Origin of the sequence: Alicycliphilus denitrificans (assembly GCF_044792555.1) — a bacterium.
GTDB lineage: Bacteria > Pseudomonadota > Gammaproteobacteria > Burkholderiales > Burkholderiaceae_C > Alicycliphilus > Alicycliphilus denitrificans_A.
On the sequence record NZ_CP126238.1, the window covers coordinates 57672 to 170181 of the forward strand.

Annotated in this window: 97 protein-coding genes and 2 pseudogenes (2 of these 99 only partly in view); 48 read left to right on the plus strand and 51 right to left on the minus strand. The window is 68.5% G+C overall.

Going from position 1 to position 112510, the window contains the following annotated elements:
* The 3 genes from queA to P7644_RS00285 all read left to right on the plus strand — a co-directional run.
* A protein-coding gene (gene queA, locus P7644_RS00275) for a tRNA preQ1(34) S-adenosylmethionine ribosyltransferase-isomerase QueA (RefSeq protein WP_404301010.1) crosses the window boundary here: on the plus strand, positions 1-517 show its 3' portion. It extends 584 nt beyond the left edge of the window; the window shows 517 of its 1101 coding nt (coding positions 585-1101); its start codon lies off the left edge, out of view; it ends in the stop codon at positions 515-517.
* On the plus strand, positions 514-1401 hold the full coding sequence (locus tag P7644_RS00280) for a DMT family transporter (protein WP_404301011.1): 888 nt from the start codon (positions 514-516) through the stop codon (positions 1399-1401). The genes queA and P7644_RS00280 overlap by 4 nt, the downstream gene beginning before the upstream one ends.
* A 110-nt stretch (positions 1402-1511) precedes the next feature.
* Positions 1512-5102: a hypothetical protein gene (locus tag P7644_RS00285; protein ID WP_404301012.1), complete on the plus strand. Its 3591-nt coding sequence runs from the start codon at positions 1512-1514 to the stop codon at positions 5100-5102.
* Positions 5103-5171: 69 nt separating this feature from the next.
* Here P7644_RS00285 and P7644_RS00290 read toward each other — a convergent pair whose 3' ends face one another.
* The 8 genes from P7644_RS00290 to trpE all read right to left on the minus strand — a co-directional run bounded on the left by P7644_RS00290 (position 5172) and on the right by trpE (position 14618).
* Positions 5172-6776, minus strand: coding sequence for a gamma-glutamyltransferase family protein (locus P7644_RS00290; protein ID WP_404301013.1), 1605 nt, complete (start codon positions 6774-6776; stop codon positions 5172-5174).
* Between the two features lie 5 nt (positions 6777-6781).
* Positions 6782-7507 (minus strand): uracil-DNA glycosylase, encoded by a 726-nt coding sequence (locus P7644_RS00295; RefSeq protein WP_404301014.1) that lies wholly within the window; start codon positions 7505-7507, stop codon positions 6782-6784.
* 45 nt (positions 7508-7552) lie between these two features.
* A complete protein-coding gene (locus P7644_RS00300) occupies positions 7553-10222 on the minus strand; it encodes a diguanylate cyclase domain-containing protein (RefSeq protein ID WP_404301015.1) in 2670 nt (889 codons plus the stop codon).
* A gap of 22 nt (positions 10223-10244) precedes the next feature.
* Positions 10245-11045: an indole-3-glycerol phosphate synthase TrpC gene (trpC, locus tag P7644_RS00305; protein WP_404301016.1), complete on the minus strand. Its 801-nt coding sequence runs from the start codon at positions 11043-11045 to the stop codon at positions 10245-10247.
* 41 nt (positions 11046-11086) lie between these two features.
* The gene (gene trpD / locus P7644_RS00310; protein ID WP_404301017.1) at positions 11087-12121 is read right to left on the minus strand and encodes an anthranilate phosphoribosyltransferase; all 1035 of its coding nucleotides are present in this window, start codon (positions 12119-12121) and stop codon (positions 11087-11089) included.
* A 96-nt stretch (positions 12122-12217) separates the two neighbouring features.
* The gene (locus P7644_RS00315; RefSeq protein WP_404301018.1) at positions 12218-12787 is read right to left on the minus strand and encodes an aminodeoxychorismate/anthranilate synthase component II; all 570 of its coding nucleotides are present in this window, start codon (positions 12785-12787) and stop codon (positions 12218-12220) included.
* Entirely contained in the window at positions 12784-13122 is a 339-nt protein-coding gene (locus P7644_RS00320; RefSeq protein WP_404301019.1) for a chorismate mutase, read from the minus strand. The genes P7644_RS00315 and P7644_RS00320 overlap by 4 nt, the downstream gene beginning before the upstream one ends.
* A complete protein-coding gene (gene trpE, locus P7644_RS00325; RefSeq protein ID WP_404301020.1) occupies positions 13119-14618 on the minus strand; it encodes an anthranilate synthase component I in 1500 nt (499 codons plus the stop codon). Before trpE ends, P7644_RS00320 begins: the two co-directional genes overlap by 4 nt.
* A gap of 342 nt (positions 14619-14960) precedes the next feature.
* Here trpE and P7644_RS00330 point away from each other — a divergent pair, with 342 nt between their 5' ends.
* From P7644_RS00330 to P7644_RS00340, 3 genes are all read left to right on the plus strand, one after another.
* On the plus strand, positions 14961-16742 hold the full coding sequence (locus P7644_RS00330) for a methyl-accepting chemotaxis protein (protein WP_404301021.1): 1782 nt from the start codon (positions 14961-14963) through the stop codon (positions 16740-16742).
* A 78-nt stretch (positions 16743-16820) separates the two neighbouring features.
* Positions 16821-19694, plus strand: coding sequence for an EAL domain-containing protein (locus tag P7644_RS00335; RefSeq protein WP_404301022.1), 2874 nt, complete (start codon positions 16821-16823; stop codon positions 19692-19694).
* Between the two features lie 230 nt (positions 19695-19924).
* Positions 19925-20254 (plus strand): hypothetical protein, encoded by a 330-nt coding sequence (locus P7644_RS00340; RefSeq protein WP_404301023.1) that lies wholly within the window; start codon positions 19925-19927, stop codon positions 20252-20254.
* A 96-nt stretch (positions 20255-20350) separates the two neighbouring features.
* Here the strand turns inward: P7644_RS00340 and P7644_RS00345 are convergent, their stop codons facing one another.
* Positions 20351-21232 (minus strand): DMT family transporter, encoded by an 882-nt coding sequence (locus tag P7644_RS00345; RefSeq protein ID WP_404301024.1) that lies wholly within the window; start codon positions 21230-21232, stop codon positions 20351-20353.
* Positions 21233-21276: 44 nt separating this feature from the next.
* Between P7644_RS00345 and pyrF the strand changes: the two genes are divergently transcribed.
* The 6 genes from pyrF to P7644_RS00375 all read left to right on the plus strand — a co-directional run bounded on the left by pyrF (position 21277) and on the right by P7644_RS00375 (position 28488).
* Positions 21277-22101: an orotidine-5'-phosphate decarboxylase gene (pyrF, locus tag P7644_RS00350; RefSeq protein ID WP_404301025.1), complete on the plus strand. Its 825-nt coding sequence runs from the start codon at positions 21277-21279 to the stop codon at positions 22099-22101.
* Between the two features lie 30 nt (positions 22102-22131).
* Entirely contained in the window at positions 22132-23028 is an 897-nt protein-coding gene (locus tag P7644_RS00355) for a LysR family transcriptional regulator (RefSeq protein WP_404301026.1), read from the plus strand.
* 97 nt (positions 23029-23125) lie between these two features.
* Positions 23126-24121 (plus strand): Bug family tripartite tricarboxylate transporter substrate binding protein, encoded by a 996-nt coding sequence (locus P7644_RS00360; RefSeq protein WP_404301027.1) that lies wholly within the window; start codon positions 23126-23128, stop codon positions 24119-24121.
* Positions 24118-25089 (plus strand): succinylglutamate desuccinylase/aspartoacylase family protein, encoded by a 972-nt coding sequence (locus tag P7644_RS00365; RefSeq protein ID WP_404301028.1) that lies wholly within the window; start codon positions 24118-24120, stop codon positions 25087-25089. Before P7644_RS00360 ends, P7644_RS00365 begins: the two co-directional genes overlap by 4 nt.
* Before the next feature lie 277 nt (positions 25090-25366).
* On the plus strand, positions 25367-27334 hold the full coding sequence (locus P7644_RS00370) for a methyl-accepting chemotaxis protein (protein WP_404301029.1): 1968 nt from the start codon (positions 25367-25369) through the stop codon (positions 27332-27334).
* Between the two features lie 260 nt (positions 27335-27594).
* Positions 27595-28488, plus strand: coding sequence for a LysR family transcriptional regulator (locus tag P7644_RS00375; RefSeq protein WP_404301030.1), 894 nt, complete (start codon positions 27595-27597; stop codon positions 28486-28488).
* A gap of 29 nt (positions 28489-28517) precedes the next feature.
* Here P7644_RS00375 and P7644_RS00380 read toward each other — a convergent pair whose 3' ends face one another.
* The 4 genes from P7644_RS00380 to uvrA form a co-directional block, all read right to left on the minus strand.
* Entirely contained in the window at positions 28518-29486 is a 969-nt protein-coding gene (locus P7644_RS00380; protein WP_404301032.1) for a Bug family tripartite tricarboxylate transporter substrate binding protein, read from the minus strand.
* Positions 29487-29521: 35 nt separating this feature from the next.
* Positions 29522-31033: an AMP-binding protein gene (locus P7644_RS00385; protein ID WP_404301033.1), complete on the minus strand. Its 1512-nt coding sequence runs from the start codon at positions 31031-31033 to the stop codon at positions 29522-29524.
* Entirely contained in the window at positions 31030-31911 is an 882-nt protein-coding gene (locus tag P7644_RS00390) for an SDR family oxidoreductase (RefSeq protein WP_404301034.1), read from the minus strand. The genes P7644_RS00385 and P7644_RS00390 overlap by 4 nt, the downstream gene beginning before the upstream one ends.
* Positions 31912-32050: 139 nt before the next feature.
* A complete protein-coding gene (gene uvrA, locus P7644_RS00395; RefSeq protein WP_404301035.1) occupies positions 32051-35116 on the minus strand; it encodes an excinuclease ABC subunit UvrA in 3066 nt (1021 codons plus the stop codon).
* Between the two features lie 123 nt (positions 35117-35239).
* Here uvrA and P7644_RS00400 point away from each other — a divergent pair, with 123 nt between their 5' ends.
* A complete protein-coding gene (locus P7644_RS00400) occupies positions 35240-35362 on the plus strand; it encodes a hypothetical protein (RefSeq protein ID WP_404301036.1) in 123 nt (40 codons plus the stop codon).
* 4 nt (positions 35363-35366) lie between these two features.
* Entirely contained in the window at positions 35367-35780 is a 414-nt protein-coding gene (locus tag P7644_RS00405) for a YkgJ family cysteine cluster protein (RefSeq protein ID WP_404301037.1), read from the plus strand.
* A 134-nt stretch (positions 35781-35914) separates the two neighbouring features.
* Here P7644_RS00405 and nhaR read toward each other — a convergent pair whose 3' ends face one another.
* Positions 35915-36835, minus strand: coding sequence for a transcriptional activator NhaR (gene nhaR / locus P7644_RS00410; RefSeq protein WP_404301038.1), 921 nt, complete (start codon positions 36833-36835; stop codon positions 35915-35917).
* Positions 36836-36942: 107 nt separating this feature from the next.
* On the opposite strand from nhaR, the gene P7644_RS00415 reads away from it, so the two are divergent.
* From P7644_RS00415 to P7644_RS00435, 5 genes are all read left to right on the plus strand, one after another.
* Positions 36943-37173, plus strand: a complete 231-nt coding sequence (locus tag P7644_RS00415) for a zf-TFIIB domain-containing protein (RefSeq protein ID WP_404301039.1) — start codon at positions 36943-36945, stop codon at positions 37171-37173.
* A 36-nt stretch (positions 37174-37209) separates the two neighbouring features.
* The gene (locus P7644_RS00420) at positions 37210-38238 is read left to right on the plus strand and encodes a TerC family protein (protein WP_404301040.1); all 1029 of its coding nucleotides are present in this window, start codon (positions 37210-37212) and stop codon (positions 38236-38238) included.
* 197 nt (positions 38239-38435) lie between these two features.
* Positions 38436-40616: an ATP-dependent DNA helicase DinG gene (gene dinG / locus P7644_RS00425; RefSeq protein WP_404301041.1), complete on the plus strand. Its 2181-nt coding sequence runs from the start codon at positions 38436-38438 to the stop codon at positions 40614-40616.
* A complete protein-coding gene (locus P7644_RS00430; protein ID WP_404301042.1) occupies positions 40613-40972 on the plus strand; it encodes a zinc ribbon domain-containing protein YjdM in 360 nt (119 codons plus the stop codon). Before dinG ends, P7644_RS00430 begins: the two co-directional genes overlap by 4 nt.
* A gap of 5 nt (positions 40973-40977) precedes the next feature.
* Positions 40978-41607: a PolC-type DNA polymerase III gene (locus P7644_RS00435; protein WP_404301043.1), complete on the plus strand. Its 630-nt coding sequence runs from the start codon at positions 40978-40980 to the stop codon at positions 41605-41607.
* A gap of 233 nt (positions 41608-41840) precedes the next feature.
* Here P7644_RS00435 and P7644_RS00440 read toward each other — a convergent pair whose 3' ends face one another.
* On the minus strand, positions 41841-43163 hold the full coding sequence (locus tag P7644_RS00440) for an aminotransferase class I/II-fold pyridoxal phosphate-dependent enzyme (protein ID WP_404301044.1): 1323 nt from the start codon (positions 43161-43163) through the stop codon (positions 41841-41843).
* Positions 43164-43383: 220 nt separating this feature from the next.
* Here P7644_RS00440 and P7644_RS00445 point away from each other — a divergent pair, with 220 nt between their 5' ends.
* The 3 genes and pseudogenes from P7644_RS00445 to P7644_RS00455 all read left to right on the plus strand — a co-directional run.
* Positions 43384-43863 carry a C40 family peptidase gene (locus P7644_RS00445; RefSeq protein ID WP_404301045.1) on the plus strand — a complete coding sequence of 160 codons (480 nt, stop codon included), beginning with the start codon at positions 43384-43386 and terminating at the stop codon, positions 43861-43863.
* A 38-nt stretch (positions 43864-43901) separates the two neighbouring features.
* Entirely contained in the window at positions 43902-45005 is a 1104-nt protein-coding gene (locus tag P7644_RS00450) for a 3-deoxy-7-phosphoheptulonate synthase (protein WP_404301046.1), read from the plus strand.
* Positions 45006-45278: 273 nt separating this feature from the next.
* A pseudogene (locus P7644_RS00455) lies at positions 45279-48044 on the plus strand (EAL domain-containing protein); the annotation flags it as partial.
* An 85-nt stretch (positions 48045-48129) separates the two neighbouring features.
* Here P7644_RS00455 and P7644_RS00460 read toward each other — a convergent pair.
* Positions 48130-48810: an IclR family transcriptional regulator gene (locus P7644_RS00460; RefSeq protein ID WP_404301047.1), complete on the minus strand. Its 681-nt coding sequence runs from the start codon at positions 48808-48810 to the stop codon at positions 48130-48132.
* Between P7644_RS00460 and P7644_RS00465 the strand changes: the two are divergent.
* Positions 48806-49255: pseudogene (locus P7644_RS00465) on the plus strand (tripartite tricarboxylate transporter substrate-binding protein); the annotation flags it as partial. The gene P7644_RS00460 and the pseudogene P7644_RS00465 sit on opposite strands and share 5 nt — an antisense overlap.
* A 368-nt stretch (positions 49256-49623) precedes the next feature.
* Here P7644_RS00465 and P7644_RS00470 read toward each other — a convergent pair.
* Together P7644_RS00470 and P7644_RS00475 are read right to left on the minus strand one after the other, a co-directional pair.
* The gene (locus P7644_RS00470) at positions 49624-50217 is read right to left on the minus strand and encodes an acyloxyacyl hydrolase (protein ID WP_404301048.1); all 594 of its coding nucleotides are present in this window, start codon (positions 50215-50217) and stop codon (positions 49624-49626) included.
* Between the two features lie 104 nt (positions 50218-50321).
* Positions 50322-50897 (minus strand): Spy/CpxP family protein refolding chaperone, encoded by a 576-nt coding sequence (locus P7644_RS00475; protein ID WP_404301050.1) that lies wholly within the window; start codon positions 50895-50897, stop codon positions 50322-50324.
* A gap of 209 nt (positions 50898-51106) precedes the next feature.
* Between P7644_RS00475 and P7644_RS00480 the strand changes: the two genes are divergently transcribed.
* The 3 genes from P7644_RS00480 to P7644_RS00490 all read left to right on the plus strand — a co-directional run bounded on the left by P7644_RS00480 (position 51107) and on the right by P7644_RS00490 (position 54152).
* On the plus strand, positions 51107-52072 hold the full coding sequence (locus tag P7644_RS00480; RefSeq protein WP_404301051.1) for a recombination-associated protein RdgC: 966 nt from the start codon (positions 51107-51109) through the stop codon (positions 52070-52072).
* Between the two features lie 36 nt (positions 52073-52108).
* Positions 52109-53362: a nucleoside recognition domain-containing protein gene (locus P7644_RS00485; protein ID WP_404301052.1), complete on the plus strand. Its 1254-nt coding sequence runs from the start codon at positions 52109-52111 to the stop codon at positions 53360-53362.
* A gap of 523 nt (positions 53363-53885) precedes the next feature.
* Positions 53886-54152, plus strand: coding sequence for a DUF3297 family protein (locus P7644_RS00490; protein ID WP_404301053.1), 267 nt, complete (start codon positions 53886-53888; stop codon positions 54150-54152).
* 48 nt (positions 54153-54200) lie between these two features.
* Here P7644_RS00490 and P7644_RS00495 read toward each other — a convergent pair whose 3' ends face one another.
* From P7644_RS00495 to P7644_RS00535, 9 genes are all read right to left on the minus strand, one after another.
* Positions 54201-55367 carry an acyl-CoA dehydrogenase family protein gene (locus P7644_RS00495; protein WP_404301054.1) on the minus strand — a complete coding sequence of 389 codons (1167 nt, stop codon included), beginning with the start codon at positions 55365-55367 and terminating at the stop codon, positions 54201-54203.
* A gap of 61 nt (positions 55368-55428) precedes the next feature.
* Positions 55429-56616, minus strand: coding sequence for an acetyl-CoA C-acyltransferase family protein (locus P7644_RS00500; RefSeq protein ID WP_404301055.1), 1188 nt, complete (start codon positions 56614-56616; stop codon positions 55429-55431).
* A 31-nt stretch (positions 56617-56647) separates the two neighbouring features.
* Positions 56648-57430 carry an enoyl-CoA hydratase/isomerase family protein gene (locus tag P7644_RS00505; protein ID WP_404301056.1) on the minus strand — a complete coding sequence of 261 codons (783 nt, stop codon included), beginning with the start codon at positions 57428-57430 and terminating at the stop codon, positions 56648-56650.
* Positions 57431-57491: 61 nt separating this feature from the next.
* The gene (locus P7644_RS00510) at positions 57492-59309 is read right to left on the minus strand and encodes an AMP-dependent synthetase/ligase (protein ID WP_404301057.1); all 1818 of its coding nucleotides are present in this window, start codon (positions 59307-59309) and stop codon (positions 57492-57494) included.
* Positions 59310-59475: 166 nt separating this feature from the next.
* Entirely contained in the window at positions 59476-60297 is an 822-nt protein-coding gene (locus P7644_RS00515; RefSeq protein ID WP_404301058.1) for an ABC transporter ATP-binding protein, read from the minus strand.
* A 167-nt stretch (positions 60298-60464) separates the two neighbouring features.
* Positions 60465-61652 carry an ABC transporter substrate-binding protein gene (locus tag P7644_RS00520; RefSeq protein ID WP_404301059.1) on the minus strand — a complete coding sequence of 396 codons (1188 nt, stop codon included), beginning with the start codon at positions 61650-61652 and terminating at the stop codon, positions 60465-60467.
* An 18-nt stretch (positions 61653-61670) separates the two neighbouring features.
* Positions 61671-62708, minus strand: coding sequence for a branched-chain amino acid ABC transporter permease (locus P7644_RS00525; protein ID WP_404301060.1), 1038 nt, complete (start codon positions 62706-62708; stop codon positions 61671-61673).
* Between the two features lie 12 nt (positions 62709-62720).
* On the minus strand, positions 62721-63602 hold the full coding sequence (locus tag P7644_RS00530; RefSeq protein WP_404301061.1) for a branched-chain amino acid ABC transporter permease: 882 nt from the start codon (positions 63600-63602) through the stop codon (positions 62721-62723).
* Positions 63599-64471 carry an ABC transporter ATP-binding protein gene (locus P7644_RS00535; protein ID WP_404301062.1) on the minus strand — a complete coding sequence of 291 codons (873 nt, stop codon included), beginning with the start codon at positions 64469-64471 and terminating at the stop codon, positions 63599-63601. Before P7644_RS00535 ends, P7644_RS00530 begins: the two co-directional genes overlap by 4 nt.
* Positions 64472-64603: 132 nt before the next feature.
* Between P7644_RS00535 and P7644_RS00540 the strand changes: the two genes are divergently transcribed.
* Positions 64604-65305: a TetR/AcrR family transcriptional regulator gene (locus P7644_RS00540; RefSeq protein ID WP_404301063.1), complete on the plus strand. Its 702-nt coding sequence runs from the start codon at positions 64604-64606 to the stop codon at positions 65303-65305.
* 315 nt (positions 65306-65620) lie between these two features.
* Here P7644_RS00540 and cueR read toward each other — a convergent pair whose 3' ends face one another.
* Entirely contained in the window at positions 65621-66064 is a 444-nt protein-coding gene (cueR, locus tag P7644_RS00545; RefSeq protein WP_404301064.1) for a Cu(I)-responsive transcriptional regulator, read from the minus strand.
* Positions 66061-66258, minus strand: a complete 198-nt coding sequence (locus P7644_RS00550) for a heavy-metal-associated domain-containing protein (RefSeq protein ID WP_404301065.1) — start codon at positions 66256-66258, stop codon at positions 66061-66063. The genes cueR and P7644_RS00550 overlap by 4 nt, the downstream gene beginning before the upstream one ends.
* 144 nt (positions 66259-66402) lie before the next feature.
* On the opposite strand from P7644_RS00550, the gene P7644_RS00555 reads away from it, so the two are divergent.
* Together P7644_RS00555 and P7644_RS00560 are read left to right on the plus strand one after the other, a co-directional pair.
* Positions 66403-68634 (plus strand): heavy metal translocating P-type ATPase, encoded by a 2232-nt coding sequence (locus P7644_RS00555; RefSeq protein ID WP_404301066.1) that lies wholly within the window; start codon positions 66403-66405, stop codon positions 68632-68634.
* Between the two features lie 128 nt (positions 68635-68762).
* Positions 68763-70415, plus strand: coding sequence for a methyl-accepting chemotaxis protein (locus tag P7644_RS00560; RefSeq protein WP_404301067.1), 1653 nt, complete (start codon positions 68763-68765; stop codon positions 70413-70415).
* Positions 70416-70563: 148 nt separating this feature from the next.
* Here the strand turns inward: P7644_RS00560 and P7644_RS00565 are convergent, their stop codons facing one another.
* Genes P7644_RS00565 through P7644_RS00575 form a run of 3 tightly spaced genes read right to left on the minus strand, consistent with a single transcriptional unit; the run spans position 70564 to position 76177 of the window.
* Positions 70564-73659: an efflux RND transporter permease subunit gene (locus P7644_RS00565; protein WP_404301068.1), complete on the minus strand. Its 3096-nt coding sequence runs from the start codon at positions 73657-73659 to the stop codon at positions 70564-70566.
* Entirely contained in the window at positions 73656-74870 is a 1215-nt protein-coding gene (locus P7644_RS00570) for an efflux RND transporter periplasmic adaptor subunit (protein ID WP_404301069.1), read from the minus strand. The genes P7644_RS00565 and P7644_RS00570 overlap by 4 nt, the downstream gene beginning before the upstream one ends.
* A 29-nt stretch (positions 74871-74899) precedes the next feature.
* Positions 74900-76177 (minus strand): TolC family protein, encoded by a 1278-nt coding sequence (locus P7644_RS00575; protein WP_404301070.1) that lies wholly within the window; start codon positions 76175-76177, stop codon positions 74900-74902.
* Positions 76178-76269: 92 nt separating this feature from the next.
* Between P7644_RS00575 and P7644_RS00580 the strand changes: the two genes are divergently transcribed.
* Positions 76270-76995 (plus strand): response regulator transcription factor, encoded by a 726-nt coding sequence (locus P7644_RS00580; protein WP_404301071.1) that lies wholly within the window; start codon positions 76270-76272, stop codon positions 76993-76995.
* Positions 76992-78455 carry a sensor histidine kinase gene (locus P7644_RS00585; protein WP_404301072.1) on the plus strand — a complete coding sequence of 488 codons (1464 nt, stop codon included), beginning with the start codon at positions 76992-76994 and terminating at the stop codon, positions 78453-78455. The genes P7644_RS00580 and P7644_RS00585 overlap by 4 nt, the downstream gene beginning before the upstream one ends.
* On the opposite strand, the gene P7644_RS00590 is transcribed toward P7644_RS00585, so the two are convergent.
* The 4 genes from P7644_RS00590 to P7644_RS00605 form a co-directional block, all read right to left on the minus strand.
* A complete protein-coding gene (locus tag P7644_RS00590) occupies positions 78452-79564 on the minus strand; it encodes an alkene reductase (RefSeq protein WP_404301073.1) in 1113 nt (370 codons plus the stop codon). The genes P7644_RS00585 and P7644_RS00590 overlap by 4 nt on opposite strands.
* A gap of 56 nt (positions 79565-79620) precedes the next feature.
* The gene (gstA, locus tag P7644_RS00595; protein WP_404301074.1) at positions 79621-80229 is read right to left on the minus strand and encodes a glutathione transferase GstA; all 609 of its coding nucleotides are present in this window, start codon (positions 80227-80229) and stop codon (positions 79621-79623) included.
* A gap of 71 nt (positions 80230-80300) precedes the next feature.
* Positions 80301-80561, minus strand: coding sequence for a YkgJ family cysteine cluster protein (locus P7644_RS00600; protein ID WP_404301075.1), 261 nt, complete (start codon positions 80559-80561; stop codon positions 80301-80303).
* A gap of 6 nt (positions 80562-80567) precedes the next feature.
* Complete coding sequence (locus P7644_RS00605) at positions 80568-81146, minus strand: NADPH-dependent FMN reductase (protein ID WP_404301076.1); 579 nt, start codon at positions 81144-81146, stop codon at positions 80568-80570.
* A 129-nt stretch (positions 81147-81275) separates the two neighbouring features.
* Between P7644_RS00605 and mnmG the strand changes: the two genes are divergently transcribed.
* From mnmG to P7644_RS00645, 8 genes are all read left to right on the plus strand, one after another.
* Positions 81276-83231: a tRNA uridine-5-carboxymethylaminomethyl(34) synthesis enzyme MnmG gene (mnmG, locus tag P7644_RS00610; RefSeq protein WP_404301077.1), complete on the plus strand. Its 1956-nt coding sequence runs from the start codon at positions 81276-81278 to the stop codon at positions 83229-83231.
* Positions 83228-83881 (plus strand): 16S rRNA (guanine(527)-N(7))-methyltransferase RsmG, encoded by a 654-nt coding sequence (rsmG, locus tag P7644_RS00615; RefSeq protein ID WP_404301078.1) that lies wholly within the window; start codon positions 83228-83230, stop codon positions 83879-83881. Before mnmG ends, rsmG begins: the two co-directional genes overlap by 4 nt.
* A 35-nt stretch (positions 83882-83916) precedes the next feature.
* Positions 83917-84531 carry a LysE family translocator gene (locus P7644_RS00620; RefSeq protein ID WP_404301079.1) on the plus strand — a complete coding sequence of 205 codons (615 nt, stop codon included), beginning with the start codon at positions 83917-83919 and terminating at the stop codon, positions 84529-84531.
* Positions 84532-84534: 3 nt separating this feature from the next.
* A complete protein-coding gene (locus tag P7644_RS00625) occupies positions 84535-85305 on the plus strand; it encodes a ParA family protein (protein ID WP_404301080.1) in 771 nt (256 codons plus the stop codon).
* An 85-nt stretch (positions 85306-85390) separates the two neighbouring features.
* Positions 85391-85933 (plus strand): RBBP9/YdeN family alpha/beta hydrolase, encoded by a 543-nt coding sequence (locus P7644_RS00630; protein WP_404301081.1) that lies wholly within the window; start codon positions 85391-85393, stop codon positions 85931-85933.
* 244 nt (positions 85934-86177) lie between these two features.
* Positions 86178-87161: a ParB/RepB/Spo0J family partition protein gene (locus P7644_RS00635; RefSeq protein ID WP_404301082.1), complete on the plus strand. Its 984-nt coding sequence runs from the start codon at positions 86178-86180 to the stop codon at positions 87159-87161.
* 15 nt (positions 87162-87176) lie between these two features.
* Positions 87177-87926, plus strand: a complete 750-nt coding sequence (locus P7644_RS00640) for a class I SAM-dependent methyltransferase (protein ID WP_404301083.1) — start codon at positions 87177-87179, stop codon at positions 87924-87926.
* Positions 87927-88065: 139 nt separating this feature from the next.
* The gene (locus tag P7644_RS00645) at positions 88066-89106 is read left to right on the plus strand and encodes a peptidoglycan-binding protein (protein WP_404301084.1); all 1041 of its coding nucleotides are present in this window, start codon (positions 88066-88068) and stop codon (positions 89104-89106) included.
* Positions 89107-89127: 21 nt separating this feature from the next.
* Here P7644_RS00645 and P7644_RS00650 read toward each other — a convergent pair whose 3' ends face one another.
* The 5 genes from P7644_RS00650 to P7644_RS00670 all read right to left on the minus strand — a co-directional run bounded on the left by P7644_RS00650 (position 89128) and on the right by P7644_RS00670 (position 93013).
* Entirely contained in the window at positions 89128-89454 is a 327-nt protein-coding gene (locus tag P7644_RS00650) for a c-type cytochrome (protein ID WP_404301085.1), read from the minus strand.
* A 94-nt stretch (positions 89455-89548) separates the two neighbouring features.
* Positions 89549-90763 carry a sulfite oxidase gene (locus tag P7644_RS00655; RefSeq protein ID WP_404301086.1) on the minus strand — a complete coding sequence of 405 codons (1215 nt, stop codon included), beginning with the start codon at positions 90761-90763 and terminating at the stop codon, positions 89549-89551.
* Between the two features lie 64 nt (positions 90764-90827).
* Positions 90828-91412 (minus strand): hypothetical protein, encoded by a 585-nt coding sequence (locus P7644_RS00660; RefSeq protein WP_404301087.1) that lies wholly within the window; start codon positions 91410-91412, stop codon positions 90828-90830.
* A complete protein-coding gene (locus tag P7644_RS00665) occupies positions 91409-91933 on the minus strand; it encodes an RNA polymerase sigma factor (protein ID WP_404301088.1) in 525 nt (174 codons plus the stop codon). The genes P7644_RS00660 and P7644_RS00665 overlap by 4 nt, the downstream gene beginning before the upstream one ends.
* Positions 91934-92110: 177 nt before the next feature.
* Positions 92111-93013, minus strand: a complete 903-nt coding sequence (locus P7644_RS00670) for an AraC family transcriptional regulator (RefSeq protein ID WP_404301090.1) — start codon at positions 93011-93013, stop codon at positions 92111-92113.
* 65 nt (positions 93014-93078) lie between these two features.
* Here P7644_RS00670 and P7644_RS00675 point away from each other — a divergent pair, with 65 nt between their 5' ends.
* Positions 93079-94332, plus strand: coding sequence for an MFS transporter (locus tag P7644_RS00675; protein ID WP_404301091.1), 1254 nt, complete (start codon positions 93079-93081; stop codon positions 94330-94332).
* Between the two features lie 24 nt (positions 94333-94356).
* Here the strand turns inward: P7644_RS00675 and P7644_RS00680 are convergent, their stop codons facing one another.
* Both P7644_RS00680 and P7644_RS00685 read right to left on the minus strand, forming a co-directional pair.
* Entirely contained in the window at positions 94357-94701 is a 345-nt protein-coding gene (locus P7644_RS00680) for a cupin domain-containing protein (protein ID WP_404301092.1), read from the minus strand.
* Between the two features lie 217 nt (positions 94702-94918).
* Positions 94919-96331 (minus strand): FAD-binding oxidoreductase, encoded by a 1413-nt coding sequence (locus P7644_RS00685; RefSeq protein WP_404301093.1) that lies wholly within the window; start codon positions 96329-96331, stop codon positions 94919-94921.
* Between the two features lie 119 nt (positions 96332-96450).
* On the opposite strand from P7644_RS00685, the gene P7644_RS00690 reads away from it, so the two are divergent.
* On the plus strand, positions 96451-97026 hold the full coding sequence (locus tag P7644_RS00690; RefSeq protein ID WP_404301094.1) for a cob(I)yrinic acid a,c-diamide adenosyltransferase: 576 nt from the start codon (positions 96451-96453) through the stop codon (positions 97024-97026).
* Between the two features lie 178 nt (positions 97027-97204).
* Here the strand turns inward: P7644_RS00690 and P7644_RS00695 are convergent, their stop codons facing one another.
* A complete protein-coding gene (locus P7644_RS00695; RefSeq protein WP_404301095.1) occupies positions 97205-97627 on the minus strand; it encodes a hotdog fold thioesterase in 423 nt (140 codons plus the stop codon).
* Between the two features lie 79 nt (positions 97628-97706).
* A complete protein-coding gene (locus P7644_RS00700) occupies positions 97707-99173 on the minus strand; it encodes an acetyl-CoA hydrolase/transferase family protein (RefSeq protein WP_404303262.1) in 1467 nt (488 codons plus the stop codon).
* A gap of 220 nt (positions 99174-99393) precedes the next feature.
* Between P7644_RS00700 and P7644_RS00705 the strand changes: the two genes are divergently transcribed.
* Entirely contained in the window at positions 99394-100128 is a 735-nt protein-coding gene (locus tag P7644_RS00705; RefSeq protein WP_404301096.1) for a zf-TFIIB domain-containing protein, read from the plus strand.
* Between the two features lie 17 nt (positions 100129-100145).
* Here the strand turns inward: P7644_RS00705 and P7644_RS00710 are convergent, their stop codons facing one another.
* The 4 genes from P7644_RS00710 to P7644_RS00725 all read right to left on the minus strand — a co-directional run bounded on the left by P7644_RS00710 (position 100146) and on the right by P7644_RS00725 (position 104936).
* Entirely contained in the window at positions 100146-101432 is a 1287-nt protein-coding gene (locus P7644_RS00710; protein ID WP_404301097.1) for a solute carrier family 23 protein, read from the minus strand.
* A gap of 122 nt (positions 101433-101554) precedes the next feature.
* Positions 101555-102595: a sensor domain-containing diguanylate cyclase gene (locus P7644_RS00715; protein ID WP_404301098.1), complete on the minus strand. Its 1041-nt coding sequence runs from the start codon at positions 102593-102595 to the stop codon at positions 101555-101557.
* A gap of 7 nt (positions 102596-102602) precedes the next feature.
* Positions 102603-103901 (minus strand): 5-demethoxyubiquinol-8 5-hydroxylase UbiM, encoded by a 1299-nt coding sequence (gene ubiM, locus P7644_RS00720; protein ID WP_404301099.1) that lies wholly within the window; start codon positions 103899-103901, stop codon positions 102603-102605.
* Positions 103902-104015: 114 nt separating this feature from the next.
* Positions 104016-104936, minus strand: coding sequence for a LysR family transcriptional regulator (locus P7644_RS00725; protein WP_404301100.1), 921 nt, complete (start codon positions 104934-104936; stop codon positions 104016-104018).
* Positions 104937-105047: 111 nt separating this feature from the next.
* Here P7644_RS00725 and P7644_RS00730 point away from each other — a divergent pair, with 111 nt between their 5' ends.
* The 4 genes from P7644_RS00730 (at position 105048) to P7644_RS00745 (ending at position 109282) form a co-directional block, all read left to right on the plus strand.
* Complete coding sequence (locus P7644_RS00730) at positions 105048-106034, plus strand: Bug family tripartite tricarboxylate transporter substrate binding protein (RefSeq protein WP_404301101.1); 987 nt, start codon at positions 105048-105050, stop codon at positions 106032-106034.
* A 149-nt stretch (positions 106035-106183) separates the two neighbouring features.
* Entirely contained in the window at positions 106184-107341 is a 1158-nt protein-coding gene (locus tag P7644_RS00735) for an acyl-CoA dehydrogenase family protein (RefSeq protein ID WP_404301102.1), read from the plus strand.
* 16 nt (positions 107342-107357) lie between these two features.
* A complete protein-coding gene (locus tag P7644_RS00740) occupies positions 107358-108389 on the plus strand; it encodes an acyl-CoA dehydrogenase family protein (protein ID WP_404301103.1) in 1032 nt (343 codons plus the stop codon).
* A gap of 104 nt (positions 108390-108493) precedes the next feature.
* Positions 108494-109282 carry a crotonase/enoyl-CoA hydratase family protein gene (locus tag P7644_RS00745; protein ID WP_404301104.1) on the plus strand — a complete coding sequence of 263 codons (789 nt, stop codon included), beginning with the start codon at positions 108494-108496 and terminating at the stop codon, positions 109280-109282.
* Positions 109283-109426: 144 nt separating this feature from the next.
* Here the strand turns inward: P7644_RS00745 and P7644_RS00750 are convergent, their stop codons facing one another.
* A complete protein-coding gene (locus tag P7644_RS00750) occupies positions 109427-110794 on the minus strand; it encodes a heavy metal sensor histidine kinase (RefSeq protein ID WP_404301105.1) in 1368 nt (455 codons plus the stop codon).
* The gene (locus P7644_RS00755; RefSeq protein WP_404301106.1) at positions 110791-111462 is read right to left on the minus strand and encodes a heavy metal response regulator transcription factor; all 672 of its coding nucleotides are present in this window, start codon (positions 111460-111462) and stop codon (positions 110791-110793) included. The genes P7644_RS00750 and P7644_RS00755 overlap by 4 nt, the downstream gene beginning before the upstream one ends.
* A 148-nt stretch (positions 111463-111610) precedes the next feature.
* Here P7644_RS00755 and P7644_RS00760 point away from each other — a divergent pair, with 148 nt between their 5' ends.
* Both P7644_RS00760 and uraH read left to right on the plus strand, forming a co-directional pair.
* The gene (locus P7644_RS00760) at positions 111611-112138 is read left to right on the plus strand and encodes a heme-binding protein (RefSeq protein WP_404301107.1); all 528 of its coding nucleotides are present in this window, start codon (positions 111611-111613) and stop codon (positions 112136-112138) included.
* A 51-nt stretch (positions 112139-112189) separates the two neighbouring features.
* A protein-coding gene (gene uraH, locus P7644_RS00765) for a hydroxyisourate hydrolase (RefSeq protein WP_404301108.1) crosses the window boundary here: on the plus strand, positions 112190-112510 show its 5' portion. Its footprint extends 90 nt past the window's final position; only the first 321 of its 411 coding nucleotides appear in the window; its start codon is at positions 112190-112192; the stop codon falls past the right edge of the window.

Here is a 112510-nt window from a genome sequence, read left to right on the forward strand (position 1 = left end):
CGCGCCCGGCGCCGTGGCCGCACCCACGGCGGCGCTGCATTTCGACGAAACCGTGCTGGCCCAGCTGGCCGAGCGCGGCGTGGAGCGCGCCAGCGTCACGCTGCATGTGGGCGCCGGCACCTTCCAGCCCGTGAAGAGCGAGAACCTGGCCGAGCACCAGATGCACAGCGAGTGGTACGAGATACCCCTGGCCACGCTGGCCGCCCTGGAGCGCTGCCGCCAGCGCGGCGCTCGCGTGGTGGCCGTGGGCACGACCACGGTGCGCACGCTCGAATCCTGGGCCCAGAGCGGCCAGACCTCGGGCGACACGCGCATCTTCATCACGCCGGGCTTTGCCTTCCAGGTGGTGGACCTGCTGCTCACCAACTTCCACCTGCCCAAGAGCACGCTGATGATGCTGGTCAGCGCCTTCGCCGGCTACGAGCACATCATGCAGCTGTACCGCCACGCCGTGGACCAGCGCTACCGCTTCTTCAGCTACGGCGACGCCATGCTGCTGGAGCGCCGCCGGCCATGAGCGCCGCGCCGGCCGGCCAGCACCAACGCTCGGCCCTGGCCGGCATCGCGCTCACGGTGGGTGCCTGCGCCTGCTTTGCGTTGCTGGACACCGCCACCAAGCTGGTGAGCGCCAGCACGCCGCTGCTGCTGGCGCTATGGCTGCGCTACCTGCTGCAGTCGCTGTTCACCTGCGCCTATGTCCTGCCGCGCACGGGCTGGCGCTGGCCGCGTACCGCCCACCCGCGCTTTCAGATGCTGCGCGCGCTGCTGTTTTCCGCCACCAGCCTGTTCGGCATCTTCAGCATCCACTTCATGCCACTGGCCGAGTTCACCGCCGTCGTGGCCGCCACGCCGCTGTGCGTGACGCTGGTGGCGGCGCTGTGGCTGCACCAGCCGGTGAGCGCGCTGCGCTGGCTGCTGGTGGCCACGGGGCTGGCCAGCGTGCTGCTCATCCTGCGCCCGGACGGCCATGCCTTCACCTGGGCCCTGGCGCTGCCGCTGTGCATGCTGGCCACCAGCACCGGCTACCAGGTGCTGAGCAGCCGCATGGCCGGCCAGGAAGACCCCGCCACCACTCAGTTCTACACCAGCTGGATTGCCGCGGCGCTGATGACGCTGGCCGCGCCCTTCGTGTGGGCCGCGATCACCGACCCCTGGGTGTGGCTGGGCCTGGTCGCCATGGGCCTATCGGGCGCGCTGGGGCACCTGCTGCTGCTGCGGGCCTATGCGCGTACCACGCCGGCCACCATCGCGCCCTTTCTCTACAGCCAGATCGCATTCGCCATGCTGGCCGGCTGGGCGGTGTACGGCCATATGCCCGACCACTGGTCGCTGCTGGGCATCTGCCTGATCGCGGCCAGCGGCGCGGCGAGCACCTGGCTGACCGTGCGCGAGACGCGTTGATGCTCCTTAAAGCGTAGCTGGTTACGCTTTACACAAAAGGGATACAGAGCCATTTCACCTCAAACGCCCGGCAGTTGACGGCGCCCAGGCGCGCGCCTATCGTGCAAGCCATGGCCGCCCCCTCGTCCCCCCGCTCGGCGCCGCAGCAGTTGCGGCGTGATGAACGCGCGGCGATCCTGCGCCGCCGGCGCCGGGCCGGCTTTGACAATGCGCGCGCGCGCCAGCTGCCCACCGTGGGGCTGGCGCTGTCGGGCGGCGGCGTGCGCAGCGCCACCTTCGGCCTGGGCCTGCTGCGCGGCCTGGCGGCGCAGGGGCTGCTGGCGCGCGTGGACTATCTCTCCAGCATCTCCGGCGGCGGCTATGTAGGCGCCATGCTGGGGCGGCTGGTGAGCGCACTCGGGCTCAAGGCGGCGCAACAGATGCTGGCCGCCGGCGGCTCGCCGGTGCTGGACTGGCTGCGCAGCAACGGCCGCTACCTGACGCCGGCGGGCTCGCGCGATGTCGGCATCCTCATCGTCAGCTACCTGCGCGCCTTCCTGGCGGTGCACATCGAGGCCTTCTTCGCCCTGGTGCTGGTGGCGCTGCTGCTGACCCTGCCGCACCTGCTGCAGCACAGCCTGGGCTTGATCGATGCCGCAGCCTGGCAGGACTGGCCCTCCTCCTGGTTCGCGCTCGCCCTGCTGTGGGCCGCGGCCCTGCTGCCCAGCCTGCTGGTGGGCTATTGGGCGGCGCCGGAAACATGCAGCCCCGAGCTGGGCACGCGCCGCCTCTACCCGGCCGACAGCTTTCTGCTAGCGGGCTTGATCGCCCTGGCGCTGCTGCTCAGCATGTTTCCCGGCAAGCCGCCGCTGCTGCAGGCCTGGCGCCAGGCCGCGCCGGTCATGCCGCTGCTGGCGCTGGCGCTGTGGTCGGCCGCCCTCGGCCATGCCAGCGCCATGGCGCACCTGGCGCTGGCCCGGGAGCCGCGCCCGCTGGCCGTGGCGCGGCTGCGCAACCGGCTCACCTACGGGCTGCGCGCTGCGCTGCTGGGCTGGCTGCTGCTGGCCTGCGCCGGCGCGCTGGACTGGGCCAGCTGGCAGCTGCTGCTGATGCTCTCCAGCACCCAGCCGCCGCAATGGGTCTGGGGCGGCCTGGGCCTGGGCGGGGCGCTGCTGCTGGCGCTGCGCGCCCTGGCGCCGGTGCTGCAGCAGCTGGCCATCCAGGCCCAGGCGCGGCGCACCCTGGCGCTGGGCCCGCAGCTGCTGAACATCGCCGGCCACCTGGGCGCCGTGCTGCTGCTGATGGCCTGGCTGCTGGCCGTGCAGTGGTGGGTGTTCGCCCAGGATCCGCTGCCGGCGGTGCGCGACTGGCCGGCCTGGCTGCGCTGGGCCATGCTGGCCCTGCTGGCGCTGGCCTGGTGGCTGGCCACGGCGCGGCTGCCGCAGGCGGCAAATGCATCGTCGCTGTCGGGCTTCTACCAGGCGCGGCTGGTGCGCGCCTGGCTGGCGGTGGGCAACCGCCGCCGCGGCCTGTGCGCCCCCTTCACCCCGGCCGACCAGCGCCTGCGCAGCGTGACCGAGGTGGCCGAGGGCGACGACATCGCTCTCACCGCGCACCGCCCGGAGGACCAGGGCGGCCCCCTGCACCTGATAGGCGCCTGCCTGAACCAGACGCACAACGACGCCTCGGGCCTGTTCAACGCCGACCGCAAGGGGCTGCTGGCCATCGCCTCGGCGCGTGCGCTGGAGGTGGGCCCGCACGAAGTGGTGCGCTGGGAGGACAACGGCGCACCCGGCTGCTCTGCCCGCACGGCCGGCACGCTGGGGCGCTGGGTGGCGGTATCGGGCGCCGCCGCCGCGCCCGGCGCGGGGGCCTATACCTCGCGCGGCTGGGCGCTGGTGATGTTCCTGCTCGGCATACGCCTGGGCCACTGGATCGCCTCGCCCCTGCCGCAGGCGCTGCCGCGCCTCAAGGACTGGCTGTGGCAGCGCGCGCCCAAGCCGCTGATGCTGTGGAGCGAGGCCCGCGCCATGTTCTTCGGCCAGGCGCGGCCCTGGTGGTACCTGTCGGACGGCGGCCATTTCGACAACACCGGCGTGTACGCGCTGATCAAGCGCGAGTGCGACTTCATCATCCTCTCGGACGCCAGCGCCGACCCCGGCTACCGCTTTGCCGACATCGAGAACCTGGTGCGCAAGGCGCGCATCGACCTGGACGCGGAGATCGAGTTCTATACGCGCCAGGAGGCCGCGCGCCTCTTGAGCCTGTCCGGCGACGGCCTGACCGTGCTCTCGCCCGACGAGCTGGCCGACAACAGCACGCGCCGCGGCGTGCTGCTGGCGCGCATACGCTACCGCCGCAGCGACCCGGCGCATGGCGAGCGCGAGGCCACGCTGCTGGTGGTCAAGCCGAATCTGCATGTGGGCCTGGATATGGATCTGCTGGCCTATGCCCAGCGCCACCCGCGCTTTCCGCACGAGTCCACGGGCGACCAGTTTTTTGACGAGGCCCAGTGGGAAAGCTACCAGCGCCTGGGCGAGGACACCGGCCAGGCGCTCTACGACCGCTGGCTCGCCCAACTGCCGGGCTGGGACCGGGTGCAGCTGCACAGGCTGGCGCTAACCCCGCGCCTGCACCAGCCGCCCGAGGTCCATCCGCCACAGCCGGCGGACGCGCAGGCCGGCGTGCCGCGCTGGCGGCGCGGCGCGGGCGCGGCGGCCATAGGCACCTCGGTGGGCCTGGGCGTGACGGGCACGCTGCTGCTGTCGCTATGGCAGGTGCAGGAGCAGCTCAACCGCGCGGCCGACAGCCAGCAGGCCGAGATCAGGCAGCTGCTGGGCGACTCGTCCAAGGAGTTGCTGGCGGCGGCCGGCTGCACACGCGTGGGCGCGCAGACGCTGGGGCATGTGGAGCAACTGCGGGCGCTCGACAGCAGCGGGCGCTTGAGCGCCGCCGAGCAGATCACCGTCACCCGGCTGCTGGAGCGCCTGAAGACCCAGTGCGAAGCCGGCCCCCCGCCGGCGCACGACTGCGGCGCGACCGAGCGCGAACACCAGAAGGATCTGTGCGACGTGGCGCAGAAGCAGCGCAGCGACAGCAACGCCTTGAGCTACTGGCACCCGCCCCAGCAGCAGCCCGATGCGGCCGCGCTCCTGGCGCCGCTGTGGGCGCAGCTGCACGGGCATCTGTCACCGCTGTGGGCGTTGCTGGCCGGCCAGGCGCGCATCGCCAGCGTGGCGACGCCGGCGCAAGGCGAGATCGTCGCGGCGGCCCCGCCTGCCGCCAGCACCATGCTGGACTGGAGCGCCGCGATCAGCACCGCCCAGGCGGCGCAGCTCAAGGCCAGCTGCCCAGCGGGCACGCGGCTCTACACGCAGATCTACGACGAGGCCATGCGCACGCGCGCCGAGCAGCTGCGCCAGCAGCTGCAGGATGCCGGGGACGGCCAGCTGCGCATCGCCCCGATCGAGAACGTGACACGCAGCGCGGCCCTGCGCCAGCAGCGCCCGCCCGTGCCCTGGCAGCAGCCGACCCTCATCGTCCACGACCCCCAGGTGGTCGACTGCGCACAATGGCTGGCGCGGGCGCTGCAACAGCGCTGGGCCGCACCGGGCGAAAGCAAGGTATTGGTCAGCGCCCTGCCCACCAACCTCAAGGGCCAGCCGAAAACCATGGAGCTGTGGCTGCCGGCACCGGCGACCGGGCAGATGGAAAAGCGCTGAAGCTGCGGCACCAGTCCTGAAAAGATAGCTGCCAACGATTTACTGGCAAGCGCTACAGGCCGATTTTTCCTAAAACGCCACCGCGCAGCCATCCTTGCGCGGATCGGATCCGGCGATGTAGACATCCCCCTGGCGCAGCACCAGCTGCGCGCCGCCGAAGGCGAACACGCCGTCGCCCGCCTCCACCGTGACCTCGTGGCCGCGCGCGCGCAATTGCTGCACCACGCCCGCATCGAAATGCGGCTCCACGGCCACGCCGCGCCCGCCGGTCACGCGCCAGCGCGGCGCATCGGCCGCGGCCTGGGGGTTCTGGCCATAGCGCAGCACGCGCAGCGCCATCTGCAGGTGGCCCTGGCTCTGCATCGGCCCGCCCATGACGCCAAAGGCCATTTGCGGCCTGCCGTCGGCATGCATGGCAAAGGCCGGAATGATGGTGTGCGACGGGCGCTTGCCCGGACCCACCTGGTTGGCATGGCCCGCAATCAGGTGGAAGCCGTGGCCCCGGTTCTGCAGGCTGATGCCCGTGCCCGGCACCACCACGCCCGAGCCGAAGCCCATGTAGTTGGACTGGATGAACGAAACCATCATGCCGCAGGCATCGGCCGCCGCCAGGTACACCGTGCCGCCGGGGCGCGGCGCGCCATAGCTGGGCGCAGCCGCGCGTGCGGGATCGATCAGGGCGGCGCGGCGCTTGAGGTAATCGGGGCGCAGCAGGTCGGCGGGCGCGACCTGCATGCAGTCGATGTCGGCGTTGTACTGCTGCAGGTCGGCCAGGGCCAGCTTCATGGCCTCGATGCTGGCATGCACGGTTTGCACATCATCCACGCCATGCGCGCCGACACCATGGGCGTCCAGCATGCCCAGCGCCATCAGCGCCGCGATGCCCTGGCCGTTGGGCGGGATCTCGTGGACCACCGAATCGCCGAAACGCTGGCTCACCGTGCCGACCCAGTCGGCCCGGTGCGCGGCCAGGTCGTCCACGGTCATCGCGCCGCCATGGGCCTGGGCGTGCGCGGCCATCTGCTCGGCCAGTTCGCCGCGGTAGAAGGCCTCGCCCTCGCTGGCGGCGATCAGCTCCAGCGTGCGCGCCTGCGCCTCGCTGCGAAAGAGCTCGCCCGCGCGCGGCGGCCGGCCCGCGGGCAGGAAGCACTCGGCAAAGCCAGGCTGGTCGCCCAGCTTGGCGGCGCCCAGCTGCCACAGCCGCGCAATCGTGGGCGACACGGGAAAGCCCTGGCGCGCGTAATCGATGGCGGGCTGGGCCAGGCGCGCGAACGGCAGTTTTCCGAAGCGCCTGGACAGCGCCACCCAGGCCGACACGGCGCCCGGCACGGTGACGGCGTTCCAGCCCTTCTCGGGAATGCCGCCGAGCCGGGCGAAATACTCGGGCGTCCACGCCGCGGGCGCGCGCCCCGAGGCGTTCAGGCCGTGCAGCCCCTGGCCATCCCAGACGATGGCGAAGCCGTCGCTGCCGATGCCGCAGCCCGAGGGCTCGACCACGGTCAGCGCCATGGCGGTGGCGATGGCCGCGTCCACCGCATTGCCGCCGGCCAGCAGCATGCGCAATCCCGCCTGCGCCGCCAACGGCTGCGAGGCGGCGACGATGTTGCGCCCCAGCACCGCGCTGCGCCGCGAGGCATAGGGCAGTGACCAATCAAGGGCTGGCGCGTTGGACATGATGTTCACTCCGGGGTGCTCTGCCGCTGGCGAAACGCGCGCGCCTGGCCGAAATGGCCATTGCCGATGAAGGGCCGGGGCGGGCGCAGCGCCGACAGCGGCGAGGGGTGGTTGGAGGTGAGCACCAGGTGCCCGCGGTCCTGCGGTATCAGCGCACGCTTGGACTGGGCGTGGCTGCCCCAGAGCATGAAGACCACGGGCCGCACACCTTCGGCCACCTGGCGGATCACGGCGTCGGTCAGCTGCTCCCAGCCACGGCCGGCATGGCTGGCGGCCTGGCCCTCCTCCACCGTCAGGCAGGTGTTGAGCAGCAGCACCCCGCTCTTGGCCCATTGCACCAGGCTGCCGCCGGGCTGCGGGAACGGCGGGAAGGGCACGCCCAGGTCGCGCTGCATTTCCTTGAAGATGTTCTGCAGCGAGGGCGGCAGGCGCACGCCCGGCGCGACCGAGAAGGCCAGCCCCTCGGCCTGGCCGCGGCCGTGATAGGGATCCTGCCCCAGGATGACCACGCGCACGGCCTCGGGCGGGGTGAGTTCGAGTGCGCGCAGCGGCCGGGGCGGGAAGATGGCGGCTCCGGCATCGAGCCGCGCGCGCAGAAAGTCCAGCAGCTCCTGGCCGCGCGCGCTGGCAAAGAAAGCATCGACCAGCGCCTGCCAGCCCGGTGCCACGGGCCAGTCGGCCGGCTGGGCGCTGCGCAGCTGGCTGGCGGCATCGGTTATTATTTCTTGCATCAAATTGGTCTCTAACGCTTATTAAACAAGCGCAAACAGCTCTTATTAAGTGAGCAATTCAGGGCTGTCGCCCACCTGATTGCGCCCCTGTCTCTTGGAGCAATACAGCTGGGCATCGGCGCGCGCCAGCAAGGCCTCGGGGCTGCTGGTGCCATCGGGAATCTGGCAGGCCACGCCCAGGCTGATGGTGACCACGCTGGCCACGGCCGAGCCGGCGTGCGCGATCCCCAGCGCCTGCACGGCCTGGCGCAGGGCCTGGGCCTTCATGGTGGCACCGGCCAGGTCGCATTCGGGCAGCAGGCAGACGAATTCCTCGCCGCCATAGCGCGCCACCAGGTCGTGCGAACGCCCGAGCTGGCCGCGCAGCGTGACGGCCACGGTGCGCAGGCATTCATCGCCGCGCTGGTGGCCATACAGGTCGTTGAACTGTTTGAAATAGTCGATGTCCAGCAGCACCAGGGACAGTGGCTTGCCGCTTCTGCGGCAGCGCCGCCATTCGGCCTGCAGCTGCTGGTCGAAATGGCGCCGGTTGGCAATGCCGGTGAGTCCGTCCATGTAGGCCAGCGCACGCAGCCGCTCGCTTTGCGCCAGCTGCTCGGTTTGGTCCACGAAGGTGGCCAGGAAATGCCCGCCAAAGACCAGCCCGCCAATGGCCACGGCGCGCAGCGCGCCGTCGCGCGTCGTGATGCGGTAGTCGCGCTCGGGGATCTGGCCGCCGTTGTGCGCCGCCTGCGCCACGGCCTCCTTCCAGGTGCGGCCCACCTGCTGGCGGTACGCCGGGTCGGGGTAGGCCTGCAGCGACCACTCGCGCAGCGTGGGGGCGCTGGCCTCGGCATGGCCGAAGTCCTGCAGGAAGCGCCGGTTGCGAAAGTAGATGCGGTGCTCCGCATCCACCATGCACAGGCCTATGGGCATATCGTTCATCAGCTGCTGCAGCACGCGCTCGGTTTCCTGCAGCTGCAGGGCCTGGCGCTTGGCCTCGGTGATGTCGTGGAGGTAGCCGTGCCAGAGCACGGCCCCGTCGTCCAGGCGCTGCGGGCTGGCCTGGCCGCTGAGCCAGCGCTCGCCGCGCCCGGGCAGCATGACGCGGTATTCGTCGCGCCAGGTCTGCAGCGACTGCGCGGACTGCCGGATGCTCTCGCTCACGCGCGGCAGGTCGGCGGGGTGGATGCGCCCGAACACCGGCGCGGCATCCGCGCGCAGCTGCTCGGCCGTAAAGCCGTAAATGTCCTGCACGCCGGCGCTGGCGTAGGGGAAATGGCTGCGCCCGTCGGCCTCCAGCTGGTATTGGTAGATCATGCCGGGCACGTTGCCCACCAGCCGGTCCAGGCGCTCCCGCAGGGCGCGCCGCTCGGTGACGTCGATCTTCGTGCCTATGAGGCGCAGCGGCCGGCCCTGCGCGTCGCGCGCGGTGACGCGGCCGCGGTCCTGCACCCATTGGTAGCCGCCGTCCTTGCGGCGCATGCGGTACATGCTTTCGTACCACGGCGCCTGTCCGCTCAGGTGGCGCTGCAATTCGGCCTGCACGCGTGCGCCGTCATCGGGGTGGATGCGCTCCAGCCAGTCCCGCGCCTGATCGCCAATGTCCTGCTCGTCATAGCCCAGCATGGACTTCCAGGTGGGCGCGTAATAGCAATGCTCGCTGGCCAGGTCCCATTCCCAGATGCCCTGGTGCGTGGCCTGCAGCACGGCGGCCCAGCGCTCCTGCATCTGGGCATCCTGGCGCGCCAGCTTGCGCTCGTGCAGCGCCAGCTCGCGCCAGCGCCGCTGCATGAAGCCCAGGGCCGCCGCCAGCGCCAGCCCCGTCAGCAGATAGGCCGCGCCCAGGGCCCAGGCCCGGGCGCGCCAGGGCGCCAGTATCGCGCCCCAGTCACGCCCGACCCCGGTCACCAGGGGCTTGTCCATGTTCAGCTGCGGCGGCGCAATGGTGCGCAGGGCCAGCAGATGGGGCGCCCCCGCGGGCATGACCGGGCCGGTCAGCAGGCTGGCGCCCTGGCCGCTGTCCAGATGGCGCCGCAGCGGCGAGCCGGGCCGGTCAAGATCGATCTCGCGCGGCCCCGTGGGGCCGGACGGGCTGGACGCCATGGCAAAGCGCAGGCCATCGCCATGGGTCAGGCCGGCCACCATGTCGGGCGCATAGCGCACCGAGGCCAGCAGGGTGGTGAATGCCTCAGGATCGAGCGTGGCCACCACCAATCCGCCCAGGGCGCCATCGGGGCCCGGCACGACCCGCGCCAGCACGATCACCCAGACCCCGAGCGTGGAGCGAAACGGCGGGCTGACCACCAGGGTGTCGGGCGCCGTGGCCGCGCGCGCCGCCGTGAAATAAGGCCGCTGGCTGACGTCCTCGCCCACCAGCTCCGCCCGGCTGCTGGCCGTCACGCGCCCGCGGGCGTCGAGCACGCTCAGGGTGCGCACGCCGACCATGGCCTCGCTGAAGGCCTGCAGGCGGTTCTGCAGCCGCTCATGCCCGCCATTGCCCTGCTGCACATAGGCCGTGAGGCTGGCCAGGGCGTGGTTGATGGCATTGAGCTGGCGCGCCAGGTTGTCGTGCAGGATGCCCGCCTGCTGGCTCAGGTGCTGGCGCTCGCGCTCCTGCACCTCCTGGCGCTCACGCCACAGCTGGGCGCCCAGCAGCACGCCCAGCAGCAGCCAGGCCAGCGCAAACCAGCCCCATTGCCGACGATGGCGCTGGTGCAGAGGGCGCACAGGCATGGCGGCAAGACCCGCGGGCCGCTCAGGCGAACAGCCGCGCCAGCGCCAGCCCCGGATCGGGCGCGCGCATGAAGGCCTCGCCCACAAGGAAGGCGTGCACGCCGGCATCGCGCAGCATGTGCACGTCCGCGGGCGCCAGGATGCCGGACTCGGTCACCAGCAGGCGGTCAGCGGGCACCTCCTTTTGCAGCTCCAGCGTGGTCTGCAGGCTGACCTCGAAAGTGCGCAGGTTGCGGTTGTTGATGCCCACCAGCGGGGTCGCAAGGCGCAGCGCGCGCTCGAGCTCGGCGCCGTCATGCACCTCGACCAGCACGGCCATGTCCAGGCTGCGGGCGATCTGCTCCATCTCGGCCATCAGGCCATCCTGAAGGCAGGCGGCGATGAGCAGCACGCAGTCCGCCCCCATGGCGCGCGACTCGTAGATCTGGTAAGGATCGACCATGAAGTCCTTGCGCAGCACGGGCAGCTGGCAGCTGGCGCGCGCCTGCTTCAGGTAGTCGGGCTGGCCCTGGAAGAACTGGCGGTCGGTGAGCACCGACAGGCAGGCGGCGCTCACCTTGCCGTCGCCCTCGGCATAGCTTTGCGCGATGTCGGCGGGAATGAAGTCGGCGCGGATCACGCCCTTGCTCGGGCTGGCCTTCTTGATCTCGGCAATCACCGCGGCCTGGCCGGCGGCTATTTTTGCGCGCAGCGCGCCCTCGAAGTCGCGCGTGAGCACGCGGCTTTCGGCATCGCGGCGCATGTCGGCAAAGGGCAGGCGCTTCTTGGCGGCAGCCACCTCCTCGAGCTTCACGTCGCAGATTTTTTTCAGGATGTCGGACATGGCCTGGTTCCTTGGGGCTGTCGGTGGGGTGGGTGGGGCGGTCAGGCCGCGAGCTGTTGCGTGTAGGCCGCGAGCTCGTGCAGCTTGGCCAGGGCCGCGCCGCTGGCCAGCGCCTGCTGCGCACGCTGCAGGCCTTCGGCAATGGAGGGCACGACACCCGCCGCATACAGCGCGGCGCCGGCGTTCAGACAGACGATGTCGTGCGCCGGGCCTTCGCCCCCCTGCAGCACCTTGAGCAGCATGGCCTTGGACTGCTCGGGGTTGTCCACGCGCAGCGCGCGCGTGCCCGCCATGCGCAAGCCGAAGTCCTCGGGGTGGATCTCGTACTCGCGCACCACGCCGTCTTTCAGCTCGCCCACCAGCGTGCCGGCGCCCAGGCTGATCTCGTCCAGCCCGTCGCGGCCGTAGACCACCAGCGCATGCTGGGCGCCCAGGCGCTGCAGCGCGCGCACCTGTATGCCCACCAGGTCCTCGTGGAACACGCCCATCAGGATGTTGGGCGCGCCGGCCGGGTTGGTGAGCGGCCCGAGGATGTTGAACAGGGTGCGCACGCCCAGTTCCTTGCGCACCGGCGCCACGTTCTTCATGGCCGGGTGGTGGTTGGGCGCGAACATGAAGCCTATGCCCACCTCCTGGATGCACTGCGCGATCTGCGCGGGCTGCAGGTGGATGTTCACGCCCAGGGCTTCCATCGCGTCGGCGCTGCCCGAGGTACTGCTGACGCTGCGCCCGCCATGCTTGCTGACCTTGCCGCCGGCGGCGGCGATGACGAAGGTGGCGCAGGTGGAGATGTTGAAGGTGCCCGCGCCGTCGCCACCCGTGCCAACGATGTCCACCAGGTGCGTGGTGTCGGCCACGCTGACCTTGTTGGAGAACTCGCGCATCACCTGCGCGGCCGCCGTGATCTCGCCAATCGTCTCCTTCTTCACGCGCAGGCCGGTGATGATGGCGGCGGTCATGACCGGCGAGAGCTCGCCGCCCATGATCATGCGCATCAGGTGCAGCATTTCGTCATGGAAGATTTCGCGGTGCTCGATGGTGCGCTGCAGCGCCTCCTGGGGGGTGATGGGGGTCATGAAGTACCTTTTATTTAATAGCTTCCCACGCTTGCTGCATAAGGATTTCAAATACTTTTCTAATTGAAATCATTTACTAACAAGCGCTGGAAGCTATTATTTTTGATCCAGGAAATTCTTGAGCATGGCGTGGCCGTGCTCGGTGAGGATGCTCTCGGGGTGGAACTGCACGCCCTCGATGGCCAGCTCCTTGTGGCGCACGCCCATGATCTCGCCGTCCTCCGTCCAGGCGGTGATCTCCAGCACCTCGGGGCAGCTGGCGCGCTCTATGGCCAGCGAGTGGTAGCGGTTCACCGTGAATTGCCGGGGCAGGCCCGTGAACACACCCTTCTCGTCGGTGGTGATGACGCTGGTCTTGCCATGCATCAGTTCCTGGGCCCGGATGATCTTGCCGCCAAAGGCCGCGCCAATGCTCTGGTGCCCCAGGCACACGCCCAGGATGGGCAGCCTGCCGGCGAAGTGCTGGATGGCGGCCACCGAGATGCCGGCCTCGGCCGGCGAGCAGGGACCGGGCGAGATCACCAACCGGTCGGGCGCGCGCGCGGCAATGCCCTCCAGCGTGATCTCGTCGTTGCGGAACACCTGCACCTCGGCGCCCAGCTCACCGAAGTACTGGACGATGTTGTAGGTGAAGCTGTCGTAGTTATCGACCATCAAGAGCTTCATGACGCCTCCCCTGGCGCGCGCAGGCGCGCGAATTCACGGTGCTCGTAGGCGATGTAGGCCTCCATCATGCTGCGGTAGATGGCCTCGATCACGTCGCTCTGGCCGCCCTCGCGCGCCGCGCGCTCGCGCACGCGCTCGACGATGGTCTCGATGCGCTCCTCGTCGCGCACCTGGTGCTCGGCCTGCTTGATGCGCGCGGCCTGCGTCATGTAGCCGCCGCGCGTGACCAGCAGCGGCACCAGGATGTCGTCCAGCGCATCGACCTGGCGGCGCACGTCCTCCATCGTGGTGCAGTGCTGTACGTTGTCTATGGCTCGTGAGATTTCGCGGGTCATTCCAGGCCTTCTTCCACCAGTTCCGCCGCGCGCAGCAGTGCGCGCGCCTTGTGTTCCGTTTCTTTCCATTCGAGCTCGGGCACCGAGTCCGCCACCACGCCCGCCGCCGCCTGCACGTAGAGCATGCCGTCCTTGACGATGCCCGTGCGGATGGCAATGGCCACGTCCATGTCGCCCGCGTAGCTGAGGTAGCCGCAGGCGCCGCCGTACAGGCCGCGCTTGGTCGGCTCCAGCTGGTCGATCAGCTCCATCGCATGCACCTTGGGCGCGCCGGTGAGCGTGCCGGCCGGGAAGGTGGCCTTGAGCACGTCCATGCTGCTCATGCCGTCATGCAGCATGCCCTCGACGTTGCTCACGATGTGCATCACATGGCTGTAGCGCTCGACCGCGAAGGCCTCGGTCACCTTCACCGTGCCGGTCTTGGCGATGCGGCCTATGTCGTTGCGCGCCAGGTCGATGAGCATCACATGCTCGGCGCGCTCCTTGGGGTCGTTGATCAGCTCCTGCTCCACCGCCCGGTCCTTCTCCGGCGTAGCGCCGCGCGGGCGCGTGCCGGCCAGCGGGCGTATCGTGACCTTGGTGCCCTCCTCGGTGCGCTCCTGGCGCACCAGGATTTCGGGGCTGGCGCCCACCACCTGAAAGTCGCCGAAGTGGTAGTAGTACATATAGGGCGACGGATTCAACGAACGCAGCGCGCGGTACAGCGACAGCGGGCTTTCGGTATAGCGCTTGTGGATGCGCTGGCCTACCTGCACCTGCATGAAGTCGCCCGCGGCAATCAAGTCCTTGGCGCGCTGCACGGCCGCCAGGTAGTCCTGCTTGGCAAAGCTGCGCTGGGCCGGGTGGCTCTCGCTGGCCTTTAGCTGCGGCGCGCTGACCGAGTACCTGAGCTGGTCCTTCAACTCGCGCAGGCGTTTCTTGGCCTTGGCATAGGCCTCGGCCTCGGCCGGATCGGCGTAGACGATGAGATACAGCTTGCCCGAGAGGTTGTCGATGACGGCCAGCTCCTCGCATTGCAGCAGCAGGATGTCGGGGCAGCCCAGGCTGTCGGGCGGGCAGGTGTTCTCCAGCTTCTTCTCGATGTAGCGCACCGCGTCGTAGCCGAAGTAGCCCGCCAGGCCGCCGCAAAAGCGCGGCAGGCCCGGACGCAGCGCCACCTTGAAGCGCTTTTGGTAGTCGGCAATGAAGTCCAGCGGATTGCCCGCATGGGTTTCCACCACCTGGCCGTCGGTCACGACCTCGGTCTTGGCGGCGCTGCCGAAACCGCTGGCGCGCAGCAGCGTGCGCGCCGGCAGGCCGATGAAGCTGTAGCGGCCAAAGCGCTCGCCGCCGACGACCGACTCCAGCAGAAAGCTGTTCCTGCCGTCGCCCCTGCCATGGGCCAGCTTGAGGTACAGGGACAGGGGGGTTTCCAGGTCCGCGAAGGCCTCCGCCATCAAGGGGATGCGGTTGTAGCCCTCCAGGGCCAGGCTTTTGAATTCCAGTTCAGTGATCACAGAGGGTTCCCAGCTCGTGCGGCGCGCCGGCTTGAGGGCGCTGGCCGCTGGTTCATTCGGGAGACGGCCCGCAGCTGCGGGCGGGGGTCACGGGGGCACGCCGGGCGCGGCCCAGGTGCGATCAAGGATTCAGGCGCGCAGGCTTGCGCCAGGGCCAGGCTCCCCGGTCGCTGCGACCCGCAATGAACGTGCGATGAACGAACATGGGCCAAAGTGTAGCAAAGGGCGGCGCCGGGGCTGTACGGCTGTTTTTTTAACACGCCGTACGTGTAACAAATCTCCCATTTGCCATATATCCATATACCATGTTATTTGTCACCAATTGTTCACAATCCCCGCACCATGTCATTCCTCTCCCGCCTGACCGTGTCCCGGCGTCTGGTGGCCCTGGTGGCCCTGGCGCTGCTGTCCATGCTGGCGCTGCTCGCCGCCGTGATGACGACCGAACTCAGCCTGCTGCAGCGCGAGCGCGCCCAAAACGTGCGCCAGGTGGTCAGCGGTGCGCATGGCATCATTGCCTACTATCACCTGCTGGCCTCGCGCGGCGACCTGCCCGAGGAGGTGGCGAAAATCCGCTCGCTGGAGGCCGTGCGCTCGCTGCGCTACGGCGACGACCACGAGTATTTCTGGGTCAACGACATGCAGGCACGCATGGTCATGCACCCCATCCGTCCGGAGCTCGACGGCAAGGACATGGGCACCAGCAAGGATCCGAACGGCAAGGCGCTGTTCGCCGAATTCGTGCACACCGTGAAGAGCAAGGGCGAAGGCTATGTGGACTACCTCTGGCCCAAGCCCGGCAGCGACCAGCCAGTGGCGAAGATTTCCTACGTCAAGGGCTTTGCCCCCTGGGGCTGGGTCATAGGCTCCGGGGTGTACGTGGACAACGTGCGGGCGGTCTTCATGACGCGGCTGCTGCAGGCCGCCGGCTTTGCCGCGGCGCTGGCGCTGCTGCTGCTGGCCGTGGGCTGGGCTGTGGGGCGCAGCATCCTGCGCCAGCTTGGCGCCGAGCCCGCCCAGCTCAACGCCATCACGCACCAGATCGCCAGTGGTGACCTGACGGCACAAATCCCGGCCAGCGCCGACGCCCACAGCGTGCTGCTCGGCATCCGCAGCATGCGCGACAGCGTCACTCTCAGTGTGCTCGACGTACGCCGCGGCGCCGAGGGCGTGGCCACGGCCAGCGCCGAGATCGCCCAGGGCAACGACGACCTGTCGGCGCGCACCGAGGCGCAAGCCAGCGCGCTGGAGCAAACCGCGGCCTCCATGGAGCAGCTGAGCGCCACCGTGCGCCAGAACGCCGACAACGCCGCCCAGGCCAATCAGCTGGCCATGAACGCCAGCACCGTGGCCGTGCAGGGCGGCGCTGTGGTCGCCGAGGTGGTGGACACTATGCGCGGCATCAACGACGCCAGCCGCAGGATCGCCGACATTATTGGCGTGATCGACGGCATTGCCTTCCAGACCAACATCCTGGCGCTCAACGCCGCCGTCGAGGCGGCGCGCGCCGGCGAGCAGGGCCGGGGCTTTGCCGTGGTGGCCGGCGAGGTACGCAGCCTGGCCGGCCGCAGCGCCGAGGCGGCCAAGGAGATCAAGCAGCTCATCACCGACAGCGTGGGACGTGTGGAGCAGGGCACGCAGTTGGTGGACAAGGCCGGCGCCACCATGACCGAGGTGGTGAACTCGATCCGCCGCGTCACCGACATCATGGGCGAGATCAGCGCCGCCAGCCGCGAACAGAGCGCCGGCGTGGCCCAGGTGGGCGAGGCCGTCACGCAGATGGACCAGGCCACCCAGCAGAACGCCGCGCTGGTGGAGCAAAGCTCCGCCGCCGCCGCCGGCCTCAAGGCCCAGGCCGAGCAGTTGGTGAAGGCCGTGGCCGTGTTCAAGCTCGCGGGCCATGCCGGCGCCGCCACGCCGGCCGCAGCCAAGGTGCCGCCCGCGGCCGCCACGCCACCCCCCGGCCGCCGCATCGCGCCACCAGCGGCTGCGCCTGTGCGAGCCAAGGCGCGCCCTGCCCCGCCCGCGCCCGCGGCGCTGTCCGCGCCCCCGAAGGCGCCCACCGCCGCCGCCACAACCGCCCAGGCAACCCATGGCCGCGAAGATGATTGGGAAAGCTTTTAAGCGCACCACCCTGGGTCCCTGCTCACCGAAAAGGGCATGGCCCCGCCCCCTTACGGCCCGGCACGGGCCTTTTCTGCCATGACCTCCTTATTGAAGAAGCTCCCCTGGCCGCGCACGCTACACAGCAAGGCGCTGTGGGCAGTGTTCCTGATCGCGCTGCTGGCACTGGGGAATGTGCTGATCATGCAACTGCTGCTGCGCCAGTCGGACAATCTGGCCGCCACACTGAACCTGGCCGGCAAGATGCGCATGCTCAGCCAACACATCGCGCTGGAGGCCATGGCGGCGCACCAACACCCCAATGACTTCAGGCATGTGCCCCAGGAGCACTACGCGAACTTCGAGTCTGCCCATGCCGCGCTGCGCCATGGCGGCAGCGCCTATGGATTGCAGGTACGCGCACTGGATCAGGGCTTGCAGCCTGCGCTGCTGGCACTGCACGATGGCTGGCAGCAGTACCGCCAGGCCATAGACGCACTCGACAAGGCCCCCGTAGCAGCGAGCGCGGAAGCGGTGCAGGTCATGGCGGCCAGCAAACGGCTGCTGGGACAGGCAGAGACCCTGATGGACGGGCTGGTGCAATTTGCCGACACCATGCAACGGCGTGCGCTCGCCGGCAGCCTGGGGCTGTTCGCCCTGGATGGCCTGCTGCTCGCGCTGGCATACCGGCTGATGGCACGCCGCGTGCTGCGGCCCATCCGCCTTCTGACCGAGCAATGCCGCGACATGGCGCAGGGTCGCTATGGTGCACGCACCCAGCTGCCCATGGGCGACGAGCTCGGCGAGCTGGCGGGCGCCCTCGACCATTCGGCGGCACAAATCGCCACCCTGCTGCAAGACGTGGCCCAGGAGCGCACCGCACTGGCGCAGGTGCAGGCCATGTTCGACGGGCTGACGGACAACACCGTGGCGGGCGTGTACCTGCTCGACGAGTCCATCAACATCATCTATGCCAACGAGCAACTGGCACACATGCTGGGCTACGAGCGCGAGGTGCTGACGAATCACTTCCCGCTAGCGCGCCTGTTTTCACCCGCCACCTACGCCGTGGTGCATGCACGCCTGCAAGAGCGCCTACAAGGGCGGGTGCACAGCGCACGCTACGAGCGCACCGCGCTGCGTGCCGATGGCTCCAAGATCGACATCGAGATCTTTGGCTCGTTCATGACGCTGCACCGCAGGCCTGCCGTGATCGGCATGATGATCGACATCACCGAACGCAAGCGCGCAGAAACCTCGGTGCGCCGCGCCGCCCTGGTCTACCAGCACACCAGCGAAGCCATGGTGGTCACCGATCCCCAGGGCGTAGTGCTGGACGTCAACCCTGCGTTCACCGACATTACCGGCTACACGGCAGCGGAGATCATCGGCCGGCGCATGAACATGCTCAGCTCTGGCCGCCATGACCGTGCCTTCTACCAGGGCCTGTGGGCCAGCCTGCATGACACGGGCAGCTGGAGCGGCGACATCTGCAACCGCCACAAAAATGGCGCCGAATTCTTGGTGCGCCTGACCATCAGCACCTCACACAACGAGGACGGCAGCGTGAACTGCCACATCGGCCTGTTTGCCGACGTGACCGAGAAGCGCCGGCGCGAGGCCTCGATCTGGCACCAGGCACATTACGATCACCTGACGCAGCTGCCCAACCGGCAGATGTTCCAGCAAAACCTGCAACGCAGCATGGACAACGCGCGCGCCAGCGGCCAGCCCTTTGCCCTGGTGTTTCTGGATCTGGACCTGTTCAAGGAGGTCAACGACACTTTCGGTCACGACGAGGGCGACGAGCTGCTGCGCCAGGTGGCGCGGCGCCTGCAGGCCTGCGTGCGCAACACCGACCAGGTGGCACGCCTGGGCGGCGACGAATTCACTCTGACCCTGCAAAACCTCAAGCAGCTGGAGGATGCGCTGCCCATCTGTCGCAAGGTGCTGCACTCCGTGGCCCAGCCCTACGAACTCAAGAACAACACGGTGCATATCTCCGTCAGCGCGGGGGTGACCTTTTTCCCGCGCGACGGCCAGGATGGCGTGGCCCTACTCAAACATGCCGACCTGGCTATGTATGCCGCCAAGGACAAGGGCCGCAACCAGTTTTGCGAGTTCACACCCGCCATGGAGCAGGAGGCACAAGAGCGCCGCCTGCTGCTGCGCGACCTGCAGCAGGCCCTGGACGAGGGCGATTTCACGCTGCATTACCAGCCCATCGTGGACATGCAGAGCCAGCGCACCATCAAGGCCGAGGCGCTGCTGCGCTGGCAGCAAAGCGTGCGCGGCCAGGTCAGCCCGGCGCAGTTCATCCCGCTGGCGGAAGAATCGGGGCTGATCGGACCGCTGGGCGACTGGGTGTTCCAGCAGGCCACGCGCCAGCTGGCCGAATGGCGCGCCGAGCTCGATCCGGACTTCCAGATGAGCGTGAATGTGTCGCCCGTGCAGCTGCAGTCCTGCAAGCAGCAGGCCCAGACCTGGCTGCAGCATTTGCACGACCTGCAGCTGCCCAGCAGCGCCCTGGTGATAGAGCTGACCGAGTCCGTGCTCATGGAGTCCGACAAGGAAACCAACGCCAAGCTGCAGACGCTGCAGGTGGCAGGCATGCAGCTGGCCCTGGACGACTTTGGCACGGGGTATTCGTCACTGTCCTATCTCAAGCGCCTGGACATCGACTACCTCAAGATCGACCGCAGCTTCGTGAACCAGCTCACGCCGGGCAACGAGGACAATGTGCTGTGCGAGGCCATCATCGTCATGGCGCACCAACTGGGCATTCGCGTAGTGGCCGAAGGAGTGGAGACGCAGGAGCAGCACGACATCCTGCGCGCGGCCGGCTGCGACTACGGCCAGGGCTATTGGTACTGCCGTCCCGTGAGCCCCGAGGACTTCGGCGCCCGACTGCGCGAGGAGCGCTCACGGCATGCCAACATCCATGATCCGGCATTGATGGAGGTCGCTATTTGAGAGCCTCAGCGGTCATTCAACGACGCCTGGATGGACGGCAAGCAGATCGACCTGCTCAAGGTGAAGACTGCGAACAAGGGAAAGCCGGAGTGCTGGGGGTCCGCTGCATGTCTGCCTGGCGCTCGTGAACTCCAAACGGCGCGAAGGCATGTACTGGATGCCGTGCGCGGCCCCGGACCTTCACCAGGCTACGGCGGGCAGCGACCTTACGTGCATATATTTTTCTGTGCATGCTGGCCTACTACGTGGTATGGCATATGCGCCAGGCTTGGGCGCCGTTGCTGTTTGCCGACGAGGATCAGACGGCCAAGGCCACACGCGATCCGGTGGCGCCGGCCGTGCGCTCCGAGGCGGCGCAGCGCAAGGCCAGCCGCCACCGCCTGGAAGACGGCACGCCAGCGCACAGCTTTACCACCTTGCTTGGCGAGCTGGCGGCCCTGGTGCGCAATACCTGCCGCGCACCCCATGCCGGGGCCCAGGCGCCGAGCTTTGAGGTGCTCACCACGCCCAATGCCACGCAGCAGCGTGCGCTGGAGTTGATCCGGCAGATGCCGGTGTAGACAGAAAACGGAACCCTCAACTGGCGCTAAGTACTTGTGGCGCAAGGAGAAGTTCGTAATTTGGATGGGGGAACTTCAGGTTAGATGCTGTTTTGACTACTGTTTTTTACTCGGCCACAGCACCGAGGCAATCGCCAGCACCATCAAGCCCACGGCAGCCCAGTCCTGCCAGTGCAGCGGCTCACCCAGCCACAGGGTGCCGCTGAACACGCCCAGCACGGGAATCAGCATCACGCTGAGCGTGGAGGCCACGGGCGGCAGGGTGCGCACCAGGAAAAACCACGCCGTCTGCGCAAAGCCCAGCGCCAGCAGTCCGTTGTAGAGGATGGCGGCCCAGGCCTGCGCGTCGGGCGCCACCCAACGCTCGCGCTCGAACAGCACCGCCAGCACCGTGAGCGAGGCGCAGGTGATGGCCACCATCCAGAACGACAGCGTGAGCAGCGGCACGGGTATGGGCCGGCGGCGCAGCAGCTGCGTGCCCAGGGCCCAGCTAGCGGCGGACACCAGCATCAGCATCACGCCCACCGGCCGGCTACCCAGGGCGCCGATCTCGTGCCACAGCAGCAGCAGCACGCCCAGCAACGCCGCGCCCACACCGGTCCAGGCACGGCCCGCCAGGCGCTCGCCAAAGCACAGCGCGCCGATGACGGCCGAGAAGATGGGCATGGTGTAGCCCAGGATGGCAGCGCGGCCGCTGGACAGCAGCGGCATGGCCAGGATCATGAGCGCATGCCACAGCACCATGTTGGTGACGGCCAGCAGCGCCAGCCGCCCCCAGTACGCGCGCTCAATGGTGAACGACAGCCCTTGCCGCAGCATCACCAGGCCCAGGATGGGCAGGCCCAGCCACAGCGAGGCCATGCGGAAGGTGAGCGGCGGGAAATGTGCCACGCCCATCTTCATCACCGGCCAGTTGAAGCCCCACACCAGGGTCAGGAGCACGAGGACGACAAGCTGGCGGCGGGAGAAGACGGGCATGGCTGGCGATTGTGCCGGGCCTGAGCCTGCCTAAAATCACGGCCATGACCTTTCTCGACATGCTGCGCGACGCCACCACGCGCAATGACTCCCTGCTGTGCGTGGGCCTGGACCCGGAGCCCACGCGCTTTCCCGAGTCCGTGCGTGGCCAGGCGCACAGGATCTACGACTTCTGCGCCGCCATCGTGGACGCCACGGCCGACCTGGTCTGCGCCTTCAAGCCGCAGATCGCCTACTTTGCCGCGCAGGGCGCCGAGGACCAGCTCGAGCGCCTGATGCAGCACATGCGCTGCAACGCGCCGCATGTGCCGGTGATCCTGGACGCCAAGCGCGGCGACATCGGCTCCACGGCCGAACAGTACGCACGCGAAGCCTTCGAGCGCTACGGCGCCGACGCCGTGACGCTCTCGCCCTTCATGGGCTTTGACTCCATCGCCCCCTACCTGGAATACCACGGCAAGGGCGCCTTCCTGCTGTGCCGCACCTCCAACCCCGGCGGCGACGACCTGCAGGCCCAGCGCCTGGCCAGCGTGCCGGGCCAGCCCCTGCTGTACGAGCATGTGGCGCGCCTGGCCCAGGGCCCGTGGAACAAGAACGGCCAGCTGGGCCTGGTGGTGGGCGCCACCTACCCGCAAGAAATTGAGCGCGTGCGCGCCATCGCACCCACGCTGCCGCTGCTCATCCCCGGTGTGGGCGCCCAGGGCGGCGACGCCGCCGCCACGGTGCGCGCCGGCTTGCGCCCGGACGGCCCCATCATCGTCAACTCCTCGCGCGCCGTGCTCTACGCCTCGGGCGGCGCCGACTATGCGGCAGCCGCACGCGCAGCGGCCCAGGCCACGCGCGCCGCCCTCAACGCCGCACGCGCCTGAGAGGTTGAGAAAAAATCCCCCACGGCCGCCATGCAGCTCAAATGGCTGGAGGACTTCATCACGCTGGCCCATGAGCGCAGCTTCACCCGCGCGGCGGAGCTGCGCCATGTGACGCACCCGGCCTTCGGGCGGCGCATCCGCGCGCTGGAGGCCTGGGCCGGCACCCCGCTCATCGAGCGCGGCGGCGCTCCCGTGCGGCTCACGCCGGCGGGCCAGGCCTTTCTGGAGACGGCCGAGCAGCTGGCCCGCGGCCTGGCCCAGTCGCACGAGGAACTGCAGGCCATCGCCGGGCGCCATGCGCGCACGGTGACGCTGGCCACCGGCCGCACGCTGGCGCGCACCCTGGTGGCCGACCTGCTGGTGCGGCTCTCCCCGCTGCTGGGCACGGACGGCGAGCTGCACATACGCACCGGCTCACTGGCCGAGACGGTGGACGGGCTGCAGCGCGGCGAGGCGGACTTCGCCATCCTCTACCACCACCCCAGCCTGGTCGTGCCGCTGGATGCGCGCCAGTTCCAGCATCTGACGCTGGCCAGCGACCGCCTGGTGCCCATGGCGCGCGCCGACGCCCGGGGCACGCCGCTCTACCCCCTGGGCGGCGAGGCGCCGGTGCCGCATGTGGCCTATGCGCGCACGCTGGCGCTCGGGCGGCTACTGGAGGACCACCTGGCGCACCACCCCGCCAGACCCAGGCTGCAGCGGCTGCTGGAATGCGACTCGCCCGACGCCAGCTATGAATATGTGCTCAAGGGCCTGGGTGTGGCCTGGCTGCCCTGGTCCATGGTGCAGACCGACTGCCAGGCCGGGCGCCTGGCCCCGGCCGGCGACCGGCGCCTGGAGCTGAAGTTCGACGTGCGCCTGTACCGCCCCAAGCGCCGCCTGGCCCCCCTGGCCGAGGCGCTGTGGGCCGCCATGGCGCGGCGCTGACATACGGATTGGCACATATGCGTGCCAATTCGGCACCATGCTGCGGCGCACTGCTCCGCACAATGCCTCCACACGCCACCCCGCACCGGAGGAACCCATGCGCCCCACGCCCCCCGTCCCCTCGCGCCGCCTTGCCGCCACCCTACTGGCCGCCGGCCTGGCCCTGCTATGCACCGGTCCCGTGGCCGCCCAGGAGGCCGCCTACCCGAGCAAGCCCATCACCATCGTCGTCGGCTACCCGCCCGGCGGCAGCACCGACCTGATGGGGCGCCTGGTGGGTGCCGAGCTGTCCACGCGCCTGGGCCAGCCGGTGGTGATCGAGAACCTGGGCGGCGCCGGCGGCACCATAGGCGCGCAGAAGGTCGCCGCCGCGGTGCCCGACGGATACACGCTGCTGGTGGGCGCCAGCAACGAGCTGGCCATCGCCAAGCTGGTCGCCAAGAGCGTCAAGTACAGCCCGAGCAACTTCACGCCCATAGGCCTGATCGGCTCGCAGCCCCTGGTGCTGGTGGCCGCCACCGCCACCGGCGTGAAGAACGCCAACGACTTCACGCAGCTCGTGAAGAAGAACCCCGGCAAGTTCAGCTACGGCAGCTCGGGCGTGGGCACGGCGCTGCACCTGGCGGGCGAGATGGTCAAGGAACAGGCCGGCCTGTTCATGACGCACATTCCCTACCGCGGCGTGGCGCCGCTGACCAACGACCTGGTGGGCAACAATCTGGAGTTCGGCGTGTTCGTGCTCTCCAGCGGCCTGCCGCACATCAAGGCCGGCAAGGTAGTGGCGCTGGGCACCACGGCCGCCAAACGCGCGCCTGCCACGCCGGACATCCCGGCGCTGGCCGAGTTCCCGCAGTTCAAGAACGTCAACATTGAGAGCTGGTTCGCCCTCATGGGCCCGGCCAACCTGCCCCAGCCCGTGCTCACCAGGCTGAAAAAAGCGCTCAGCGACACGCTGCAGTCGCCCGACTTCCGCCAGAAGATGGCCGCCGCCGGCTCGGGCGTGGCCTCGCCGGACGTGAACCTCGCGCAGTTCTGGCGCGAGGAGATCGCCAAGTACACGAAGATCGTGCAATTCGCGAAGATCGAAGAATGAGCCATCCACTGCACTTTGACCTGCCCGCGCCCGACATCTGCGCCTGGCGTGCGGGCAATACCGGCACCGAGGGCGTGTGGCAGTTCGACTCAGGCCAGCCCGGCCGCCATGTGCTGATCAGCGCGCTGATCCACGGCAACGAACTGTGCGGCGCCTGGGCGCTCAAGGGACTGCTCGAAGCGGGCCTGCGCCCGCAGGCCGGCCGGCTGACGCTGGCGTTCTGCAACCTGGCGGCGTTCGACCGCTTCGATGCCGCCAACCATGACGCGGCGCGCTTTGTCGATGAGGACATGAATCGCCAGTGGAGCGACGAGCGCATGGAGGCCGCAGGCAGCCTGGAGCGCCGCCGCTGCGCCGCGCTGCGCCCCTTTGTCGCCAGCGCCGACTGGCTGCTGGACCTGCACTCCATGCACGAGCCCAGCGCGCCGCTGCTGCTCACCGGACTGCAGCCGCGCAACCTCGATCTGGCGCGCGCCATGGCCGCGCCCGAGCATGTCGTGATCGACGCCGGCCACAAGGACGGCACGCGCATGCGCGACTACGGGCGCTTCGGCCTACCCGACGAGACGGCCGGCGACAGCCGTTCGCTGCTCGTGGAATGCGGCTTTCACGGCGACCCGGCCAGCCGCACCGTGGCCCAGGACCAATGCCTGCGCTTCCTGCAGGCCGCCGGCGTGATGAACGCTGCCGAGCTGGACCGCCTGCTACCCGGCTGGCGCCTGCCCGACGCGACACGCCAATGGGCGCTGCAGGTCACGGAGCCGGTGGTGGCAAAAAGCGAGCGCTTTCGCTTCAGCGAAGCCTTCACCGGCCTGGAGGTGATAGCCAAGGCCGGCACCGTCATAGGCGACAACGACGGCCAGCCCGTGACCACACCGTATGACGACTGCGTGCTCGTCATGCCCAGCACGCGCCAGGCACGCGCCGGCGTGACCGTGGTGCGCTTTGCCACGCGGCGGCCGCTGTAACCGACGGCCCCGGAGCGCGGCAGATCCGCTCCGCACCTGAACGCTTCCAATTTAATAGCTTTTAACGCTTAGCACACAACCGTTTCAGCGTTATTTGCATCAAAACCCCGCCATACCTTGCGCTGGCGGGTGCGGCATCACGCCCCCGCAGAAGATTGATGCGTATCAAGCTTGCTGCTTTTTTGACCACAAAGACGCTACGACTTGCGGGGTTTACCCTGGGGTCTACCCCTACACTTGTCACAAATTGTTCACATTCGTACAGCGCCCGATATCTATGCCGTTGCTCGACCGCCTGCACCTGTCTCACAAGTTCCTGATCCTGGGCTGCATCGCCCTGGTCATGATCGCCCTGCCCGCAGGCCTGCATCTGCGCAGCATGAGCGGCCAGATGCAGCAACTGGGAGCGCAGGCGCGCGCCATGCCGGCGCTGCAGCAGCTGGGCCAGGCCGTGCGGCTGGCGCAGGTGCACCGCGGCCTGTCGGCGGCCATGCTCGGCGGCGACGCGCAACTGGCGGCGCGCCGGCCCGCCGTGCGCGAGGCGCTGGACCAGGCGCTGCAGGCCACGGCCTCCGAACTCACGACCGTGGCGCCCGAACAGGCCGCCCCCCTGAACCAACTGCGCCAGGACTGGCAGGCGCTGCAGCAGGGCGTGGCCGACCGCGCCCTCACCCCCGCCCAGAGCCTGGCGCGCCACAACCAGCTGGTGGCCAGGCTGCTGGCTTTTAGCGACCAGCTGCTGCACGCCAGCGGCCTGAGCACCAGCGACCAGCGCGACACCCAGGCACTGATCCAGGCGGCGCTGCAGCAACTGCCGATGCTGACCGAGCAGCTGGGCCAGATGCGCGCCATGGGCACGGGCGCACTGGCACGCGGCGAGCTGGCACCGGAAAACCGCGGCCTGCTGCGCGCCCTGCGTGCACGCGCCGATGAATTTGCTGCCGCCAGCCAGTCCAGTCTGCAGCGCGCCATGCAGCACGCCCCCGGCCTCACGACCGGGCTGTCGCAGCGCATGGCCGACGAGCAGGCGCGCGTGGCCGAGGCCCTGAAACTGGTCGACGATGGCCTGCTGAACACCGCCGAACTGCAGCTGCCGGCCGCGCGCTATTTCGACACGCTCACGGCCGGCATCGAGGCCGTGAATACGCTGGGCGGCAAGGCCACCGAGCAGCTGCTGGAAACGGTCCAGGAGCGGGCCGCATCCGCCCAGCGCATGCTGTGGCTCATGGTCGGCGCGCTCGCGGCCCTGCTGCTGCTAGCCGTGGCCCTGGGCAGCGCCTTCGTGCGCTCCATCACGCGCCCGCTGGGGCAGGCCGTGGAATTGGCCCAGGCCGTGGCCGGGGGTGACCTGAGCGGCGCCGACCGGCCCCATGGCAGCAACGAGGTCGGCCAGCTGATCGCCGCCCAGCAGCAGATGCGCGCCCGGCTGCGCCCCATCGTGGCCCAGGTGCGCGGCGGCGCCGATGGCGTGGCCCTGGCCAGCGGCGAGATCGCCCAGGGCAACCACGACCTGTCCGGCCGCACCGAAGCCCAAGCCAGCGCACTGGAGCAGACCGCCTCCTCGATGGCGCAGCTCAGCGCTGCGGTGCAGCACAACGCCGAGGCCGCGCGCGAGGCCAGCCAGCTGGCCGAGCGCACGCGCGACATGGCGAGCCAGAGCGGCGCCAGCGTGGAGCAGATGGTGGGCGCCATGCACAGCGTGCACCAGGCTCAGCAACAAATGGCCGACATCATCCAGGTGATCGACGGCATCGCCTTCCAGACCAATCTGCTGGCCCTGAACGCCGCCGTGGAGGCCGCGCGCGCGGGCGAGCAGGGCCGCGGCTTTGCCGTCGTGGCCGGCGAGGTGCGCAGCCTGGCCGGCCGCAGCAGTGAGGCGTCCAAGCAGATCCGCACCCTGATCGAGACCAGCCGCGCCCGCGTGGACCAGGGCAACCAGCAGGCCACCGCCGCGGGCCAGACCATGGCCGAGGTGGTGCAAAGCATCCAGCGCCTGAGCAAGCTGGCCGGGCAGATCAGCACCGCCTGCCAGGACCAGGCCAGCGGCGTGGCCCAGGTGGGCGAGGCCGTGAACGCGCTGGACCAGGCAACGCAGCAGAACGCCACCCTGGTCGAAGAAATGGCCGCCGCCGCCGACGGCCTGAGCAGCCAGGCCCAGGGCCTGGTGCAGGCGGTGGCGGTGTTCCGCGGGGCGGACAGCGACGCACCGGTGCGCCGGACGGCCGCCCTTGAACTCACTTATTGATAGCTGTTAACGTCCACCCATAGCGTGCAACAGGCCGATTTGGCTTGATGTTGCCAACACAGGTCGCACCTCGCCGGACTGGCCACCCAGTGATGCTCCCTTTCCCCTGCCTTCGGGCGGCGTACATAGGGCGCCCTGCCCAAGGTAGCCAGCCTGCGCGTCCCGAACATTGAGTGCATCGTGGCGCTGCGGCGCCAGATGCACGTGCCCCCGAGCGCCAGGGGCTGGAACCTTATCGCTGCGTGACAATAGCGCGCAACATGGACATCAATCTCATCCGGAACTTCGTCGAGGTGGTGGATGCCCGCAGCCTCAGCGAGGCCGCCAGGCGCCGCGACGTGACCCGCTCCAAGGTCAGCAAGGAACTGAAGGCTCTGGAAGCCTCGCTGGACACGCGGCTGCTGCACCGTTCCACGCGCAGCATTTCGCTGACCGAGGCCGGCGAGATCCTTTACGGGCGCGGCTGCAACATCATCGAGCAGGTCGAGGCGGCCCAGGGCTCTATCGATGCGCTCCAGCATGTGGTGACGGGCAACGTGCGGCTAAGCATTCCCACGGGGCTGGGCGAGCTGTACGTGGCCCAGATGCTGCTCGAATTTCACAAGCACCATCCGCAGGTGCGCATCCGCGTGCTCTTCTCCAACCGGGTGAGCGACCTGATGGGGGCCGAGATCGACATCGCGGTACGGGTAACCGACGAAGTGAACGACAACCTGGTGGCCAGGGAACTGGGCACGGTGGAGACTGCGCTGTACGCGAGCCGTGACTACGCCCGGGCGCATCCATTCAAAATGCCCACCGACATTCCGCACGGAGTGCTACTGACGCCTCCGGGTGACGGCAAGACCTATGCGATCACCGTCAGTAACCAGTCACAGGAGATCCGCCTCCAATGCGAGCCGTATGTCACAAGCGAGCATTTTCCTTTTCTCAAGCAATCGATGCTGACCGGCTGCGGCGTGGCCGCACTGCCCCGGTACATGGTCATCGATGAACTGCATGCGGGCACGGTGCAGCGGGTATGCCCGGACTGGCGTGTCACCGGGCTGGGCGACCGGCTCTACATCATCACCCTAGCCAACCGCCGCCCGCCGCATGCGGTCAAGGTTATGACCGAGTTTCTCCAATCGCGCCTGCGCAGGTTCGTGGAGTGAAGGGGCCGAGCCCCGGCCCGGCCACCGGTTCATTGATCTAGCGCAATGTGGTTGTCTATGATCACTTTGCGCCACATCGCCTCGTCCTCCTTGAGGAAGGCGACGAGCTCGGGCTGCGACTGGGGCTTCTTCCCCGCAAGGTACATGGTGTTGAGCGCCGCGACGAACTCAGGTTTTTGCATCACCACGTCGATGGCCGACTTGATCCTGGCGCCAACTTGTGCTGGCGTGCCCGAGTGCACGGCCACGCCGAACCAAGTGGCTGCTTTGAAGCCCGGGAATCCCGATTCGGCGATGGTCGGCGTATCGGGCAAGAACTGGGAGCGCGTCAGCGCGGTCGTCGCAATCGGCACCAGCTTGCCCGACTTGATCTGCGGCAGCGAGGTGCTGACGACGTCCACCATCAGCTGAGTATCGTTGGACATCAGCGCCGTCAGAGCGGGCGCGCTGCCGTTGAATGGAATGTGGGTGGCCTCCACGTTTAGGCGGTTCTTGATCAGCTCGGTGGTCAACTGCAGCGGATTGCCCAAGCCGATGGAGCTGTAGTTCAGCTGACCGGCATGGGTCTTGGCATATGCCTTCAGGTCGGCCACGCTCCGGATACCAGTCTGGCTGTTGGTGACCAGCACCAGCGGCGCCTCGGCCAGTATATTGGTCAACGTCAGGTCCTTGGCCGGGTCGTAGCTCAGTTTTTTGTAGAGCAAAGGGTTCAGCACCATGCTCGCATTGCTGGCCAACAGCAGCGTGTAGCCGTCGGCCGGTGTGCGCGATACGGCCGTGGCCGCGATCATAGTATTGGCGCCGGGTTTGTTCTCAACTACCACCGGCTGCTTGATTTCGGCCGACAGATAAGTGGCCAGCGTGCGCGCCAGCATGTCCGCCGAGCCGCCGGGTGCATACGGAGCCACCAACTTCAGGGGCTTGGCAGGAAAGTCAGCCTGCGCCATGGCCAGCGATGCCACGACGGACAGGGTCACGGAAATCAGAAACTTTTTCATGGATGTGTCTCCTTGGGTAATTGCTTGGTGGATCACTACACTTTGCGCTGCTGCGCTGCCCAGAACTGTTCGCGCAGCCTGCGCTTGGCGATCTTTCCGTTGTCGTCGCGCGGCAAGGTGCAGAACTCGATGCCCCTCGGGATCTTGTAGGCCGCCAGGCGGTGCTTCAGCCAAGCCTGCAGCTCGCTGACAAGGGCGGGGGCTGCGTCGGGCGCTTCGACCAACGCATGCAGCCTTTCGCCGTATTCCGCATCGGGAATGCCCAGTACCGCACAGTCCGACACCGAAGGGTGCCGCAGCAGTTCGTTCTCGATCTCGGCCGGATAGATGTTGACGCCACCCGAGATGACCAGATCGGAGTCCCGGTCGCAGACGTACAGAAAGCCCTCTTCATCGAGGTAGCCCATGTCGCCCAGTGTCACCATGCCGTCCACCTCGATCTTGCGCCGGGCCCCGTCGTTTCCCCGGTAGGTGAAATCGGCATAGGCCGGCTGGCGCACATAGATCAGCCCGACCTCGCCCGCCGGCAGTGGAGCCCCCAGCTTGTCGAGGATCCGCACACGTGCATCGAGCAGCGGAAGACCCGCGCTGCCAGGGTGCGCCAATGCATCCTGCGAGTCGATGAAGGTCACTAGGCCAGACTCACTGGACGCATAGGTCTCGTTAATGATGAGGCCCAACCACTCAATCATGGCCTTCTTGACCTCGGGCGCACAGGGCGCCCCGGTCGAGGCGACAAAGCGCAGCGACGACAGGTCGTACCTGTCCCGCACCTCGCGGGGCAAGCGCAGCAGCCGCACATACATGATGGGGACCATGTAGGCGGTATCGATGCGATGCTCCTGCACCAGCCGCAGAAAGGTTTCCGGATCGAAGCGCTGCTCCAGCACCACCAACTCGGACAGCATCAGCGCATTCTGGAAATACAGACTGGGAGCACTATGGTAGATAGGCGCCGTCAGCAAGGTGCGGGCACCTTCGCGCAGTCCGTAGGCGGTCTCCACCAGCCGGCGGTTCATGGCCTGGCGACCGGGCAGCTCATCCAGCGGCACCTCGAACCGGACCACCCCCTTGGGACGCCCCGTGGTTCCCGATGTATAGGCCATATGCCCGCGCGGCGACACGAATGGCCCATCGTAGAGTTTCTGCCGCTCAAGCCAACGCTCGTAGTCCTGCTCCTGCGCGCCTGCGCGGGCATCCACCACCAGCCGGGGAATCGAGTCATCGAGCGCCGCCTGCAGCCCATCCAACAACGATTGGCTGGTGATCAAGGCCTTGGCGCCGCTGTCGCCCATGATGAAGTTGATCTCCTGCGCGGTGAAATGCCAGTTCAAGGGGCAGTAGGTCATGCCGCCTATGCGGCAGGCATGTACCACATCGGCGTACGCGAGGCCGTTGTGCAGAAGTACGGCCACGACATCACCTGTCTGCAGGCCCATCGCGCGCAAGCCCTGGGCCAGGCGGCTGCCACGGCTGTGCTGTTGCCCGGCTGAGGTTTCCGTGCCCTCGAACACCAGGGTGGAGCAGGGTTGCGGTGCCTGCATCATGCTGCCGACACCGGCCGGTTGGCGCTGATGGCATGTTGCTTGGCCTGAGCCCAGTCCGCGTCGCTCCAGTACTGGTATTCGGTGAAGTAGGCGCCGTTGGCCAGCGCATCGCCGCCATCGAGGGTGATGGTTTGCCCGTTCAGCCAGGTATTGTCTGGAGCCAGCATGAAGGCCGCCAGGTTGCCGATGTCCTCCCCCGTGCCCAGGCGCCGCATGGGATTGTCGGCCTGCCGCCGATCCACCGAATCCTCATTGCCAGCGATGCTGGGCCGCAGCCTGCTGCTGGCGCCCTGAGTGGGGATGACGCCCGGCGCAATCGCGTTACAGCGGATGCGCTTGGGCCCCCACTCCACCGCCAGGGATTTGGTCATCGCATCCAAGCCGGCCTTGGACATGGCCGAAGGCACAACGAACGGCGCGCCCGTATCCACCCAGGTCACCACGATCGACAGCACCGCCCCCGCCCTTCCCTGGGCGATCCATTTCCTGCCCACGGCCTGCGTGACATAGAAGGTGCCGCGGAACACGATGTCGGAAATCGCATGAAAGCCGTTAACGCTAAGGTCTTCAGTACGGCTCACGAAATTGCCTGCAGCGTTGTTAACCAGTGCCGTCAGGGCGCCATGCTGTTGCCAGATATGGTCAACCGTATGCTGAACTGCGTCGGGCGAGCGAATGTCCAGCGCATGCGCGAATGCATCCACGCCGAAATCCGCTTGCAGCCGTGCCGCTGCGTCCTCGACCACCGCGAGCCTGCGGCCACACAAATGGATCTCGGCCCCCAGCGAGGCCAGCTTTCTCGCCATGGCCCATCCAAGGCCGGTGCCCCCGCCCGTGATGAGAATACGCTGCCCTGCGTACAGGTTCGCTTGAAACATGCCTGCCTCCTTGAAAGTACAAGCACACTGTAAAGATCTCACTGTTTCTCATAAAGCAGCAAACCGGACGCAATTTGTTTCCCCTGCAGCTACAAAGCCAGCCGCACCGCTCCGGACCAGACTCGCACTGCACTCAGCCTCAGTCCATACCCAGATACCGCCGCAGGTAACGCCCCGTATGGCTGGCCGCATTCGCCGCCACTTCCTCGGGCGTGCCCACGGCCACCAACTGGCCGCCGCCGGCGCCGCCCTCGGGGCCCATGTCGATGAGCCAGTCGGCCGTCTTGATCACGTCCAGGTTGTGTTCGATGACGACGATGGTGTTGCCGGCGTCGCGCAGTTGCAGCAGCACGCGGAGCAAGAGCGCGATGTCGGCGAAGTGCAGGCCGGTGGTGGGCTCGTCCAGGATGTAGAGCGTGCGCCCGGTGTCGCGGCGGCTCAGTTCCTGCGCCAGCTTCACGCGCTGGGCCTCGCCGCCCGACAGGGTCGTGGCGCTCTGGCCCAGGCGGATGTAGGACAGGCCCACGTCCAGCAAGGTTTGCAGCTTGCGTGCGATCGCCGGCACGTCCCTGAAGAAGGCGTGCGCGTCCTCCACCGTGAGGTCCAGGATCTGCGCGATGTTGCGGCCCTTCCACTGCACCTGCAGCGTTTCGCGGTTGTAGCGCTGGCCGTGGCAGATGTCGCAGGGCACGTAGACGTCGGGCAGGAAGTGCATCTCCACCTTCACCACGCCGTCGCCCTGGCAGGCCTCGCAGCGCCCGCCGCCCGAGCCCTGCGCCACGTTGAACGAGAAGCGCCCGGGGCCATAGCCGCGCTCACGGGCGGTATTCGTCTCGGCCATGAGCTCGCGGATCGGCGTGAACAGCCCCGTGTAGGTGGCGGGGTTGCTGCGCGGCGTGCGGCCTATGGGGCTTTGGTCAACGTTGATGACCTTGTCGAAATACTCCAGCCCCTCGATGGCGGCGTGCGGCGCGGGTTCTTCGTGCGCGCGGTGGATCTGGCGCGCGGCGGCCTTGTGCAGCGTGTCGTTGACCAGGGTGCTCTTGCCCGAGCCGGACACGCCGGTCACGCAGGTCAGCAGGCCCACGGGGAACTCCGCATTCACGCCCTGCAGGTTGTTGCCGGTGGCGCCGAGCACGCGCAGGGCCTGCAGCCGCCCTTGCGTGGCGCGGTGTTCGGCCAGGCGTTCCTGCTTGCGCTGGCTGGCTGCCGTTTCGGGAAAGCGCGACTTCGGTCTTTTCTCGTCCTCCGGCACCGCCGGCTCCAGTACCGGCAACCAGGGCGTGCGCCGCGCGGGCACGGGCAGGCTGCGCGCGCCGCTCAAAAACTGTCCGGTGAGGGAGTCGGGATTCGCGCACAGCTCGGCATAGGTTCCCTGGGCCATCACGCGCCCGCCGTGCACGCCGGCGCCGGGGCCCATGTCCACGCAGTGGTCGGCGGCGCGGATCATGTCCTCGTCATGCTCGACCACGATGACGCTGTTGCCCAGGTCGCGCAGCCGCGTCAGCGTGGCGATCAGGCGGTCGTTGTCGCGCTGGTGCAGGCCGATGCTGGGCTCGTCCAGCACATACATCACGCCCGTGAGGCCCGAGCCGATCTGGCTCGCCAGGCGGATGCGCTGGGCCTCGCCACCGGAGAGGGTCTCGGCGCTGCGCGCCAGGCTCAGGTAGGACAGGCCCACGTCGTTCAAGAACCCCAGGCGCGCGGCGATCTCGCGCACGATCTTGCCGGCGATCTCGGCCTTGGCGCCCGACAGCTTCAGCGCGCCGAACCAGGCCTGGGCGTCGGCCAGCGTCATGTCGCTCACGGCGTAGATGGCGCGCGCGGCATCGCCCTCGCCCACCCGCACATGGCGCGCCTCGCGCTTGAGGCGCGCGCCACCGCAGGCGGCGCAGGGCTGGGTCTGGCGGTAGCGCGCCAGGTCCTCGCGCACCACGCTGGAGTCCGTCTCGCGCCAGCGCCGCTCCATGTTGGGCAGGATGCCCTCGAACGGGTGGCTCTTGACGATGGGCTGGCCCTTCCTGGGGCCGCTATCGAGCAGGTAGCTGAAGGCGATCTCCTCTTCGCCCGAGCCGTGCAGCACGACCTGGCGTACGCGCTCGGGGAGCTGCTCGAACGGCGTCTCCACGTCGAAGCCGTAGTGCCGGCCCAGGCTCTCGAGCATGGCGAAGTAATGGCCATTGCGCCGATCCCAGCCCTTGATGGCGCCGCTGGCCAGGCTCAAGGAGGGGAAGGCCACCACGCGCGCCGGGTCGAACAGCTCCTGCTGGCCCAGCCCGTCGCAGGCCGGGCAGGCGCCCGTGGGCGAGTTGAACGAGAACAGCCGCGGCTCCAGCTCGGGCAGCGAATAGCTGCACACGGGGCAGGCGTACTTGGCTGAAAACAGATGCTCGCGCCCGCTATCCATCTCCAGCGCCAGCACACGGCCCGCGCCCTCGCTGCCGCCTATGCGCAGCACGCCCTCGATGCTCTCGGCCAGGCGCTGCTGAGCGTCGGGGCGTACCTTCAGGCGATCGACCACCACGTCGATGTCGTGCTTCTCGGTTTTCTTCAGCTCCGGCAGCTCATCCACCTCGTAGATGCGGCCATCGACGCGAAAGCGCACATAGCCCTGGGCCTGCATCTGCTCGAACAGGTCGACGAACTCGCCCTTCCTGTGCCGCGCCACGGGGGCCAGCAGCATCAGCTTGGTGTCCTCGGGCAGGGCCAGCACGGCGTCCACCATCTGGCTCACGGTCTGCGCGGCCAGCGGCAGGCCATGGTCGGGACAGTGCGGCGTGCCGGCGCGCGCGTAGAGCAGGCGCAGGTAGTCGTGGATCTCGGTCACCGTGCCCACGGTGGAGCGCGGGTTGTGGCTGGTGGCCTTCTGCTCGATGCTGATCGCCGGCGACAGGCCCTCGATCAGGTCCACGTCGGGCTTGTCCAGGCGGCCGAGAAACTGGCGCGCATAGCTTGAGAGGCTCTCCACGTAGCGCCGCTGCCCCTCGGCATACAGCGTGTCGAAGGCCAGGCTGGACTTGCCCGAGCCTGACAGCCCGGTGATCACCACCAGCTGGTTGCGCGGTATGTCCAGGTCGATATTCTTCAGGTTGTGCGTACGCGCGCCGCGGATGCTGATGCAGCCAGCGCCGCGCAGCACCTGGACCAGCGGGCGTCCGGCGTCCGGGGCGGGCGGGTGGGCGGGGGATGGGGCGGTGTCAAACATCGCTGGAGGTGCCAGAAGCAAACCTGCCATGATAGGACAGCGCCGGGCGCGGGCATGGCTCCTTACAATGCAAGCCCCACGCGCTGGCACAGCGCATGCTGCCTGTCCACCGCCTGCATTCGTATGAGCACGCTCACCATCCGCCCAGCCACCATCGACGACATCCCTGTGATCCTGCGCTTTGTGCGCGCGCTGGCGGTGTATGAGAGCGCCGCGCCCGAGCTGCAGGCGCTGGCCGCCGCATGACGCCATGAGATCGCCCATCGCCATCGTCGATGTCGACCGGCTCGACAGCTGGACGCGCTACCGCGCCGGCCTGTGTGCGAGCTGCGCGGCCAACTGCTGCACCATGCCGCTGGAGGTGCAGTTGCCGGATCTGGTGCGGCTGGGGCTGGTCGATGCCTTCGAGGCGGAACATGTGGCGCCCAAGCTGATCGCCCGGCGGCTGCTCAAGGCCAGGCTCATAGACCACTTCAGCCCCAGGCACGAGCTTTTCACCCTGGCGCGGCGCTCCAGCGGAGATTGCAATTTCCTGGACGCCACGACACGGCTATGCACGGTGTACGAACAGCGGCCCGAGACCTGCCGCCTGCATCCGCAGAAGAAAAGCCCCAAGCCGGGGTACTGCGCATATGGGGCGAAGGCGCCGCCGCGGCGCGGTTGAAAACAAATCCGCTCGCCGGCATGCCATCGGGCTATTCGGGCGGTGATGCCTGCTTGATCACCCCCCGCTCCAGCAAGAGCGTGATCTGCGTCTGAGACAGGCCGGCCTCGCCCAGGATCTGCACGTCGGCGCCTTCAGTGCGCGGCAAACAGCTTGCCGCGCGCGGCCGCCGTGATGGCCGCCACGGCCGGGTGCGTGATGCGACGCTCGACCGAGATGGCATAAAACTCCTCCGTCAAGTCTTGCGGCGTGCCCAGCCACTGCACCTGGTACTGCTGCGCGATCTCGCCGGCCAGCACGGCGGGCGCGGCAAACACGCCCCGGCCCTCGCGGCCAAAGGCCTTGAGCAGTGCGCTGTCGTCGAACTCGGCCGCCACCTGGGGCGTGAGCTGGTGTTGGTGCAGCCAGGCGTCAAGACGGGGACGCAGTGCAGTGTGCGTGCTGGGCAACAGCAAGGGCATGGCGGCCAGGCAGGCGGGAAAGGTTTTCTTGGCGCGTTGCGCCGTCAGCCCCGCCGCCTTGAGCAGCCGGGGCGCGGCAAAGAATCCCACGCCCGAGCGCCCCAGCAGGTGGGTATAGACGCGCACGCTCAGGCTGACGGGCGCAGGCACGTCCGAGACGATCAGATCCAGCCGGTGCACCGCCAGCTCGCCCAGCAGTCCCGTGAGCCCGCCCTCGTGGCAGGCCAGGCGGGGGGGCTCGGGCAGGTCCATGGCCGGCTCCAGCACATGGAAGGCAACAGCCTTGGGTACCGAGTCGGCAATGCCCACGCGCAGCACCGTGCTGCGCCGCGTGTCGCGCCCGCTGGCCAGTGCCTCCTGCAGCGAGGCGCCCAGGGCAAAGATCTCATCGGCATAGCGCATCACCAGACGCCCCGCATCGGTGGGCTCCACACCCCGCCCCACCTTGCGCAGCAGGGGCTGGCCCATGTGCTCTTCCAGCAGCTTGATCTGGCCGCTGAGGGTTTGCGGCGTGAGGTGCAGTTGCTCGCTTGCGCGCACGATGCCCCCGGTGCGCAGCACGGTCCAGAAGTAGTGCAGGTGCTTGTAGTTCATGGCGTCAACAGTGTGGTTTTATCGAAGTATCTGAAGAATTTTCTGATTTTTTTCTGAGCGATGCCTGCCTACAGTGCGCCCATGGCCACCGCTTCGAAGGAGTCCCCATGAAATGCCCGCACTGCACCACATCCACGCTGGTCATCACCGAGCGCAGCGGCGTCGAGATCGACTACTGCCCGCACTGCCGGGGCGTCTGGCTGGACCGTGGCGAGCTGGACAAGTTGATCGAGCGCTCGCTGCACGAGCCGCCGCCGTCCCACGGCAGCCTGGGCTACGAGCGCACCGCAACGCGCCGCCCCCGCAAGTCGTCCTGGCTCAGCGACATCTTCGACTGACGCTCCCGTCCACCATCCACCCGCCCGTCCCTTTCCATGACTGAATTCCTGCTCACCCCCTTCCTGGGCCACGCCGTCTGGCTGTGGCTGGTTTTCGTGGCCGTGGTGGTGGCCTTGCTCGCCTTCGACCTGGGCGTACTGCACCGCGACGACCACGAAATCGGCATCCGCGAGAGCCTCTGGCTCTCCGCCGGCTACATCGGCGCCGCCACGCTCTTCGGTGCCTGGCTCTGGTGGCAGCTCGGCAGCCAGAGCGGCATCGACTACTTCACGGGCTTCGTGGTCGAAAAATCGCTGTCCATGGACAACGTGTTCGTGATCGCGATGATCTTCTCGTTCTTCGCCATTCCGCGCCAGTACCAGCACCGCGTGCTGTTCTGGGGCATCCTGGGCGTGATCGTGCTGCGCGCGCTCATGATCGGCCTGGGCGCGGCGCTGGTGACGCAGTTCTCGTGGGTGCTGTACCTGTTTGGCGCCTTCCTGGTAGCCACCGGCATCAAGATGCTGTGGATGGCCGACCACACGCCCGACCTGGAAAACAACCCGCTGCTGCGCTGGCTGCGCGCACACCTGCGCGTGACGCCACAGCTGCACGGCAACGCGTTCTTCGTGCGCGCCCCGCATCCCGCCACCGGCCGGGCCGTGACCTGGGTGACGCCGCTGTTCCTGGCGCTGTGCATGGTGGAATTTGCCGACCTGATCTTCGCCGTGGATTCGGTGCCCGCGATCTTCGCCATCACCACCGACCCGTTCATCGTCTACACGAGCAACATCTTCGCCATCCTGGGCCTGCGCGCGCTGTATTTCGCGCTCGCGGCCATGATCCACCGCTTCGCCTATCTCAAGTACGCGCTGGCCCTGGTGCTGGTGTTCATCGGCGGCAAGATCTTCCTGGTCAACCTCGTGGGCAAGATCCCCTCGCTGGTGAGCCTGGGCATCACGGTGGGGCTGATCACGGGTGGCGTGCTGGTATCGCTGTGGAAGACCCGCGGCCAGAGCGCTGAGGCAGTGACGCAAGCCCCCGAAGATGCGCCTGTCGCACACAAGGGCGGGGATGCCATGTAAGCCCATTGACGCAAAGCACAGACGGAAGTTCTGTGCAATGGTGGGAGGAGACCGATCCGGCCCGGCATCAGGCCGAATCCGTCAGCCCCACCATTTGCTATTTTATTAATAGCTTTTAACGCAATCTACATAAGCGCTGCAGCCATATTTTCCCCAAATGATGGCAGTAGAACCGGCTGTGCCACACTAGCGCCCCTATGTCTTCTACGGAATGGGCCCGGGCGGCCCTGCAGGCGTTCGATGCGGTGGTGCAGGGCACCGAGGGGTTTCGTGGCCGCGCGGGCCAGCGCGCCATGGCCGAGCAGGTGGCGCGCACCTTCAGCGAGGCCCAACTGGGCAAGGTGGACGAGGAGGAGAGCGCGCCCACAAGGGCCATCGCCGTCATCCAGGCCGGCACGGGCGTGGGCAAGTCGCTGGCCTACAGCGTGCCCGCGATTGCCATGGCGCTGGCGCGCGGCACACGCGTGCTGATCTCCACCGCCACCGTGGCGCTGCAGGAGCAGCTGGTGCACAAGGACCTGCCGGCGCTGGCGGCGCGCATGGACCAGCCCTTCCAGTTCGCTCTCGCCAAGGGGCGCGGGCGCTATGTGTGCAAGCTCAAGCTGGAGCGCCTGGCCGGCGGCAGCGCGGGCGGCGACGACGGGCTGCCCGACGACGACCTGTTCCCCGAGGAGGCCGCGGCGCAGCGCCAGCGCCCGCGCCACGACGCCGAGGCGCGCATGAAGTTCTACGCCAGCATGGCCGACGCGCTGGCCACGGGCCTGTGGGACGGCGACCGCGACACCCTGGACAACCCGCCCGAACCCGAGGCCTGGAGCCCGGTGGCGGCCGAGGCCAGCTCCTGCACCGGCAAGCATTGCCCGCTGTTCAGCCAATGCACCTACTACGAGCGGCGCAAGCAGCTGGTGGCGGCGCAGGTCATTGTCGCCAACCACGACCTGCTGCTGTCGTCGCTGGGCGCGCGCCTGCTGCCCGAACTCGACAACTGCCTGCTGGTGATCGACGAGGCGCACCACCTGCCGGCCACGGCGCTCGACCAGTTCGCCTGCGAGGCCGACCTGTCGCGCCTGACCTGGATCGACAAGCTGGCCAGCCGCGCGCTGCGCATAGGCCAGCTGGTGGAGGTGGAGGAGATCGCCGACATCCCGAACCACGCCGCGCGCCTGCGCGCAGCCTTGCAGGACCTGGCGCGGCTGGTCATGGACATCTATGGCGAGCAGCTGCGCGCGCCCACGCCGGGCCGGCGCCAGTTCGCATCCGCCATGCCCACGCGTGCGCGCGTGCCGGGCGGTGCGCTGCCCGAGACGCTCGTCGAGCCCTTCGGCCAGGCCGCCCACCATGCCGAAGGCTTCCTGCAGGCCCTGCGCGCCATTGCCAAGGCCCTGCGCAGCGAGATGCGCGACAAACCCGACGAGGCGCGGCGCCTGTCGCAGCTCTACGCCCAGATCGGCGCCCTGGCCCCGCGGCTGGAGGGCCTGCACGCCGCGGCCCAGCTGCTGCTGCAGGACGCGCCCGAGGGCGCGGTGCCGGCGGCCAAATGGTTCACGCTGGAGGTCGATGGCGACTTCATCGTCGTCAAGGCCCATGCCAGCCCGGTGCTGCCCGGCTCCACGCTGCAGAACCACCTGTGGTCGGCCGTGCGCGGCGCGGTGCTGACCTCGGCCACGCTCACCAGTTGCGGGCAGTTCGACTTCTTCCTGCGCGAATCGGGCCTGTATGGCGACGCGGCCGTGACCACGCTGGCCGTGCCCAGCCCCTTCGACTACGCGCAGCAGGGCACGCTGGTGGCCACCGAGACCCGGGCCGAGCCGCGCGACGCCCAGGCCTTCACGGCCGAGATGGTGGATGCGCTGCTCAGTGACCTGGCCCTGGTCGAGGCCGGCGCGCTGGTGCTGTTCACCTCGCGCGAGCAGATGCGCCAGGCCGTGGACATGCTGCCCACCGCCATGCGCAGCGCCGTGCTGGTGCAGAACACGCTGCCGCGCCCGCAGCTGCTGGCACGCCACCGCGAGCGCGTGGCCGAGGGCCTGCCGTCCATCATCTTCGGCATGCAGTCCTTCGGCGAGGGGCTGGACCTGCCGGGCGCGCTGTGCGAGTCGCTGTTCATCACCAAGCTGCCCTTCGCCCCGCCCGACGACCCCGTGGGCGAGGCGCGCGCCGAATGGCTGCGCGGCGCCGGGCGCGACCCGTTCAGCGAACTGGTGGTGCCCGCCACCGCCATCCGCCTGGCGCAATGGGTGGGCCGCGCCATACGCACCGAGGAAGACCGCGCCCATGTCTATTGCTACGACAAGCGCCTGGTGCGCACGGGCTACGGCCAGCGCCTGTTGAACGGCCTGCCGCCGTTCACGCTGCAGCGGCGACAATCGGCGGCATGAGCCACGACACCATTCCGCCCTGCCCGCAATGCGGGCTGGCAAACACCTACCCCGACGGCGCCAGCTATATCTGCCCCGACTGCACCTTTGAATGGCCCATGCAGGCCGAGGCCCTGGATGCCGAGCCCCCGCAGGGCGAGGCCATCGTGCGCGACGCCCACGGCAACCCGCTGCAGGATGGCGACGCCGTGATCCTGGTGAAGGACCTCAAGGTCAAGGGCTCGTCCTCGGTGCTCAAGAAGGGCAGCAAGATCAAGGGCATACGCCTGGTCGATGGTGCCGACGGGCACAACGTGGACTGCAGGACCGAGCTGGGCAGCATGCTGCTCAAGTCGGAGTTCCTGAAAAAAGCCTGAGCACCATGCCATCGCCGATCGCCGTCATCGACTTCGAGACCACCGGCATGACCCCGGCCCAGGGCGCCCGCGCGACCGAGGTGGCCATCGTGCTCATCGAGGGCGAGCGCGTCGTGGACCGCTTCCAGAGCCTGATGCAGACCGGCGTGTGGATACCGCCCTTCATCACCGAGCTCACGGGCATCACCAATGCCATGGTGGCCGCCGCCCCGCCCGCCGTGGAGGTGATGCGCGCGGCCGCGCGCTTTGTCGGCGACACGCCCATGGTGGCGCACAACGCAGCCTTTGACAGCAAGTTCTGGCAGTCCGAGTTGCGGCAGGCGGGCCTGGACGCGCCGCAGCCGTTTGCCTGCACCGTGCTGCTGTCGCGCCGCGTGTTTCCCGATGCGCCCAGCCACAAGCTCGGCAATCTGACGGCCCACCTGGGCCTGCCGCACACCGGCCGCGCCCACCGCGCGCTGGCCGACGCCGAGATGGCCGCCGCGCTGCTGGCGCGCATGCAGCGCGAGCTGTGCCAGCGCTTTGATCTCCCCTGGCCCGATCACGCGCTGCTCATGCAGCTGCAGCGCTGCGCGCGCCAGTCCATGGGCAAGCTGCTGGACAGGCTGGCACTGAATGCGTCAGGCGCTCTGTAACTATCTTATTGATAGCTATTGGCGCTTTATGAGCAAGCGTTTGACGCCAATTTGGCCTGATTAGTGACATATCTCAGACAGCACTCGGTCAACAAACGCCACGTCATTCCGGCGAAAGCCGGAATCCAGCGGTTTGAGTGCTGCGAGGCTCCTGGATTCCGGCTTTCGCCGGAATGACGGTGATCTGAGGCATGTGCCTAATCAGGCAATTTGGCACTGAATAGCACCGCAGATCAGGACCTCGCCCACAGCGCTGGCCGCAGCGCCGCAGCCAGGTCGCGCGCCAGCCGCCCGATGTCGCGCGGTCCCACGGCCCCCAGGCTGATGCGTATGCCCGGGCCACTGTCCAGCCGCAGCGGCGCACCCGCCTGCACGGCCCAGCCGCGGGCGGCCATGTGCTGCACCACGGCGGCCTCGTCGGCCACGGGCAACCACACCTGCAGGCCCTCGCCGCGCTCGCAGTCGCACGCCATGCCGTGGCCGCGCAGCGCCTCGCCCAGGGCGGCGCGCCGTGCCGCGTAAGCGGCGGCCATGTGGCGCCATGAGCCGCGTGCCCTACCCTTGCTCGCCTGGCGCCACAGCTGGGCCGCCAGCTGCTGCAGCCAAAGGCTGACCCAGCGCGGGCCCAGGCCCTGGTGGGCGCACATGCCCTGCACCAGCTGCGGTGCGCCCGTCACAACGGCCACGCGGCAGTCCGGTCCCAGGCTCTTGCTGAGCGACAGCACATGCAGCCACAGCGGCGGCAAGGCGCCGGCCATGGCCAGCGGCGCGGCGCTCAGCGGCCCCCAGTGGTCGTCCAGGATCAGCAGCGTGTGCGGGCTGGCACGCAAGCCGCGGCGCAGCGCCTTCCAGCGCGCCGCCGTCATGGCCACGCCCGTGGGGTTGTGCGCGCGCGGCGTGAGCACCACGGCGGCGCAGTCCTTGAGCACCCCGTCGCCCGGCACGACCATGCCCTGCCCATCGACGGCCAGCGCCACGGGCACCAGGCGCAGGCTGTGCAACAGCGCCAGCAGCGGCGGCCAGCCCGGGTCCTCCACGCCGACGCGGTCGCCGGGGCGCGCATGCTGGCGCAGCGCGCGCTCCACGGCGTCGAGCGCGCCCGAGAACACGCCCATGGCCTCGGTGGGAAGGCCCTGGCCCTGCAGCCAGGCGCGCGCCAGCGCCAGCAGCGGCGTATCGGCCTCGGTGGCAGCGCCGTCCAGCGGCTGGGCCAACGCGCTCGCCCAGGCCTGGCCGCGCGGGCGCGGCAGCAGGGCGGCGTCGGCATGGCCGCCGGCCAGGTCGCGCAGCCCCGCGGGTGCGGCATAGACCGGGGCAGGGGAGGGCGGCTCACCCGCCACGCGCGTGCCGCGCCGGCCCGCCGTGAGCACGCGGCCTGCGCCGCGCAGCCGCGCATAGGCGGCCGCCACGGTATTGGGATTCACGCCCAGCTCAAGGGCCAGCTGGCGCACCGGGGGCAGGGATGCGCCGGGCTGCAAGGCGCCGCTGCGCATGGCATATTCAAGGCTTGTGGCAATGTCTTTGGCATTGCTTCCTTCAACAAACAATCGTGTCATGAGTACATTTTATTGTTTGTACTAGTACGAAATTTTGTACTGTCACGATGGCATTGGATTTTTTCCGGGCAAGGCCCGGGTTGTTCCTGTCACGCCTGGAAACAAGAATGCGCGAAAACCCGCCGAAAAGCCGTTCCAGAAGTAGCGAGAGGCCGCAGCAGCCCCAGGCGCATGCCGGCCCTGGCACACCCGGCGGGAGCTGCCTGATAGGCTTGCACGCATGCACACCTTTGCCCTCCCTGCCCTGATGCTCGCGGCCGGCCTGCTGGTGGCCGGCTGCGGCACGCCGGCGCCCAGCGCACCGCGCGCCGGCGCCTATTCCCGCCTGTCGCCCGAGCAATCGAGCGACATCGCCATCCACGCGCTGGGCCTGGTGGGCACGCCCTACCGCTATGGCGGCAACACGCCCGAGGGCGGCTTTGACTGCAGCGGCCTGATCGGCTACGTGTACAGCAGCCGCGCCGGCGTGGCGCCACCGCGCACCGTGGCCCAGCTGAGCGGCTTTGGCGCGGCGGTAGAGGAGGGCGAGCTGCGCACCGGCGACCTGGTGGTGTTCGGCCGCGGCCGGCCCACGCATGCCGGCATCTATGTGGGCCAGGGGCGCTTCGTGCATGCGCCATCGACGGGCGGCACGGTGCGCCTGGATCACCTGCAGTCACGCTACTGGGCGCAGCAAAGCGCCAGCTACAGGCGGCCCTGATCCCGCGCCCTGTGCACAGGGGCGACAATCGCGCCACCATGACGCTCATCGACCGCCCCATCCCCGCGCCCACCACCCACGACACCACGCGCATCGACGACCTGCGCATCAAGGCCGTGCGCCCCTTGATCACCCCCGCCATCCTCGAGGAATGGCTGCCCGCGCCCGATGCCGCGCAGGCGCTGGTGGAGGCCAGCCGCCTGCAGCTCTCGCGCGTGCTGCACGGGCTGGACGACCGGCTCATCGTGGTCGTGGGGCCCTGCTCCATCCACGACCATGACCAGGCCATGGAGTATGCGCGGCTGCTGAAGAAGGAGGCCGATGCGCTGCAGGACGACCTGCTGGTCGTGATGCGCGTGTATTTCGAGAAACCGCGCACCACCGTGGGCTGGAAGGGCTACATCAACGACCCGCACCTGGACGGCAGCTTTGCCATCAACGAGGGGCTGGAGCGCGCGCGCCTGCTGCTGCTGGACATTCTGGCCCTGGGCCTGCCCGTGGGCACGGAGTTCCTGGACCTGCTCTCGCCCCAGTACATCAGCGACCTGGTGAGCTGGGCCGCCATCGGCGCGCGCACCACCGAGAGCCAGAGCCACCGCCAGCTGGCCAGCGGCCTGTCCTGCCCCGTGGGCTTCAAGAATGGCACCGACGGCAGCGTGAAGGTGGCCGTGGACGCCATCCAGGCCGCAGAGGCGCCGCACGCCTTCATGGGCATGACCAAGATGGGCCAGGCCGCGATCTTCGAGACGCGCGGCAACCATGACTGCCATGTGATCCTGCGCGGCGGCAAGGCGCCGAACTACGGCGCGGACTACGTGCAGGCCACCTGCGAGCAGCTGAAGAAATCCGGCCAGCGCGAGCAGGTGATGATCGACCTGTCGCATGCCAACAGCAGCAAGCAGCACGCGCGCCAGATCGTCGTGGCCGAGGACGTGGCCGCGCAGATCGCCGCGGGCGATGCACGCATCACCGGCGTGATGATCGAAAGCCACCTGCAGGAGGGCCGCCAGGACATCACGCCTGGCCAGGCGCTGGTGCATGGCGTGTCGGTGACGGATGCCTGCATCAGCTTTGCGCAGACCGTGCCGGTGCTGCGGCAACTAGCGGCCGCCGTGCGTGCGCGGCGTGCTGCCACCTCGTAATTGATAGCTGCTTACGCTTGATGGATAAGCGTTAGCAGTTGTTTTTATCAAATTCTTCAAACCCAGGCGCTGTCTGCCACGGCGGACAGCGCCTGCGGCGCCCGCGCGGCTCCCATGGATCGCCAGCGAAAATCCCGCCACCGCTGGCAACGGACACCCGTCATCACGTAACATGATGTAAAACCTCCTCTTCTGGCCGTCATTGGAGTGCGACAAGCCATGCCGCCTGAGCGTTTTAGTGTGTTTGACGCCGTCTGGGACTGGGATCGCATGAGCGACATCAGCGAGCGCCGCCGTATCGAGGCCAAGCTGCTGCGCCTGAGCCGTGTCCAGGGCATGCGCAATGCCTGCAGCGAAACGCTGCTGCGCGCCGGCAGCGAGGCCGAGCTGCTGCACGCCGTCTGCAAGCTGGGCCTGGACGTGGGCGGCTTCCGCATGGGCTGGGTGGGCATGGCACGCGACGATGCCGCCAGGCGCATCGACATCGTGGCCTGCGCCGGCAGCATGGACGGCTATATCGAGAACCTGCAGCTGAGCTGGTCCGCGCAGGAGGAGGGCGGCCGCGGCCCGGCCGGGGTTTGCGTGCGCAGCGGGCGCACGGTGGTGGTGCGCGACCTGCGCCACAGCGCCGTCTACCAGGATCAGGCACAGCGCCTGGCCGGCCTGGGCTGCCACGCCATCATGTGCCTGCCGCTGCGCAACGCCCGCGCCACCTTCGGGCTGCTGTGCCTGTATGCACCCGAGGTCTTGCACCTGGACCCGCAGGAGTTGCAGTTGCTCGAGTCCATGGCCTCGGATCTGGCCTATGGCATAGGGGACCTGCGCGCACGCGCCGAGCAGCAACTGCTGCAGGCCAGCATGGTCAAGGTGGCCACGGCGGTTTCCGCCGAAACCGGTGCCACGTTTTTCCAGCATCTGGCGCACCACATGGCGGACGCGCTCTCGGCGCAGGTGGCCTGCGTGGTGCGGCTGCTGCCCCCCGTGGAGGGCCAGCCCCTGCGCGCCGTGACGCTGTCGCATGTCTGCGATGGCATCGCACAGCCCCCGCATGAATACATCCTTGAGGGCACGCCCAGCGCACGGTTGCTGACGCAGGAGGCGCTGGTGATCGGCGATCGCCTGGGGGAGCTGTTTCCCCAGGACGAGGTGCTGCTGCGCTCCAGGGTCCGCAGCTATGCCGGCCGGCAGCTCACGGGCAGCGACGGCAGCCCCATGGGCATGATCCTGGTGATGTTCCACGCGCCGCTGCAGCAGGTTCAGTTCGTCGACAGCGCGCTGCAGATCTTCGCGGCGCGTGCCGCGACCGAGCTGCAGCGCCAGATGGACGACCTGCGCATACGCCAGCAGGCCTCGCTGCTGGACAAGGCGCGCGACGCCATCATCGTGCGCGACCTCGAGCACCGCATCACGTTCTGGAATGCAGGCGCCGAGCGCATGTACGGCTGGAGCCGCGGGCAGGCGCTGGGCCGCAGCATCATCGAGCTGCTGGACCAGGATCCGCAGGTCTTTCTGCATGCCACCGAGCAGGTCCTGCGCCAGGGCGAGTGGAGCGGCGAGCTGCAGCAATCGACCCAGGATGGCCGGACCCTGGATGTCGAAGGCCACTGGACCCTGGTGCACAACGACGCGGGCGAGGTCGAATCCATCCTGGCCATCAACTCCGACATCGGCCCACGCAAGGCGAACGAGCGCGAGATCCAGCGCCTGGCCTACTTCGACGCGCTCACCGGCCTGCCCAACCGCGCGCAGTTCATGCAGCGCATGGGCCAGGCGCTGGCCACGGCGCAGCGCCAGTGCCAGGGCGGGGCGCTGCTGTTCATCGACCTGGACAACTTCAAGACCCTGAATGACACCCTGGGCCACGACCAGGGCGACCTGCTGCTGCGCAGCGTGGCCCAGCGCCTGAGCGGCTGCGTGCGCAGCGTGGACCTGGTGGCACGCCTGGGAGGAGACGAGTTCGTGGTGCTGCTCGAGCAGATCGGCGCCCAGCCCCTGACCCTGGCCGAACATGCCCACAAGGTGGGCGAAAAAATACTCAGCGTGCTGTCCCAGCCCTACGCGCTGTCGGGCCACCAGTACCGCAGCACGCCCAGCATCGGCCTGGCCCTGTTCGACGGCACGCCCACCACCGTGGGCGAGTTGCTGAAGCACGCCGATCTGGCCATGTACCAGGCGAAGATGGCCGGGCGCAGCACGCTGCGCTTTTTCGACCCAGGCATGCAGCAGGCCGTCGATGCCCATGCGGCGCTGGAGGCCGACCTGCGCGCCGCGCTGGCGCAGCAGGAGTTCTCGCTGCACTACCAGCCGCAGGTCAACGCCCGCGGCCAGATCCTTGGCGTGGAGGCGCTGCTGCGCTGGTCCCACCCGCAGCGCGGCATGGTCGCGCCCGCGCAGTTCATTCCCGCGGCCGAGGAGAGCGGCCTGATCCTGCCGCTCGGGCGCTGGGTGCTGCACCAGGCCTGCGCGCTGCTCGCCGCCTGGCAGGAAACGCCCGCGCTGGCCGGGCTGAGCATGGCGGTGAACGTGAGCGCACGGCAGTTCCGCGATGCCGGCTTCGTGGACGACGTGGCGCGCGTTCTGGCCGTCACCGGCGCGCCGGCGGCGCAGCTCAGGCTTGAGCTCACGGAAAGCCTGCCGGTGCAGGACATGGAGGCCACCATTGCCACCATGCAGGCATTGCACGCGCATGGCGTGGGCTTTGCGCTGGACGACTTCGGCACGGGCTATTCCTCGCTGTCCAACCTCAAACGCATGCCCGTGGCGCAGCTCAAGATCGACCGGAGCTTCGTGCGCGACCTGCTCAGCGATCCCAACGACGAAGCCATCGTGCGCACCATCGTCGCCCTGGCCGCAAGCCTGGGCCTGGGGGTCATCGCCGAGGGCGTGGAAACCCAGGAGCAGTGCGACTCGCTGGCCCAGGTCGGCTGCCTGGTCTACCAGGGCTATTTCTTCAGCCGCCCGCTGGCAGCCGAGCCGCTGCAGCAGCTGCTGCTGGCGCACCACGGCCCGGCAGGTTCAGCGCCATCATCCGGCGGTTGACCGCTGCCCGATGGATGATTAGGGATAAAAAATACCTTTAACGCTTACCAGTAAAGCGTCATAAGCTATTTAATAAATAGCTAACTCAGGCATCCTCGCTGCGCACGAAAGACTCCAGCCCATTGACCATGCGCGCCAGCTGCGGGCCGATTTCCTGCTCCAGCAGCAGGTGCGGAAACTTGCTGGCCGAGCCCCCGGCATTGAAGGTGATCACCCGTCCATCGGGCTGGCGGATGGCCGCGCCCACGCCGGCGATGTCCGTCTGCCAGTCGCGCGGCTCCATCACGGCCAGCAGCGCATGGCCCATGGCCGTCTCCGCAATCGGGATGCGCGATCCCAGGTCCAGTCCCAGCGACAGCGGCGCGCCCGAGCGGCAGTTCTCCACATACAGCACCGACAGGCCATTGCGGATGCCCAGCGACACCGAGATGTCGTAGCGGTCGGCCAAGTCCTGCATGTACGGGCGCGCGATGCGCCGCAGCTTGAGGTTGGACACCATGGTGATGCCCAGCGCCGCCAGGCCGTCGCCCAGCGCGTACTTGCCGCTCTCGCGCGAATGGCGCAGGTAGCCGAGCACGCACAGCGTGTAGGCCAGGCGCACCACCGTCGGCTTGAGCAGGCCGGTGCGCGCCGCGATCTCGGCGTTGCTCAGCCATTTCTCATCCACCTGGAAGCAGGCCAGCAACTCCAGCCCGCGCGCCAGCGCGGTCACGAAGCGGCGGCTGTCCGCGCCCTCGTCAAAGTCAATCTGGCGGGTTCGCGCCATGCAGGCGGGCGTGACGCTGAACCACATTCCCTACAAGGGCAACTCCGAATCGCTGCAGGCGGTGCTGGGCGGGCATGTGATGTCGATCGCCGACACGCCCGGCTGGGCGCCGTATGTGGAGCAGGGCAAGCTGCGCCTGCTGTCGGTCTGGGGGGACAAGCGCTCGGCCAGGTTCCCGAATGTGCCCACGCTCAAGGAATCGGGCATCAACCTGGTGCAGACCTCGCCGTTCGGCCTGGTGCTGCCCAAGGGCACGGATCCGAAGATCGCCCAGGTGCTGCACGACGCCTTCAAGAAGGCCATGGAGATGCCCAACTACAAGGAGTCGCTGGCGAAGTTCGATATGGACACCTACTACATGGACAGCGCCACCTACAAGCAGTACGCGCTGGACACCATGAAAACGGAGAAGGTGATCATCGACAAGCTCGGCCTGGGCAAGTAAGCCCCGGCAGCACAGGCTGATTTTCAGGTTAAAAAAGGCGGTTGGCGCTTGTATATCAAGCGCCAACCGCTATTTTTTTTGAAGCATTCGCCCCGACCGTTGGCCTTACTCGCTCCGGTCACTGGTTATTTATTGATAGTTCTATATCTTCATAGTGGTAGTAGTAGAGCCGCCTGCCTGGCTGTGGACAAGGGTCTTTTCCTGAATGCCGGCGCGCACTTGCGCGGCTGCAAAGCCTGTGCCCCGGCGGGGGTGCAAGCGAGACAGGTAATGGGTACAACTGTGCGCGGCGGCTGTCCGCTGTGGACAACGCAGGACTTGCCCGCGCAGCGTCCCCAGGATTGTCCACAGCAACGCTCTGCCCAGGCTCAGAAATGCAGGGCGTAGCGCAGCTGCACGAACTGCGCGCCTGGATTGGGCTGTTTGATGCTGGCGTTGGAGACATGCTGCAGCCGCAGCAGCAGCTCGTGCCGGCGCTGCGCCCCCAGGTTGATCCCCAGGCCCAGGTGCGAGGCAAAGTTGAAGCGCGTGCTGAATTCCTCTTCCCCCGCGGGGCGATAGCGCTGGCTGGCCAGGGTGGCACCTATGCCGGCCTCCCAGAACCAGGCGGCACGGCCCTGGTCGGGCCGCAGGCGCACCGTGGGCGTGACGCCCAGCACCAGGCTGCTGTCATGGCCGGCGGCGCCGTGGAATGACCAGCGGCTCAGGTACATGTCCCAATGCCCGCTCAGCTCGCCGCCCCACAGCGGCATGCGCCACCGGCCCCAGGGCAGGGTGATGCCTGCGGTCACGGCATCGGTGTTGTGCTGCGCCCTGCCGGCCTGCAGGTAGATGCTGGAGGCATGCGACAAATCCCCCGCGGCCTGCTGGGCGCAGACGGGGATGCTGGCAAACAGGCCGGCAGCCAAGACGTACGGGTAGCGTTGGCTGTGGCCTGTGCGAGAGGGAAAGAGGTGGCACATGATGTTGATTCGTTAGTTTTTGCATGGAAAACGTAACGAATGTAGGACTTCCTCGTCCCCCCACCTTGTAGGCCAGGGCCGCAGCATGCGGCCTGGCCTTGGCCTCATTTCGCTGCCGGTGCGCCGGGTTCGGCGCCAGGACCATAGCCATAGCCATGGTGATAGTGGTGGTGGTGGTGCATGCCCCGGCCCTGCTTGGCGCCGCGCGGGCCATACCCATACATGCGTGCGCCTTCGGCGTCGAAGATCTTTTGCTGCTCCGCCGTCAGCTGGGCATAAAAGCCCTTCACGGCATCGCCGCGTCTATCCATCTCGGCATCGCGCTGTGCGCGCATGGCGCGCATGCGGTCGATGCGCTCGGGCGTGCTCAGCTTGTCCATGCCCTGCATGTCCAGGCGGGCCTGCGTGCCGGGCTTCATGGACTGCACCAAGCTGTTCCAGGCCGGCTCCTGCGCGGGCGTGAGCTGCAGCTTTTGCTTGAAGGCCTCGGCGCGCTTGAGCATGTATTGCTCGCGCTGCTCGGGCGTCATGGAGCGCATTCGTGGGCGCTGGGCTTGCTCGGCCATGGGGCCGGGGCCTGCGCCGGGACCGGGCTGGGCAAAGGCAGGGGCGGCAAGGCCGGCGAGGGCCGCCACCAGGGCGGTGCAGGCCAGGCGTTGGGTGAGGTGCAGACGGGTCATGCTGGGTTCCTTTCTTGCGTGACAGTGACCATGGAGGCCAATGTGCTGCATGCGTGTATCGCCGCCATGTTGGAACGCTGCGCCTGTGTAAAGTTCTGCCAGTCCATGCCGAACGTCGCTTCGCATGCCGGCTGCATTTTTAGTAAAAAAATACGCCTCCAGCGCTCTACCATCAAGCGCTGACAGCTATCAAAACAGGGAATTTCCAAGTGTTCAAGAACCTCATCGTCTACCGCATTGCCCCCGGCTGGCAGGCCGATCTGACCGCGCTGGAAGAGGCGCTGGCCAAGACGCCGTTCCAGGAATGCGGCGCCACGCAGGAGAAGTCCAGTGGCTGGGTGCCGCCGCGCGGCGACGCCCATGGCCTGCTGGCCGAGAGCGTGGGCGGGCAATGGATATTGCGTTTCATGACCGAGGCCAAGCTGCTGCCGGCCACGGTGCTGGCGCGCAAGGTGAAGGAGAAGGCCGAGCAGATCGAGCGCCAGACCGGCCGCAAGCCCGGCAAGAAGGAAAGCAAGGAGCTCAAGGACGAGGCCAAGCTGGACCTGCTGCCCATGGCCTTCACCAAGCAGGGCTCGACCTGGGTGTGGATCGACCGCGAGGCCGGCCTGCTGGTGCTGGACACCGGCGCCCAGGGCCGTGCCGACGAGATCACCAGCCTGCTGGTCGAGCAGCTGCCGGGTCTGTCGCTGGCGCTGCTGGACACGCAGACCAGCGCGCAGACGGCCATGGCCCTGTGGCTCAAGGAGCAGGAGGCGCCGGCGGGCTTTTCCGTGGACCGCGAATGCGAGCTCAAGGCTGCCGACGAGAGCAAGGCGGTAGTGCGCTACGCGCGCCACCCGCTGGATATCGAGGAGGTGCAGGCCCACATCCAGGCCGGCAAGCTGCCCACCAAGCTGGCCATGACCTGGGACGAGCGCGTGAGCTTCGTGCTGACCGAGGGCCTGCAGCTGAAGAAGCTGGCCTTCCTGGACACGGTGTTCGAGGGCCAGGCCCAGGACGATGGCGGCTTCGACGCCGACGTGGCGATCGCCACGGGCGAGTTAGCCAAGCTGATCCCGGACCTGATAGCGGCGCTGGGCGGGGAAGGGCGCAGCGACATGGGCGCTACCGCACCGGCCGCCACCGCGCTGCACGCCCCGGCCAGCGGCCCGGACGACGACGCGCCGTTCTAAGCGCCGGCGCGGGCCAGGCCGCTACCATCGAGTTCCATGGCACTCAACTGGGTCTGGACGGGTTTCTTCATCGTGGCCTTTGCCACCGCCGTGGCGCGCTGGCTGCTGGGCGAGGCCGGCATCTTCCAGGCGCTGCTGAACGCCCTGTTCGACGGCGCGCGCGCCGGCTTTGAAATCTCGCTCGGCCTGGCCGGCATCATGGCGCTGTGGCTGGGCCTGATGCGCGTGGGCGAGCAGGCCGGCATGGTGGAGCTGCTGGCGCGCCTGGCCGGGCCGCTCTTGCGGCGCCTTTTTCCCGGCGTGCCCGCCGGCCACCCGGCCCAGGGCGCGATGACCATGAACATCAGCGCCAACCTGCTGGGCCTGGACAACGCCGCCACGCCCCTGGGCCTGAAGGCCATGCAGGAACTGCAGGGCCTGAACCGCGAACCCGCCGGTACCGCCAGCAATGCGCAGATCATGTTCGTGGTCATGAACACGGCCGGGCTGACCCTGATCCCGACCTCGGTGATTGCCATCCGCCAGAGCGTGGCCCTGAAGCAGGGCCTGGGCGCGGGCTTCAACGCCGCGGACATCTTCCTGCCCACGCTGCTGGTCACCTTCGCCTCGCTGCTAGCCGGCGTGCTGGCCGTGGCCGTGGCGCAGCGCCTGCCGCTGTGGCGCGCGCGCCTCTTGCTGCCGCTGCTGGCCGTGGGCGCCCTGCTGGCGGCGGCGGTGGCCGGCCTGGCGCGGCTGCCAGCCGAGCGGGCGGCCCAGGTGGCGGGCAGCACGGGCGCGGCGGTGATCCTGGGCGTGGTGCTGCTGTTCCTGCTGGCCGGCGCCTGGCGCCGCGTGAACATGTACGACGCCTTCGTCGACGGCGCCAAGCAGGGCTTTGGCGTGGCGGTGCAGATCATTCCCTACCTCATCGCCATCCTGGCGGCCATCGGCGTGTTCCGCGCCGCGGGCTGCATGGACGCGCTGCTCTCGGCCATAGGCGCGGGCGTGGCGGCGCTGGGCTGGAACACCGACTTCCTGCCCGCCCTGCCCGTGGGGCTGATGAAGGTGCTGTCGGGCGCGGGCGCGCGCGGCCTGATGATCGACGTGCTGCAGACCCACGGCGTGGACTCCTTCGTCGGGCGCCTGGCGGCCATCATCCAGGGCTCGACCGAGACCACCTTCTACGTGCTGGCCGTGTACTTCGGCAGCGTGGGCGTGAAGCACACCCGCCACGCCCTGGCCTGCGCCCTGCTGGCCGATGCCGTGGGCCTGCTGGCGGCGATTGGCGTGGGCTACGCCATGCTGCGCTGAGCCACGGTCTTCCCCTTCACAAAGCGCCCTGTCGGGCGCTTTTTTTTGTCCCAACGGTCATTACCGGCCAAAAAAACCATCCAGCGCCAGGGGTTTCAGGCCAGGGCCCGAAGCCGCCGGTTGTTATTCATTGAATCCACTATTTAAAAATAGTCGTAGTAGTAGAGCCTCGGCGCTTACTGTGGGTAAGCTGTTTTTTGGCAAAGAGATCAAGCACTTGTGTGCGGCCAAAGCCTGGGGACGGGGATAGGCGGGCGCTGCACCCGAAATGGGGACAAGCCGCGCGCCAAGTCCGCGCCTGTGCATAACTGCCCGGTTATGCGGGAATGCTCCGCAGACTTATCCACAGACGGGGTTATGACAGATTTTTTTAAGGAAAAAATGGCTTAAACGCTTGCTGTAAAAGCGCATGCAGCTCTTTTTTCAGGAGTATTTCAGTCCCGTGCAGGCCACGCAGGCCGTGGCGGCCGCGTGATTGCGGGACAATGCGGGCTCGCCCTGTTTGCTTTCCAGACCTTTGCCCGTGACCGATACCGCCAAGCTCCCCCTGCCCGACCGCCTTGCCGTTGACCCGCGCAGCCCGCACCATGTGGCCGCCGTGTTCCAGCAGGAGGCGGACATCGGCATCCGCTTCAACGGCAAGGAGCGCTTTGACGTGGAGGAGTACTGCGTGAGCGAGGGTTGGATCAAGGTGCCCGCGGGCAAGACGCTGGACCGCAAGGGCCGCCCACTGCTCATCACGCTCAAGGGCAGCGTGGAGGCGTTCTACAAGCCGGAATCCGCGGCATAAAAAAAGCCACCCGGCGAACCGGGTGGCCTGTGGTGATGGGGGCCTGGCTCAGCGTCCCAGCAGCGAGCGTGCCACCAGTTCCTTCATGATCTCCGACGTGCCGCCGTAGATGCGCAGCACGCGCGCGTCGGTCCAGAAGCGTGAGATGGGGTATTCGGCCATGTAGCCGTAGCCGCCGAAGAGTTGCAGGCAGGCGTCGGCCACGCGGCCGAAGATCTCGGTGGTGTGGAGCTTGAGCGCGCTCACGGCCTCGGGCGTGAGTTCGCCGCGCTCGTAGGCGGCGACGCTGGCGTTCAAAAACGCCTCGGCGGCGGCGATGTCGCTGGCGCACTGCGCCAGCGTGAAGCGCGTGTTCTGGAACTGGGCGATGGCCTGGCCGAAGGCCTGGCGTTCCTGCACGTACTTCACCGTAGCGTCGAGCGCGCCTTGGGCGCCGTATACCGCCTGCACGCCGATGATGAGGCGCTCGCGCGGCAGCTCGCGCATCATCTGCACGAAGCCCTGGCCTTCCACGCCGCCCAGCAGGGCGTCTGCCGGCACGCGCAGGTCGTTGAAGAAAAGCTCGGAGGTGTCGCCCGCGTGCTGGCCGATCTTCTCCAGGTTCTGGCCGCGCGTGAAGCCGGGGTTTTTCGTATCCACCAGGAACAGGCTCACGCCCTTGGCCCCAAGCGCCGGGTCGGTCTTGGCGGCGAGCACCAGCAGGTCGCAGTGCTGGCCGTTGCTGATGAAGATCTTGCTGCCGTTGATGACGTAGCCGTCGCCATCCCGCTTGGCGGTGGTGCGGATGGCCTTCAGGTCGCTGCCCGCGCCGGGCTCGGTCATGCCGATGGCCGCCACCGCCTCGCCGCTGACCATGCGCGGCAGCCAGTATTCGCGCTGCGCCTCGGTGCCGAAGTTGAGCAGGTAGGGCGGAACGATATCGTTGTGCACCTGCAGCCCGCCGACAAAGCCGCCGTAACCGCGGCGCGAGAGCACCTGCACCACGGCGAACGAGAAGTGCACGCTGGCGCTCGGGCCGCCATACTGCTCGGGCACGTCAGCGCAGAGGTAGCCGTTCTCGCCCATCTTGCGGAACAGTGTGCGGCTGACGAGGCCGGCCTTTTCCCAGTCACGGTAATGGGGCTCGATCTCGGTGTCGCAAAAGCGCTCCAGCGATTCGGTGAAGAGCTGTAGTTCGGCCTTCTGCTCGGCCGTGAGGAGGGTGTTGGGGAGCATGGTTGCTATTGAATAGAGAGCTGCAAGCGCTTGATGGACAAGCGCTGTAGGCCAAAAAGACTCAAACCCGTTCGAAGATGGCGGCGATGCCCTGGCCGCCGCCAATGCACATGGTGACCAGCGCATAGCGCCCTTTCGAGCGGTGCAGCTCGGCGATAGCCTTGGTGGTGATGATGGCGCCGGTGGCGCCCACCGGGTGGCCGAGCGAGATGCCCGAGCCGTTGGGGTTGACCTTGGCCGGGTCCAGGCCCAGCTCCTGCACCACGGCGCAGGCCTGGGCGGCGAAGGCCTCGTTGGCCTCGATCACGTCCATGTCCTGCACCTTGAGGCCCGTGCGTGCCAGCACCTTCTGCGTGGCGGGCACGGGGCCGATGCCCATGTACGCGGGGTCCACGCCGGCGTGCGCGTAGCCCACCAGGCGGGCCAGGGGCTTCACGTTCAGGGCTTGCAGTCGATCGCCCGCCACCAGCACCACGGCGCTGGCGCCGTCGTTGATGCCCGAGGCGTTGCCGGCGGTCACGGTGCCGCCGTCCTTCTTGAACGCAGGCTTCATGCCTGCCAATACGTCGAGCGTGGTGGCGGCGCGCACATGCTCGTCTTCCTGGAACAGCACGGTGCCTTTGCGCGTGGCGATTTCGACGGGGACGATCTGCTCCTTGAAGTAGCCAGCGGCGATGGCAGCGGCGGCGCGGCGCTGGCTTTCCAGCGCCAGCTGGTCCTGCATCTCGCGCGAGATTTTGTAGCGCTCGGCCACGTTCTCGGCGGTGATGCCCATGTGCATCTTCTGCCAGGGGTCGTGCAGGATGCCGAGCATGTAGTCGATGCTCTTGGCGTCGCCCATGCGCGCGCCGTAGCGGGCGGCTTGGTCGAAGTAGGGGCCCCGGCTCATGGACTCGCTGCCGCCGCCCACGGCGACGTCGCAGTCGCCATAGCCGATGGCCTGGGCCGCCGAAATGATGGCCTGCAGGCCCGAGCCGCACAGGCGGTTGACGTTGAACGCGGGCGTTTCGATGGGGCAGCCGGCATCGATGGCGGCCACGCGGGAGAGGTACGCGTCCTTGGTGTCGGTGGGGATCACGTTGCCCATGACCACATGGCCCACGGCGTCGGGCGCCAGGCCCGAGCGCTGGATGGCCGCTTTGACGGCGGTGGTGGCGAGCTGGGTGTTGGGCACGTCCTTCAGGCTGCCGCCGAAGGTGCCGATGGCGGTGCGGGCGGTGCTGACGACGAAGACGTCACGGTGGGTCATGGCAAAACTCCTGGAAAAAAGAAAGCTGTGTTCAGCGGCCCTGGAACTGCGGCGGGCGCTTGGCAAAAAAGGCCTCGATGCCTTCGCGCAGGTCGGCCGTGCGGGCGCAGGCGTCAAAGCACTGTGCCTCGGCCTGCAGCTGCGTGGCCAGGTCGTGGTCGAAGCTGCCGCGCATCAGGCGGCGCATGTGGCCATAGGCCAGGGTGGGGCCGTTGGCCAGGCGCGTGGCCAGGGCTTGGGCAGCGGCGTCCAGCTCGGCGGCGGGCAGCACGCGGTTGACCAGGCCCAGGCGCAGGGCATCGTCGGTGCTGAAGGTCTCGCCCAGCAGCGCGATTTCCAGCGCATGGCGCAGGCCCACCAGGCGCGGCAGCGCCCACGAGGCACCCACGTCGCAGCTGGTGCCGAGGTTGATGTAGGCGAGGTTGAACTTGGTGCCCTCGGCCGCGAGCACGAAGTCGCACATCAGCATCAGCGACAGGCCCGCGCCCGCCGCTGCGCCGTGCACCTGGGCGATGACCGGGGCATTCAACCCCTGCAGCAGCAGCAGGGTTTCGTTGAGCGGGCCCAGCAGGTCCTGCGCGCCCTGCACCGGGTCGGCGCGCAGTGCGGCCAGGTCGCCCCCGGCCACGAAGGCGCGGCCGCTGCCCTGCAGCAGCACGGCGCGCACCTCGGGGTCCTGGCTGATGGCCTGCGCGGCATCGCGCAGCGCCAGCGCGGTGGGCAGGTCCAGCGCGTTCATGGCGGCGGGGCGGTTGAAGCGCAGCGTGGCCACCGCGCCTTGGCGGGTGACGAGCAGGGGTGCGGTGTCGGACATGGATTGCTACTGAAATAAGAGCTGCTAGCGCTTTATGGGTAAGCGCCATCGGCCATTTTGGTTAGGAATACAGCGCCTCGATCTCGGCGGCGTAGGTTTTGTAGATGCTGCTGCGGCGCACCTTCATGGTGGCGGTGACTTCGCCGTCGTCGTGGTCCAGCTCCTTGGTGAGCAGGTGGAACTTGCGGATCTGGGCCACCTGGGCCAGCTTGGCGTTGCCGCTGGCAATCTCGGCGTCGATGAGCTGGCGCACTTGCGGAGCCTCCACCAGCGAGCGGAAATGCGTGAACGGGATGCGCTGTGCCTCGGCCCATTTGCCCACGGTATCAATGTCGAGCATGACCAGCGCGCCGACGAACTTGCGCCCCTCGGCCACGATGACGCACTCCTTGATGTAGGGGCTGGCCTTCATCGTGTTCTCGATCTCGGACGGCGTGAGGTTCTTGCCGCCGGCGGTGATCATGATGTCTTTCAGGCGATCGACGATCTTGATCTGCCCGTCCACCAGGCGCACCACGTCGCCGGTGTGCAGCCAGCCGTCCTGGATGCTTTGCGCCGTGGCCTCGGGGTTCTTGTAGTACCCGGCGAACACCATCTCGCCCTTGATCTGGAACTCGCCGCCCATGTCGTCGTCGCTGCCCTGGGCAATGCGCCACTGCACGCCCTGCGTGGGAATGCCGACGGTGCCCACGCTCACGCGGTCCAGCGCGTGGCCGGTGACCATGCCGGTGGATTCGGTCAGGCCATAGACCTCGATCAGCGGCACGCCCAGTGTGCGGAAAAAGCGCACCACGTCGGGTGCGATGGGCGCGGCGCCGGTCAGCGCCACCTGGGCCTCGCGCAGGCCGATGAAGTTTTGCAGCGCGCGCAGCACCAGCCAGTAATGCGCGGCGTAGCGCAGGCGCTCGCCCAGGCTCCACTGGCTGCGCGGTTTCTCCGCCAGCGGGGCGCAGTCGGCCAGGGCGCGCTGGTAGAGCGCGCGGCGCAGCGCGCCGGTTTCCTGCATCTTGATGCTGATGGCCGAGTGCAGCTTTTCCCAAATGCGCGGCACGCCCAGGAACATGGTGGGCGCCACCTCGCGCAGGTCTTCCTGCACGGTGCGGATGGACTCGCCAAAGTTCACCTGCGAGCCCAGGTAGATGGGGCAGAAGGTGGTGAGCATTTGCTCGGCCACGTGGCACAGCGGCAGGTACGACAGGTGCGTGGTGTGCGCATTGAGCCGCAGGCGCTCGATGATGCCGGGGCTGACGCCGCGCATGTTGCGCCACGAGACCATGGCGCCCTTGGGTTTGCCGGTGGAGCCGGAGGTGTAGATCATCAGCCCGATGTCGTCGAGCGTTTGCTTGGCCAGCACTTCGTCAATGCGCGCCTGGCTGTGGATGCCTGCACCCAGGCGCTCCACCTCGTCGAAGGTGACGATGAGTTGGCGGTGCTCGGGGGCGAAGCTGCGCAGCCCCTTGGTCTCCATGACGATGATTTTTTTCAGGCGCGGCAGCTCGCTCAGGGCATCGAGCACCTTGTCGGTCTGCTCCTGGTCTTCGCAGACCATGATGTCGATGTCGGCATGGCCCACCACGTAGGCCACTTCGTTGGCCGGGCTGGTGGGGTACACGCCCACGGTGATGCCGCCCACCAGGCCCGCGCCCATCTGCGCCAGCACCCATTCGATGCGGTTTTCGGCAATCACGCCCACATGGCCGCCTGCGGGCAGGCCCAGCTGCTGCAGGCCCTGGCCGAAGTGGCAGGCGCGCTGGTAGTACTGCGCCCAGGTGACGGGCTTCCAGATGCCAAAGTCTTTTTGCCGGATGGCCACGCGCTGGGCGTCGCGCTGCGCGCGCTGGCGCAGCATTTGGGGCAGGGTGAGTTCAGGAAGGTTCATGTCGGTCATCCAATGCGCGTCGTATGGGGCGCAGCCTTGAAAACTGGCGTGGCCCAGGTCAGTGGCCACCGCGCAAGGGCCGCCCCGCCGCGCTGGTGGCGTCCCCCTTCCCGCGCGCAAGCGCGAGAGAAGGGGGAAGGCGCGCAGCGCCTCAGGGGGATGTGGTTCATGACAGCCAGCGCTTGCGCCGCTTGTAGTGCTTGATGTCTTTGAAGCTCTTGGCTTCGCCGCTGCCGCCCATGCCGAGGTAGAACTCGCGCACGTCGGGGTCGTTGGCCAGGCGCTCGGCACTGCCGTCGATGACGATCTTGCCGTTTTCCATGATGTAGCCGCTGTGCGCCACGGCCAGCGCCACGGTGGCGTTTTGCTCCACCAGCAGCATGGAGGTACCGCGCTCGGCGTTGATGCGCGCGATGATGCCGAAGATGTCTTCGGTGAGCTTGGGGGAGAGGCCCAGCGAGGGCTCGTCCAGCAAAATCAGCTCGGGCTGGGCGATGAGCGCGCGGCCAATGGCCAGCATTTGCTGCTCGCCGCCCGAGAGATAACCGGCCAGGCCCTTGCGCCGCTCGTGCAGGCGCGGAAAGTATTCGTACACCAGGTCGAAATCGGGCTTGGCCGCACTTTCACGCCCGCTGAGCGCGTAGGTGGAGGCGATGAGGTTTTCCTCGATGGTGAGGTCCTCGAACACGCGCCGCCCTTCCATCACGTGCGACAGCCCGCGGCGCACCAGCAGCTGCGGTGCGATGGCGGTGGTGCTTTGGCCGTTGAAGGTGATGCTGCCCGCTTCGAGCGCACCGTTTTCCAGCGGCAGCAGGCCCGAGACGGCCTTGAGCGTGGTGCTCTTGCCCGCGCCGTTGCTGCCCAGCAGCGCCACGATGTGGCCGCGCGGCACGGCCAGCGACAGGCCGCGCAGGGCCTGCACGACCTTGTTGTAGATGACCTCGATGTTGTTCACTTCGAGGACGTTGTCCGTGGGTTCCTGGGTCATGTCAGTGGTTCAGGGTGCTGTGTACGGGGCGCGAGCGGTGAAACTGGCGCTACCCAGACCAGGGCCGCCGTGCAAGGGCCGCCCCGCCGCACTGGCGGCGTCCCCCTTCCCGCTGCGCGTAGCGCAGCGAGAGAAGGGGGAAGCGGCGCAGCCGCTCAGGGGGTTGTTCACAACTTGATCCAGTCGGAGGCGGGCAGCATCTTCTGCGCCTTCATGTCGGCCTTGTAGACGCGGCCCACGGGAATGGAGTTGCCGGTGATGGTCAGCGGCACGCCGATGAGCCCGCCGGTGTCGAAGTCCTTCAGGCTGTTGAGCGCCGCCTTGAGGTTGGCGCCGGTGAGCGGCTTGTTGCCGTCCAGGCAGCGCTTGGCCGACTCCAGGAACAGCATGGCGGCCAGAAAGCCCTGCATGTAGGCCGTGCTCTGGTACTCCGGGCGCATGGCGCGGATTTTTTCCAGCATGGGGGCCTTCTCGGTGTCGTAGTAGTAGCGGTAGGGCATCACGCCCATGAAGCCGTCGCCCGCCTCGCCCATCTTCATGACGGTGGAGCTGTCCATGGTCCAGAACGTGCCCATCCACTTCGATTTCATGCCCTGCTGCTTGCCCTGGGTGATGAACTCGGGGATGGGCGCGAGGATGTAGCCGTGGAAGATGGTGTAGTCGGGCGCGGCGCGGCGCAGCTTGATGACCTCGGTGGAAACGTCCACGCTGCCTGCGGGCGTCATGATCTTGATGGGCACCGACAGGCCCAGGCGCTTGGCCTCGGCTTCGCTCTTTTCAATCGGGTCGCGGCCAAACTCGGAGTCGGAGTAGACGAAGGCCACCTTGGCGCCCGGCTTTTCCTTGGCAATGTGTTTCAGCAGGATGCTGAACATCTCGGTGTAGTCGGGGCCGACCAGGAACTGGTTGGGGTACTTTTTCGGGTCGTTCAGCTCGGAGGCGAAGGAGGCACCGGCCATCAGGATGTTGCCGTTGCGCTCCAGCTCGGGGTTGATGGTCTTGGAGAAGCCCGTGGAGTCGCCGTAGTAGAGGTTGACCTTGTTCTGGCTGGTGATCTTCTTGTACGCGGCCACCGAGACGTCGACCTTGTAGCCCGTGTCTTCCGGCACGTACTTCACCTTGCGGCCCTTGATACCACCGGCGTCATTGATGATCTTCACGTAGTCCTGGATGCCGGCGTTGATGCCCACCCCGGCGAAGGCGAACACGCCCGTCATGGGAATGGAGCCGCCGACGACGATCTCCTCGGCCCCCTGTGCCAGCACCGACAGCGGGTGCGTGAGCGCGGCGGTGCCGGCGGCGGCGGCGCCTAGCATGAGGCTGCGGCGGCGGGTGGAAATGCGTTGCTGTGCCATGTCTTGTCTCCTAGGGGTTTAGTTACGGAAGGGCCACAGGTGGAAGAAGCGGCGCATGCGGCGCCACATTTCTGCGAGTCCGAGTGGCTCGAACACCAGAAAACCGATGATGAGTGCGCCAAAAATCACCAGGCGCACCGGCGAGAGGAACACCGCCAGGCTGGCGCCGCCGGGCAGCAGATCGACCAGCAGCTTGAGCAGCTCGGGCACCATGGTCATGAACACCGCGCCCAGAATGCCGCCGAGGATGGAGCCCATGCCGCCGACGATGATGGCCGCGAGGAAGAAGATGGACATCGACAGCGGAAAGCTCTCGGGCGTCACCACGCGGAAGAAGTAGGCCCATAGCCCGCCCGCAATGCCGGCGTAAAACGACGACAGGCCAAAGCTCAGCAGCTTGTAGCGCAGCAGGGCAATGCCCAGCACCTCGGCCGAGATGTCGCGGTCGCGGATGGCGATGAAGGCGCGGCCAATGCGCGTGCGAAACAGGTTGGCTGCGCCCAGCAGCATCAGCACCGTCACCGGCACGATGAGCCAGTACAGGCGAAACGAGGTGTCCAGATCCATGCCCAGCACGCGCGCCGGGGACAGCGACAGCCCGGCCGTGCCGCCGGTGATCTCGAAGTTGGCAAACAAGAAGTGCGCAATGAACGAGGCGGCGATGGTGGCAATCGCCAGGTACAGCCCCTTCACGCGCAGCGACGGTATGCCCACGATGATGCCGCCCAGCATGGCCACCACGCCCCCGGCCAGCAGGTTCAGCAGCATGGGCGTGCCGTAGCGCGTTTGCAAAATCGCCACGGTGTAGGCGCCCAGGCCCATGAAGGCGGCCTGGCCCAGGCTCACCAGGCCGGTGTAGCCGGTGAGGATGTTCAGCCCTGTGGCACTCGCCACATTGATGGCCACCAGGCAGGCGAGGTAGAGCCAGTAGTCGCTGGCGATGAAGGGAAAGAGCACCAGCAGCACGGCAGCGATGGCGAGCCACGCATGTTGGGTGCGTGAGTCGAACAGCGCCGCGTCGGCGACGTAGCTTTCCTTGAGGGTTCCGATACGCATGGTGATGAGCCCTTAAAGACGTTCGATTTCGTGGGTGCCAAACAGGCCGTAGGGCCGCGCCATCAGGATGACGACCAGCACCACAAAGGTGGCCAGCAGCTTGTATTCGCCGCCCAGGTAGGCCCCGGCCAGCGCCTCCACCAGCCCGATGAGAATGCCGCCCACCAGCGCGCCCAGCACGCTGTCCAGGCCGCCCACGATCACCACCACCAGCACCGACAGGCCGAACACGCCCATGCTGGAAGAGATGCCGCCAATCGAGCCGACGATGATCCCGGAGATGGCCGCCAGCATGGCCGAGGCCACCCAGGCCAGCGAGAACACGCGCGGCACGTTGATGCCCACCGAGTAGGCGGCCGCCTGGTCGCTGGCCGTGGCACGCAGCGCCACGCCGCCGCGCCAGTAGCGAAACACCAGCAGCACCGCGGCAATGAACACCGCCGCAATCACCGCGCCCCAGAACACCTTGGGCGCGAGGAAGGCGTCGCCCACCATGATGGGGTTGGTGGGCATGAACTCGGGCAGGCGGCGCTGGTCGGCCGTCCAGATCATTTCCACCAGGCCGATGAGCACCGACGACAGGCCCACCGTGACCATGAACACCGAAATCGGCGGCTCGCCCAGCAGCGGGCGGATCATGGTGCGCTCGATCACCGCGCCCAGCAGACCGCAGGCCAGCACGGCGGCCGGAATGGCCAGCCACAGCGGCAGCGCCCACATGGCGGCGAAGGAGAAGAACAAATAGCCCCCGGCCATGAGCATTTCGCCAATGGCAATGTTCACCACGCGCGTGGCCTTGTAGACCATGACGAAAGCCAGCGCGGCCAGCGCGTACAAGCCGCCGCTGGCAATGCCGGTGAGGCTGATTTCAAACAGGTAGGCCCAGTCCATCATGCGGCGGCTCCAGCGGAAGTGGGGATGCGGGCGGCGGCGCGCAGCTTGGCGCGCAGCTCATCGACGTTGCCCGAGCCCAGGTAGGCGCGGTTGACTTCGGGGTCGGCCTGCACCACGGCGGGCACGCCCTGCGAAATCACCTGGCCGAAGTTGAGCACCACCACATGGTCGGACAGGTCCATCACCATGCCCATGTCGTGCTCCACCATCAGCACCGTCACGCCCCATTCGGCGCGCACGTCGAGGATGAAGCGCGCCATGTCCTCGGTCTCCTCGCGGTTCATGCCGGCCACGGGCTCGTCGAGCATCAGAATTTCCGGCTGCATGGCCAGGGCACGCGCCATTTCCACGCGCTTTTGCAGGCCGTAGGACAGGGCCGAGACCGGCGCGTGGCGAATGTGGTCGATTTCGAGGAAGTCGATGATGCGTTCCTCAATATCGCGGCGCAGCTCGGCCTCTTCGCGGCGGGCGCGGCCCAGGTAGAACAGCGCGTCGAACACATTGGTTTTCAGGTGCGCGTGGCGGCCGAGCTTGATGTTGTCCAGCACCGTCATGCCACGGAACAGCGCAATGTTCTGAAAGCTGCGCCCCAGGCCCATCTTGGCGCGCTGCGGCGCGGGGATGCGCGTGATGTCCTGGCCACGGAAGCGGATGCTGCCGCCCGTGGGGCGGTAAAAGCCCGAGATGGTGTTGAACAGCGAGGTCTTGCCCGCGCCGTTGGGCCCGATCACGGCGGTGATGGAGCCCGGCTGCACGCCAAAGCCCACGCCGGACAGGGCCTTCACGCCGCCAAACGCAAGCGTCACGCTGTCCACCTGTAGCAGGGGCGGGGCGGTGGGGTGCGCGCCGCGCGCAAGCGTTGTCTCCATCGGGGTCCTCTACGGGTTTTTGCGAAAGAATTGTTGTCTACTTTTACGTAGACTAGTTACTTGAAAGTAGATTTTGATACCGGCGCGATTTTGAAAAATCAGTACTTACCCGAGATATGAAGGATTTCCCGTATGGGTACATCACGCACCAATGCGCCGGCCAAGCTGCCGGCCAAGGCGGCGCCGCGCGGGCGCCGCATCAAGGCCCCGGCATCTCCCTGGGCCGAGGCCCCCGCGCGTGAGGCGCAGCGCGAGGCCAAGCGCAACGCGGTGCTGACCACCGCTGCACAGATGTTCAACGAGCGCGGCTTTCACGCCACCTCGCTGGACGACATTGCTGCCAGCCTGCATGTGAGCAAGCCCACGCTGTACTACTACGTGAAAAACAAGGACGAGATCCTGCTGCAGTGCGTGCGCCAGGGGCTGGAGATGACGCTCGAAGGCATCGAGGCCTCGCGCCAGGCGGGCGGCAACGCCGTGGACCAGCTGCGCGCCTGCATGCAGGTGTATGTGGACATCGTCACCCAGCCCTTTGGTATGTGCCTGATCCGCGTGGGCGACGAGGAAGTACCCGAGCCCAGCCGCACCGAGCTTCGGCGCATGAAAAGCGAGATCGACCTAGCCTTCCGTCGCCTGGTGGCGCAGGGCGTACAGGAAGGCTCGCTCGCGCCCTGCGACCCGAAGATCACGGCCTTTGTGATCGCCGGTGCTTTAAGCTGGATTGGCCGCTGGTACCAGCCCGGTGGTGACTACAGTGCGGGTCAGATTGCCGAGCAGTGCATAGACACGGTGCTGGAGGGCGTGCTGCGCCGGAGCGGGGGCCAGCGACGCTGATGCGTTGATGCCGGCAAGATGCCGGCGCTCCAGCCCAGCCCGGCCGGTGTTCTCAATGTCCAGGCTGCCCGCGAAGGGCGGGTTGGCGAGGATGAGGCTGTAGGCCTCGGCATCAGCCGCCGCACCTTCGGCGAGCGAGTCGCGGTATTCGATGGCGGGGTGTTCTGAATTGCCCGTTTTGCCCGGCAGAGGCGATCTTGCCGAGCATGTACTTGTCTGCGAGTCTGCCACGGGGTGCGTGATCGGCTGATTTATAAGATATTTTGGTTGCCTGGCCTTGTTTTATAAGCGCTAAAAGCTATTAAATTAATAGCATTAATCCAACCCGGGGCCGGCCAGGTCGTCCAGGATGGGGCAGTCGGGCCGCTCGTCGCCGTGGCAGCAGTGGACCAGCGCCTGCAGGCTGCGCTGCATGGCCTGCATGGCGGCGATGCGCTCTGCCAGGTTGGCGATGTGCTTTTGCGCGATCTGCTTGACCTGGCCGCTGGCGCGGGCCTTGTCCTGCCACAGGCCGAGCAGCTGGGCGATCTCTTCCATGGAAAAACCCAGGTCGCGCGCGCGGCGGATAAAGCGCAGGGTGTGCACGTCGGCCTCGGTGTACTGGCGATAGCCGTTATCGGTGCGGGCCACGCCGGCCAACAGGCCCAGGCCTTCGTAGTGGCGCACCATGCGCGCCGAGACGCCGGCGCGCTCGGCCGCCTGGCCTATGGCCACGGGCCAGCGCGCGGGCGCATGTGCCTGGGTGGCCGGGGCGGTCATGCGGCGACCTGGTAGCCTTCTTCGCGGATGGCAGTGGCGACGGCGTCGCGCGACTTTTCGCTCTCCACCACGACCTGGCCCGTGGGCAGGTCGACCTTGACCAGCGCCTCTTCGTCGAGGGCGCGCACGGCGTGCACCACGGCGCGCTCGCAGTGGCCGCAGGTCATTCCGGTGACTTGGAATGTGTATTGCATGGGGATCCTTCCGGGTTGGGGCTGTGAATGGGGTTTCATCATGAAGCCTGACATGGTGTCAAAGTCAAGCCTGCTGCAATCCCTTGACTTTGCCATGATGTCAGGGTTTAAGGTGCAACCATTGTTGATCACAAGGTGCCTGCCATGACCTCTGCCTCGCTTCCATCGGCCGCTACCCGGGACACGCTGGACCTGGGCGTGGGCGGCATGACCTGCGCCAGCTGCGTGGGCCGTGTGGAGCGCGCGCTGCGCAAGGTGCCGGGCGTGCAGGATGCCACGGTGAACCTGGCGACCGAGCGCGCGCACATCGTTTATGACCCCGGCACGGCCCCCGGCATGGAAGCCGTGCTGCGCCGCGCCGTGCGCAATGCCGGCTACGAGCCGCGCACGGCGGCCGAGCAGGAGGCCGGCGAGGCGCAGGACCCGTCGCCCTGGGCCGGCTTCATGCCGGTGGCCTGGGGCCTGCTGCTGTCGGCGCCGCTGGTGCTGCCGATGTTCGGCGACCTGCTGGGACAGCACTGGATGCTGCCGGCCTGGGTGCAGTTTCTGCTGGCCACGCCGGTGCAGTTCATCCTGGGGGCGCGCTTTTACAAGGCGGGCTGGCATGCGCTGAAGGCGCTCACCGGCAACATGGACCTGCTGGTGGCCATGGGCACGAGCGCGGGCTACGGCCTGTCGCTGTGGCTGTGGCTCACGGCCCACCCGGGCCATGCGCCGCACCTGTACTTCGAGGCCTCGGCCGTGGTCATCTCCCTGGTGCTGCTGGGCAAGTGGCTGGAGGCGCGGGCCAAGCGCCAGACCACGGCGGCGATACGCGCTCTGCATGCGCTGCGTCCCGATGTGGCGCATCTGCTCTCGCGCGACGGCGAGGTGGACGTGCCGATCGCCGAGGTCATGGCCGGCGACCGCCTGGTGGTGCGCCCCGGTGAGCGCATTCCCGTTGACGGACTGGTGCACGAGGGCCATACCCAGGTGGACGAGTCCATGCTCACCGGCGAGCCGCTGCCCGTGCCGCGCGAGGCCGGGGGGGCGCTCACGGGCGGCTCCATCAATGGCGACGGACGCATCGTGATGCAGGTCACGGCCGTGGGCGGCGAGACGGTGCTGGCGCGCATCATCCGCCTGGTGGAGGACGCCCAGGCCGCCAAGGCGCCGATCCAGCGGCTGGTGGACCAGGTGTCGGCCGTGTTCGTGCCCGCGGTGATCGCCATTGCCCTGGTCACGCTGCTGGGCTGGCTGTGGGCCGGCGTGGGGCTGGAGACGGCGCTGATTCGCGCCGTGGCGGTGCTGGTGATTGCCTGCCCCTGCGCGCTGGGCCTGGCCACGCCGGCGGCCATCATGGCCGGCACGGGGGTGGCGGCCAGGCATGGCATCCTGATCAAGGACGCCGAGGCGCTGGAGCTGGCGCACCGCGTGGCCACGGTGGCCTTTGACAAGACCGGCACGCTGACCGTGGGCAAGCCCCGCCTGACGGCGTTTCACGTGGAACCAGGTGCGGACGAGGCCGGGCTGCTGGCCGCCGTGGCCGCCGTGCAAAGCGGCAGCGAGCATCCGCTGGCGCGCGCCGTGGTGGCCGCCGCGCAGGAGCGCGGCCTGGCCCTGGCCCAGCCCGAGGGCGTGCGCGCCGTGCCCGGCCGCGGCACCGAGGGCGAGCTGGCCGGGCGCAGCTACCTGGTGGGCAGCCTGCGCTGGATGCAGGAGCTGGGCGTGGACCTGGGGCCGCTGGCCGATGATGCCGCCGCGCTGCAGGGGCAGGGCGCCACGGTGTCGGCCGTGGCCGAGCGTGTCACAGAGGGGTTGGCGGCGAGGGCGCTGCTGGCCTTTGGCGACGAGCCCAAGCCCGGAGCGCGCGAGGCGCTGGAGCAGCTCAAGGCCCAGGGCGTGCGCTGCGTGATGATCTCGGGCGACAACCGCGGCGCGGCCGAAGCCATGGCGCGCCGCCTGGGCCTGGATCCCGCCGCCGGCGAGGTCATGGCCGAGGTGCTGCCCGGCGACAAGGCCGCGGCCGTGACGGCTTTGAAGTCCAACGGCCAAGTGGTCGCCATGGTGGGCGACGGCGTGAACGACGCGCCGGCCCTGGCCGCGGCCGACGTGGGCATGGCCATGGGCAACGGCACGGATGTCGCCATGCACGCCGCCGGCATCACGCTGATGCGCGGCGAGCCGCGCCTGGTGGCGGCGGCGCTGGATATCTCGCACCGCACCGTGGCCAAGATCCGCCAGAACCTGTTCTGGGCCTTTGCCTACAACGTGGCCGGGATACCGCTGGCGGCCCTGGGCTACCTGAATCCGGTGGTGGCGGGCGCGGCCATGGCGCTGAGCTCGGTGAGCGTGATGACGAATGCCTTGCTGCTCAAGCGCTGGCGCGCCAGGTAGGTAATCTCCATTGGTAACAAATCGTCAACAAATTGACACTGCCTTTCTGGCAAGATGCTGCACTTTGTTGCATATTCCCCGGCGGCTCCAGGTGGAGTGCTGTTCAAGAGACAAGAAGGAAGATGGAGATGACGATGTACACATTCATGCGCTGGTTCACGATTCGCATGCGCATGATTGGCGCCATTGGCGTGGTGCTGGCCCTGCTGGCCCTGCTCGGCGGGGCGGGCATGCTGGGCATGTTCCGCATCCACGGGGCGAGCCAGGACTTCATTGCCCAGCCCCATGCGGCGGTCCGCCTGCTGGGCGAGCTGCGCGGCGAGATGGGGCAGGCCCGCCAGGCCGAGAAGGACATGATCATCGGCTACGAGAAGCCCGAGGTGGTGCGCGCCGCGCGCCAGCAGTGGCTGGCGGCGCTGGATCGCGCCAAGGCCGTGGTGGCAGGGTTCGATGGCCTGCAGCTGGCACAGCAGCAGGCCATGGCGCAGGACATTGCCAAGCACCTGGATGCCTACCGCGAGCAGTTTGCCCATGTTGCGCGCCAGCTCGAGGAGGGCGGCTACGACACGGCCACCATCGCCAACCGCATGAGCACCAAGGCCGTGGCGCAGTTCGTGAGCGCGGCGGAAAAACTGGAGGCACTGGACAAGGCCCTGGACGCCGAGGTGCAGAGCGCCATTGCCAGCCAGGACAGCATTGCCGTACAAACCAAATGGCTGTTTGGCCTGGCGGTGCTGATCACCGTGGTGGTGGTGGTGCCGTTCACGCTGCTGAACATGGTGTCGATCTGCCGCCCGCTGGAGGCGGTGCGCGCTCTGGCGCAGTCGATCGCCGGTGGTGACCTGTCGCAGCGCATCCAGGTCGATGGCCGGGATGAGTTGGCCGAGCTGCAGCGCGCGCTGCTGGAGATGCAGGGCGGCCTGGGCGCGCTGGTGTCCCAGGTGCGCGATGCCGGCGGCAGCATCACCGTGGCCAGCCAGGAGATTGCCACGGGCAACCAGGACCTGTCGGCGCGCACCGAGCAGACGGCCAGCAACGCCCAGGAGGCCGTGGCGGCGCTGTCGCAGCTCACGTCCACGGTGCAGCAGACGGCGTCCTCCTCGCAGGTGGCCAGCCAGCTCGTGGCATCGGCCTCGGGCACGGCCACGCGCGGCGGCCAGGTGGTGCAGCAGGCGGTGAGCAGCATGCGCGACATCGCGGCCTCCAGCCGCAAGATCGGCGACATCATCGGCCTGATCGACTCGATTGCCTTCCAGACCAACATCCTGGCGCTGAACGCCGCGGTGGAGGCCGCGCGCGCCGGTGAGCAGGGCCGCGGCTTTGCCGTGGTGGCCGGCGAGGTGCGCAACCTGGCGCAGCGCAGCGCGCAGGCGGCCAGCGAGATCAAGGGCCTGATCCAGTCCAGCGTGCAGGCCGTGGACGGCGGCGTGCGCCATGTCGAGGATGCGGGCAAGGCCATGCAGGAGATCGTCACCAGCGTGCAGCGCGTGACGGACATGATTGGCGAGATCAATTCCGCCGCCACCGAGCAGGCCACGGGCATTGGCGAAGTGAACGCCTCGGTGGCCGAGATCGACCGCATGACGCAGCAGAATGCGGCCCTGGTGGAGCAGTCCGCCGCGGCCTCCGAGTCGCTGCGCGAGCAGGCCACGCGCCTGTCGCAGGTGGTGCAGCAGTTCCGGCTGGCGGAGGGCGCCCAGGTGGCGCTGGCGCGCACCGGCACTTCGGCACGGGCCACCCTGTCGGCCGACCCGGCTCTGCCGCGCCTGGGCGTGGCCTGATCGGCAGGCGGCGCAGGCCGCCCCATGGATTCCCCTTTGCGCACCCTTGGGTGCGCTTTTCCATTTTTGATAGCTAATGACGCTTGATGGGCAAGCGTTGAAGCCGTTTTTGTTGCGGAACTTCAGCGGCGCCCACCCCGGCGCTCCATCAGGCGACAGCGACCGGCGCCGTGGATGCGGCCCCGCTGTTGCGCGGCCTGAACCAGGCCACGTACAGGGCCGGCAGCACCACCAGGGTCAGCAGCGTGGCCGTGAACAGCCCGCCGATGACCACGATGGCCAGGGGGCGCTGGGTCTCGGCGCCGATCTCTTGTGACAGCGCCATGGGCAGCAGGCCGAGCGCGGCCAGCAGGGCCGTCATGAGCACGGTGCGCAGGCGCTGCATGGAACCCTGGCGCACGGCGTCGACGACGCTCATGCCGCCGGCCTGCAGCTGCTGGTAACCCGAGAGCATGACCACGCCGTTGAGCACGGCCTGGCCCGACAGCGCGATGAAGCCGATCGCCGCCGACACCGACAGCGGGATGTTCAGCACCCACAGGGCGATGAAGCCGCCCATCAGGGCCAGCGGCACGTTCACCAGGATCAGCGCCGCAGCCTTGAAGGACTTGAAGGCGTCCAGCAGCAGCACGAAGATCAACAGCAGCGAGATCGGCACCACCACCGACAGGCGCTGCATGGCGCGCTCCTGGTTCTCGAATTCGCCGGACCATGAGATGCGGTAGCCCTGCGGGAGGGTGACATTCGCCTGCACGCGGGCCTGCATGTCCTTGACCACGGAGCCCATGTCGCGGTCCTTGATGAAGATGCCGATGGCCATGGTGCGGCGGCCGTTTTCGCGGGCGATGTTCATTGCGCCCGTGGTCTCGCGGATCTGCGTCACGCTGCCCAGCGTGATGTAGCCGCCGTCGGCCGTGGCGATGGGGGTGTTGGGCAACTGGGCGATGCTGCGGCGGTCCTGCGGCAGGCGCACGGCCACGGCGAACTTGCGCTCGCCCTCCCACAGGCTGGTGCTGGCCCGTCCGGCAAGGGCGGCCTCGATCACGTCCTGGATGTCGCCCACGTTCAGGCCGTAGCGGGCGGCGCGGTCGCGGTCGATGTCGATGACCAACTGGGGCAGGTCGCCCAGGCGGTCGATCTCGGCGCGGTATACGCCGCTGACCTGCTTGATTTCGCGCTCTATGGCCTGCGTCACGCGCTTGAGCTCCACCAGGTCGTCGCCCGCGACCTTGATGACGATCTGCCCGTCGATCTGCGAGATGGATTCCAGCACGTTGTCGCGTATGGGCTGGGAGAACGCGGGCTCCATGCCGGGGATGTTGGAGACGGCGCGCTCCATCTCGTCGATGAGCTGCTCGTGGGTCAGACCGGGGCGCCACTGGTCGGCGGGCTTCACATCGACAAACACCTCGGCCATGCTGATGGTCTTGGGATCGGTGCCGTCCTCGGGCTGGCCGGCCTTGGAGACGGTGGTGCGCACCTCGGGCACGGCGCGCAGGGCCTGGCGCACCTGGCGCAGCATGCGCGCGGCCTCGCCGTTGGACACGCTGGCGGGCAGGCGCACGTTGACCCAGATGGTGCCCTCGTCCAGTTCGGGCAGGAATTCCGAGCCCAGGCGCGATGCGGCGGCCAGCGCCAGGGCGAACACGGCCAGGGAGATCACGACCACCGTGCGCCGGCGCGTCAGCGCCCAGTCCAGCACCGGTGCATACAGGCGCTTGGCCGAGGTGACGACGCGGTTGTCGCCGTGCGGCAGCCGCTTGCGCAGCATCCAGTAGGCCAGCAGCGGCACCAGGGTGATCGAGAAGACCAGCGAGCCGAGCAGCGCCGTGGTCACCGACAGCGCCATGGGCTGGAAGATGCGCCCCTCGTGGCGCTGCAGCGCGAAGATGGGAATGTGCGCGGCAATGATGATGAGCATGGAAAACAGCGTCGGGCGGCCCACCTCGCTGGCGGCCTCGATGATGGTTTCGCGCCGGTCGCGCTCGTCCATGGCCTCGCCGCGCTCGGCCAGGCGGTGCATGATGTTCTCGATGACGATCACCGCGCCGTCCACGATGATGCCGAAGTCCATCGCGCCCAGGCTGAGCAGGTTGGCCGGAACGCCCATGACCTTCAGGCCCATGAAGGTAGCCAGCAGCGACAGCGGGATCACCACCACCACCGCCAGGCTGGCGCGCAGGTTGGACAGGAACAGGTAGAGCACCAGCGAGACCAGCAGCGCGCCCTCCACGAGGTTGCGGAACACCGTGGTCAGCGTCTTTTCCATGAGCCAGGTGCGATCGTAGAAGGGCACGATCTGCATGCCGGGCGGCAGGCCCTTGGCGTTGAGGTCGGCGATTTTCGCCTTCACGTCTTTGAGCACCACGCTGGGGTTCTCGCCTTTGCGCATGACGACGATGCCGGCGACGATGTCGTCGTCATCGTCCTGGCCGACCACGCCCAGGCGCGGCACGGCGCCCACCTTGACCTGCGCCACGTCGCGGATCAGCACTGGCGTGCCGCCGTGCGCGGCGACGACGACGCGCCCAATGTCCTCGGCCGACTGCAGCAGGCCGATGCCGCGGATGGCGTATTGCTGTGCGCCCTGGGCCACGTAGCTGCCGCCGGCGTTGGCATTGCCCCGGCCCAGCGCGTCCAGCAGGTTCTGGAAGCTGAGCTTGTAGGCGCGCAGCTTGTCCAGGTCGGGCTGCACCTCGTATTGCTTGATGGAGCCGCCCATGGCCACCACGTCGGCCACGCCGGGCACCTGGCGCAGCGCGCGCTCGACCACCCAGTCCTCGGTGCTGCGCAGTTCGGTGGTGTTGTGGCCATCGCCCCTGAGGCGGTAGCGCATGATCTCGCCCACGGGCGTGGCGTTGGGGGCGATGTCGGCCTCCACGCCGGGGGGCAGGTCCACGCCGCGCAGGCGCTCGCCCACCTGCTGGCGTACCTGGTTGACGTTGGCTGCATCGTCATAGGTGACCACCGTGAACGACAGGCCGAACTGCGTGTGCGAGAACACGCGGATGGAGTTCGGCAGGCCCGACAGCGCCACCTCGATGGGCAGGGTGACCTGCTTTTCCACCTCCTCGGCGGCGCGGCCGGGGTAGAGCGCGATGACGGTCACCTGCGTGTCCGTCACGTCCGGGAAGGCCTCCACGGAGAGGTTCTTGAAGGCGATCACCCCGGCCAGGGCGAACAGCAGCACGCCCAGCACGATGAACAGCGGCTGGTGCAGCGCGTAGTGGATCAGGCGCTTCATTGCTGCGCATCCTTCTTCGCGGCCGCGTCTTGCGCCATCGCCTGGAACTGCCGCGCCAGCAGCAGCACGTTCTGCGTGACGACCTTCTCGCCCGCCTGCAGGCCGCTGGCGATGATCACGTCGCGCGGGCCCTCATGGCCCAGGGTGACGCTGCGCGGCTCGAACACGCCCGCCTCGCGCTCCACGAACACCGAATGCCGGTTGTTGCCGAGCACCACGGCGCTGGCGGGCACGACCACGCCGCTGCTGCGGTTTTGGCTGATGTGCGCCGTGGCCAGCATCTCGGCCTTCAGGCGCCGGTCGGCATTGGGCACCAGGCCGCGCACCTTGATGGTGCGGGTGTTCGGGTCGATGGCGTCGGCCGTGGCCGTGACGCGGCCCGTGAAGCTCTCGCCGGGGTAGGCCGGCACCTGCAGCGTGAAGCCGTCGCCGGGGCGCAGCGAGGCCAGATCGCTCTCGCGCGCGTCGATCTGCACCCACAGCGAAGATGGGTCGGTGAGCACGAACAGCGCCGGCGTGTCCGGCCCGCCCTGGTCGGGGCGCAGCTCCTGGCCGGGGTTGAGGCGGCGCTCGACCACCACGCCGTCCATGCTGGCCGTGATGGCCAGCTGCTGGTTCACTGCGCCGGCGCTGCCATACAGGCGGGTGCGTGCCGCCGCGCGTGCCGATTCGGCACGCGCAGTGGCGGCCTCGGCCTCGGCCTGCTCCAGGTCCTTGCGCGCCACGATGCCGGCCTGGAACAGTTCGCGCTGGCGTGCCAGGGCCTGCTGCGCCAGCTCCTGCCCGGCATGGGCCTTGGCGGTTTCGGCCTGGGCCTGGCCAAAGTCGGGCGAGGCCAGCAGCGCCAGCGGCGCGCCGGCCTTCACGGCCTGGCCCAGGTCGGCGCGTATGGCCAGCACGCGGCCCGCAAAGGGCGGGTACACGCGCTGCGTGCGCTCCTCGTTCCAGACCAGCTTGGCGGGCAGCTCCACCACCAGCTCCTGGGAGCGGCGCGCTGCGGTGGCCGTGAGCAGCGCCAGCTGCGGGTGGCCGGGGGCAAAGTGCAGCTGGCCCGCTTGCAGCATCGGCGGTGCCGCTTCCGGCTCGGCGGCCACGGGCTGGGGTTTGTGACAGCCCTGCAGCAGGGCGGCGGCGTACAGGGTCAGGGCCAGCAGGCCGCGTCCGGCGGTCGTGCGGCTTGTGCGCAGGCGCGCGGGGATGGATTGCACCATGGTGAACTTTGGGTCGAAAAAAGGGGTGGTCAGGGCAGCAGGGCCTGGGGCTGCGTGCGCAGCAGCCAGCTGCCCTGCGCCTTGGCGTAGTCGGTGCGTGCGGCCAGCGCCTCCAGCAGGGTGGCGCGCAGCGTGCGGCGCGCGTCCAGCAGGTCGGTGAGCGAAATGGCGCCCCTGGCATAGGCCAGCTCTGCGCTTTGCGCGACCTCGCGCGCACGCGGCAGGATGCCGCCCTCATAGCCGGCGGCGCGTTTGGCGGCGGTGGCGGCCTGCTGCTGCAGCGACTGCAGATCCAGCAGCGCCAGACGCCGCGTCTTGTCCAGGGCCTCCTGGGCCGCGCTCAGCTCGGACTGGGCGCGGCCGATCTCGCCGTCGAAGCGGTAGCCCCAGTGCAGCGGCATCTGCGCGCGCAGCTCCACCAGCCGGTTGGAGGTGCCGGGATAGTGGTCGTAGGAGGCGCCAACGGTCACGTCGGCCTTGCGCAGCGCCATGGCGTTGTCCAGCCCCGCCTGCGCGGCCTGCACGCGCGCCAGGGCTGCGAGTACGTCGGCGCGCTGCTCGGCCCAGCTGAGCAGGTCCCCGCTCGGTGCCGGGCCCTCTATGCGCGCGGGCCAGTCGCAGGCGCAGGCATCCAGGCCCGGGCCGCGCGCCGTGAGCCGGGCCAGCGCCAGCGCCGCCTGCTCATGCGCGAGCTCGGCCAGCTGGGTGTCGGAGCGCGCGCGCTCGGCCTCGATGCGCGTGCGCGCCGCATCCTGGCGTGCCAGGTCGCCGGCCTTCACGCGCAGGCCGGCCACGCGGTCAAGCTCGGCCATGCTGCGCTCGATCGCGCGCGTCTCGCTCAGCCGCTCCTGTGCCGCCAGCAGCTCGTAATAGGCGGCCAGGGCCGCCTGCAGCTGCTGGGTCTGCATCTCCTGCACGTCGGACTGCGTGGCGTCCGCCTGGCGCTGCGCGGCCAGCGTGCGCAATGCGCGCTTGTTGCCACGCTCCCAGGTCCAGTCGATGCCGATCGACTTGTCGATGCGCTTGCGCGTGAGGGTATTGCCCGCGCCCACGCCGTTCTGCAGGTCGATGGAGGCGGCCTTGGCGCTCAGCACCGGCGCGGGCGCGTGGTCGGCCGCGAGCACGTCGGCACGCGCGGCGGCCAGGGCATGGCGCGCCAGGGCCACGTCGCTGTTGTCGCGCGTGGCCGTGAGGGCCTGCACCAGGGTCAGGGTGGGGGCGGGCGGTGCGCTCTGCGCCCAGGCGCCCGGCGCCTGGCCAGCGGCGCAGCCCAGGAGCGTAAAAAGATACAACTGTCGTATGCTCATACGCGGCGTTTATCGCCGGCCCTGCCTGACCGCAGCCTGACCTGTAGCCTGCGTAAAAATGCGTATTCCTGCTCCCCTGCGTGCCGTGCCCCATGCGAATCCTGATCGTCGAGGATGACTCCGTGCTGCGCGGCGTGATGCAGCGCAGCCTGGCCGATGCCGGCCACCGCGTGGATGTGGCGGCCAGCGTGGCCGAGGCCGACCATTTCTGGTGCGTGCAGCCGTTCGACGCCGTACTGCTGGATCTGAACCTGCCCCTTGACGGCGGCGAGGGCGAGGTTGGCGGCGCGCTGCTGGGCAGTGGCCTGTCCGTGCTGCGCGCGGCGCGCGCACGCGGCGACCGCACGCCCGTGCTGGTGCTCACGGCGCGTGACCGCACGCCCGAACGTATTGCGGGCCTGGACGCCGGCGCCGATGACTATCTGGGCAAGCCCTTCGACCTGGCCGAGGTCGAGGCGCGGCTGCGTGCCCTGGTGCGCCGCAGCCAGGGCACGCAGGACCGCACGGCGGCCGGGGCCCTGGTGCTGGACCGGCACGCGCGCCGCTTCGTGCTGCATGGCCAGCCGCTGGTGCTGCCGGCGCGTGAGTTCGAGGTGCTGTGGGAGCTGATGACGCCGCCGGGCCGGGTGGTGAGCAAGCGCAGCCTGTCGGAAAAACTCTCGGATTTCGATGAGGCCCTGGGCGACAACGCGCTGGAGGCTTTCATATCGCGCCTGCGCAAGAAGCTGGCGGGCAGCGGCGCGGGCATTCGCACGCTGCGCGGCCTGGGCTACATGCTGGAGGCGCAGGCCGACCCGGGCGCCGAAGCCGCGCCATGAGCACGCAGCCAGAGGCGCAAGACGGCGGCCACCCGCCCGGGCCGGCCGCCGCGCCGCCGCCGCCCTCGCTGCGCACGCGGCTGCTGCGCCATGTGCTGGCGCCGCTGGCGCTGGTCTGGCTCGTGGGCACGGTGGCCTCGGCGCTGCTGGCCAATGGCTTCACGCAGCGCGCCTTCGACCGCTCGCTGCTCGACGACGCCTATGCCATTGCCGCGAATGTGCGCCAGGGACAGGCCGGCCTGGAGTTCCCCTTGAGCTCGCGCGAGGTCAAGGCCGTGCTCTTCGACCAGGTGGAAACGGTGTACTTCGCCGTGCTGCAGGCAGACGGCACGCAATTGGCCGGCAACGCCAGCCTGCCCGTGCCGCCGCCGCAGGGCGAGCAGGTCTATCGTTTCTCCGACCTGCACTTTCACGGCCGCGCGCTGCGTGCCGTGCGGCTGCAGCTGAGCACGCCCGCGCCCTTCGAGGTGATCACGGCGCAGACCGTGCACAGCCGCAGCATCATGCTGCGCAGCGCGTTGCTGTATTCGCTGGCCTCGCAGGGGGTGCTGCTCGTGGTGCTGGCCTGGTGGCTGGGCCGTGCCATCCGGCAGGAGCTGCGGCCCCTGGCCGCGTTCCAGCAGGCACTGGAGCAGCGCGACGCCCACGACCTGGCGCCGATGCGCGTGGAGGCCTCCTCGCGCGACCTGCAGCGCCTGGGTCATGCCGTGAACGACCTGCTGGCGCGCGTGGCCCAGGGCGTGCAGGCGCAGCATGAATTCGCCGGCAACGTGGCGCATGAGTTGCGCACGCCGCTGGCCGGCATCAGGGCGCTGGCCGGCTACGGCCTGGCGCAGCAGGACCCGAGCGTATGGCGCGAGCAGCTGGCCGGTATCGTGCAAAGCGAGGCCCGCGCCAGCCACCTCGTGGATCAGCTGCTGGCGCTGGCATTGGCCGACGAAGCGCATGGCTCCATGCCGCTGCAGCCGGTGCCGCTCGACCCGCTGGTGCGCGATGCGGTGCTGCGCTTTCTGCCGCGCGCCGACGCCGCGGGCGTGGACCTGGGCGCGCTCGGGCTGGAGCAGTCCGTCACCGTTCAGGGCCAGCCGCTGCTCATCGAGGGCGTGCTGAATAACCTGATCGACAACGCCCTGCGCTACGGCACGCCGCCCATGGGCGAGGCAGCGCAGGTGACCGTGGCACTGGCGCAGGAAGGCCAGGGCTCCGAGATGCGTGTGCTGCTGTCGGTGCTGGACAACGGCCCCGGGATCGCACCGGAGCAGCGCCGGCGGCTGCAGCAGCGCTGGGTGCAGGGCCGCGAGGGCGAACGCCTGGGCCAGGGGGCGGGGCTGGGCCTGGGGATAGTGATGCGCTACGCCGAACTGCTGGGCGCGCGCCTGGAGCTTGAGCCCGGGCCGCAGGACCGGGGGCTGTGCGTGCGCCTGGTATTGGCCCCAGCGCGCGGCACGCCAGCCGCCTAATCCAGGGTCGGGTAGTCGATATAGCCCTGCTCGCCGCCGCCGTAGAAGGTGGACCGGTCCCAGTCGTTGAGCGGGGCGTTGCGGCGCAGGCGCTCCACCAGGTCGGGGTTGGAGATATAGGCCCTGCCGAAGGCCACCATGTCGGCGTGGCCGCTGGCCACGGCCTGCAGGGCCAGGTCGCGGCCGTAGCCGTTGTTGACCATCCAGGCGCCGCGCCCGCCGGCATCGCGGTAGGCGGCCTTGAAGGCGGCGTAGTCGAAGGGGCTGCCCTCGACCTCGCGCGGCCCTCCGGTGGCGCCCTCGATGACGTGGATGTAGGCCAGGGAGAGCGGCGCGAGCTGGCGCGCCAGATGCTCGAACAATGGCTGGGGGTGGCTGTCGTGAATGTCGTTGGCTGGCGTGACGGGCGACAGGCGCAGTCCCACACGGCCGCCGCCTATGGCGTCCGCCACGGCGCGCGTCACCTCCAGCATCAACCGCACACGGCGTGGGATGCTGCCGCCGTAGTCGTCGCTGCGGCGGTTGGCGCCATCCTTGAGGAACTGGTCCAGCAGGTAGCCGTTGGCGCCGTGGATCTCCACGCCGTCGAAGCCCGCGGACTGCACCGCGTTGCGCGCGGCGGCGGCGTAGGTGTGGACTATGTCCGGCAGCTCCTCGACGGCCAGCGCGCGCGGCATGCAGGTGTGCACGAACTCGCCCTGGCCCGTCGCAGGGTCCACCAGATAGGTCTTGGCATGGGCTTGCACCGCAGACGGCGCCACCGGTGCGGCCCGGCCCGGCTGCAGCAGGCTGTGCGATACGCGGCCCACATGCCACAGCTGGGTGACGATCTTGCCGCCGCGCTCGTGCACGGCGCGGGTGACCTTCTTCCAGCCGTCCAGCTGCTCGCTGCCGTACAGGCCCGGCACGTCGGAATAACCCTGGCCCTGGGCGGTGATGGCCGTGCCCTCGGTGATCAACAGGCCGGCGCTGGCGCGCTGCGCGTAGTAGGTGGCGGTGATGGCGCGCGGCACGGCCTGGGGCGAGCGGTTGCGCGTCAGCGGTGCCATGGCGATACGGTTGGCCAGGTGCAGGTCGCCGGCATGGATGGGGTCGAACAGCGTGGTCATGTGCGATCCAGGATGAAAACCCCTGTTCCACGTGGAACAGGGGCCGGTGGGGCCGCTTACTTGAGCAGGCCTTCCGCCTTCATGGCTGCCTGCACGGCGGGGCGGGCAGCGATGCGTTCACGGTAGGCGACCAGGTTCTTCAGTTGCGAAATGTCCAGGCCGACATATTGCGCCCAATTGGTCACGGTGAACAGGTAGGCGTCGGCCACGCTGAAATGCTCGCCCATCAGGTAGGGCTTGCCCGCCAGTTCGCCGTCTACCCACTGCAGGCGCGCATGCAGGCGCTTGAGCAGCACGGGCTTGTAGTCGTTGGGTGTGTCGGGGGAAAACAGCGGGCCGAAGCCCTTGTGCGCCTCGGTGCCGATGAAGGTCAGCCATTCCTGCAGGCGGTAGCGTGCCAGCGTGCCGTGGGCTGGCGCCAGGTTCTTCTGCGGTGCCTGGTCGGCCAGGTATTGCACGATGGCCGGGCCTTCGCGCAGGCGTGTGCCGTCATCGAGCTCCAGCACCGGCACATAGCCCAGGGGATTGATGCTGTAGAAGTCGGTGCCGTCGGCCAGTCGGTGTGTTTTGGTGCTGGCCAGCACCGGCTCATAGGCCAGGCCGGCCTCATGCAGCACGATGTGGGGCGAGAGTGAGCAGGCGCCGGGAGAATAGTACAGCTTCATGGTAGGGGAACTCCTGGTGGGTGAAGGCTTTAATGCTATGCGTTGTGCACGACCTTTGCAGCCGTGGTACATCAGGCATCGGGCCGCGTCAGGTGCTCCAGGCGTGCCAGGATGGCGTGGGCCTGCTCGCGCGAGTCGCCGCACATGGCGGGGTGCGGCCGCAGCGATGCGCACACGGCCGGGCGATCCGGGTGGCCGAAGATGCGGCAGCGCTGCTGATCGTCCAGCTGCACGCAGCGCACGCCCGCCGGCTTGCCGTGGGGCATGCCGGGTATCGGGGTGCTGATCGATGGTGCGGTGCAACATGCGCCGCAGCCGGGGCGGCAATCCATTCGGGCTCAGGCGGCCAGGCGCCGCGCGGCCCACAGCACCTGATCCACCACGCCACGCACTTGCTCGCGCTGCGCCGCGTCGGCCAGATTGCCGTCGGCATCGAAGGCGCTGGCGGCACGCGCCAGGGCGTAGTTGCGCGGTGCCAGCCAGCAGCCCAGCAGGACGAGCAGCGGCGCCAGGTGGCTTTGCGAGCGCAGGCCGCCCAGCGCACCGTTGGAGGCGCTGAGCATGCCCACCACCTTGTCGGCGAAGGGGCGCGTCACGTCGGCCCAGACCGGGTGCCCGGCGACGGGGCTGGAGGCCCAGTCGATGGTGTTCTTCAGCAGGCCGGTGTAGCTGCCGTTGTATTCGGGCGAGCAGATGATCCAGGCCGGATGGGCGTCCAGGATTTCCTTGAGCCGGATCACGTCCGGCGGCGTGCCGCGCGCCTCCAGGTCGGCGTTGTACATGGGGATGTCCAACTCCGACAGTTCCAGCAGCGTGACCTCGGCGCCGGCGCCCCGGCCCAGGTCGGCGGCAATGCGCGCCAGGCTTCGGTTGAACGATTGTTGGCGGGTGCTGCCCGCAAAGACGAGGAGTTTCATGGAACCGGATTGAAGCACAGCGACGGCCCCGGAAAACTGCAAGGGTTTCACGTGAAACATGGGCCGACGCAACGCAAATGGGCAAAGGTGGGAAAATTGCGGGTTTCCCCTGTCGTAACCGTCTTTCTCATGCTCTACCCCCAGGAATTTGACGTCATCGTCGTCGGCGGCGGCCATGCCGGCACCGAGGCCGCGCTGGCGGCCGCGCGCATGGGCTGCCAGACCCTGCTGCTGACCCACAACATCGAGACCCTGGGGCAGATGAGCTGCAACCCGAGCATCGGCGGCATCGGCAAGGGGCATCTGGTGAAAGAGGTGGATGCGCTGGGCGGCGCCATGGCGCTGGCGACCGACGAGGGCGGCATCCAGTTTCGCATCCTCAACAGCAGCAAGGGACCGGCGGTGCGCGCCACGCGGGCGCAGGCCGACCGCATCCTCTACAAGGCCGCCATCCGCCGCATGCTGGAGAACCAGCCGAACCTATGGCTGTTCCAGCAGGCCGTGGACGACCTGATGGTGCAGGGCGACCGGGTGGTGGGCGCCGTGACCCAGATCGGCCTGCGCTTTCGCGCACGCGCCGTGGTGCTGACGGCCGGCACCTTCCTGGACGGCAAGATCCATGTCGGCCTGAACAACTACGCGGCCGGCCGGGCCGGGGACCCCCCCGCCGTGTCGCTGTCGGCGCGCCTGAAGGAGCTGAAACTGCCCCAGGGGCGCCTGAAGACCGGCACGCCGCCGCGCATCGACGGGCGCAGCATCGACTTCTCAAAATGCGAGGAGCAACCCGGCGATGGCATGCCCGGCGGCGTGAACGAGGGCCTGCTGCCCGTGTTCAGCTTCATGGGGTCTGCCGCGATGCATCCGCGCCAGCTGCCCTGCTGGATCACGCACACCAACGAGCGCACGCACGAGATCATCCGCAGCGGCTTCGACCGCAGCCCCATGTTCACGGGCAAGATCGAGGGCGTGGGGCCGCGCTACTGCCCCAGCGTGGAGGACAAGATCAACCGCTTTGCCGACAAGGAAAGCCACCAGATCTTCCTGGAGCCCGAGGGCCTGACGACGCACGAGTTCTATCCCAACGGCATTTCCACCAGCCTGCCGTTCGACATCCAGTACGCGCTGGTGCGCTCCATGCGCGGGCTGGAGAACGCCCATATCCTGCGCCCGGGCTACGCCATCGAGTACGACTACTTCGACCCGCGCGCGCTCAAGAGCAGTTTCGAGACGCGGGAGATAAAAGGCCTGTTCTTCGCCGGCCAGATCAACGGCACCACGGGCTACGAGGAGGCCGCCGCCCAGGGTCTGTTCGCCGGCCTGAACGCGGCCCTGCAATGCCGCGGCGAGGCCGCCTGGCTGCCGGGGCGGGGCGACGCCTATCTGGGTGTGCTGGTGGATGATCTGATCACCAAGGGGGTGACCGAGCCCTACCGCATGTTCACCAGCCGCGCCGAGTTCCGCCTGCAGCTGCGCGAGGACAACGCCGACATGCGCCTGACCGAGGCGGGGCGCCAGATGGGGCTGATCGACGATGCACGCTGGGAGCGTTTTAGTCGCAAACGCGACGCCGTGGCGCGCGAAACCGAGCGCCTGAAATCCGTCTGGGTGAACCCGCGCATCCTGCCCGCTGCCGAGGCCGAGCGCGTGCTGGGCAAGACCATCGAGCATGAGTACAAGCTGTTCGACCTGCTGCGCCGCCCGGACGTGAGTTACGCGAGCCTCATGAGCCTGGATGGCGGCAAATACGCCAGCGGCGATGTTTCACGTGAAACCTTGGGCGAGCTGAGTGCGCCGGTGATCGAGCAGGTGGAGATTGCTGCCAAGTACGCGGGCTATATCGAGCGCCAGAGGGATGAGGTGCAGCGCGCCGCGCATTACGAGCAGCTGCGCCTGCCGCCCGAGCTGGACTACATGCAGGTGGCGGCCCTGTCCATCGAGGTGCGCCAGAAGCTGCAGAAGCACCGGCCCGAAACGCTTGGCCAGGCCTCGCGCATCTCGGGCGTGACGCCGGCCGCGATCTCGCTGCTGCTGGTGCACCTGAAGAAGGGCGGCTTCAAGGACTTTGCCGTGGAGGCCGGGGCATGACGGCCGCGCTGGCCGAAACCTTGCGCACCGGGGTCAAGGCCCTGGGCCTGGCGCTTGACGAGGGGCAGATCACCCGGCTGCTGGACTTCCAAGGCCTGCTGCAGAAGTGGAACAGGGTCTACAACCTCACGGCGGTGCGCGACCCGCAGGAGATGCTGACACACCATTTGCTCGACAGCCTGGCGGCGGTGGCGCCGCTCAAGCGCCATCTGGCGCAGCAGGGCGGGGCGGGGCAGCGCCTGCTGGACGTGGGCAGCGGCGGCGGCCTGCCGGGCGTGGTGTTCGCCATCTGCTGCCCCGATCTCGAGGTGAGCTGCGTCGACACCGTCGCCAAGAAGGCGGCCTTCATCCAGCAGGCGGCGGCCAGCCTGGGGCTGAAGAACCTGCATGGCATCCATGCGCGGGTCGAGACGCTCGCCGGTCCGTTCGACGTGGTGAGCTGCCGCGCCTTTGCCGCGCTGGCGGACTTCACCGCCTGGTCGCGCCAGGCACTGGCGCCGCATGGCGTGTGGCTGGCCATGAAGGGCCGGCAGCCGCAGGACGAGATCGCCGCGCTGCCCGCCGGCGTGCAGGTGTTTCACGTGGAACAGCTCGCCGTGCCGGGGCTGGATGCCGAGCGCTGCATCTGCTGGATGCGGCCCGTGGCTTAAACTCATGGCCCTTCCTTCGCTTCGCTAGGCTCCCCATGTTCGGCATTGCTGATTACGGCGCATTCGTCGCCGCCATCGTGTTGTTCCTGGCCATTCCCGGGCCGGGCAACCTGGCGCTCATCACCGCCACCGGCAAGGGGGGAGTGCGCGCCGGCATGGCGACCTGTCTGGGTGTGATCGCGGCCGACCAGTTGCTCATGTGGGCGGCGGTGGCGGGCGTGGCCGGCCTGCTGGCCACCTATCCGGCGGCCTTTTACGCCGTGCAGTGGCTGGGCGCCGCCTACCTGGGCTGGATGGGCTACAAGATGCTCACCGCCAAGCCGGGCGCCGCGCCGGTGCTGCGCATGGCGCCGCGCCAGTATTTTCGCCAGGGGGCGGTGATCACGCTGCTCAACCCCAAGGCCATCGTGTTCTACATGGCCTTCTTTCCGCTGTTCGTGAATCCGGCCACGCACCTCGGCCTGGTCACCTTTGCGGCCATGGCGGCCACCATTGCGGCACTCACCTTTTTGTACAGCCTGATCGTGGTGCTGCTCACCCACTTCCTGGCCGAGCGCATGCGCGCCAGCCCCAGGGTGGTGCGGGCGCTGGAAAAGACCGCGGGCACCTTTCTCATCGGCTTCGGCGTCAAGCTGGCCATCTCGAAATAACACATGGCCAAGATTTTCTGCATTGCCAACCAGAAGGGTGGCGTCGGCAAGACCACCACCTCCGTGAATCTCGCCGCGGGCCTGGCCAAGATCGGCCAGCGCGTGCTGCTCGTGGACCTGGACCCGCAGGGCAATGCCACCATGGGCTCGGGCGTGGACAAGCGCGCGTTGGAACTCAGCGTGTACGACGTGCTGCTTGAATCCGCCTCGGTCAGGGAGGCCGCCGTGCCGGCCGAGGAGTGCGGCTACCAGGTGCTGGGCGCCAATCGCGAGCTGGCCGGCGCCGAGGTCGAGCTGGTGCCTCTGGAGCAGCGCGAGCGCCGCCTCAAGGCCGCGCTGGCCGAGGTGGACCCGGACTACGACTTCGTGCTCATCGACTGCCCGCCGAGCCTGAGCATGCTCACCCTGAACGGCCTGTGCAGCGCACATGGCGTCATCGTGCCCATGCAGTGCGAGTACTTCGCGCTCGAGGGCCTGACCGACCTGGTCAACACCATCAAGCAGGTGCACGCCAACCTGAACCGCGAGCTGCAGATCATCGGCCTGCTGCGCGTTATGTTCGATCCGCGCATCACGCTGCAAAGCCAGGTCAGCGCCCAGCTCAAGGACCACTTTGGCGACAAGGTGTTCAATACCGTCATCCCGCGCAACGTGCGCCTGGCCGAGGCGCCTAGCTACGGCCTGCCGGGCGTGGTGTTCGACCCATCGGCCAAGGGCAGCCAGGCCTTCGTGGAGTTCGCACATGAGATGGTGCAGCGCGTCAAGAGCATGTGACATGGCCATTGCGGGTGTTGATTGCAAGTAAAAATGGCCTGTAACGCTTATCTGATAAGCGCGAACAGCTACTGAAATAATAGTGATGAACCCCTCCAGCGTCCTTCTCCTGCCCGGCTGGCAGGACTCCGGCCCGGGCCACTGGCAAACCGAGTGGGAGCGCCTGCACGGCGACCGGCGCGTGCAGCAGCACGACTGGATGCGCCCGCTGCGCGGCGACTGGAGCGCGCGCCTGGAAGAGGTGGTGGCCGACGCGCCGGGCGAGGTGGTCTTGGCCGCGCACAGCCTGGGCTGCATCCTCGCTGCCTGGTGGGCCGCGCACACGCGCCACGCGCACAAGGTGCGCGGCGCGCTGCTGGTGGCGCCGGGCGATGTGGAGCGGCCTGACCTGGCGGCGCAGATCCGCGGCTGGACGCCGATTGCGCGCCAGGCGCTGCCCTTTCCCGCCGTGCTGGTGGGCAGCAGGAACGACCCCTATTGCAGCCCGGAGCGCGCACGCGCCCTGGCCTCGGACTGGGGCGCGCGCTTTGTCGATCTGGGCCTCAGCGGCCACATCAATGCCGATTCCAGGCTGGGTGCATGGGCCGAGGGGCGGGCGCTGCTCGACGCTCTGATGAACAAGGATTGAACCTAGAAACGGCAGTTGACCGCTTGCCATCTTCACGAGAGCCGCATGGACATTTACTTTCACTGCTTCGTTGGCCCCCACCCGTTGGGTGAACGCGCTACACACTTGCCAGCACCGCGCTCGATGCGCCATGCAGCGTTGCTCCTCCTTGCGGGCAGTAGCCCGCTGTGTCGTCGCGCCTTGCCTGCCACCCCGATCACGGCACTGGCAAGCGCGTGCAACTGCCGTCTCTAGGTTGAAGAACATGGTCACCAAAAAACCCAAGGGCCTGGGCCGCGGCCTGGAAGCGCTGCTCGGCCCCAAGGTCACGGACACAGCCGAACAGGCCCAGGCCGCGGCCCAGGGCCTGCCCAACGCGCTGGCGCTCGATCAGCTGGTGCCCGGCATGTACCAGCCGCGCACGCGCATGGACGAGGGCGCGCTGTACGAGCTGGCCGAGAGCATCAAGGCCCAGGGGGTGATGCAGCCGGTTCTTGTCCGTCGTCTCGACGACGAACAAGCCCGGCTGCGCCGGCAGGAACGGGCATCGCAGGGGCCCTCCCCTGCGATGGGCGCCCTGAGCCAGGAGGGGCCGCTATACGAGATCATCGCCGGCGAGCGGCGTTTTCGCGCCTCGCGCCTGGCCGGGCTGGACAGCGTGCCGGTACTGGTGCGCGACGTGCCCGATGAGTCCGCCGCGGCCATGGCGCTCATCGAGAACATCCAGCGCGAGGACCTGAACCCGCTGGAGGAGGCCCAGGGCCTGCAGCGCCTGGTCAAGGAGTTCGGCCTCACGCATGAGCAGGCGGCCCAGGCCGTGGGCCGCTCGCGCAGCGCGGCCAGCAACCTGCTGCGCCTCTTGAATCTGGCCGACCCGGTGCAAACCATGCTCATGGCCGGCGACATCGACATGGGCCATGCGCGCGCGCTGCTGGCGCTGGACCGCGCCACGCAGATCACGGCCGGCAACCAGATCGCCGCCAGGAAGCTGTCGGTGCGCGAGGCCGAGGGCCTGGTGAAGAAGCTGGGTGCCGAGTTCAGTCTGGCGCCGCAAAAGCCCAGAAAGGACAAGTCGCGCGACCTGAGACGCATCGAGGAGGAGCTGTCCGACCTGCTCATGGCCGAGGTCGAGGTGCGCGTGAAAAAACGCGTCAAGCGCGGCAGCCGCATCGAGGAGATGGGCGAGCTGGCCATAGAGTTCGGCTCGTTGGAGGCGCTCAACGGCCTCATCGAGCGCCTGCGCGGCTGATTGCCGCCATTCGTCATGCGCCTGCCCTGGCCCCTGCCGGCATTGCTCGCCTGGGGCGCGGCCTGGCTGCTGTTCGCGTTGCTGCGGCCGCTTGCCGGGGCGCTGCCGGCGCTGCTTGCCGCCTGCGCCCTGGGCAGCGCCGCCAGCCTGTGGGGTGGGCGCTGGTGGCGGCGCTGGCTGATCGCGCTGGGCTTTCCGGTATCCGTTGCCCTGGCCGGTGCGGTGGCCCTGCCGGCCTGGGCCTGGCTGCTGCCGCTGGCCATCCTGCTGCTGGTGTATCCGCTCAATGCCTGGCGCGACGCGCCGCTGTTTCCCACGCCGGCGGGCGCGCTGCGCGGCCTGCCGGCCCAGGCGCCGCTGCCCGCGGGGGCCGCTGTGCTCGATGCCGGCTGTGGCCTGGGCCATGGCCTGGCGGCGCTGCGCGAAGCCTATCCGCAGGCGCGCCTGCAGGGGCTGGAATGGAGCCGGCCGCTGGCTCTGCTGTGCCGCCTGCGCTGCCCCTGGGCCAGGGTGCGCCGCGGCGACATCTGGGCCGCCGACTGGAGCGGCTACGCCCTGGTGTACGTGTTCCAGCGCCCTGAAAGCATGGCCCGCGTGGCCGCCAAGGCCGCAGCCGAGCTGGCGCCGGGTAGCTGGCTGGTGAGCCTGGCGTTCGAACTGCCCGGCGTGTGCGCCAGCGCTCGGCTGCCCTCGTTTGCCGGGCATGGGCTGTGGATCTACCGCCTGCCGCTGGTACCCGCAGCGCCGCAGCAGCGGGCAGTCTGAAAAAAAGGGGATTGTTATTGGCAATGGGAGGACTATCATTTTTTACTCCCGCCCGTCTGCCGGCCGAGTCCGCGCGCTGCCGCTCGCATATCGCTGCGCATTGATCGATAGAAAGTTAGAGATCAGGAAAGGAATAGCCATGTCCCTCAATACCCTCTCCCTGCTGGCGACCGCCTGTGCCGCCCTGGCCCTCGCGGGCTGCGAAACCACGAATATGAAAATGGGCAGCGCCGAGTCCAAGACCGTGGCCACGGGCGCGGCCGCGGGCGGCAATGCCGCCAATGCGAGTAGCCAGCTCGAGCATTGCCAGTCGTCGCTGGGCACGGTGTCGCTGGTCGAGAACGAGGCCGCCGGCTGGTACACCATCCTGCGCAACGAGTACAAGCTGCCGCCCACCGCCAATCTGCTGCGCCTGCTGATCCAGCAGTCCAACTGCTTCGTGGTCGTGGAGCGCGGCGCCGCCGGCATGCGCGCCATGGACCGCGAGCGCCAGTTGATGGGCACGGGTGAGATGCGCGGCGGCAGCAATTTCGGCAAGGGCCAGATGGTGGCCTCCGACTATGGCCTGTCGCCCGAGATCATCTTCAGCAACAGCGACGCCGGCGGCATGGGGGGCGTGCTCGGCGGCCTGATCGGCGGCGGCAGTGGCCGTGCGCTGGCAGCCGTTGGCGGTGGCATGAAGACGCGCGAGGCCAGCGCCATGCTGACCCTGGTGGACAACCGTTCGGGCGTGCAGGTGGCGGCCTCCGAGGGCAGTGCCTCCAAGAGCGACTTTTCCGGCTTCGGCGCCCTGTTTGGCGGCGGCATGGGCGGCGGGCTGGGCGGCTACCAGAACACGGCCCAGGGCAAGGTGATCACGGCCGCGTTCATGGACGCCTACAACCAGATGGTCGTGGCGCTGCGCAACTACAAGGCGCAAAGCGTGCAGGGCCAGGGCCTGGGTGGCGGCGGGCGCCTGGGGGTGGACGGCGGCGCCGCTCCGTCGCAGACCAGGGCCGGCGCTTCCATGTCGCCCCGCGAGGCGCAGGAGCGCCTGAATGCCCTGGGCTACAACGTGGGCACGCCCGACGGCTCCATCGGCCCGCGCACGGTGGCCGCGATCCGCTCCTTCCAGTCAAGCAAGGGCCTGAAGGTGACGGGCCAGCTGGACGCCGCGACGCTGGACGCGCTGTCGCGCTGAGCCCGCAGGGCTGCCTGCGGCTCACTTCATGCGGCTGGCACGGCTCACGTACAGGGCCAGGGCGGCGATTTCGGCTTCGCTGAGCACGCCCTTGAACGAGGGCATGGAGCCGATGCCGTCACGCAGGGCGCGTGTCACGCGCGCAGCGTCGGGCTGCAGCTCGTCAAACACTGGACCGATGGCGCCCTCGGAACCGGCGTCCTTGAGCGTGTGGCACAGCGCGCAGGCCGGCGTGGCCGTGGTGAACAGCTTCTTGCCCAGCGCCATCTGGGCGGCTTCGTCGGCCTGGGCGGGAACGGCCAGAGCGACAGCGGCCAGTGCGACGGCCTGGAACAGGGTTTTCATCATGGAATGGTCTCGCAAAAGAAGGAGGCAGAGGCACCCAGCCTGCGGGCGCGTCCCGCAGGCGAGGTGGTGAAAGATCAGTGGAGGACGGCGGCGCTCAGGCCACGGTCACGGTCACGGCGTGGTCGGCCCAGCTGGTGTTGTTGTAGCCGCTCTGGTTCTCGCCGCGCGTCTCGGGCTGCACATTGCCCTGCATGTCGGTGGCGCGGCTGGCCAGCACATGCGTGCCCTTGGGCAACTGGGCCTGGAGCACGAACTGGCGCCAGGCGTACTTGCCCATGTCCGGGCCCACGAGGCGTGCGGCCTTCCAGGTCTTGCCGCCGTCGATGGAGACCTCCACGCCCTTGACGGCGTGCATGCCGCCGAAGGCCACGCCGTGGATCTGCACCACGCCGGCGGCCTGGGGGCCATCCTCGGGCAGGGGGCTGTTGATCCAGGACTTGACGCTCATCTCCTGCACCGAAGGCTGGCTCGGGTCGCCCTTGCTGCCGGGCGGCGAGATGCGGTAGCCGTGCGACATGATCTTGGCGTCGCTCTCCTGCGCCGTGAAGGCCAGCTGCTTGATGTACTTGATGTTGTTCACGCCGGTGTAGCCCGGCACGATCAGGCGCAGCGGGCCGCCGTGGGCCAGCGGGATGGGCTCGCCGTTCATCTCCCAGGCCAGCAGCGCGTCCTGCAGGGCTTCGGCGGGCACCGAGCGCTCGACGATCACGCTCTTGGGGTCGATACCGGGCGGCAGCACCTCACCGCCCGTGCCGGTCATGTACTTCATGCCGTCGGCCACGCCGCCCAGTGCCTTGACCACGTCGCGCACGGGCACGCCGCTCCAGACCACGCAGCCCGCGGCGCCCACGGTCCAGGGCGTGCCGCTGGGCTTGCTCGGGAAGAAGCCGCGGCCGTTGCCCGAGCATTGCAGCACCATGGTCACGGTCTCCAGGCCCAGGGTCTTGAGCTCGCGCACGCTGATGCGGCGCGGCTGCTTGACGCCCTCGATCTGCACTTCCCAGGCGTCGCGGTCGGCGACGATGGACTCGGGCGGCGAAGGCAGGTTGTTGCGCACGTACAGCTGGTCGGTGGGCGTGATCACGCTGGTGCCGAAGGCGCTGCGCTTGGTCTCGATGGTCGTGGAGCTGTGCACGATGACGGCATCGGCCTTCTTCCAGCCGGCGTAGCCGGGCAGGGGCTTGGCGGCCGGCGCGGCGGCCTGGGCCAGGGCGCCCTGGTGGAAGCTGGCCAGGCCGGCGGCGGCCAGGGCGCTGGCGCTGCCCGTGAGCAGGCGGCGGCGCGGCAGTGAATGGGGCGTGGTAGGCATGGATGTCTCCTTGGTGGGCTTGTCAAAGGTTGAGGGAAAGTGTTGCTGGCGCGCTGCCAGCGGTTCAGCGCGGCGTCTCGCTGCCGACCAGAGCCTTGCTGGCCACGGCCAGGGCCTGCTTCTTCTGCGCCACGAGCACCAGCGGGCGGCCCTCGCGCGAGTGCACCACCTGCCAGTACATATTGGCCCACCAGCCGTGGTTGTCAGCCAGAGACAGGGGCTGCTCGAAGGCCAGCACGGTGACGATGCCGCCCTTCTCGAAGAAGGTGGTCAGGTGGTAGGCCTTGGTGCCGTCGATGTCGCAGGGGCGCATCAACTGGGTGTAGCCCGGCAGGACCTTGCCGGGCTCCAGGTCCAGGTGGTGCGCGATCTCGGCCTCGGGCATGAAGCTGCCGCGCAGCGTGCGCTCGTAGTATTCGTGCTCGATCGCGGCGCGCACGATCTCGGGCGGGCGCATCGCGAACACCGCCGAGGCCGCCGAGCCGCTGACCAGCAGCGCGGCCAGCATGCGCCGCACGCCACGCCGCGCATGCCAGGGCGTGTGGCGCAGCAAATGGGCGGGCGGCTCGCTGGGCTCGAAGGCCAGGGCCAGCTCGGCGCGGGCGCGTAGGTCGAATGCCGTTTCCTGCGGGGTGTCTTGGGGCGTCATTTCTGGGCTTTTCGCAAGGGGATCACGCTGGCGCTGGCCGCAGGCGCGGGGCTGAGCGCGGCCTTGAGGGCCTCGCGCGCGCGCGCCAGGCGCGACAGTACCGTGCCGGGAGCGATATCCAGCGCCTCGGCCATCTGGGCCGTGGGCATGTCGTCGAAGTAGTACAGCACCAGCACTTCGCGGTGGATGGGCGCGATGCGGCCCAGGGCCTTGACCACGTCAAGCTGGTCGTCGAGTGCCGAAGGCGGGGCCACCGTGTCCGGAGCCTGCTCGGTATAGACCAGGGGCTGGTCAGGGACCAGATGGCGCAGCGCATGGCGGCGCATGATCTGGAACAGCCAGGCGCGCGCCAGGCTGGCATCGCGCAACTGGTTGCGCCAGCGCCAGGCGCTGGTGAAGCAGTCCTGCACCACGTCCTCGGCCAGCGCACGCGAGCCCGTCAGGGCCCAGGCGCTGCGCAGCAGGAAACGGTAATGATCGCGCACCCATTGGTTGTAGCGCGATTCGGCGGTCGAGAGCATGTGGGCTAAGAGCGTGGCGTCAGCGGATCCATTCCATGACATGGATCAGGAAAAACCCTGATTCTAGGGGTGCTGGTAGAGTCCGCGTGGCTTTCCCGCAACGGCGCGCTAATGCTGCTGAAAACATAGCTTTTCGCGCTTGCCTGAAAGGCTCAAGCACGCGATTTCTTACGCAATTCAGGGCGAACCCAGGAACCGCCCCGGCGCCAGCCCCACGGCGCGGCGCACCATGGCGCTGAAGGCGCTGGGGCTGTTGTAGCCCAGTTCGGCCGCGATCTGGTTGATGGGCCGGCGGCCCGCGGCCAGGGCCACGGCGCGCGCCAAAATCACCTGCTGGCGCCACTGCGTGAAGGTACTGCCGAGCTCCTGGCGAAACAGGCGCGCCACCGTGCGCGGGCTGGCGCCGGTGTCGCGCGCCCAATCGGCCAGGGTGTCGTGGCGCGTGGGGTCGGCAATCACTGCCTCGCACAGGTGGCGCAGGCGCTTGTCGCGCGGCAGGTCCACGCCCAGGCGCACGCTGCTGGCGCGGCGCAGCTCGCCCTGGATCAGCGCGCTCAGGTGGTGCTCGCGCTGCAGGGTCTCGGGCGGCAGCGGCGCGGCGTCGTCGGGCTCGGAGGGCATCTCGCGCACCAGGGCGCGCAGCAGCTCGGACACCTCCAGCACGCGGCACTGGCGCCAGGGCTCCTCCTGCGTGCGCGCCACGCCGGGGCCGCAGCGTCCGGGCGGCTGATAGAAGTAGAGCGTGCGCAGGTCGGCGTCCTCCACCATGGTCACGGCGTGTTCCACGCCGGGCGGAATCCACAGCGCGCGCGAGGGCGGCACGATGTAGGCTCCATGCGGCACCGTCAGGCGCAGCACGCCCGTGGTGGAGATGGCCACCTGCGCCCAGGGGTGGCTGTGCGGCCGCACCTGGGTGTCGGCGCGCAGCTCGCGGTGCTTGGCGCGCACCGGGCGTTCGCGGCTGGGCACGAACAAATGGGGCGTCAGCGACTCCACATACGACAGCACGCGCGCCGCCCGCGGCGCAGGGGCGCTGGCCTGCGCGTCGGCGCGATCGGGGGGTGGGGCGTGACTTGGCATGATTGCGACAGCAATTGGCCGCCTATCGTATATCGGACTTGCGCGCCTTGCCTAACATCAGCTTCATGACGACCGCTACCCCCTCCCTGCGCCAGGACGCGCGCACCATTGGCCTGATCGGCCTGGCGCATGGCTCCTCGCATTTCTTTCACATGCTGTTGCCGCCGCTGTTCCCGTTCCTGATCCAGGACTTCGGCTACAGCTATTCCGAGCTGGGCCTGCTGCTGTCGGTGTTCTTCGTGGTCTCGGGCACGGGACAGGCGCTGTCGGGCTTTCTTGTGGACAAGGTGGGCGCCCGCCCGGTGCTGTTTGTGGCCCTTGCCAGCTTTGCCGCGGCCGGCCTGGTCGCCGGTACGGCCAACGGCTATGCCGGCCTGGTGGCGGCGGCCGTGCTGGCGGGGCTGGGCAACGCGCCCTTCCACCCGGTGGACTTCACCATCCTCAACAAGCGCGTGTCGCCCGCGCGCCTGGGCCATGGCTTCTCGGTGCACGGCATCTCGGGCAACCTGGGCTGGGCCACCGCGCCCGTGTTCATGGCCGGTATCGCCACGGCCACGGGCTCCTGGCGCATGGCCTGCCTGGGCGGCGCGGCACTGGCGCTGCTGGTGCTGGCCATCATGGTGTGGAACCGTGACGCGCTCGACGACCGCCAGGGCGCCTGGGCGCACCAGGGGCCCAAGGGGGCGGCCGGCGGCGCGGACGTGCAGGAGCACCCCATGGCCTTCCTCAGGCTACCCGCGGTGTGGCTGTGCTTCTCGTTCTTCTTCTGGAGCACCTGCTCGCTGAGCGCCATCCAGAGCTTCGCCGCCCCGTCGCTGCAGCGCATGTACGACATGCCGCTGTCGCTCACCACCATGGTGGTCACCGGCTACATGCTGTGCGGCGCCATGGGCATGGTCATAGGCGGCTTCCTCGTGGGCCGCGTGCAGCGGCTGGAAAAGACCATCAGCGTGTGCTTGCTGGCCTCGGCCACGCTGCTGGTGCTGGTGGGGCTGGGCGTGCTGCCAGGCATGGCGGCACTGGCCGTGGCCTCGCTGGCCGGCATGGGCATCGGTATCGCCGGCCCTTCGCGCGACATGCTCATCAAGCGCGCCGCCCCGCCCGGCGCCACGGGGCGCGTGTACGGCACGGTGTACTCGGGCCTGGACCTGGGCTTTTGCCTGGCGGCGCCGGTGTTCGGCGCCATGCTGGATGCGCAGATGAACGCCAGCATCTTCTACGGCTCGGCCCTGGCGCTGGCGCTCAGCGTGGTGTCGGCGGGCTTTGTCGGCGCGGGCGTGGCCGCGCGCAGCCTGCAGGTCGTGCGCTCTGCGGCGTGAGGCCGCACCGGCTCGGGCCGGTGCTCACGGCCGCCTGACAATATCGACGGAGATCTCCACCGCCGGAACCGCCCCCCGGTTCTCCAGCCAGTGCCTGGTGTTCCTGTCCTCGGGCCAGCCCACGCCCGGCCCGTAGTCCGTGGCGACGCCGTTGCGATGGTCGGTGATCGTGCCCTGCAGTATGTAGACCAGGCCCGGCCGGTCGACATGGCTGTGCAGCGGGCCGAAGACGCCTCTGGGCGCGATGGTCACCAGGCGCATGCGCAGCTCGCGTCCCGCCATGCCCGCTATCTCGGGACCCAGGTCCAGCGTGGCCAGTGGCTGCACCGTGACCCCTTGCGTTTCGGGCGCCGCATGTTCGTTGCCCATGGTGCTTTCCTTTGTGTTCGCTCGTTCGAGGAACCAACAGCCATGCGACGAGCGCGGCGCGTGGCCGCGGCCATCGTACTGCGGGAGACGGGCAAGAACAATGCTGCTCTGCGGCGTGGCACGGATGCTCCGCCAGAATTTTGCAAGAATCGACCTCAAATGCCCATGGCATAGGCGTTTAAAACTACTATAAAAATAGCATACAGGTGACGCTGGCTCACAGCGCGAAGATCTTCCCCGGATTGAGGATGTTCTGCGGGTCCAGTGCGCGCTTGATGGCGCGCATCATCTCCACCGCGCCCGTGCCCGCCTCGTCCACGAGGAAGCCCATCTTGTGCACGCCCACGCCATGCTCGCCCGTGCAGGTGCCACCCATGGACAGCGCCCGCGCCACGAGCTGGTGGTTCAGCGCCTCTGCGCGCTCGCGCTCCTCGGGCGCGTTCGGGTCCAGCAGGTAGCCGAAGTGGAAGTTGCCGTCGCCCACATGGCCCACCAGGAAGTAGGGCAGGCCGCTGGCGTCGGCTTCATGAACCGACTCCAGCAGGCAGTCGGCCAGGCGGCTGATGGGCACGCAGGTGTCGGTGCTGATGGCCTTGCAGCCCGGGCGGCTTTGCACGGCGGCGAAGTAGGCGTTGTGCCGCGCGGTCCACAGGCGCGTGCGCTCCTCGGGCGTGGTGGCCCATTCGAAGGCGTTGCCGCCAAACTCCTGGGCGATGGCCTGCACGGTTTCGGCCTGCTCCTGCACGCCGGTGGGCGAGCCGTGGAACTCCATGAGCAGCATCGGCTCTTCGCGCAGGTTCAGCTTGCTGTGCGCGTTGACCACGCGCACCGAGTTCACGTCGATCAGCTCCACGCGCGCAATGGGCACGCCCAGCTGGATGGTCTGGATCACGGTGCGCACGGCGGCCTCGATGCTGGGGAACGAGCAGATGGCGGCGCTCACCGCCTCGGGCAGCGGGTACAGGCGCACGGTGACCTCGGTGAACAGGCCCAGCGTGCCCTCGCTGCCCACCATCAGGCGCGTCAGGTCGTAGCCGGCGCTGCTCTTCTTGGCGCGCGTGCCGGTGCGGATCACCTCGCCGCTGGCGGTGACGACTTGCAGCGCCAGCACGTTCTCGCGCATGGTGCCGTAGCGCACGGCATTCGTGCCGCTGGCGCGCGTGGCGGCCATGCCGCCGATGCTGGCGTCGGCGCCCGGGTCTATGGGGAAGAACAGGCCGGTGTCCTTGATGGCCTCGTTCAAGGCCTTGCGCGTGATGCCGGGCTGCACGGTGACGGTGAGATCGTCGGCATCAATGGAGAGCACGTGGTTCATGCGGCCCACGTCGATGCTGATGCCGCCCTGCACGGCCAGCAGATGGCCTTCCAGCGAGGAGCCCGCGCCGTAGGCGATCACCGGCACCGCATGCTGCGCGGCCAGGCGCACGGCGTCCTGCACGTCCTGCGTGCTTTCGGCAAACACCACGGCCGCGGGCGGGGGTGCGCTGATCGAGCCCTCGTCGCGCCCGTGCTGCTCGCGCACCGCCAGGGCGCTGGAATACTGCGCGCCAAAGCGCTGCTGGAGCGCCTCCAGCAGGGCCTGGGGCACGGGGCGGGGCAGTCGCAGGGGCGCGTGGGCGGGGGCGTTCATGGTGCTCTCCGGGCGTCATGGAAATGGCTGGCATTGTAGAAGTGCGGTCTCTGCGGGCAGGCGCCAGGCCGCGCACTCCATGGCGCACAATCCGGCCCCATTGCAAGAGGAAATGCACCATGGGCAACAGACTGACACAGATCGCCACCCGCACCGGCGACGACGGCACCACCGGATTGGGCGACAACACCCGCGTGTCCAAGGCGAGCGGCCGCCCGCAGGCCATGGGCGACGTGGACGAGCTCAACAGCCACATCGGCCTGCTGCTGTGCGAACCCCTGCCGCCGGACATGCGCGAGCTGCTCATCGACGTGCAGCACCAGCTGTTCAACCTGGGGGGCGAGCTGTCCATGCCCGGCTACGAGCTGCTCAAGGAGGATGCGCTGCTGCAGCTCGACCAGGCGCTGGCGCGCTACAACGCCGAGCTGCCGCGGCTGCTGGAATTCATCCTGCCCGCGGGCACGCGCGCCGCCTGCCAGGCGCATGTGTGCCGCACGGTGGCGCGCCGCGCCGAGCGCGCCGTGGTCGAGCTGCAGCAGAGCGAGGCCATGCGCGCCGCGCCGCGCCAGTACCTGAACCGCCTGTCCGACCTGCTGTTCGTGCTCTCGCGCGTGCTCAACCGCATGGACGGCGGCAGCGAGGTCTACTGGAAGAGCGAGCGTCTGGCGCGGCAGGCCGGTGATGCTTCTGAATAGATAGCTGTAGGCGCTTGATGGATAAGCGCTGCAGGCCAATTCGACTTGAATCTGGCGCAAGCTAGGCTAGGGCCGCCGTGCAAGGGCCGCCCCGCAGCACCGGCGGCGTCCCCCTTCCCGAATTGCGCAGCAATTCGAGAGAAGGGGGAAGCGGCGCAGCCGCTCAGGGGGGTGTTCTTTATTTTGGTGCCAGCACCGCCATGGTGATGCGCGAAACGCAGGTCAGCTGGCCCTCGTCGTTCAGCATGTCAATCTGCCACACCTGGGTGGTCTTGCCGACGTGCACCGGCCGTGCCGTGCCCGTGACCCAGCCGCTGGTGGCGGCGCGCAGGTGGTTGGCGTTGATGTCCAGGCCCACGGCGCGATGGCCTTCGGGCGAGGCATAGAACGCGCCCATGGAGCCCAGCGTCTCGGCCAGCACCACACTCACGCCGCCGTGCAGCAGGCCGAAGGGCTGGCGGGTGCGCTCGTCGACCGGCACGCGGCCGCGCAGGAAGTCATCACCGATTTCGGTGATCTCGATGCCCAGGTGCGAAATGGCGGTGTTGGCGTGAGAGGCCTGGATCAGGTCGAGGGAGACGGGCTTTTTCCAGAGGGACATAACGCGTGGCAATGAAGATGACAAAGCCCGCATCATGCCCGCTACCGCCCCTGCCTGCAGCGCGTGGGCGACAGCCCCATCACACGCGCATGCTGCCCGTATCCAGGCAGCGCTGGTGCCAGCTCAATGCCTCGCCCAGGATGTGCGGCGTGTGCTGGCCGCCCTTTTGGCGCGCGCGGTCGAAGTAGTCCTGCAGCAGCGGGCGCCAGTCGGGGTGGGCGCATTTGTCGATGATCACCTGCGCGCGCTGGCGCGGCGCCAGGCCGCGCAGGTCGGCCAGCCCCTGCTCGGTGACGATGATCTGGGTGTCGTGTTCGGTATGGTCCACATGCGAGACCATGGGCACGATGCAGCTGACCTGCCCGCCCTTGGCCACCGAGGGCGTGACGAAGAACGACAGGTAGCCGTTACGCGCAAAGTCGCCCGAGCCGCCGATGCCGTTCATCATGCTGCTGCCCATGATGTGGGTGGAGTTGATGTTGCCGTAGATGTCGGCCTCGATCATGGCGTTCATGGCGATCACGCCCAGGCGGCGCACCAGCTCGGGGTGGTTGCTGATCTCCTGCGGGCGCAGCACGATGCGCTCGCGGTAGAAGCCGATGTTGTCGGTGAATTCCTTCAGGGCGTCCCGGCTCAGCGAGATCGCCGTGGCCGATGCCGCCGCCATCTTGCCGCGCTTGATAAGTTCCAGCATGCCGTCCTGCAGCACCTCGGTAAAGCCCAGCAGATCGTCGAACGGGCCGTCCAGCAGCCCGGCCAGCACCGCGTTGGCCACATTGCCCACGCCCGACTGCAGCGGCAGCATGGCCTTGGGCAGGCGGCCGACCTTCACCTCATGCGCCAGGAAGTCGATGATGTGTGCCGCAATCTGGCTCGACACCGCGTCGGGCTTGGCAAACGCCGTGTCGCGGTCGCCATGGTGCGTGGGTACCACCGCAATCACCTTGGCCGGGTCCACGCGCAGATAGGGCTCGCCGATGCGCTCGATCGGCTGGGTCAGGTTGATGGGCAGGCGCCGCGGCGGAATGGCCGTGCCATAGTAGATGTCGTGCATGCCCTCCATCTCGGCGGGGGGCAGGGAGTTGACCTCCAGGATCACCTTGTCGGCAATGTCCAGCCAGGTCTTGTTGTTGCCCACGGCGGCCGAGGGGATCAGGCGCCCGTCGGGCAGGATGCCCAGCACCTCGACCACCGCCACCTGCATCGGGCCGAGAAAGCCGAACCAGGCCTGCTGCGCCACGTGCGACAGGTGGATGTCCAGGTAATCCACCTCGCCGGCGTTGATCTTGTCGCGGCAGATGGGGTCGGACTGGAACGGCAGGCGCTGGCCCATGCCGCCCACCTTGGCCAGCGCGCCGTCGAGCTCGGGCGCGGTGGAGGCGCCGGTCCACACATTGACCTTGAACGGCCGGCCCGCCGCATGCTCGGCCTCTATGCGCGCCGCCAGCGCCTGCGGCACCAGCTTGGGATGGCCGGAGCCGGTGAAACCGCTCATGCCGACATTGCTGCCTGCGGGAATCAGGGCCGCGGCCTGGTCCGCGCTCATGATCTTCTGGGCCAGGCCCGGGTGCTGGATGCGGGAGGACGAGGATGGGGACACACAGACTCCGGATCAAGGGCCCCGCGCCGGCAGACGGGTGCGGCCGGGGCAGGGCAGAAAAAAGAAACGGAAATCTTAACAGTCAAACCTAGGGATAACCCTGTGTTCGGGCCGCAGGTGTGGCACGCCTGGCATCGGCCCTGGCGGCGCTACGATCACCGTCACGATGCCTCTCACGCCGCTTTGCCCCTCCTGCCGCCAACCCGCGCAAGTGCGCCGCTTCGCCGCCAGCGGTGGCGCTCAGCTGGAGCTGGACCTGTGCTTTGCCTGCCAGGGCCTGTGGTTCGACCCGCAGGAAAACACCCGCCTGGCACCGGCCGCCGTGCTGCAGCTGTTCGAGCTGCTGCACGCGCACCGCGGTGACGCGCACCGCCCGCTGTCCGAGCGGCTGCGCTGTCCGCACTGCAGCCAGGGCCTGGTCAAGGGCTACGACATCGCCCAGGGCGGGCGCTACGTCACCTACCGCTGCGCGGCGCGCCACGGGCGCTTTTCCACCTTCGGCTCCTTCATGGTGGAAAAGGGTTTTGTGCGCCACCTGTCCAGGCTGGAGATCGAGGCCCTGGCGCGGCGCGTGGGCACGATTGCCTGCACCAGCTGCGGCGGCGCGGTGGACATACGCCACGAGCACGCCTGCCCCTATTGCCGCTCGGCCCTGGCGCTGCTCGACCCCGAGGCGGTGGACAAGGCCCTGGAGCGCCACGGCCGGGCCGCGCGGCAGGCCAGCGCCCAGGCCGAGGAGCGCTCACCCGAGGCCCTGGCAGATGCCCTCGTCGCCCTGGAGCGCAACCGCGCCCGCGAGGAGCGCGAGCGCCAGCGCGAACGGCTGGCGGGCCGCAACAGTGAGCAGTTCGACCTGGTCGCGGCGGGTATTGAGTTCGTGTGGTCGCTGCTGCGCCGCTGAGCCGGCGCCGCAGGTATTCAGCGCTCCCGGTTCAGCAGCGCGTAGAGCACGATGGCGCCAAAGGTCGCCGTGCCAATGCCGCCCAGCGCAAAGTCGCCAAACTTCAGCGTGAACTCGCCCGTGCCCAGGATCAGCGTGATGGCGGCCACGATCAGGTTCTTGTTCTGCGAGAAGTCCACCCGGTTGTCCACCCAGATCTTGGCCCCGGCGATGGCGATCAGGCCGAACACCACGATGGACACGCCGCCCATCACCGGCAGCGGAATGGCCTGGATCAGCGCGCCGAACTTTGGCGAGAAGCCCAGCAGCACGGCGATCAGTGCCGCCGCCAGGAACACGGCGGTGGAGTAGATGCGCGTGGCGGCCATCACGCCGATGTTCTCGGCATAGGTGGTCACGCCCGTGCCGCCGGCCGCGCCGCTGACCATGGTGGCCAGCCCATCGCCGATGAAGGCGCGGCCCATGTACTGGTCCAGGTTCTTGCCGGTCATGGCCGTCACGGCCTTGATGTGGCCCAGGTTCTCGGCCACCAGGATGATGACCACTGGCACGATGAGCAGCATGGCCGGGCCGCTGAACACGGGTGCGTGGAACTGCGGCACGCCGAACCAGGGCGCGGCCAGCACGCCCGACAGATCCACCGGCTTGCCCCAGCCCAGCCCATTCGTGAACAGCGCGTAGCCCAGGCTGGCCAGGATCAGGCCCACCAGGATCAAGAGCCGCTGCACCATGCCGCGCGTGAACACCGCCACCAGGGCCACGCAGACGAAGGTCAGCGCCTGCATCCAGCTCTCGAAGTTGTTCGCCGCCATGTTCTTGATGGGAATGGACGCCAGGTTCAGGCCGATCACGGCCACCACCGCGCCCGTGACCACGGGCGGCATGAAACGCTCTATCCAGCCCGTGCCCATCAGGTGCACCAGCACGCCCACCAGGGCGTAGACCGCGCCGCAGGCGATGATGCCGCCCAGCGCCACGCCGATGTTGGCATTCGCCCCCTTGCCCGCGTAGGCCGTGGCGGCGATGACCACGCCGATGAAGGCGAACGAGGAGCCCAGGTAGCTGGGCACCTTGCCGCCGGTGATCACAAAGAAAATGAGCGTGCCTATGCCGCTCATGAACACCGCCAGATTCGGGTCGAAGCCCATCAGGATGGGCGCCAGCACCGTGGCGCCGAACATGGCGATCACGTGCTGAATACCCATCAGGCCCGTCTGCCCCCAGGGCAGGCGCTCGTCGGGGCCGATCACTCCCCCATTCGCCAGTGCCTGAGCCGGGCGCTCGGTCCATTGAAACATTCCCATTTATTCGCTCCTGTTGTTGGGTGGGGCGATGGTAGAGGGGTTTTTGGTGGCGTGTGATTTGTATGCGAAAAACGCTTCAAATGCTTGCCTGAAAAGCGATTACAGCTATCGAATAAGGAGTTTCAAGGCGCATGACGCGCGGCGGGCGCCATTCGGCGCCGCGCGAGTCGTGCCTGCTTGGCTGCGTACATGGCCAGGTCGGCCCGGCGTAGGGCCGCGTCGATGTCCGTGTCGCCGGGCGGCACCGCGACCACGCCCACGCTGGCGCCGGCATAGTCGATGGTGGCGCCGGCGCATTCGAAGCGCCCGCGCGTGGCCTCGGCGACCCGGCGGCCGAAGGCCTGGCACGCGGCCTCCACGGCGGGGCCCGCCGCGGGGCCTGGGCCTATCACCACGAATTCGTCGCCGCCGTAGCGGGCCAGAAAGTCCTGGGCGCGCAGGGCCGGCCGCAGGCGCTCGGCCATGTCCACCAGGAAGCGGTCGCCCGCGTCGTGGCCGTGGGTGTCGTTGATGGCCTTGAAGCCGTCCAGGTCCACGAATGCGACCATGACCGTGCTGCCCTGGCGCCGGCCCTGGGCCAGCTGCTGCTGCAGCATGCCGCGCAGCGCACGGCGGTTGGGCAGGCCGGTGAGGCTGTCGGTGCTGGCATGGGCCGTCAGCATGGCGTTGGCCTGCAGCAGCTGCTGCACCATCCGTTCGCGCTCCACCTGCTGGGCGATGAGGCGGGCGAACAGCGCCAGCGCGTGCTCGGCGGCGGGGGTGAGCGGGTGCCGGTCGGCGCTGGCCGCGCACAGCGTGCCGTAGAGCTGGCCGTCGGTCATGCGCACCGGGGTGCTGGCGTAGGTCTGGATGCCCAGCGCCGCCGCGGCCTGCGAGTCGCCCCAGCATTGGCCCACGTCGGCGCTGAAGGGGCGGCCCTCGTCGAGCGCGCGCTTGCACAGGGTGTCGCTCCAGGACACGGACAGTCCCTCGGGAATCCGCATCTGGCGCGTGTTGCGCGCGTACAGGATGCGCTGCACACCCTGCTCCAGGTCGATCACCGTGAGGTAGGTGGATTCGAGCCCGGTGATGTCTTCGAGCAGTTCCAGCAGCGGCCGCGTGAGTTCCTCGACCGTGCGCGCCCGGGTCACGGACTGGGACAGCTGGTCCAGCAGGGCGTCCATGGGCGGGTTACGGCGCCGTTGTGGGCCAGGCCGGTCTGCGCCCGGTGAGCTGGCTCACGATCAGGCCCTTGAGCGGCGGCAGCCGGCTGGAGCCGGCCAGCACCGCCTGGCGCAGCAGGCGTGGCAGCGGGCGGTCGTCGGTGTACAGGCGCACGATGGCGTTCGTGCCCTGGTACAGCGGCCAGGCGTGGCGGTGGTGGCCGCGCGCGTAGGGCTCAAGCACGCTGGCCGCGCCTATGTCGGTGCCGCGCGCATGCGCCGCGGCCAGGGCGTGGGTGAGGCCCTCCACGCCCGCCAGGCCCAGGTTGTAGCCATGCGCCGTGACCGGGTGCATGCCCACGGCGGCGTCGCCCAGCAGGGCGCAGCGCGGGCCGGCGAAGCGGTGCGCGTACACGGCCACCAGCGGGTAGGAGTGGCGCTCGCCCACCAGGCGCATGGCGCCCAGGCGATTTTGAAACTGCGCCTGCACGCGCGCGGCGAATTCCTCGGGCGGCAGGGCCAGCAGCTCCTGCGCCTGCGCCGCGCCGGTGGTGACCACGGCCGAGCACAGGGGCGCGCCATCCACCAGGTCATTGGGCAGCGGCAAGATGGCCAGGGTCTGCTCGTAGCCAAAGCATTCGTGCGCGATCTCGTGGTGCGGCAGCTCGTGGCGCAGGCGGCAGACGATGACGGTGCGGCCAAAGTCGTGCATGGAGGCGCCTATGCCCAGCTGGCGCCTGATGCTGGAGAAGCGGCTGTCGGCCGCCACCAGCAGCGGGGCCTGCAGGCGCTGCGCGGGCGTGCCGGGCTGGCGCGCGTCGGTGTATTCCAGCTCGGCATAGGCGGGGGTGACGGCCACGTGCGTCACGCGTGCCTCGGTGATCAGGCGCACGCCCGCCTCGCGCCGAGCGACCTCGTAGGCCGTGCGGCGCAGCGCGTGGTTGGGAACGATCCAGCCCAGGTGATCGACCCCGCTGCCGCCCGCGTGCAGCTGCATGGCGCCGCGCTGGCCCACGGGGCCGTCGTGCACCTGGGCCTCGCGCAGCAGGCCGACCTCATACTCGGCCAGGCGCTGCCAGCTGCCCAGGCGCTGCAGCGTGGCCACGCTGGGGTGGGTGAGGGCAATCTCGCGCCCGTCGGGCGGCGGGTTGGCCAGCACGGACTCGGCCTGTTGCTCAAGCACCGTGACCTGCATGCCGGCCTGCGCCAGCGCGGCCGCCAGCGACAGTCCGGCCGGGCCGCCGCCGACGATGAGCACATCGGGCTGCCGGCCGCTGCTCTGGTCAGCCGGCAGGGTTTGCGCAAGCGGTGTGGGGGTATCTGTCATCTCCATGGGACGGTATTGTCCGCTGAGTGCCAGGTGGGCCACTTGCCGCGGATGCGGGTTAACGATGCACCAGTAGGACAATCTTGCAGTGCGTCAAGACTTCTTCGGGCGGGATTATTCTGGTTCGCCCCCCTGTGCCTGCGGGGTGCTGGCAAAGCGCAGCGCATGCTCGGCAAAGCGCTGCACCACGCGGCTCGCGTCGCCCGCCAGCCGGGCCAGCGCGATGCTGACGTGAAAGCCCGGCGGGTTGTCGGTCAAATCCAGGCATTTCACGCCGCGCGGCACCACCTGGCGCGCCACGCCGGCCACCAGGCCCACGCCCAGGCCCGAGGCCACCAGGCTCATGATGGTCTGCACCTGGCTGGCCTCCTGCGCCACCTGGGGCGCAAAGCCCGAGAACTGGCAGCGCATCATGGCCAGGGCCGACAGGCCCGGCACCTTGGAGCGCGGGTACATGATGAAGGGCTCGTGCGCCGCCTCGTGCAGGGCAATCGCCTCGCGCCCGGCCAGCGGGCTGGTTTCGGCCACGGCCAGCACGAAGTCGTCGCGGTCCAGCGGCAGCAGCTCGAAGCCGCTCGCGTCGAGCAGCGGAAAGCGCAGCAGGCCGGCATCGAAGCGGCGCGCGAGCAGGCCCTCCAGGATCTCGGAGGAGGTGGCCTCGGTCAGCTCCAGCGTGATCTGCGGGTAGCGCGCGCGCAGCGAGGGGATCAGCCGCGGCAGCAGCGCGTAGGTGGCCGAGCCGATGATGCCCAGGCGCAGCCGCCCGCCCGTGCCCTCGCGCGCGTCCAGCACGGCCTGGCGGCATTGCTGGGCGTGCAGCAGCGCGCGGCGCGCGTCGCCCAGCATGGCCTGGCCGGCGGGGGTGAGCGTCACGCCCGTGGTGCTGCGCTCGAACAGGGCGCTGCCCAGCTCCTCTTCGAGCTTGCGGATCGAGACCGACAGCGGCGGCTGGGCCATGTGCAGGCGCTCGGCCGCGCGGTGGAAGTTGCCCGTCTCCGCCAGTGTGACGAATTGCTGGAGCTGTCGCAGGTTCATTTGATACCTGATGAATATTGAAATCGAATTTTTTAATATTAGACACCGCTAGGCGTCCTGCCTACAGTGAGGTCCCCGTTCCGTCACCGGACGCAGAGGAGACAAAAAACCATGCCATCGCACCGCAGAACCACCCTGCGCGCCCTGCTGGGCGCCGGCGCCCTGGCACTGGGCGCCGCCCTGGCGCCGGCCGCCCAGGCCCAGGCCTTTCCGTCCAGGACCATCAAGTTCGTCGTGCCCTTCGGGCCCGGCAGCGGCACCGACACCTCGGCGCGCTACTTCGCCAAGAAGCTGCAGGACCTCACGGGCCAGGCCGTGGTGGTGGAGAACAAGCCCGGCGCCAACGGCTTCCTGGCCGTCAAGCAGGTGCTGGCCGCGCCGGCCGATGGCTACACGGTGTTTATCGGCAGCAACTCCACGCTGGCCGTGAACGCGGCGCTGTTCAAGGAGCTGCCCTACGATCCGGTAAAGGATTTCTCGCCGCTGACCATGATGATGCGCTCGCCCGCCATGCTGGTGGTGCCGCCGACCGCGCCCTACGGCGACTTGAAGGGCTTGCTGGCCCATGCCAAGGCCCATCCGGGCAAGGTGAACTTCGGCGCCGGCTCGGCCGGCTACCAGCTGATGGGCGAGCTGTTTAACGACAAGGCCGGCCTGCAGACCGTGCACGTGCCCTTCAAGAGCGCGGGCGAGACCATGACCGCCGTGGCCTCGGGCACGGTGGACTATGCGTTTGCCGAGGTCACGGCGGTGCTGGAGCTGGCCAAGGGCGGACGCCTGAAGATCCTGGCCGTGGCGGCCGACAAGCGCGTGGCCAATGCGCCGGAGGTGCCCACCATGGGCGAGGCCGGCCTGCCCGGCTACGAGGCCTACACCTGGGTGGGCGCCATGGTCAGCGCCAAGACGCCTGCCGCCGAGACGGCGAAGCTGGCCGAGCTGTTCACCAGCATCTCCAGGATGGACGAGACGCGCGCCTTCTACGAGCGCCTGGGCGCCACGCCCATGACCGGCGGTCCGGCGCAGATGCACGACTTCCAAAAGGGCGAGATTGCCTTGTGGAAGCGCATCGTCACCCAGGCCAAGGTGCCGCTGCAATAACTTCAGCTGGCAGACATGGCGACTTCGTCACCCCGCAAAATGAAACCCGTCATCCCGGCGCAAGCCGGGATCCAGGGACTCGCACTGTGGATTCCGGCTTGCGCCGGAATGACGGTGCGGTTTTTTCTCGCTAACACAAGGACACCGGGATGAGCACCCTGGATTCACTCGCGCTCACGCGCATACCGGCCGAGGACGAGGCCCTGCGTGCCGAGGTGCGCGCCTTCCTGCATGAGGCCATCAAGGACTTGCCGGCCCATGTGCGCGCCCGCTCCTGGGGCGGCTACAGCGCCGAGCTGAGCCGCAAGCTGGGGCAAAAGGGCTGGATCGGCGTCACCCTGCCCAGGGAATACGGCGGCGGCGGGCGCAGCGCCTTCACGCGCTACGTGCTGGTCGAGGAATACCTGGCCTGCGGCGCGCCCGTGGGCTCGCACTGGATCGCCGACCGCCAGAGCGCGCCGCTGATCCTGAAATACGGCACCGAGGCGCAAAAGCAGTTCTACATCCCCAAGGTGTGCCGCGGCGAGGCCTTCTTCTGCATCGGCATGAGCGAGCCCGGCTCGGGCTCGGATCTGGCCAGCGTGAAGACGCGCGCCACGCCCAATGACCAGGGCTTTGTACTCAATGGCCAGAAGATCTGGACCACCAACGCCCACCACTGCCAGTACATGATCGCGCTGGTGCGCACCTCGGGCGAGGCGGCCGACCGGCACAAGGGCCTGTCGCAGGTCATCGTGGACCTGCAGCTGCCCGGCGTCACCGTGCGCCCCATCGAGGACCTGTCGGGCGACAGCCATTTCTGCGAGGTGTTCTTCGACAACGTGCAGCTGGGCCCCGACGCGCTCATCGGCGCCGAGGGCCAGGGCTGGGAACAGGTGACGGCGGAACTGGCGTTCGAGCGCAGCGGCCCCGAGCGGCTGTTCTCCAGCATCGTGCTGTTCGACCAGTGGCTGGATTACGTGCGCACGCCGCAGGGGCGCAGCGACTCGGCCCAGCGCCTGGCCGGCAAGGTGCTCACGCAGCTCGCGCCGCTGCGCGCCATGTCGGTGGCGATCCAGGACAAGCTGGTGCGCGGCCAGAGTCCCATCGTCGAGGCCGCGCTGGTCAAGGAGCTGGGCACGACGCTGGAGCAGATGATCCCCGCGGCGATTGCCGACGACCTGTTCGCGCGCGAGGCCGAGGACGTGCCCGTGGAGCTGCTGATGACGCTCAAGTACATCACCGAGGCCTCGCCCTCGTTCTCGCTGCGCGGCGGCACGCGCGACATCCTGCGCGGCATGATCGCCCGTGGCCTGGGGCTGCGCTGAAACGAAAGACACGCCAATGAGCCAAGACAACGATCTGTTTGCCGACGCGGCGCGCCAGCTGCTCGCCGACCAATGCACCCCTGCCGTGGTACGCGCCATCGAATCCGGCGGCCGCGATGCGCCGGAGGCGACGGCGCTGTGGGCGCAACTCGAATCCACCGGCCTGGCCGATGCGCTGCTGAGTGAAGACGACGGCGGCGCCGGCCTGGGCCTGTCCCAGGCGTTCGGCGTGCTGGAGCAATGCGGCGCTCATGCGCTGCCGCTGCCGCTGGCCGAGACCATGCTGGCGCGCGCGCTGCTGGCCCGGGCCGGCGTGGCGCGCCCGGCGGGCAGCATTGCGCTGGCGCGCGGGGACACAACCGCCGACGGCGGCCTGCGCTGCGCGCTGGTGCGCGGCGGGCGGGTGGCGCAGTCTGTGCTGGTACAGGCGGGCGACGCCTGGCACCTGCTGGCCGTGGGCGGCGCGCAGGCCGCGCCCCAGGCGCTGGCGCTCGATGCCGCACTGGCCTGGAGCGCCGACGCGGTGCGGGCCGCGCCCGTCGTGGCCGTGGATGTCGCGCCCGACCTGCGCACCCTGCAGGCAGCGGTGCTCGCGCCGCAGATGGCGGGCGCGCTGGCCCATGTGTTCCAGCGCACGCTGCAGTACGCCAACGAGCGCCAGCAGTTCGGCCGCCCGATCGGCAAGTTCCAGGCCATCCAGCACCAGCTGGCGGTGATGAGCGAGCATGTGTTCGCCGCGCGCATGGCCGCGCAGCTGGGCTGCAGTGGCGCGGGCGTGCAGCCGGACCGGCTGCGCGTGGCCACGGCCAAGGCGCGCTGCAGCGAGGCGGCGCTGGCCGTGGCCGAGCTGGCGCACTCCATCCACGGCGCCATCGGCTTCACCGAGGAATACGACCTGCAGCTGTTCACCCGCCGCCTGCACGCCTGGCGCCAGAGCGCGGGTAGCGAGTCCTACTGGCACGACGTGGCCGGCCAGGCGCTGCTGGCGCACCGTGGACTGACGCTGGACATGGTGCGCCGCATTACCGACGTGGAAAGCACGCTTTGAAATTCATAGCTGCTATCGCTTGACTGTATAACGTTTCCATTTGAAAACATGTGGAAATTACCGTATGTCAAGCGCTGACAGCTCTTCTTTTTAATGGAGTACCCATGGCCTTTCTGACCATAGAGCGCGACGGCGCCATCCTCACCGTCACCATGAACCAGCCCGAGACGCGCAACGCGCTCACCGGCAACACGGCGGTGCAGGAGTTCGTGCAGCTGTGCGCCGACGTGCGCAAGGACGCCGGCGTGAAGGTCATCATCCTCACCGGCGCCGGCCCCATCTTCAGCTCGGGCGGCAACGTCAAGGACATGCGGCGCTTCTTCGACGACGCGCTCACGCCCGACCTGATCCGCGAGGAATACCGCCAAGGCATCCAGCAAATCCCGCTGGCGCTGCACGAGCTGGACGTGCCGGTGATCTGCGCCGTCAACGGCCCGGCCATCGGCGCGGGGCTGGACCTGACCTGCATGTGCGACATCCGCATCGCGAGCGAAACGGCGACCTTTGCCGAGAGCTTCGTGCGCGTGGGCATCGTGCCCGGCGACGGCGGCGCCTGGCTGCTGCCGCGCGCCGTGGGCATGGCCAAGGCCTCCGAAATGGCGTTCACCGGCGAGGCCATCAGCGCCCAGGAGGCGCTGGCCTGCGGCCTGGTGAGCCGCGTGGTGCCGCAGGACCAACTGCTGCCCACGGCCCGGGCCCTGGCCGCAAAGATCGCCGCCAACCCCGGCGCCGTGATGCGCATGACCAAGCGCCTGCTGCGCGAAGGGCAGGGCGCCACGCTGGCCTCGCTTTTGGAGCTGTCGGCCGGCTACCAGGCCATCGCCCACAAGACGGCAGACCACCGTGAAGCGGTGACCGCCTTCATTGAAAAGCGCACGCCGAAGTTCCAGTAAACCTAGATCGAGCGACAGGGACTTCGCAAGGCTTGCGCATGCTGCATCTGTCGCGTGTGATTTTTGCTCCCCTGGCCAGTCAGATACCGGCCCCTCGAAAGAAGTGGGCATGGCTGCCGTCTTCAGCGCTTGAGGCAGGCCGGTTCAGCCGCGCCGCGGAAACACCAGCACGAAGCGCGTGCCGCTGTCGCCGGTTTCGACCCGCACGCTGCCGCCGTGCATCTGCATGATGGAGCGCACGATGGCCAGGCCCAGCCCGCCCGAGTCGCCTGGCTGGGCGCGCGCCGGGTCGCAGCGGTAGAAACGGTCGAACAACCGTGGCACATGCTCGGCCGCAATCGGCGTGCCCTGGTTGGTCACACCGATTTCCAAGGCTTCGCCCGCGGTGCTGCAAGCGATGTGCACCGGGCTGTCGGCGGCCCCATAGCGCAGCGCATTGGCGATCAGGTTGGCCAGGGCCCGGCGCAGCAGCTGTGGATCGGCGTGCAGCGTGCCGTGCGCGGCATTGACCAGCGTGATGCCGCGCTCCTCGGCCATGCCCTCGAAGTAGTCGCACAGCTGCGCCACTGCGTCGTGCAGCGCCAGGGGCTCGCGGCGCACCGCGGCATTGGGCTGCTCGGCGCGCGCCAGAAACAGCATGTTGTCGATCATGCGCGCCAGGCGCTCGTATTCCTCCTGGCCCGAGGCCAGCAGTGCCTGGTAGTCCTCGACCGTGCGGGTCTTCTGCAACGCCAGCTGGGTCTGGCCCATCAGGTTGTTCAAGGGCGTGCGCATCTCGTGCGCCAGGTCTTCGGAAAAGCGTGACAGCCGGCCAAAGCCGTCCTCCAGGCGCGCCAGCATCTGGTTGAGCGCCTCGCCCAGTTGCTGCAGCTCGCGCACCTGCTCCACGCCCTGCACGCGCAGGTGCAGGTGCTGCACGTCGATGGCGGCGGCGCGCGCCGCCAGCGTGCGCACCGGGCGCAGGCCGCGCTGGCTCACGGCCCAGCCCAGGCCGAAGGCCAGCACTGCGCCCGTGCCCAGCGCCAGCCACAGCTTGAGCCGGTAGGCGGCCAGCATTTGCGTGCGCTCGGCCAGCAGCTTGCCGGCCACCAGCGTGAGCGATTGCCCCTCGTGCGTGACATGCTGCCAGGCCAGGCGCGCCGGCTCGGCGCCCTCGCTGCCGCGCAGCTGCACGCCCGGGCCCTGGGGCAGCACGGGCACCGGCAGGTGCTCCGGGTTAACCTCGATCAGCGGCCGGCCCGCGCCGTCGAGCACCCACAGCAGGCTCTCGCGGTTGCCCAGCATGTTGGCGTAGAGCTGCGGGCGCTGGCGCAGCGCCTCGATGCTGTCGCTGTCGCCGATCAGCGCGCGCATGCGCTCGACCCGGCCCACCAGCGCCTCGTCGTCGCGCCAAGCGATCTCGCGCGCCAGCGACTGGTACAGGTACAGGCCGAGCGCGCCCAGCAGCAGCATGCTCGCCAGCGCAAACATCAGCGCCAGGCGCAGGCTGAGCGCGCGCGGCCACGGCGTCATTCGGGCACCTCCAGCGTGTAGCCCATACCGCGCACGGTCTGGATCAGCTTGGGCGCAAACGGGTCGTCCACCTTCGCGCGCAGCCGCCGGATCGCTACGTCGACCACGTTGGTGTCGCTGTCGAAATTCATCTGCCAGACCTGCGAGGCAATCTGCGTGCGCGACAGCACCTCGCCGTGGCGGCTCATCAGCAGCTGCAGCAGGGCGAATTCCTTGTTCGTCAGCACGATGCGCTCGCCCGCGCGCGTGACGCGGCGGCGCAGCACATCAAGCTGCAGGTCAGCCACCTGGAACTGCTCGGCCTCGCGCGGCGGCCCGCGGCGCAGCAGCGTGCGCACGCGCGCCAGCAGCTCGGCGTACGAGAACGGCTTGACCAGGTAGTCGTCGGCGCCCAGCTCCAGGCCCTTGACACGGTCTTCCACCGCGTCGCGCGCCGTCAGGAACAGTACCGGCACCTGGCTCTTGCGCCGGATGATCTGCAGCAGCTGCCAGCCGTCCAGGCCCGGCAGCATGACGTCCAGGATGACCAGGTCGAACGCGCTCTCCTGCACCAGGAACTGGCCGTCGATGCCGTTGTGCGCCACCTCGACGAGGTAGCCCGATTCACCCAGGCCCTTGCGCAGGTAGTCCGCCGCCTTGACCTCGTCTTCCACCACCAATATGCGCATGTGCGTGTGCCTCCAGGGAGCCAAGGGTAGGCGCAAACGGCGTACGCGTGCATTACAACTTTGTCATGCGCATGCCATGGGTTTGACGGGGGCTGGCGAGCACCATCAGGGCTCTTCGATTCGCCAAGCCCCTGAAAGGAAACCGCCCATGCCATTTCGCCGCTTTGCCCGCCAGGCCCTGACCGCCGTGGCCGCCACCGCCCTGTGCGCCGGCGCCACCACCAGCGCCCTGGCCGCACCGCCCGCCCTGGTGCTGCAGCAGCCCAATGTGTCGCTGGCGCTGGCCAACGCGCTGGTCAACGCCACGCTGGCCGCCTGCCATGCCGATGGCCGCTCGGCCGTGGCGGTGGTGGTGGACCGGGGCGGCAACCTGATCGCCGTGCAGCGCGACGACAGCGTGGGCCCGCACAACACCGAGGCCGCACAGCGCAAGGCTTTCACCGCGCTCTCGACCAAGACGCCGACGCGCCTGCTGGCGGCCAACGCGCGCGCCAACCCCGATTCCCAGAACCTCAACACCGTCAGCTCGCTGCTCTTGATCGGTGGCGGCGTGCCGCTGACCGTGGGCAAGGACGTGATCGGCGCCATTGGCGTCGGCGGCTCGGGCGGTGCGGCCCAGGACGAGGGCTGCGCCCTCAAAGCCATTGCCCAGGTGCTGCCTGCGGCGGCCCACTGAATGGTGACGGCCAAAGATTTCCCACCAACTCCCTGAAAAGGAAACCTGACCATGACAACGTTCAAATCCCTGTGCGCCGGCATCGCCCTGTGCGGCGCTTCGGCCATCGCCTTTGCCGCCAGCAACCCGCTCAGCGTGCACGTGCTCAACCTGCAGGACGGCCTGCCTTCACCCGGCGTGAAAGTGTTGCTGGAAAAGCAGGACGGCAAGGCCTGGACGCAGCTGAGCAGCGGCACCACCAACGAGCAGGGCCGCATCACGGCGCTGTACCCCCAAGACAAGGCGCTGGAAAAGGGCACCTACCGCGTCACCTTCCAGACCGGCGAGTGGTTTGCTGCGCACAAGACGGCGTCGTTCTTCCCGGAAGTGCCG

Coding starts and splice junctions, on each gene's coding strand:
- P7644_RS00435 (WP_404301043.1), top strand. CDS start 40,978: ATGCCATCGCCGATCGCCGTCATCGACTTCGAGACCACCGGCATGACC.
- P7644_RS00580 (WP_404301071.1), top strand. CDS start 76,270: ATGCGAATCCTGATCGTCGAGGATGACTCCGTGCTGCGCGGCGTGATG.
- nhaR (WP_404301038.1), bottom strand. CDS start 36,835: ATGAACTACAAGCACCTGCACTACTTCTGGACCGTGCTGCGCACCGGG.
- P7644_RS00555 (WP_404301066.1), top strand. CDS start 66,403: ATGACCTCTGCCTCGCTTCCATCGGCCGCTACCCGGGACACGCTGGAC.
- P7644_RS00340 (WP_404301023.1), top strand. CDS start 19,925: ATGCTGGCCTACTACGTGGTATGGCATATGCGCCAGGCTTGGGCGCCG.
- P7644_RS00485 (WP_404301052.1), top strand. CDS start 52,109: ATGGCACTCAACTGGGTCTGGACGGGTTTCTTCATCGTGGCCTTTGCC.
- P7644_RS00360 (WP_404301027.1), top strand. CDS start 23,126: ATGCGCCCCACGCCCCCCGTCCCCTCGCGCCGCCTTGCCGCCACCCTA.
- P7644_RS00525 (WP_404301060.1), bottom strand. CDS start 62,708: ATGCGTATCGGAACCCTCAAGGAAAGCTACGTCGCCGACGCGGCGCTG.
- P7644_RS00475 (WP_404301050.1), bottom strand. CDS start 50,897: ATGACCCGTCTGCACCTCACCCAACGCCTGGCCTGCACCGCCCTGGTG.
- dinG (WP_404301041.1), top strand. CDS start 38,436: ATGTCTTCTACGGAATGGGCCCGGGCGGCCCTGCAGGCGTTCGATGCG.
- P7644_RS00285 (WP_404301012.1), top strand. CDS start 1,512: ATGGCCGCCCCCTCGTCCCCCCGCTCGGCGCCGCAGCAGTTGCGGCGT.
- P7644_RS00575 (WP_404301070.1), bottom strand. CDS start 76,177: ATGAGCATACGACAGTTGTATCTTTTTACGCTCCTGGGCTGCGCCGCT.
- P7644_RS00405 (WP_404301037.1), top strand. CDS start 35,367: ATGAGATCGCCCATCGCCATCGTCGATGTCGACCGGCTCGACAGCTGG.
- P7644_RS00735 (WP_404301102.1), top strand. CDS start 106,184: ATGAGCACCCTGGATTCACTCGCGCTCACGCGCATACCGGCCGAGGAC.
- P7644_RS00590 (WP_404301073.1), bottom strand. CDS start 79,564: ATGACCACGCTGTTCGACCCCATCCATGCCGGCGACCTGCACCTGGCC.
- P7644_RS00460 (WP_404301047.1), bottom strand. CDS start 48,810: ATGGCGCGAACCCGCCAGATTGACTTTGACGAGGGCGCGGACAGCCGC.
- P7644_RS00280 (WP_404301011.1), top strand. CDS start 514: ATGAGCGCCGCGCCGGCCGGCCAGCACCAACGCTCGGCCCTGGCCGGC.
- P7644_RS00625 (WP_404301080.1), top strand. CDS start 84,535: ATGGCCAAGATTTTCTGCATTGCCAACCAGAAGGGTGGCGTCGGCAAG.
- P7644_RS00755 (WP_404301106.1), bottom strand. CDS start 111,462: ATGCGCATATTGGTGGTGGAAGACGAGGTCAAGGCGGCGGACTACCTG.
- P7644_RS00760 (WP_404301107.1), top strand. CDS start 111,611: ATGCCATTTCGCCGCTTTGCCCGCCAGGCCCTGACCGCCGTGGCCGCC.
- P7644_RS00495 (WP_404301054.1), bottom strand. CDS start 55,367: ATGCTCCCCAACACCCTCCTCACGGCCGAGCAGAAGGCCGAACTACAG.
- P7644_RS00730 (WP_404301101.1), top strand. CDS start 105,048: ATGCCATCGCACCGCAGAACCACCCTGCGCGCCCTGCTGGGCGCCGGC.
- P7644_RS00365 (WP_404301028.1), top strand. CDS start 24,118: ATGAGCCATCCACTGCACTTTGACCTGCCCGCGCCCGACATCTGCGCC.
- P7644_RS00540 (WP_404301063.1), top strand. CDS start 64,604: ATGGGTACATCACGCACCAATGCGCCGGCCAAGCTGCCGGCCAAGGCG.
- gstA (WP_404301074.1), bottom strand. CDS start 80,229: ATGAAGCTGTACTATTCTCCCGGCGCCTGCTCACTCTCGCCCCACATC.
- P7644_RS00750 (WP_404301105.1), bottom strand. CDS start 110,794: ATGACGCCGTGGCCGCGCGCGCTCAGCCTGCGCCTGGCGCTGATGTTT.
- P7644_RS00320 (WP_404301019.1), bottom strand. CDS start 13,122: ATGACCCGCGAAATCTCACGAGCCATAGACAACGTACAGCACTGCACC.
- P7644_RS00550 (WP_404301065.1), bottom strand. CDS start 66,258: ATGCAATACACATTCCAAGTCACCGGAATGACCTGCGGCCACTGCGAG.
- P7644_RS00650 (WP_404301085.1), bottom strand. CDS start 89,454: ATGATGAAAACCCTGTTCCAGGCCGTCGCACTGGCCGCTGTCGCTCTG.
- P7644_RS00665 (WP_404301088.1), bottom strand. CDS start 91,933: ATGCTCTCGACCGCCGAATCGCGCTACAACCAATGGGTGCGCGATCAT.
- trpD (WP_404301017.1), bottom strand. CDS start 12,121: ATGACCCCCATCACCCCCCAGGAGGCGCTGCAGCGCACCATCGAGCAC.
- P7644_RS00300 (WP_404301015.1), bottom strand. CDS start 10,222: ATGCCTGTGCGCCCTCTGCACCAGCGCCATCGTCGGCAATGGGGCTGG.
- trpC (WP_404301016.1), bottom strand. CDS start 11,045: ATGTCCGACATCCTGAAAAAAATCTGCGACGTGAAGCTCGAGGAGGTG.
- P7644_RS00440 (WP_404301044.1), bottom strand. CDS start 43,163: ATGACACGATTGTTTGTTGAAGGAAGCAATGCCAAAGACATTGCCACA.
- P7644_RS00620 (WP_404301079.1), top strand. CDS start 83,917: ATGTTCGGCATTGCTGATTACGGCGCATTCGTCGCCGCCATCGTGTTG.
- P7644_RS00330 (WP_404301021.1), top strand. CDS start 14,961: ATGTCATTCCTCTCCCGCCTGACCGTGTCCCGGCGTCTGGTGGCCCTG.
- P7644_RS00705 (WP_404301096.1), top strand. CDS start 99,394: ATGCCTCTCACGCCGCTTTGCCCCTCCTGCCGCCAACCCGCGCAAGTG.
- P7644_RS00570 (WP_404301069.1), bottom strand. CDS start 74,870: ATGGTGCAATCCATCCCCGCGCGCCTGCGCACAAGCCGCACGACCGCC.
- cueR (WP_404301064.1), bottom strand. CDS start 66,064: ATGACCGCCCCGGCCACCCAGGCACATGCGCCCGCGCGCTGGCCCGTG.
- P7644_RS00680 (WP_404301092.1), bottom strand. CDS start 94,701: ATGGGCAACGAACATGCGGCGCCCGAAACGCAAGGGGTCACGGTGCAG.
- ubiM (WP_404301099.1), bottom strand. CDS start 103,901: ATGACAGATACCCCCACACCGCTTGCGCAAACCCTGCCGGCTGACCAG.
- P7644_RS00655 (WP_404301086.1), bottom strand. CDS start 90,763: ATGCCTACCACGCCCCATTCACTGCCGCGCCGCCGCCTGCTCACGGGC.
- P7644_RS00690 (WP_404301094.1), top strand. CDS start 96,451: ATGGGCAACAGACTGACACAGATCGCCACCCGCACCGGCGACGACGGC.
- P7644_RS00445 (WP_404301045.1), top strand. CDS start 43,384: ATGCACACCTTTGCCCTCCCTGCCCTGATGCTCGCGGCCGGCCTGCTG.
- P7644_RS00695 (WP_404301095.1), bottom strand. CDS start 97,627: ATGTCCCTCTGGAAAAAGCCCGTCTCCCTCGACCTGATCCAGGCCTCT.
- P7644_RS00380 (WP_404301032.1), bottom strand. CDS start 29,486: ATGAAAAAGTTTCTGATTTCCGTGACCCTGTCCGTCGTGGCATCGCTG.
- rsmG (WP_404301078.1), top strand. CDS start 83,228: ATGACGGCCGCGCTGGCCGAAACCTTGCGCACCGGGGTCAAGGCCCTG.
- P7644_RS00470 (WP_404301048.1), bottom strand. CDS start 50,217: ATGTGCCACCTCTTTCCCTCTCGCACAGGCCACAGCCAACGCTACCCG.
- P7644_RS00345 (WP_404301024.1), bottom strand. CDS start 21,232: ATGCCCGTCTTCTCCCGCCGCCAGCTTGTCGTCCTCGTGCTCCTGACC.
- P7644_RS00585 (WP_404301072.1), top strand. CDS start 76,992: ATGAGCACGCAGCCAGAGGCGCAAGACGGCGGCCACCCGCCCGGGCCG.
- P7644_RS00645 (WP_404301084.1), top strand. CDS start 88,066: ATGTCCCTCAATACCCTCTCCCTGCTGGCGACCGCCTGTGCCGCCCTG.
- mnmG (WP_404301077.1), top strand. CDS start 81,276: ATGCTCTACCCCCAGGAATTTGACGTCATCGTCGTCGGCGGCGGCCAT.
- pyrF (WP_404301025.1), top strand. CDS start 21,277: ATGACCTTTCTCGACATGCTGCGCGACGCCACCACGCGCAATGACTCC.
- P7644_RS00670 (WP_404301090.1), bottom strand. CDS start 93,013: ATGCCAAGTCACGCCCCACCCCCCGATCGCGCCGACGCGCAGGCCAGC.
- P7644_RS00535 (WP_404301062.1), bottom strand. CDS start 64,471: ATGGAGACAACGCTTGCGCGCGGCGCGCACCCCACCGCCCCGCCCCTG.
- P7644_RS00375 (WP_404301030.1), top strand. CDS start 27,595: ATGGACATCAATCTCATCCGGAACTTCGTCGAGGTGGTGGATGCCCGC.
- P7644_RS00295 (WP_404301014.1), bottom strand. CDS start 7,507: ATGCAAGAAATAATAACCGATGCCGCCAGCCAGCTGCGCAGCGCCCAG.
- P7644_RS00635 (WP_404301082.1), top strand. CDS start 86,178: ATGGTCACCAAAAAACCCAAGGGCCTGGGCCGCGGCCTGGAAGCGCTG.
- P7644_RS00450 (WP_404301046.1), top strand. CDS start 43,902: ATGACGCTCATCGACCGCCCCATCCCCGCGCCCACCACCCACGACACC.
- P7644_RS00725 (WP_404301100.1), bottom strand. CDS start 104,936: ATGAACCTGCGACAGCTCCAGCAATTCGTCACACTGGCGGAGACGGGC.
- uvrA (WP_404301035.1), bottom strand. CDS start 35,116: ATGTTTGACACCGCCCCATCCCCCGCCCACCCGCCCGCCCCGGACGCC.
- P7644_RS00370 (WP_404301029.1), top strand. CDS start 25,367: ATGCCGTTGCTCGACCGCCTGCACCTGTCTCACAAGTTCCTGATCCTG.
- P7644_RS00600 (WP_404301075.1), bottom strand. CDS start 80,561: ATGGATTGCCGCCCCGGCTGCGGCGCATGTTGCACCGCACCATCGATC.
- P7644_RS00660 (WP_404301087.1), bottom strand. CDS start 91,412: ATGACGCCCCAAGACACCCCGCAGGAAACGGCATTCGACCTACGCGCC.
- P7644_RS00400 (WP_404301036.1), top strand. CDS start 35,240: ATGAGCACGCTCACCATCCGCCCAGCCACCATCGACGACATCCCTGTG.
- P7644_RS00745 (WP_404301104.1), top strand. CDS start 108,494: ATGGCCTTTCTGACCATAGAGCGCGACGGCGCCATCCTCACCGTCACC.
- P7644_RS00515 (WP_404301058.1), bottom strand. CDS start 60,297: ATGACCCAGGAACCCACGGACAACGTCCTCGAAGTGAACAACATCGAG.
- P7644_RS00520 (WP_404301059.1), bottom strand. CDS start 61,652: ATGGCACAGCAACGCATTTCCACCCGCCGCCGCAGCCTCATGCTAGGC.
- P7644_RS00510 (WP_404301057.1), bottom strand. CDS start 59,309: ATGAACCTTCCTGAACTCACCCTGCCCCAAATGCTGCGCCAGCGCGCG.
- P7644_RS00290 (WP_404301013.1), bottom strand. CDS start 6,776: ATGTCCAACGCGCCAGCCCTTGATTGGTCACTGCCCTATGCCTCGCGG.
- P7644_RS00685 (WP_404301093.1), bottom strand. CDS start 96,331: ATGAACGCCCCCGCCCACGCGCCCCTGCGACTGCCCCGCCCCGTGCCC.
- P7644_RS00430 (WP_404301042.1), top strand. CDS start 40,613: ATGAGCCACGACACCATTCCGCCCTGCCCGCAATGCGGGCTGGCAAAC.
- P7644_RS00640 (WP_404301083.1), top strand. CDS start 87,177: ATGCGCCTGCCCTGGCCCCTGCCGGCATTGCTCGCCTGGGGCGCGGCC.
- P7644_RS00530 (WP_404301061.1), bottom strand. CDS start 63,602: ATGATGGACTGGGCCTACCTGTTTGAAATCAGCCTCACCGGCATTGCC.
- P7644_RS00355 (WP_404301026.1), top strand. CDS start 22,132: ATGCAGCTCAAATGGCTGGAGGACTTCATCACGCTGGCCCATGAGCGC.
- P7644_RS00710 (WP_404301097.1), bottom strand. CDS start 101,432: ATGGGAATGTTTCAATGGACCGAGCGCCCGGCTCAGGCACTGGCGAAT.
- P7644_RS00385 (WP_404301033.1), bottom strand. CDS start 31,033: ATGATGCAGGCACCGCAACCCTGCTCCACCCTGGTGTTCGAGGGCACG.
- P7644_RS00390 (WP_404301034.1), bottom strand. CDS start 31,911: ATGTTTCAAGCGAACCTGTACGCAGGGCAGCGTATTCTCATCACGGGC.
- P7644_RS00415 (WP_404301039.1), top strand. CDS start 36,943: ATGAAATGCCCGCACTGCACCACATCCACGCTGGTCATCACCGAGCGC.
- P7644_RS00740 (WP_404301103.1), top strand. CDS start 107,358: ATGAGCCAAGACAACGATCTGTTTGCCGACGCGGCGCGCCAGCTGCTC.
- P7644_RS00335 (WP_404301022.1), top strand. CDS start 16,821: ATGACCTCCTTATTGAAGAAGCTCCCCTGGCCGCGCACGCTACACAGC.
- P7644_RS00500 (WP_404301055.1), bottom strand. CDS start 56,616: ATGACCCACCGTGACGTCTTCGTCGTCAGCACCGCCCGCACCGCCATC.
- P7644_RS00700 (WP_404303262.1), bottom strand. CDS start 99,173: ATGAGCGCGGACCAGGCCGCGGCCCTGATTCCCGCAGGCAGCAATGTC.
- P7644_RS00630 (WP_404301081.1), top strand. CDS start 85,391: ATGAACCCCTCCAGCGTCCTTCTCCTGCCCGGCTGGCAGGACTCCGGC.
- P7644_RS00560 (WP_404301067.1), top strand. CDS start 68,763: ATGACGATGTACACATTCATGCGCTGGTTCACGATTCGCATGCGCATG.
- P7644_RS00420 (WP_404301040.1), top strand. CDS start 37,210: ATGACTGAATTCCTGCTCACCCCCTTCCTGGGCCACGCCGTCTGGCTG.
- P7644_RS00605 (WP_404301076.1), bottom strand. CDS start 81,146: ATGAAACTCCTCGTCTTTGCGGGCAGCACCCGCCAACAATCGTTCAAC.
- P7644_RS00315 (WP_404301018.1), bottom strand. CDS start 12,787: ATGAAGCTCTTGATGGTCGATAACTACGACAGCTTCACCTACAACATC.
- P7644_RS00675 (WP_404301091.1), top strand. CDS start 93,079: ATGACGACCGCTACCCCCTCCCTGCGCCAGGACGCGCGCACCATTGGC.
- P7644_RS00505 (WP_404301056.1), bottom strand. CDS start 57,430: ATGTCCGACACCGCACCCCTGCTCGTCACCCGCCAAGGCGCGGTGGCC.
- P7644_RS00565 (WP_404301068.1), bottom strand. CDS start 73,659: ATGAAGCGCCTGATCCACTACGCGCTGCACCAGCCGCTGTTCATCGTG.
- P7644_RS00715 (WP_404301098.1), bottom strand. CDS start 102,595: ATGGACGCCCTGCTGGACCAGCTGTCCCAGTCCGTGACCCGGGCGCGC.